General features: G+C 46.6%; 116 protein-coding genes and 2 pseudogenes (2 of these 118 only partly in view). 6 read left to right on the forward strand and 112 right to left on the reverse strand.

Going from position 1 to position 115,343, the window contains the following annotated elements:
• The 18 genes and pseudogenes from BUA14_RS15250 to BUA14_RS15335 form a co-directional block, all read right to left on the reverse strand.
• Nucleotides 1-177 carry the 5' portion of a helix-turn-helix domain-containing protein gene (locus tag BUA14_RS15250; protein ID WP_072773395.1) on the reverse strand. It extends 168 nt beyond the left edge of the window, so 177 of the gene's 345 nt are visible here — the first part of the coding sequence; its start codon is at nucleotides 175-177; the stop codon falls past the left edge of the window.
• A gap of 137 nt (nucleotides 178-314) precedes the next feature.
• Nucleotides 315-1,133: a sporulation transcription factor Spo0A gene (spo0A, locus tag BUA14_RS15255; protein ID WP_072773396.1), complete on the reverse strand. Its 819-nt coding sequence runs from the start codon at nucleotides 1,131-1,133 to the stop codon at nucleotides 315-317.
• Nucleotides 1,134-1,428: 295 nt separating this feature from the next.
• Nucleotides 1,429-2,688, reverse strand: a complete 1,260-nt coding sequence (gene spoIVB, locus BUA14_RS15260; protein ID WP_072773397.1) for a SpoIVB peptidase — start codon at nucleotides 2,686-2,688, stop codon at nucleotides 1,429-1,431.
• A gap of 206 nt (nucleotides 2,689-2,894) precedes the next feature.
• The gene (recN, locus tag BUA14_RS15265; RefSeq protein ID WP_072773398.1) at nucleotides 2,895-4,562 is read right to left on the reverse strand and encodes a DNA repair protein RecN; all 1,668 of its coding nucleotides are present in this window, start codon (nucleotides 4,560-4,562) and stop codon (nucleotides 2,895-2,897) included.
• Nucleotides 4,563-4,592: 30 nt separating this feature from the next.
• On the reverse strand, nucleotides 4,593-5,045 hold the full coding sequence (gene argR / locus BUA14_RS15270) for an arginine repressor (RefSeq protein ID WP_072773399.1): 453 nt from the start codon (nucleotides 5,043-5,045) through the stop codon (nucleotides 4,593-4,595).
• Nucleotides 5,042-5,623 (reverse strand): tRNA 5-(aminomethyl)-2-thiouridylate-methyltransferase MnmM, encoded by a 582-nt coding sequence (mnmM, locus tag BUA14_RS15275; protein WP_072773400.1) that lies wholly within the window; start codon nucleotides 5,621-5,623, stop codon nucleotides 5,042-5,044. The genes argR and mnmM overlap by 4 nt, the downstream gene beginning before the upstream one ends.
• On the reverse strand, nucleotides 5,616-6,422 hold the full coding sequence (locus tag BUA14_RS15280; RefSeq protein ID WP_072773401.1) for an NAD(+)/NADH kinase: 807 nt from the start codon (nucleotides 6,420-6,422) through the stop codon (nucleotides 5,616-5,618). Before BUA14_RS15280 ends, mnmM begins: the two co-directional genes overlap by 8 nt.
• Nucleotides 6,423-6,428: 6 nt before the next feature.
• The gene (locus tag BUA14_RS15285; protein ID WP_072773402.1) at nucleotides 6,429-7,235 is read right to left on the reverse strand and encodes a TlyA family RNA methyltransferase; all 807 of its coding nucleotides are present in this window, start codon (nucleotides 7,233-7,235) and stop codon (nucleotides 6,429-6,431) included.
• Nucleotides 7,228-9,123: a 1-deoxy-D-xylulose-5-phosphate synthase gene (gene dxs, locus BUA14_RS15290; protein ID WP_072773403.1), complete on the reverse strand. Its 1,896-nt coding sequence runs from the start codon at nucleotides 9,121-9,123 to the stop codon at nucleotides 7,228-7,230. Before dxs ends, BUA14_RS15285 begins: the two co-directional genes overlap by 8 nt.
• Entirely contained in the window at nucleotides 9,101-9,706 is a 606-nt protein-coding gene (locus tag BUA14_RS15295; protein WP_072773404.1) for a hypothetical protein, read from the reverse strand. The genes dxs and BUA14_RS15295 overlap by 23 nt, the downstream gene beginning before the upstream one ends.
• A gap of 23 nt (nucleotides 9,707-9,729) precedes the next feature.
• On the reverse strand, nucleotides 9,730-10,173 hold the full coding sequence (locus BUA14_RS15300) for a divergent PAP2 family protein (protein WP_072773405.1): 444 nt from the start codon (nucleotides 10,171-10,173) through the stop codon (nucleotides 9,730-9,732).
• 8 nt (nucleotides 10,174-10,181) lie between these two features.
• Nucleotides 10,182-11,051: a polyprenyl synthetase family protein gene (locus BUA14_RS15305; RefSeq protein WP_072773406.1), complete on the reverse strand. Its 870-nt coding sequence runs from the start codon at nucleotides 11,049-11,051 to the stop codon at nucleotides 10,182-10,184.
• Nucleotides 11,052-11,055: 4 nt separating this feature from the next.
• Nucleotides 11,056-11,301 carry an exodeoxyribonuclease VII small subunit gene (gene xseB, locus BUA14_RS15310; RefSeq protein WP_018211232.1) on the reverse strand — a complete coding sequence of 82 codons (246 nt, stop codon included), beginning with the start codon at nucleotides 11,299-11,301 and terminating at the stop codon, nucleotides 11,056-11,058.
• A 40-nt stretch (nucleotides 11,302-11,341) separates the two neighbouring features.
• A complete protein-coding gene (xseA, locus tag BUA14_RS15315) occupies nucleotides 11,342-12,553 on the reverse strand; it encodes an exodeoxyribonuclease VII large subunit (RefSeq protein ID WP_072773407.1) in 1,212 nt (403 codons plus the stop codon).
• Between the two features lie 84 nt (nucleotides 12,554-12,637).
• A complete protein-coding gene (locus tag BUA14_RS15320; RefSeq protein ID WP_072773408.1) occupies nucleotides 12,638-13,588 on the reverse strand; it encodes a magnesium transporter CorA family protein in 951 nt (316 codons plus the stop codon).
• A 389-nt stretch (nucleotides 13,589-13,977) separates the two neighbouring features.
• Nucleotides 13,978-14,613, reverse strand: a complete 636-nt coding sequence (locus BUA14_RS15325; protein WP_072773409.1) for a cyclodeaminase/cyclohydrolase family protein — start codon at nucleotides 14,611-14,613, stop codon at nucleotides 13,978-13,980.
• Nucleotides 14,613-15,467 carry a bifunctional 5,10-methylenetetrahydrofolate dehydrogenase/5,10-methenyltetrahydrofolate cyclohydrolase gene (locus tag BUA14_RS15330; RefSeq protein ID WP_072773410.1) on the reverse strand — a complete coding sequence of 285 codons (855 nt, stop codon included), beginning with the start codon at nucleotides 15,465-15,467 and terminating at the stop codon, nucleotides 14,613-14,615. The genes BUA14_RS15325 and BUA14_RS15330 overlap by 1 nt, the downstream gene beginning before the upstream one ends.
• 196 nt (nucleotides 15,468-15,663) lie before the next feature.
• Nucleotides 15,664-15,963: pseudogene (locus tag BUA14_RS15335) on the reverse strand (DUF4367 domain-containing protein); the annotation flags it as partial.
• A 256-nt stretch (nucleotides 15,964-16,219) separates the two neighbouring features.
• Here BUA14_RS15335 and BUA14_RS15340 point away from each other — a divergent pair.
• The 3 genes from BUA14_RS15340 to BUA14_RS15355 all read left to right on the forward strand — a co-directional run bounded on the left by BUA14_RS15340 (nucleotide 16,220) and on the right by BUA14_RS15355 (nucleotide 18,566).
• Complete coding sequence (locus BUA14_RS15340) at nucleotides 16,220-16,441, forward strand: response regulator transcription factor (RefSeq protein WP_005810932.1); 222 nt, start codon at nucleotides 16,220-16,222, stop codon at nucleotides 16,439-16,441.
• 558 nt (nucleotides 16,442-16,999) lie between these two features.
• Nucleotides 17,000-18,082, forward strand: coding sequence for a hypothetical protein (locus tag BUA14_RS15350; protein WP_072773412.1), 1,083 nt, complete (start codon nucleotides 17,000-17,002; stop codon nucleotides 18,080-18,082).
• A gap of 7 nt (nucleotides 18,083-18,089) precedes the next feature.
• Nucleotides 18,090-18,566 carry a hypothetical protein gene (locus BUA14_RS15355; RefSeq protein ID WP_072773413.1) on the forward strand — a complete coding sequence of 159 codons (477 nt, stop codon included), beginning with the start codon at nucleotides 18,090-18,092 and terminating at the stop codon, nucleotides 18,564-18,566.
• A gap of 296 nt (nucleotides 18,567-18,862) precedes the next feature.
• Here the strand turns inward: BUA14_RS15355 and gltA are convergent, their stop codons facing one another.
• From gltA to BUA14_RS15535, 36 genes are all read right to left on the reverse strand, one after another.
• Entirely contained in the window at nucleotides 18,863-20,254 is a 1,392-nt protein-coding gene (gene gltA, locus BUA14_RS15360) for an NADPH-dependent glutamate synthase (RefSeq protein WP_072773414.1), read from the reverse strand.
• 2 nt (nucleotides 20,255-20,256) lie between these two features.
• On the reverse strand, nucleotides 20,257-21,105 hold the full coding sequence (locus tag BUA14_RS15365; RefSeq protein ID WP_072773415.1) for a sulfide/dihydroorotate dehydrogenase-like FAD/NAD-binding protein: 849 nt from the start codon (nucleotides 21,103-21,105) through the stop codon (nucleotides 20,257-20,259).
• 75 nt (nucleotides 21,106-21,180) lie between these two features.
• The gene (locus BUA14_RS15370) at nucleotides 21,181-22,134 is read right to left on the reverse strand and encodes a tRNA (adenosine(37)-N6)-threonylcarbamoyltransferase complex transferase subunit TsaD (protein WP_072773416.1); all 954 of its coding nucleotides are present in this window, start codon (nucleotides 22,132-22,134) and stop codon (nucleotides 21,181-21,183) included.
• Complete coding sequence (gene nusB, locus BUA14_RS15375; protein WP_011460271.1) at nucleotides 22,112-22,558, reverse strand: transcription antitermination factor NusB; 447 nt, start codon at nucleotides 22,556-22,558, stop codon at nucleotides 22,112-22,114. Before nusB ends, BUA14_RS15370 begins: the two co-directional genes overlap by 23 nt.
• 114 nt (nucleotides 22,559-22,672) lie before the next feature.
• Nucleotides 22,673-23,197, reverse strand: a complete 525-nt coding sequence (gene amaP, locus BUA14_RS15380; RefSeq protein ID WP_072773417.1) for an alkaline shock response membrane anchor protein AmaP — start codon at nucleotides 23,195-23,197, stop codon at nucleotides 22,673-22,675.
• A gap of 63 nt (nucleotides 23,198-23,260) precedes the next feature.
• Complete coding sequence (locus BUA14_RS15385) at nucleotides 23,261-23,659, reverse strand: Asp23/Gls24 family envelope stress response protein (protein WP_005810919.1); 399 nt, start codon at nucleotides 23,657-23,659, stop codon at nucleotides 23,261-23,263.
• Between the two features lie 90 nt (nucleotides 23,660-23,749).
• On the reverse strand, nucleotides 23,750-25,096 hold the full coding sequence (gene accC, locus BUA14_RS15390; RefSeq protein WP_072773418.1) for an acetyl-CoA carboxylase biotin carboxylase subunit: 1,347 nt from the start codon (nucleotides 25,094-25,096) through the stop codon (nucleotides 23,750-23,752).
• 16 nt (nucleotides 25,097-25,112) lie between these two features.
• Complete coding sequence (gene accB, locus BUA14_RS15395) at nucleotides 25,113-26,978, reverse strand: acetyl-CoA carboxylase biotin carboxyl carrier protein (RefSeq protein ID WP_072773419.1); 1,866 nt, start codon at nucleotides 26,976-26,978, stop codon at nucleotides 25,113-25,115.
• A gap of 232 nt (nucleotides 26,979-27,210) precedes the next feature.
• Nucleotides 27,211-27,780: a SpoIIIAH-like family protein gene (locus BUA14_RS15400; protein WP_072773420.1), complete on the reverse strand. Its 570-nt coding sequence runs from the start codon at nucleotides 27,778-27,780 to the stop codon at nucleotides 27,211-27,213.
• Entirely contained in the window at nucleotides 27,777-28,337 is a 561-nt protein-coding gene (locus BUA14_RS15405; protein ID WP_072773421.1) for a stage III sporulation protein AH, read from the reverse strand. Before BUA14_RS15405 ends, BUA14_RS15400 begins: the two co-directional genes overlap by 4 nt.
• Before the next feature lie 17 nt (nucleotides 28,338-28,354).
• Entirely contained in the window at nucleotides 28,355-28,945 is a 591-nt protein-coding gene (spoIIIAF, locus tag BUA14_RS15410) for a stage III sporulation protein AF (RefSeq protein ID WP_072773422.1), read from the reverse strand.
• 13 nt (nucleotides 28,946-28,958) lie between these two features.
• Nucleotides 28,959-30,128 carry a stage III sporulation protein AE gene (spoIIIAE, locus tag BUA14_RS15415; protein ID WP_072773423.1) on the reverse strand — a complete coding sequence of 390 codons (1,170 nt, stop codon included), beginning with the start codon at nucleotides 30,126-30,128 and terminating at the stop codon, nucleotides 28,959-28,961.
• Between the two features lie 9 nt (nucleotides 30,129-30,137).
• Complete coding sequence (gene spoIIIAD / locus BUA14_RS15420) at nucleotides 30,138-30,524, reverse strand: stage III sporulation protein AD (RefSeq protein WP_005810912.1); 387 nt, start codon at nucleotides 30,522-30,524, stop codon at nucleotides 30,138-30,140.
• 12 nt (nucleotides 30,525-30,536) lie between these two features.
• Nucleotides 30,537-30,734, reverse strand: coding sequence for a stage III sporulation protein AC (gene spoIIIAC, locus BUA14_RS15425; protein ID WP_005810911.1), 198 nt, complete (start codon nucleotides 30,732-30,734; stop codon nucleotides 30,537-30,539).
• A gap of 18 nt (nucleotides 30,735-30,752) precedes the next feature.
• Entirely contained in the window at nucleotides 30,753-31,262 is a 510-nt protein-coding gene (locus BUA14_RS15430; protein WP_072773424.1) for a stage III sporulation protein AB, read from the reverse strand.
• Nucleotides 31,259-32,344: a stage III sporulation protein AA gene (gene spoIIIAA / locus BUA14_RS15435; protein WP_072773425.1), complete on the reverse strand. Its 1,086-nt coding sequence runs from the start codon at nucleotides 32,342-32,344 to the stop codon at nucleotides 31,259-31,261. The genes BUA14_RS15430 and spoIIIAA overlap by 4 nt, the downstream gene beginning before the upstream one ends.
• Nucleotides 32,345-32,634: 290 nt before the next feature.
• Nucleotides 32,635-34,293, reverse strand: a complete 1,659-nt coding sequence (locus tag BUA14_RS15440) for a ribonuclease J (protein ID WP_072773426.1) — start codon at nucleotides 34,291-34,293, stop codon at nucleotides 32,635-32,637.
• A 92-nt stretch (nucleotides 34,294-34,385) separates the two neighbouring features.
• On the reverse strand, nucleotides 34,386-34,943 hold the full coding sequence (gene efp, locus BUA14_RS15445; protein WP_005810907.1) for an elongation factor P: 558 nt from the start codon (nucleotides 34,941-34,943) through the stop codon (nucleotides 34,386-34,388).
• A gap of 149 nt (nucleotides 34,944-35,092) precedes the next feature.
• Nucleotides 35,093-35,530 carry a type II 3-dehydroquinate dehydratase gene (gene aroQ, locus BUA14_RS15450; RefSeq protein WP_072773427.1) on the reverse strand — a complete coding sequence of 146 codons (438 nt, stop codon included), beginning with the start codon at nucleotides 35,528-35,530 and terminating at the stop codon, nucleotides 35,093-35,095.
• Between the two features lie 190 nt (nucleotides 35,531-35,720).
• Complete coding sequence (locus BUA14_RS15455) at nucleotides 35,721-36,287, reverse strand: LysM peptidoglycan-binding domain-containing protein (protein ID WP_178371706.1); 567 nt, start codon at nucleotides 36,285-36,287, stop codon at nucleotides 35,721-35,723.
• 21 nt (nucleotides 36,288-36,308) lie between these two features.
• Nucleotides 36,309-36,812 carry a hypothetical protein gene (locus tag BUA14_RS15460; RefSeq protein WP_072773429.1) on the reverse strand — a complete coding sequence of 168 codons (504 nt, stop codon included), beginning with the start codon at nucleotides 36,810-36,812 and terminating at the stop codon, nucleotides 36,309-36,311.
• Nucleotides 36,805-38,277 carry a PilN domain-containing protein gene (locus BUA14_RS15465; RefSeq protein ID WP_072773430.1) on the reverse strand — a complete coding sequence of 491 codons (1,473 nt, stop codon included), beginning with the start codon at nucleotides 38,275-38,277 and terminating at the stop codon, nucleotides 36,805-36,807. The genes BUA14_RS15460 and BUA14_RS15465 overlap by 8 nt, the downstream gene beginning before the upstream one ends.
• 26 nt (nucleotides 38,278-38,303) lie before the next feature.
• Nucleotides 38,304-39,065 carry a prepilin peptidase gene (locus tag BUA14_RS15470; protein WP_072773431.1) on the reverse strand — a complete coding sequence of 254 codons (762 nt, stop codon included), beginning with the start codon at nucleotides 39,063-39,065 and terminating at the stop codon, nucleotides 38,304-38,306.
• Between the two features lie 47 nt (nucleotides 39,066-39,112).
• On the reverse strand, nucleotides 39,113-39,601 hold the full coding sequence (locus BUA14_RS15475; RefSeq protein ID WP_072773432.1) for a type II secretion system protein: 489 nt from the start codon (nucleotides 39,599-39,601) through the stop codon (nucleotides 39,113-39,115).
• A gap of 33 nt (nucleotides 39,602-39,634) precedes the next feature.
• Nucleotides 39,635-40,858, reverse strand: coding sequence for a type II secretion system F family protein (locus BUA14_RS15480; RefSeq protein WP_072773433.1), 1,224 nt, complete (start codon nucleotides 40,856-40,858; stop codon nucleotides 39,635-39,637).
• Nucleotides 40,859-40,871: 13 nt separating this feature from the next.
• Complete coding sequence (locus tag BUA14_RS15485; protein WP_072773434.1) at nucleotides 40,872-42,632, reverse strand: GspE/PulE family protein; 1,761 nt, start codon at nucleotides 42,630-42,632, stop codon at nucleotides 40,872-40,874.
• The gene (locus BUA14_RS15490; RefSeq protein WP_242954664.1) at nucleotides 42,625-43,086 is read right to left on the reverse strand and encodes a hypothetical protein; all 462 of its coding nucleotides are present in this window, start codon (nucleotides 43,084-43,086) and stop codon (nucleotides 42,625-42,627) included. The genes BUA14_RS15485 and BUA14_RS15490 overlap by 8 nt, the downstream gene beginning before the upstream one ends.
• Entirely contained in the window at nucleotides 42,978-43,517 is a 540-nt protein-coding gene (locus tag BUA14_RS15495) for a prepilin-type N-terminal cleavage/methylation domain-containing protein (RefSeq protein WP_072773435.1), read from the reverse strand. Before BUA14_RS15495 ends, BUA14_RS15490 begins: the two co-directional genes overlap by 109 nt.
• A 39-nt stretch (nucleotides 43,518-43,556) precedes the next feature.
• Nucleotides 43,557-43,937, reverse strand: a complete 381-nt coding sequence (locus BUA14_RS15500; protein WP_072773436.1) for a type IV pilus modification PilV family protein — start codon at nucleotides 43,935-43,937, stop codon at nucleotides 43,557-43,559.
• Nucleotides 43,934-44,272 (reverse strand): type IV pilin cleavage/methylation domain-containing protein, encoded by a 339-nt coding sequence (locus BUA14_RS15505; RefSeq protein WP_072773437.1) that lies wholly within the window; start codon nucleotides 44,270-44,272, stop codon nucleotides 43,934-43,936. The genes BUA14_RS15500 and BUA14_RS15505 overlap by 4 nt, the downstream gene beginning before the upstream one ends.
• A gap of 269 nt (nucleotides 44,273-44,541) precedes the next feature.
• Complete coding sequence (gene aroB / locus BUA14_RS15510) at nucleotides 44,542-45,624, reverse strand: 3-dehydroquinate synthase (RefSeq protein ID WP_072773438.1); 1,083 nt, start codon at nucleotides 45,622-45,624, stop codon at nucleotides 44,542-44,544.
• Entirely contained in the window at nucleotides 45,605-46,228 is a 624-nt protein-coding gene (locus BUA14_RS15515; RefSeq protein WP_072773439.1) for a shikimate kinase, read from the reverse strand. The genes aroB and BUA14_RS15515 overlap by 20 nt, the downstream gene beginning before the upstream one ends.
• Before the next feature lies 1 nt (nucleotide 46,229).
• Entirely contained in the window at nucleotides 46,230-47,378 is a 1,149-nt protein-coding gene (gene aroC, locus BUA14_RS15520; RefSeq protein ID WP_072773440.1) for a chorismate synthase, read from the reverse strand.
• Between the two features lie 11 nt (nucleotides 47,379-47,389).
• The gene (locus BUA14_RS15525) at nucleotides 47,390-47,863 is read right to left on the reverse strand and encodes a prepilin-type N-terminal cleavage/methylation domain-containing protein (protein ID WP_072773441.1); all 474 of its coding nucleotides are present in this window, start codon (nucleotides 47,861-47,863) and stop codon (nucleotides 47,390-47,392) included.
• 268 nt (nucleotides 47,864-48,131) lie between these two features.
• Nucleotides 48,132-49,019 carry a shikimate dehydrogenase gene (gene aroE, locus BUA14_RS15530; protein WP_178371707.1) on the reverse strand — a complete coding sequence of 296 codons (888 nt, stop codon included), beginning with the start codon at nucleotides 49,017-49,019 and terminating at the stop codon, nucleotides 48,132-48,134.
• A gap of 12 nt (nucleotides 49,020-49,031) precedes the next feature.
• Nucleotides 49,032-49,562 carry a YqeG family HAD IIIA-type phosphatase gene (locus BUA14_RS15535; protein WP_011460298.1) on the reverse strand — a complete coding sequence of 177 codons (531 nt, stop codon included), beginning with the start codon at nucleotides 49,560-49,562 and terminating at the stop codon, nucleotides 49,032-49,034.
• A gap of 144 nt (nucleotides 49,563-49,706) precedes the next feature.
• Here BUA14_RS15535 and BUA14_RS15540 point away from each other — a divergent pair, with 144 nt between their 5' ends.
• The gene (locus BUA14_RS15540; RefSeq protein ID WP_005810883.1) at nucleotides 49,707-50,603 is read left to right on the forward strand and encodes a phosphatidylserine decarboxylase; all 897 of its coding nucleotides are present in this window, start codon (nucleotides 49,707-49,709) and stop codon (nucleotides 50,601-50,603) included.
• 37 nt (nucleotides 50,604-50,640) lie between these two features.
• Here BUA14_RS15540 and BUA14_RS15545 read toward each other — a convergent pair whose 3' ends face one another.
• The 33 genes and pseudogenes from BUA14_RS15545 to BUA14_RS15710 all read right to left on the reverse strand — a co-directional run bounded on the left by BUA14_RS15545 (nucleotide 50,641) and on the right by BUA14_RS15710 (nucleotide 85,218).
• A complete protein-coding gene (locus tag BUA14_RS15545; RefSeq protein ID WP_072773442.1) occupies nucleotides 50,641-50,976 on the reverse strand; it encodes a branched-chain amino acid transporter permease in 336 nt (111 codons plus the stop codon).
• Nucleotides 50,973-51,734 (reverse strand): AzlC family ABC transporter permease, encoded by a 762-nt coding sequence (locus BUA14_RS15550; protein WP_018306746.1) that lies wholly within the window; start codon nucleotides 51,732-51,734, stop codon nucleotides 50,973-50,975. Before BUA14_RS15550 ends, BUA14_RS15545 begins: the two co-directional genes overlap by 4 nt.
• 74 nt (nucleotides 51,735-51,808) lie before the next feature.
• The gene (locus BUA14_RS15555) at nucleotides 51,809-52,282 is read right to left on the reverse strand and encodes an Lrp/AsnC family transcriptional regulator (RefSeq protein WP_072773443.1); all 474 of its coding nucleotides are present in this window, start codon (nucleotides 52,280-52,282) and stop codon (nucleotides 51,809-51,811) included.
• Between the two features lie 239 nt (nucleotides 52,283-52,521).
• Entirely contained in the window at nucleotides 52,522-53,433 is a 912-nt protein-coding gene (locus tag BUA14_RS15560) for a phosphate butyryltransferase (protein WP_072773444.1), read from the reverse strand.
• 3 nt (nucleotides 53,434-53,436) lie between these two features.
• Complete coding sequence (gene buk, locus BUA14_RS15565) at nucleotides 53,437-54,525, reverse strand: butyrate kinase (RefSeq protein WP_072773445.1); 1,089 nt, start codon at nucleotides 54,523-54,525, stop codon at nucleotides 53,437-53,439.
• 41 nt (nucleotides 54,526-54,566) lie between these two features.
• Nucleotides 54,567-55,745: a thiolase family protein gene (locus tag BUA14_RS15570; protein WP_072773446.1), complete on the reverse strand. Its 1,179-nt coding sequence runs from the start codon at nucleotides 55,743-55,745 to the stop codon at nucleotides 54,567-54,569.
• 223 nt (nucleotides 55,746-55,968) lie between these two features.
• Nucleotides 55,969-56,718 carry an RNA polymerase sporulation sigma factor SigK gene (sigK, locus tag BUA14_RS15575; protein ID WP_072773447.1) on the reverse strand — a complete coding sequence of 250 codons (750 nt, stop codon included), beginning with the start codon at nucleotides 56,716-56,718 and terminating at the stop codon, nucleotides 55,969-55,971.
• 269 nt (nucleotides 56,719-56,987) lie between these two features.
• On the reverse strand, nucleotides 56,988-58,358 hold the full coding sequence (locus BUA14_RS15580) for a sugar phosphate nucleotidyltransferase (protein ID WP_018306744.1): 1,371 nt from the start codon (nucleotides 58,356-58,358) through the stop codon (nucleotides 56,988-56,990).
• A 7-nt stretch (nucleotides 58,359-58,365) separates the two neighbouring features.
• Complete coding sequence (locus BUA14_RS15585) at nucleotides 58,366-59,523, reverse strand: glycosyltransferase (protein ID WP_072773448.1); 1,158 nt, start codon at nucleotides 59,521-59,523, stop codon at nucleotides 58,366-58,368.
• 27 nt (nucleotides 59,524-59,550) lie between these two features.
• Nucleotides 59,551-61,812 carry a cellulose biosynthesis cyclic di-GMP-binding regulatory protein BcsB gene (locus BUA14_RS15590; protein WP_072773449.1) on the reverse strand — a complete coding sequence of 754 codons (2,262 nt, stop codon included), beginning with the start codon at nucleotides 61,810-61,812 and terminating at the stop codon, nucleotides 59,551-59,553.
• 37 nt (nucleotides 61,813-61,849) lie between these two features.
• Nucleotides 61,850-64,084, reverse strand: a complete 2,235-nt coding sequence (locus BUA14_RS15595) for a cyclic di-GMP-binding domain-containing protein, MshE-related (RefSeq protein ID WP_072773450.1) — start codon at nucleotides 64,082-64,084, stop codon at nucleotides 61,850-61,852.
• Nucleotides 64,085-64,108: 24 nt separating this feature from the next.
• Nucleotides 64,109-65,230 carry a hypothetical protein gene (locus BUA14_RS15600; RefSeq protein WP_242954665.1) on the reverse strand — a complete coding sequence of 374 codons (1,122 nt, stop codon included), beginning with the start codon at nucleotides 65,228-65,230 and terminating at the stop codon, nucleotides 64,109-64,111.
• 785 nt (nucleotides 65,231-66,015) lie between these two features.
• On the reverse strand, nucleotides 66,016-66,246 hold the full coding sequence (locus BUA14_RS15605; protein ID WP_018306740.1) for a DUF4911 domain-containing protein: 231 nt from the start codon (nucleotides 66,244-66,246) through the stop codon (nucleotides 66,016-66,018).
• Between the two features lie 63 nt (nucleotides 66,247-66,309).
• Nucleotides 66,310-67,602, reverse strand: coding sequence for a peptidase U32 family protein (locus BUA14_RS15610; protein ID WP_072773452.1), 1,293 nt, complete (start codon nucleotides 67,600-67,602; stop codon nucleotides 66,310-66,312).
• Between the two features lie 153 nt (nucleotides 67,603-67,755).
• Nucleotides 67,756-68,781, reverse strand: coding sequence for an endolytic transglycosylase MltG (gene mltG / locus BUA14_RS15615; RefSeq protein ID WP_072773453.1), 1,026 nt, complete (start codon nucleotides 68,779-68,781; stop codon nucleotides 67,756-67,758).
• Nucleotides 68,782-68,923: 142 nt separating this feature from the next.
• Nucleotides 68,924-70,231: a VanW family protein gene (locus BUA14_RS15620; protein ID WP_072773454.1), complete on the reverse strand. Its 1,308-nt coding sequence runs from the start codon at nucleotides 70,229-70,231 to the stop codon at nucleotides 68,924-68,926.
• A gap of 140 nt (nucleotides 70,232-70,371) precedes the next feature.
• Nucleotides 70,372-70,677: a DUF1292 domain-containing protein gene (locus BUA14_RS15625; RefSeq protein WP_072773455.1), complete on the reverse strand. Its 306-nt coding sequence runs from the start codon at nucleotides 70,675-70,677 to the stop codon at nucleotides 70,372-70,374.
• Between the two features lie 86 nt (nucleotides 70,678-70,763).
• Nucleotides 70,764-71,192 carry a Holliday junction resolvase RuvX gene (ruvX, locus tag BUA14_RS15630; RefSeq protein ID WP_072773456.1) on the reverse strand — a complete coding sequence of 143 codons (429 nt, stop codon included), beginning with the start codon at nucleotides 71,190-71,192 and terminating at the stop codon, nucleotides 70,764-70,766.
• Nucleotides 71,193-71,223: 31 nt separating this feature from the next.
• Nucleotides 71,224-72,189 carry an aldo/keto reductase gene (locus BUA14_RS15635; RefSeq protein ID WP_072773457.1) on the reverse strand — a complete coding sequence of 322 codons (966 nt, stop codon included), beginning with the start codon at nucleotides 72,187-72,189 and terminating at the stop codon, nucleotides 71,224-71,226.
• A 54-nt stretch (nucleotides 72,190-72,243) separates the two neighbouring features.
• On the reverse strand, nucleotides 72,244-72,495 hold the full coding sequence (locus tag BUA14_RS15640) for an IreB family regulatory phosphoprotein (protein ID WP_072773458.1): 252 nt from the start codon (nucleotides 72,493-72,495) through the stop codon (nucleotides 72,244-72,246).
• A 234-nt stretch (nucleotides 72,496-72,729) separates the two neighbouring features.
• On the reverse strand, nucleotides 72,730-75,357 hold the full coding sequence (gene alaS, locus BUA14_RS15645; protein ID WP_072773459.1) for an alanine--tRNA ligase: 2,628 nt from the start codon (nucleotides 75,355-75,357) through the stop codon (nucleotides 72,730-72,732).
• 530 nt (nucleotides 75,358-75,887) lie between these two features.
• A pseudogene (locus tag BUA14_RS15650) lies at nucleotides 75,888-76,075 on the reverse strand (helix-turn-helix transcriptional regulator).
• Between the two features lie 394 nt (nucleotides 76,076-76,469).
• Nucleotides 76,470-76,856: a hypothetical protein gene (locus BUA14_RS15660; RefSeq protein WP_072773460.1), complete on the reverse strand. Its 387-nt coding sequence runs from the start codon at nucleotides 76,854-76,856 to the stop codon at nucleotides 76,470-76,472.
• 582 nt (nucleotides 76,857-77,438) lie between these two features.
• Nucleotides 77,439-78,125, reverse strand: coding sequence for a hypothetical protein (locus BUA14_RS15665; protein WP_072773461.1), 687 nt, complete (start codon nucleotides 78,123-78,125; stop codon nucleotides 77,439-77,441).
• Between the two features lie 436 nt (nucleotides 78,126-78,561).
• Nucleotides 78,562-78,873: a hypothetical protein gene (locus tag BUA14_RS28545; protein ID WP_072773462.1), complete on the reverse strand. Its 312-nt coding sequence runs from the start codon at nucleotides 78,871-78,873 to the stop codon at nucleotides 78,562-78,564.
• Nucleotides 78,874-79,033: 160 nt separating this feature from the next.
• Entirely contained in the window at nucleotides 79,034-79,603 is a 570-nt protein-coding gene (locus BUA14_RS15675) for an RNA polymerase sigma factor (protein WP_242954667.1), read from the reverse strand.
• Between the two features lie 109 nt (nucleotides 79,604-79,712).
• Nucleotides 79,713-80,747, reverse strand: a complete 1,035-nt coding sequence (locus BUA14_RS15680) for an AI-2E family transporter (protein ID WP_072773463.1) — start codon at nucleotides 80,745-80,747, stop codon at nucleotides 79,713-79,715.
• A gap of 418 nt (nucleotides 80,748-81,165) precedes the next feature.
• Entirely contained in the window at nucleotides 81,166-81,360 is a 195-nt protein-coding gene (locus BUA14_RS15685; RefSeq protein ID WP_072773464.1) for a hypothetical protein, read from the reverse strand.
• Nucleotides 81,357-81,851, reverse strand: a complete 495-nt coding sequence (locus tag BUA14_RS15690; protein ID WP_072773465.1) for a PRC-barrel domain-containing protein — start codon at nucleotides 81,849-81,851, stop codon at nucleotides 81,357-81,359. The genes BUA14_RS15685 and BUA14_RS15690 overlap by 4 nt, the downstream gene beginning before the upstream one ends.
• A 150-nt stretch (nucleotides 81,852-82,001) precedes the next feature.
• A complete protein-coding gene (gene mnmA / locus BUA14_RS15695) occupies nucleotides 82,002-83,114 on the reverse strand; it encodes a tRNA 2-thiouridine(34) synthase MnmA (RefSeq protein ID WP_072773466.1) in 1,113 nt (370 codons plus the stop codon).
• Nucleotides 83,115-83,125: 11 nt separating this feature from the next.
• Nucleotides 83,126-83,500, reverse strand: coding sequence for a Fe-S cluster assembly scaffold protein NifU (gene nifU / locus BUA14_RS15700; RefSeq protein ID WP_015944678.1), 375 nt, complete (start codon nucleotides 83,498-83,500; stop codon nucleotides 83,126-83,128).
• Nucleotides 83,501-83,515: 15 nt separating this feature from the next.
• The gene (nifS, locus tag BUA14_RS15705; RefSeq protein WP_072773467.1) at nucleotides 83,516-84,718 is read right to left on the reverse strand and encodes a cysteine desulfurase NifS; all 1,203 of its coding nucleotides are present in this window, start codon (nucleotides 84,716-84,718) and stop codon (nucleotides 83,516-83,518) included.
• A gap of 59 nt (nucleotides 84,719-84,777) precedes the next feature.
• Nucleotides 84,778-85,218: an RrF2 family transcriptional regulator gene (locus tag BUA14_RS15710; protein ID WP_011460328.1), complete on the reverse strand. Its 441-nt coding sequence runs from the start codon at nucleotides 85,216-85,218 to the stop codon at nucleotides 84,778-84,780.
• Nucleotides 85,219-85,612: 394 nt separating this feature from the next.
• Between BUA14_RS15710 and BUA14_RS15715 the strand changes: the two genes are divergently transcribed.
• A complete protein-coding gene (locus BUA14_RS15715) occupies nucleotides 85,613-86,926 on the forward strand; it encodes a replication-associated recombination protein A (protein ID WP_072773468.1) in 1,314 nt (437 codons plus the stop codon).
• A gap of 122 nt (nucleotides 86,927-87,048) precedes the next feature.
• On the opposite strand, the gene trxA is transcribed toward BUA14_RS15715, so the two are convergent.
• From trxA to BUA14_RS15805, 18 genes are all read right to left on the reverse strand, one after another.
• A complete protein-coding gene (gene trxA / locus BUA14_RS15720; RefSeq protein ID WP_011460330.1) occupies nucleotides 87,049-87,378 on the reverse strand; it encodes a thioredoxin in 330 nt (109 codons plus the stop codon).
• A gap of 69 nt (nucleotides 87,379-87,447) precedes the next feature.
• Nucleotides 87,448-87,726 (reverse strand): metal-sensitive transcriptional regulator, encoded by a 279-nt coding sequence (locus BUA14_RS15725; RefSeq protein ID WP_011460331.1) that lies wholly within the window; start codon nucleotides 87,724-87,726, stop codon nucleotides 87,448-87,450.
• 128 nt (nucleotides 87,727-87,854) lie between these two features.
• Nucleotides 87,855-89,633: an aspartate--tRNA ligase gene (gene aspS / locus BUA14_RS15730; protein WP_072773469.1), complete on the reverse strand. Its 1,779-nt coding sequence runs from the start codon at nucleotides 89,631-89,633 to the stop codon at nucleotides 87,855-87,857.
• Nucleotides 89,633-90,907 carry a histidine--tRNA ligase gene (gene hisS, locus BUA14_RS15735; protein WP_072773470.1) on the reverse strand — a complete coding sequence of 425 codons (1,275 nt, stop codon included), beginning with the start codon at nucleotides 90,905-90,907 and terminating at the stop codon, nucleotides 89,633-89,635. Before hisS ends, aspS begins: the two co-directional genes overlap by 1 nt.
• A 990-nt stretch (nucleotides 90,908-91,897) precedes the next feature.
• Complete coding sequence (locus BUA14_RS15740; RefSeq protein WP_072773471.1) at nucleotides 91,898-92,356, reverse strand: DIP1984 family protein; 459 nt, start codon at nucleotides 92,354-92,356, stop codon at nucleotides 91,898-91,900.
• A gap of 24 nt (nucleotides 92,357-92,380) precedes the next feature.
• Complete coding sequence (locus BUA14_RS15745; RefSeq protein ID WP_072773530.1) at nucleotides 92,381-93,505, reverse strand: hypothetical protein; 1,125 nt, start codon at nucleotides 93,503-93,505, stop codon at nucleotides 92,381-92,383.
• A gap of 83 nt (nucleotides 93,506-93,588) precedes the next feature.
• Entirely contained in the window at nucleotides 93,589-95,319 is a 1,731-nt protein-coding gene (locus BUA14_RS15750; protein ID WP_072773472.1) for a sensor histidine kinase, read from the reverse strand.
• On the reverse strand, nucleotides 95,316-95,996 hold the full coding sequence (locus tag BUA14_RS15755) for a response regulator transcription factor (protein WP_072773473.1): 681 nt from the start codon (nucleotides 95,994-95,996) through the stop codon (nucleotides 95,316-95,318). Before BUA14_RS15755 ends, BUA14_RS15750 begins: the two co-directional genes overlap by 4 nt.
• Before the next feature lie 178 nt (nucleotides 95,997-96,174).
• A complete protein-coding gene (locus tag BUA14_RS15760) occupies nucleotides 96,175-97,383 on the reverse strand; it encodes an EAL and HDOD domain-containing protein (RefSeq protein ID WP_072773474.1) in 1,209 nt (402 codons plus the stop codon).
• A 134-nt stretch (nucleotides 97,384-97,517) separates the two neighbouring features.
• A complete protein-coding gene (locus BUA14_RS15765) occupies nucleotides 97,518-99,344 on the reverse strand; it encodes a MutS family DNA mismatch repair protein (RefSeq protein ID WP_072773475.1) in 1,827 nt (608 codons plus the stop codon).
• 119 nt (nucleotides 99,345-99,463) lie between these two features.
• Nucleotides 99,464-99,880, reverse strand: a complete 417-nt coding sequence (locus BUA14_RS15770) for a VOC family protein (protein ID WP_072773476.1) — start codon at nucleotides 99,878-99,880, stop codon at nucleotides 99,464-99,466.
• Between the two features lie 168 nt (nucleotides 99,881-100,048).
• Nucleotides 100,049-101,368 carry a DUF4179 domain-containing protein gene (locus tag BUA14_RS15775; RefSeq protein ID WP_072773477.1) on the reverse strand — a complete coding sequence of 440 codons (1,320 nt, stop codon included), beginning with the start codon at nucleotides 101,366-101,368 and terminating at the stop codon, nucleotides 100,049-100,051.
• Nucleotides 101,365-101,889 carry an RNA polymerase sigma factor gene (locus BUA14_RS15780; RefSeq protein ID WP_072773478.1) on the reverse strand — a complete coding sequence of 175 codons (525 nt, stop codon included), beginning with the start codon at nucleotides 101,887-101,889 and terminating at the stop codon, nucleotides 101,365-101,367. Before BUA14_RS15780 ends, BUA14_RS15775 begins: the two co-directional genes overlap by 4 nt.
• A 431-nt stretch (nucleotides 101,890-102,320) precedes the next feature.
• Nucleotides 102,321-102,629, reverse strand: coding sequence for a nucleotidyltransferase family protein (locus BUA14_RS15785; protein WP_072773479.1), 309 nt, complete (start codon nucleotides 102,627-102,629; stop codon nucleotides 102,321-102,323).
• A 186-nt stretch (nucleotides 102,630-102,815) separates the two neighbouring features.
• On the reverse strand, nucleotides 102,816-103,331 hold the full coding sequence (locus BUA14_RS15790; RefSeq protein ID WP_072773480.1) for a phosphatase PAP2 family protein: 516 nt from the start codon (nucleotides 103,329-103,331) through the stop codon (nucleotides 102,816-102,818).
• 309 nt (nucleotides 103,332-103,640) lie between these two features.
• Complete coding sequence (locus BUA14_RS15795; protein WP_072773481.1) at nucleotides 103,641-104,222, reverse strand: zinc dependent phospholipase C family protein; 582 nt, start codon at nucleotides 104,220-104,222, stop codon at nucleotides 103,641-103,643.
• Between the two features lie 110 nt (nucleotides 104,223-104,332).
• Nucleotides 104,333-105,658 (reverse strand): PhoH family protein, encoded by a 1,326-nt coding sequence (locus tag BUA14_RS15800; RefSeq protein ID WP_072773482.1) that lies wholly within the window; start codon nucleotides 105,656-105,658, stop codon nucleotides 104,333-104,335.
• Nucleotides 105,659-105,722: 64 nt separating this feature from the next.
• Nucleotides 105,723-106,196, reverse strand: coding sequence for a ribonuclease H-like YkuK family protein (locus tag BUA14_RS15805; RefSeq protein ID WP_072773483.1), 474 nt, complete (start codon nucleotides 106,194-106,196; stop codon nucleotides 105,723-105,725).
• 621 nt (nucleotides 106,197-106,817) lie between these two features.
• Here BUA14_RS15805 and BUA14_RS15810 point away from each other — a divergent pair.
• Entirely contained in the window at nucleotides 106,818-107,981 is a 1,164-nt protein-coding gene (locus tag BUA14_RS15810; protein WP_072773484.1) for a glycosyltransferase family 4 protein, read from the forward strand.
• A 126-nt stretch (nucleotides 107,982-108,107) separates the two neighbouring features.
• Here the strand turns inward: BUA14_RS15810 and BUA14_RS15815 are convergent, their stop codons facing one another.
• From BUA14_RS15815 to recJ, 7 genes are all read right to left on the reverse strand, one after another.
• On the reverse strand, nucleotides 108,108-109,433 hold the full coding sequence (locus BUA14_RS15815) for a UDP-glucose dehydrogenase family protein (RefSeq protein ID WP_072773485.1): 1,326 nt from the start codon (nucleotides 109,431-109,433) through the stop codon (nucleotides 108,108-108,110).
• Between the two features lie 104 nt (nucleotides 109,434-109,537).
• Entirely contained in the window at nucleotides 109,538-111,079 is a 1,542-nt protein-coding gene (gene hemZ, locus BUA14_RS15820; RefSeq protein WP_072773486.1) for a coproporphyrinogen dehydrogenase HemZ, read from the reverse strand.
• Entirely contained in the window at nucleotides 111,076-111,693 is a 618-nt protein-coding gene (locus BUA14_RS15825) for an MBL fold metallo-hydrolase (protein WP_072773487.1), read from the reverse strand. Before BUA14_RS15825 ends, hemZ begins: the two co-directional genes overlap by 4 nt.
• Before the next feature lie 82 nt (nucleotides 111,694-111,775).
• Nucleotides 111,776-112,225 (reverse strand): D-aminoacyl-tRNA deacylase, encoded by a 450-nt coding sequence (gene dtd / locus BUA14_RS15830; protein ID WP_072773488.1) that lies wholly within the window; start codon nucleotides 112,223-112,225, stop codon nucleotides 111,776-111,778.
• Nucleotides 112,226-112,227: 2 nt separating this feature from the next.
• Entirely contained in the window at nucleotides 112,228-114,408 is a 2,181-nt protein-coding gene (locus BUA14_RS15835; RefSeq protein ID WP_072773489.1) for a RelA/SpoT family protein, read from the reverse strand.
• Nucleotides 114,409-114,437: 29 nt separating this feature from the next.
• On the reverse strand, nucleotides 114,438-114,959 hold the full coding sequence (locus BUA14_RS15840; RefSeq protein WP_178371709.1) for an adenine phosphoribosyltransferase: 522 nt from the start codon (nucleotides 114,957-114,959) through the stop codon (nucleotides 114,438-114,440).
• A 26-nt stretch (nucleotides 114,960-114,985) separates the two neighbouring features.
• Nucleotides 114,986-115,343, reverse strand: the end of a protein-coding gene (gene recJ, locus BUA14_RS15845; protein WP_072773490.1) for a single-stranded-DNA-specific exonuclease RecJ. The gene runs 2,048 nt beyond the window's last position; only the last 358 of its 2,406 coding nucleotides appear in the window; the start codon falls outside the window, past its right edge — the gene reads right to left on this strand; the stop codon is at nucleotides 114,986-114,988.

Below are 115,343 nucleotides of genomic sequence, written 5' to 3' on the forward strand. Positions count from 1 at the left end.
CTTAAGCCTGCACCGGGCCAGAAATTGTTTATAGGTCACGCCGATATGTTCGCGAAACTTTGCCGAACAATAATAGGGGGAATAGCCCACATATGCCGACATTTCTGTCAAGGTTGGATTCTTGGCGATATTATCCTCCACCCATTTGGCCATTGCTTCGATTGTCTGCACAGACATTGCCCTCACTCCCACCCTATTTTACTAAAACTATCCGTGAGATACCTGATATGAGTTGCAAACTTTTACTCTTATTTTTAACCATAAAAAACACCCTCCCAATCAATATGTCCTATTGATATAAAAGGGTGATTTTTTTACAGCATTTTCGCCATTCTTAATTTATCCGCCACCATGGCGATGAATTCAGAATTGGTGGGTTTACCCCTGTCCACATTGATGGTATAGCCGAAAAAGCGATTCATAAATTCAATATTGCCACGGTCCCAAGCCAGCTCAATAGCATGGCGGATAGCTCGCTCCACCCGGCTGGGAGTAGTATTGTACTTTTCCGCAATCATTGGATACAGTTCTTTCGTCACAGCTCCCAGGAGTGATACCTCCTGAACCACACAGACGATAGCATCTCTTAAATACTGGTATCCTTTAACATGAGCGGGAACACCCATCTGATGGATCATGCGGGTCACTTCAACTTCGAGATTACGTGTATTCGCACCAACGGCCGAAGAAGAAGAGGTCGCTGCAATAGAGGAGGCGGTCGCTGCACCATTTCCCGGACTCTCATATTTTACTAAAGGAATAAGTCCCTGCAGTTGGCGGATTCTTTTGCCCAGTGTTTCCAGGTCAAAGGGTTTGAGAATAAAATAATCCGCTCCCAGTTGAACAGCTCTTTGCGTCATATTTTCTTGCCCAAAAGCAGTAAGTATAATCACGCGAGGTTTCTTAATATCATCCTGAAGTTTTTCCAAAACTCCCAGACCATCCAAATGAGGCATGATTATATCCAGGACCACCAAGTCAGGCTGCTCACGGTAGATCAGGTCTAAGGCTTCGTTACCATGGTAAGCAATTCCCACCAGTTGCATATCCGCCTGGCGTACAATATACTCCTTTAAAACCTCAACAAACTCCCGATTATCATCGGCTAATAAAACTCTGATGGGTTTTTGCATAAAAAATGGCTCCCCCTTGCACGAACATGGTTAATCTTTCGACAATTGTATATTTATTTCCTGCTATAGGCAGATAAAATTACAATTGCAGCACGATTCCTCTTAATTCTCTCTTTTGTGAAAAAATTAAGCAACTTATTACAGTATACCACTTGAAATCAACTATTCAATAGCACTTACCTGATTTTGCCAAAATTCAGTCAAATATTCTATTATTCGACACAAATTCTTTAAAGAAAGACTTCCATTGAGACCGCCGTCTCAATGGAAGTGCTAAAGCTCATTGCCAATTTAGTTATGCTACTTCTTTTTTATCGATTATTTCAGCGTCCTTAAGCATATTCTGAATGAATACACCATAGCCACGGGAAGCATCATTAACAAAAACATGAGTAACCGCTCCAATAATTTTGCCGTCTTGGACGATAGGGCTCCCTGACATGCCCTGAATAATCCCGCCCGTCTTCTCGATAAGCTCCGGATCGGTTACTTTAATGACCATATTCTTGCTGTCCGTACGATTGTGCATAATCCGTTCTATCTGTACATCGTACTCTTCAATTCGTTCTCCCTCTAATACAGTATAGATTTTGGCAGGCCCTTCTTTAATTTCCGATTCCCAGCCTACGGTAATCGGTTCCTGGAAGTAAGGATTCTTGATTTCCCCCTCTAAAGAACCAAAAATACCGGACACGGTATTCTTCTCGATATTACCTGAGAATCTCGACTGGTTAACGAATGAGCCAATCTTTTCTCCGGGATGTCCCCGTTTTCCTTTCTCAATAGCATAGATTGTCGAAGCTACCACATTGCCGTTAAGAATCTCAATCTTTTGGTTGGTATCCACATCATTGATAACATGACCTAATGCTCCATATTTGTGATTTGTGGGGTCGTAGAAGGTTAGGGTACCGACACCCGCTGCTTCATTTCTTACATAGAGACCCACACGATGGCGGTTGGTTTCCGGGCAATAGACTGTTGACACCCTCTTTTGCATAGTCTGACCATTGTGATTTAAAAGAATTTCTGAGAACCCCTGCTTTTCGCCGGCACGATGAATGGCATTGGCTACATCCTGATCACTGTTCATTTCGCGACCGTCAATTTTCAGGATGATATCCCCTACTTCGATTCCCGCCTCTTTAGCCGGGTACACTAATTTCCCCTCCTGGTTCTGCACTGCAGCTTGACCGACCACCATGACACCTTTAGCCTGCAGGCTCACTCCAATCGATTGTCCACCCGGTAAAAGCTTCAGCTGCGGCATGACTTGGATCGCACTGGATTTAAAGGGAATCAGTCCGAACAGTTTGTAAGTGACCTGAACAATTTCAGACTTTCCCGTGTTGGCAGCCATGATCGCGTCCGTTTCGGCAGCTTTTACTTCTTCTGTAACTATCAGGCTGGACAAGATTCCTGTCAGCTGGGGAAAATCGCTCTGACTGGATTCTTGGAGTACCGGAAACTGAGCTACCTGATGGAGTGTTGGATTAAGACTGAGAAAGGTACAGAGAAGAACACTGGCGAAGACCATGGCTCTCTTCGTTTTCACTCTCTTATCACCCTCCGTCTTTTTGTCTCCCCATGTTCTTCCTTTCTCCCTATGCTATTATTTTTTTCGGATTCTAATAATAAATTAACCATTGCGATTTCTTTTCATCCTGTCAATTCCGTTCTGAATTACCAAATAAAAAAATAGAAGGCCAAATTCACCTTCTATTCTATAAAATCTCCATTATAATTCATTTCTATAAGAGATTATTGAATTTTTTTCCTAAGTTTGCGTGCATGCTCCAAGGCGATCGCTTCTTCATCGCCGCCCAGCATGCGGGCTAATTCATGGATCCTCTCATCTTCTGTCAAATATTGAATGCGGGTTCGTGTTCTTTCATTAATAATTTCTTTTTGGATACCAAAATGATGATCCCCAAAAGCGGCCACTTGAGGAGCATGGGTTATACAAAAAACCTGCTTGCCTTCAGCTATCCTGGCTAATTTTTCTCCCACCTTTTGAATAGTGCGTCCACCGACACCGCTGTCCACTTCATCAAAGACAAAAGTACCCACACTTTCAAGTTTGGAGAGCAAGCTTTTCATGGCCAGCATTAAGCGGGACATTTCCCCACCGGATGCTACCTTGGCCAAGGGCTTAAGGGGTTCACCCACATTGGCGGTGAAATAGAATTCAGCCTGTTCGGCTCCACCTGCCTGGGGTTCACTCAGGGCAGTGAAGTGAACTTGAAAACTGCTTTTCTCCAGCCCCAAATCAGCACATTCTTTTTTCAAACCCTCCGCCAGCCGCTGGGCCTGAACTTCCCGGACCCGGGATAGTTCCTTAGCTTTTTCCGCATAACCCCGGAGGGCTGCTTCCTTATCCCGGCGCAAAGATGCCAACTCGCCCTGAAGATGGGTTATGGTATGAAGTTCTTTCAACATCTCTTCTTTGGTTTGGAGAACCTCCTGGACCGTGTGCCCGTATTTTCGCAAGCGCTGCAATTGGATTAAACGCTCCTCGATTTGGTCTAAGCGGCCAGGGTCAAAGTCAAATCCTTCCCGGTAAGACATGACTTGAGAGGCTAAATCTTCAATCATGTAATAAATGGACTCGATGGGCTCAAGCATAGTGCTGCAATCCTCATCATAGCGGAGGATTTCCTGCAAGGCTTTCCTGCTCCGTCCGATTTGATCAAATGCAGAGGATTGCCCATTGCCCTCATATAAAAGGGAATATACTTCGGTGATATTTCCCATAATCTTTTCCGAATTGACCAAACGCTTCTTTTCCTGCAATAAGGAGTCCTCTTCATCCGGTTGGGGATCAACCGCGGTGATCTCATCGATTTGATAGCGCAAAATATCTTCACGCCGCTCTCTATCCGCTTCACTGCGCAGAAGCTGCTGTTCCCGCTGGAGAAGACCGCGATAATTTTTGGCTGATTGATTCACCCGCTTAAGAAGCTCCAGTTGCTGCTCTCCCCCAAAGGCATCCAGCAAGCGGCGATGGCTGTCCGGGTTAAACAGGGATTGATGTTCCATTTGACCGTGGATATCCACTAAACCTTGAACTAAGGTTCGATAGAGAGTTAAGGGAACAGTTCTTCCTTGAACACGGCAGATATTTCTGCCGCTGCGATTGATTTCACGGGAAAGAATCAGCTGACCGTCCTCAATGGGATAACCGGCTTCTGCCAGACCTTCGAGAACCTCCGGGGGACATTCTTCAAAAATTCCCTCCACCAAAGCTTTTTCCAGGCCATGACGAATAAAGTCCGTGCTGGCTCTGCCTCCGAGCAATACGCCAAGAGCATCGATAAGCATGGATTTACCTGTACCCGTTTCTCCGGAAAAAATAGTTAATCCCCGGGAAAAGGATAATTGCACGGCTTCCATCAAGGCGAAATTCTCTACATGGATTTCTGTTAACATATCAATCCATCTCCCCTTTGACCAATGACCCTATTCCATAAGCTTAGCGATGCGTTCCCGGACGATGGGTACGGCACCGGCCGGCTTAACCACTAAGAGAATGGTATCATCACCTGCCACTGTTCCAATCACTTCTTCCCAATTGCTGTGATCGATTAAACTGGCCAGAGCTTGGGCATTCCCCGGAATAGTCCGCAGAACCACTAAATTCTCGCTGTCATTCACTGTAACCACAGTTTCTCTCAGTCGCCTTTTCAGTCGATCCGGTGTGCTGAGAGGCTGAGCCGTCCCCGGAACAGCATACCGGTAATCATCTCCTGAAGTGGGAACTTTGATTAATCCCATTTCTTTGATGTCACGGGATACAGTGGCCTGGGTTACATCAAAGCCTGCCTTCCTTAATAGCTCAGCCAGCTCTTCCTGAGTATGAATCACTTGATTATTAATAATTTCTTGGATTTTCATCTGGCGACGGGTCTTCATTCGGTATCCCCCTTATTCTTCTGAACCAAAATCCAGTACGGTGCATTGGGGAGTTGATTGATATACTCTCCCCGCAAGACACTATACTTTCGGCGCGGCAAACAGCTTAAGAATTCCTCCACTGCAGCAGCTTCCTCCAACCCGCCGGGATGACCGCGATACACCGTAAGAGCGATGACACCGCCTTGGCGGAGCAATTGGAGTACGGCTTCCAGGGCCGCAAGGGTTGAGGCGGCTTGGGTGGTAATCTTCTGACTATGTCCCGGCAAATATCCTAAATTAAACATAGCTGCCTGGACAGGGTCTTGAACTTTTTCCAGCAACCGCCCATGATCCCAATGATACAGACAGACACGCTCTGCCATTTGCTGTTCCTTGAGCAGCCGTTGGGTTTCCTGAAGGGCAACCTCCTGAACATCAAAGGCATGAACCCTTCCTTCTGCTCCCACCAACTGGGCAAGAAACAAAGTATCCCGTCCCCGGCCGGCTGTGAGATCCAAAGCAATATCTCCCGCCTGGATGCTTGCCCTAAGCATAGTCCTCAGAAACCCTTGTATATCTTGAAGTCGATTATTCATGCCAACGATCCTTTAATTTCTCCCGCACCACATGAGGAAAACTTCTTTTCCCCAGGCGGATTAATAAGGCATTAATAGAAGCCCGTTTGATAACAACCTTTTCCCCATATTTAATAGCCGTCCGATGATAACCGTCAAAACTGACGATACACTCTTCGCCGCGGACTAAGCTGATTTCAATATTCTCTTGATCAGAAATGACCATCGGACGAGCCGATAAGGAATGAGCCGCCAGAGGAGTCAGCAAGATGGCCTCTACATTAGGGCTCATAATCGGTCCCCCTGCGGATAAAGCATAGGCAGTAGAGCCTGTAGGCGTGGATACAATCAAACCGTCGGCCGGGTAGCTTACAGAAGTCTCTCCCGTCAGATTAGCCTGCAAGGTAACCATAGCCGAAGAAGGCTCTCTCAAAAAGACCACATCGTTTAATACGTCGAAAGTCTGGTCTGCATCATTCACAGTCGCAGTGAGCATAAGCCGTTCCTGAATACTATAGTCATGATTCGTGATCTTGTCTAAAGCATCAAAGATCTCGTTTCGTTCAATTTCACAAAGAAATCCCAGGCGGCCAAGATTGACACCCAGAACGGGAATAGCATAAGGAGCCGCCTCCCGGGAGGCCTCCAGCAACGTCCCGTCCCCCCCTAAAGAGATGAGAAAGCGCACACCTTGAGCAGTGATCTTTTCCCAATCAGTATAAACATTCCACCCACGCTCTGCAAACCAGTGGGTGATCTGCCCGGCTAAGGTTATAGCTTCAGGTTTACTGTGATTAATCCACAAGCCGACTCGATCCACAGCTTCTCACGACCTTCCTCGTTGAGCATCTTGTACAATCTCAGGAATCCATTCCCGCCAAGGTAAGTTGCCCTGTTCACGGTTTAACCAGGCCAGATATTCAATATTTCCCTCCGGACCGCGGATCGGTGAAAAGTCCAAGCCTTTAACCTTAAGCCCATTTTTCTCCGCCTCTTCCAGGACATGAACCAGGACCTCCTGATGAACCTGCGGGTCCTTGACAACTCCCTTTTTTCCGATATGCTCCCGCCCCGCCTCAAACTGAGGTTTGATTAAGGTTATAATTTGGCCATCCTCTTTGAGTATCTTCAGCATGGCCGGAAAAATCTTTGTGACGGAGATAAAAGCCACATCAGATACCACAAAATCCACCTGTTCCGGCAAGGAATCCCCCTCAAGGTAGCGGGCATTGACACGTTCCATGCAGACAACCCGGGAATCCGTACGCAGTTTCCAATCCAACTGTCCATAGCCTACGTCAATGGCATAGACCCGCTGGGCACCGTTTTGCAAAGCACAATCCGTAAACCCTCCCGTAGAGGCGCCAATATCGGCGACAACGGCTCCCGCAAAGGATACGGGAAAAACCTTGAGGGCCTTCTCCAGTTTGAGACCGCCCCGGGAAACATAGGGTATAAGATCTCCCTTGACTTCCAGAAGGGTATCCTCAGCCAGTTCCAGGCCCGGCTTATCCAGCCGCCGCCCCTGGCTGTAGACCAGCCCGGCCATGATGGTGGCTTTGGCTTTTTCCCGGCTGGAGGATAATCCTCTTTTTACCAGCAAACTATCCAGTCGTTCTTTCCCTTTAGACACTGCTTCTACCCTCAATCCGCTGTAAAACCTTTAAACGCTCCGCTGCCTTTAGTATGCCAACAACAGACAAACCATACCCTTGATGCAGCAAAGAGATGGCTCCCTGATCCACATACCCGTCATAGCCTAAACGCTCGACGACCACATCAGCCAGTCCCTCATCCGCCAGAACTTCCACGACGGCACTTCCCATACCGCCGGCCAGCATATGGTCCTCCACAGTGATGATACGCTTGGTCATCCGGGCATAGCGAAGAATCGACTCCTTATCCAAAGGACTAATATAACGCAAATTAATGACGGTCGCTTCCACTCCCCGGTGGCGAAGCTCAACCGCCGCAGCCAGGCAGGTATACACCATCGGGCCAACCCCGATCAGAGTAATATCCTTACCCTCTTGAAGGATCTCGGCTTTACCCACGGGAAGCTCCCTCAGTTCCTCAGTCAGCTCCACCCCTTGGCCCACAGAACGGGGATAGCGCAGGGCCACCGGTCCGTCCAGCTGCAAAGAAGTATACAGCATATGGCGCAGCTCATTCTCATCCTTCGGCGCCATAAACACCAAATTCGGTATCACTCTTAAAAAAGAAATGTCAAAAACTCCATGGTGGGTTGGTCCGTCATCTCCAACCACTCCGGCCCGATCAATGGCCATGACCACATTGGCATGGGGCAGACAGACATCATGGAGAACCTGGTCGTAAGCCCGTTGATAAAAGGTAGAATAAATCGACACCACAGGCTTCATTCCCCCAAAAGCCAGGGCTGCTGAAAAGGTCACCGCATGCTGCTCCGCAATTCCTACATCAAAGAAACGATCAGGAAATTGCTGAGCGAAGAGATTAAGACCGGTACCGCTGGGCATGGCCGCTGTAATCGCTGCAATCCGCGGATCCTTTTCCGCAAGTTCGCACAGAGTCTCGCCAAAGACTTGGGTATAGGTGGGGGGAGCCGGTTTTTTAATCACTTCCCCGGTCACCTTATTGAAAGGTCCCACTCCATGAAAGAGAGCGGGATTTTTTTCTGAAGGCTCATAGCCTCTTCCTTTTTGAGTCAAAACATGAACAAGTACAGGTTCCTTCACCATCTTGGCTTGCTCAAAAACCTGTTCCAAAGCGATTTGATCATGACCGTTGATGGGGCCAAGATAGGTAAAGCCCATCTCTTCAAACAAGAGCCCCGGCACCAGCAGATATTTCAGGCTGTCTTTGGCTTTCTCCGCTGCTTTGGCCATCTTGGAACCGATTCCTGGAATCCTCTTGAGCAGATTCTCAATCTCATCTTTGCTACGATCATAACGGGGGTCCGTACGCAGCCGGTTAAGGTAAGAAGACATGGCCCCCACATTCTGGGCGATGGCCATCTCATTATCATTAAGGACCACAATCATATTGGTTTTGGTATGACCGGCGTGGTTCAACGCTTCAAAAGCCATTCCTCCGGTCATAGCTCCATCACCGATGACGGCAACCACTTGATTCTTCTCTTTACGAAGATCTCTTGCTTTGGCAAAGCCCACCGCCGCGGAAATAGAGGTGCTGGAGTGACCTGTTTCAAAGCAATCATGAGGGCTTTCACAGCGTTTCGGGAAACCGGACAGACCTTTATAAAGCCTTAAGCTTTTAAATTCCTTTTGCCGGCCTGTGACCAGTTTATGCACATAGCTTTGATGACCTACATCCCAGATGATTTTATCTTTCGGGCTGTCAAATACCCGATGCAAGGCAAGTGTTAATTCTACAACGCCAAGATTAGGAGCCAAATGCCCTCCATTGGCAGAGACCACATCGATCATTTCGGCGCGGATTTCTTGAGCAAGCTGTTCCAGCTCAGGATAAGTCAGTCCTTTTAAATCCCGCGGCTGCTCAATTTTTGCGAGAATTCCCATGTCGCTTTCCCCCCTTCCGTTTCTTATCTGTCATTGTCCAACCTGTTAAATCTTCAACTCGGGCCGTGAGGCTCCCCACCTGCCCAATAATCTCATCAGCTTTTTGAATAGCAAAGGTCTTGCCCGCAGCCTTTCCCGTTACGGTAACGGAGGCCACCAGGGCAATCAGCAGGGTATCAATCCAAATCTCATGAGCCTCTAAGGCCGGATAGGTCCTGATGATTTCCAGGACGATGGAAGCGGACATCCCGCCGCTGATGGCGCCTGTCACATCGCCAACTATATCATTGGTAAAATTCGCCACTGTATCCGCATGGCGGACCAAAAAGACGGTTTGCCGGGCACCGGGCACCTTGTTGGCCGCTTTGGCGTGATGAGGTTGCTCGGTAGCAGCGGTAGCAGCAGTTCCAATCACATCGAAACCAATATTAATAATAACAATGACCAGCAAAAGAATGAGGGCTAACACAATATTGGTTTTCCTCATTAAAATTGTCGTTCCCAGGCTGGTAATGACCGCCAATGTAAAACTGAGCAGGAAGACAAAGGCAATATGCTTCCAGCTCTTGCGCTTATATCCCAACAGTGACCCTCCACATCATGACCTTACATCAGCACCCCAACAATAATACCGACAATCGCCCCGGCAAAGACTTCAAAGGGTGTATGGCCGATTAACTCCTTAAGGCGTTCCTGGGACAGATGGGTCATTTGCTGATAAAGTCCCTCTACCAATTGATTGATCACTTCCGCTTGCTTGCCGGCTGCCCGTCGCACTCCGGCCGCATCGTACATGACAATCATGCCGAAAATCGCAGCAATGGCGAAAATCGGCGAACTCCATCCATAGTATTTCCCAACGCCAATGGCCAGAGCACTCACGGTGGCGGAATGGGAACTGGGAAACCCTCCTGAGCTAAAAAGGAAAGCCACATCAAAGGTTCTATGGATGGAAAAATTGATGATCAGTTTCAATGTCTGAGCAATAAGCCAGGCTATCATAGCAGAGATCAGTATGTAGTTATCCAGAATTCCTGATAGTACGCTCATGCTTCACCTCAATACTTTCGCTGAGCAATATAATCAGCTAATTCGTGCAGAAAGACGGCCCGCTCTCCTAAAACCGTCAAGGCGGCGTGAGCCTCATCGGTCTTTATCTTCAATTCCAGCTTAGCGCCTGCCAAACCCATTAAAGAGGGATAAGTGGATTTATGCTGGCGGAGATCGCTATGGGCAGGCTTACCTAAGGTCTCGCTATCACTTTCCAGATCGAGGATATCATCCTTAATCTGGAAAGCAAGGCCGATGGCTTGAGCATAACGGGTCAACGCTTCAATCTTCTCTTCCGTTCCTCCGGCGAGAATTGCCCCTAAACGGGCGGCAACCACCAATATCGCTCCGGTTTTCAGGCGATGGACCCGCTCCAGCTCAGCAAGATTCAACTGCTTTTCTTCAGCTTCCAAATCCAGCATCTGACCGCCGACCATTCCCTCCGGTCCCGCTGCTTGGGCAACTTCCCTGACAGCCCGCAACTGACGTTGAGAATCTACCCCACTCATGGGCTGAGCAAGCAGTTCAAAAGCATAGGTTAAAAGGGCATCACCGGCAAGAATGGCCTGCCCTTCGCCAAAAACTTTATGATTGGCCAAACGTCCCCGCCGATAATCATCATTGTCCATGGCGGGAAGATCATCATGGATCAAAGAATAGGTATGTATAAGCTCTAAAGCACAGACCGCCGGAAGGATATCTTCACCTTCCCCTCCCACAGCATGTGCCGCCGCCAGAGCCAGTACAGGACGAATGCGTTTGCCCCCTGCAGAAAGGGAATAGTTCATGCTTTCAGTTAAAGTGCCGGTTGGCCAAGGAAATTGTGCCAAATACGAATCCACTAATCGAGCATAATCTTCTAATTCCTTTTGAAACATCAAATCATCCTTCCACAGGAAAATCGGCCGGGCGTACTTCCAACTCCCCATTGGGATTCTCCAGGAGAATCTGCATTTGCTTTTCAGCATAATCAAGCTGGTTATTGCATTTCTGAACAAGCTCAATTCCCTGGCGAAAGAGATTCAGTGCCTGCTCAAGAGGGACCTCTTTTTGCTCAAGCTCACGGACAATACGCTCTAAATGCTCGATCCCTTCTTCGAAGGATAACTCTTTATTCACTGCTTCCATCATATTTCCCCTTTAAGAATTTGCTGTATTAATCTGAATATTAATCTGCGTCAACACTCTTGGCTAATACGGCACAGGTCAGTATCCCCTGCTGCAGCCGCACTTGCACCTGCTGACCGACATTGATATCTTCGCTTTTGCGCAGAACATTCCCTTTGGGACCATAGGTGAGGGAGTAGCCCCTCCCCAAAATTGCTAAGGGACTTAATAAATCCAGCTTCGCAGTCAATAGCTTTAGTATACCATTTTTATCAGAAACAAATCTAGTCATGCCCTGCTCCACACGTTCACTGAGGGAATCCAGGCGTTGGCGGTTTTGATCGATACGCCAAAAGGGATTGGAAAGAGGTCCTATAGTTTTTAGGCTGTCCAACCGCTGCCTTTTCCGCTGCAGCTGTGAGCTCATGGTGCTGTGCAGCCGGGCCTCCAGCTGCTCAAGGTCGGATTTCAGTTCCCGCCAGACAGGGACAGCCAGTTCAGCCGCAGCAGAAGGTGTGGGGGCCCGCAGATCCGCTACCATATCCGCAATGGTCACATCAGTCTCATGGCCTACCGCAGAAATCACCGGAATTCCGGAGGCGGCAATGGCCCGGGCCACTTCCTCGGTATTGAAGGCCCAGAGCTCCTCCAGGGAGCCGCCGCCGCGGCCGACAATGATCACATCCACTTGGGAGTGCCGGTTCAACCGGGCAATGGCCTGAGCCACCTCCTTGGGAGCAAGTTCTCCTTGAACGGCGGCCGGTGCCAGAATCCAGGAAATTTGCGGATTACGACGAAACATGACCTTCAGGATATCTTTAATGGCAGCCCCTGTGGGACTGGTAACAATACCGATGCGACGGGGGTAACGGGGGATGGTTTTTTTGCGCTCCGGTGCAAATAAACCTTCCTGGCCTAAGCGTTCCTTAAGTTGTTCGAAGGCCAAATAAAGTGCACCTACTCCGCTGGGCTGCATCTCCTCAGCATAAAGCTGAATCGTGCCATCCCGCTCATAGATGCGGATACTTCCCCGCACCAGCACTTTCATCCCATCCTGAGGGGTGAAGCGAACCCGTTCCGCACGGCTGCGGAACATAACCCCCTTCATGCTGGACTGCTCATCCTTTAAAGTAAAATACCAATGTCCCGAGGGACGGTGGTTTTTGTAATTGGAAATCTCCCCGCTGACCCAGCAATTTACAAAATCCGGGTTGTCATTGAGGGTCTGACCGATTTCTCGTGTTAATTCGGCAACTGTCCAAATCTTAGGCACATTTTTCACCTCTTACTCATAATACAAAGATGCCTGCGACTTTTCAAGATAGAGGAAAAACAAAAAGGGAGGTCTCCCCCCCTATCAGAACATTTTCTTTTTCCACAAGGTCAAGGCACTGATGCCGGCAATACTAAAGGCAATCACGGTAACCAAGCCAAACCCGTAAGGGTTATTGCCAAAAGGAACGGGAACATTCATTCCCCAAAAGCTGGCCAACATGGTCGGTACCGCCATCGTAATGGTTATAGAAGTCAAAAGCTTGATGACCATATTTTGATTGTTGGAGATGATCGACGCAAAAGCATCGGAGAAACCAACAATAATATGACTGTACATCTCAACCATTTGGATCGCCTGATTGTTTTCAATGATGACATCTTCCAGCAAATCCTCGTCTTCTTCATACATCTTAATCAAGTGCTGGCTTTGACTATTGGACCGTAAACGCATCAAACGGTCCATGACCACTCCATTGGAGCGCAGAGAGACCGTGAAATAAGTCAAACCTTTTTGCAGATCCATCAATTGAAAAATTTCCTGGTTTTTCATGGAGGTGCGCAGGTCCATCTCGATTCGATCCGTGTACTTGTTAATCTGGCGCAGATACTTAAGATAATAAGAAGCCGATTTATAAAGAATCTGGAATAAAAAGCGGGTCCGCTTTGCCGTGTTGAAATTCCGGTAGGTACCGGCATTAAACTCCGAAAATACCGGATTATCTTCCAGGCAGACCGTAATAATGTGGCCTTCTGAGATAATCATTCCCAAAGGCAGAGTATCGTAATTCGTCTCATCAATCATCAAAGGAATATTGGTAATCACCAGCATACAATGGTCTTCCAGCTCAATACGTGAGCGTTCTTCTTCGTCCAAGGCAGCTTTAAGAAAATCCATAGGCACTTCCGTAGCCTCCGCTATGGCATTGAGTTCCCATGAGGTGGGATTCACAAGTTGAATCCAAGATCCTTTAACTAGATTGTCCAAGGATAGTTCTTGATAATTGCCTGCATCATTTTTACAAATTTTGATCATCCGGTCTCCCCCTTTAGGTGGCCGGCTGAATCACAAATTCTGCTTTAAAACCGGACACACCCCTATTTTTGGATAAAATATTCAATTTCCTTCGACTAGGGCCTCCAGCGTCCAGTTTAATCACCATCCCGTCATTTTAAGCTCCATTAGAACTATACTCCTTGAGTTAATATGTGTCAATAAGCTGTGCTCTTATAAAAATGCATCATGTTACATATTTTTTTATTTCCTAAAGGCCAAAGACTATTACTATTATGGCCCAAAGGAAAACTCAGCCATACTTAAAATGGGAGCATCACCGGCTGCTTTAAATAAAGCAGTTTTGTGACACTCCCCTTCTTAAGCAAACACCTATACTCTCTCTGAGCCTCGTTGATAAATCTTGATTCTTAAAGTCTGCTTTGCACCACGGCTACGGTCTCATTCTTAAGCTTTTCGGCTTGAGCAAAGAGGCGTTCCCGTTCCGCTTTAACCTTCTCCTGATAATCACTGTCTTTGACCTGGGGCAGATTGATGTCCACACTGAACATAGCTGCCTTGAGGGCGCTTTCAGCCAGATAGGCGGCTACACCCACATCACTGATGGCTCCTTTATTGCCGATGGGGGCCAGTTCCTGGGCCAGCTCCAGAACCGCATAGCAGTTTTGCGCAATGGCCAAAGGAGTGTCCGTAGCTGAAACCAGGACTTCCTGCATTTTGACCGAGCGCGCTTGTTTTTGCTCCTCTGTATCCTTAGGAAGCTTCAAGACAGCCATGAAATTGGAGAATTCTTCAATATCCTGGGTCAAACCATTTTTCAGATCATGGAGGAGCTTCTCACCTTTGGCCAGGATGACTTGGACTTGAGGCTCTACATCCTTATACTTTTCCTTACCCACAGTCAAATTTGCAACCATGCATACCATGGAAGCTCCTAAAGCACCCACATAAGCGGACACGCTTCCACCACCGGGGGTGGGGGCGGCACTGGCGGACTGGGCCAGGAATTCCGCGCTTGTCCATTGCCAGATTGTGTTCTCAGCCATTATTGACCCTCCTTGTGCTGCAGAGTAATCCCCTTCAGAACATTTTTCATGATCAAGGCGGTGGTTAATGAGCCTACGCCCCCCGGTACCGGTGAAATGAGGGAAGCGACTTCTTTAACTTCCTCAAAATCAACGTCCCCGCAAATTCCGCCCGGGATCTCATTGATACCGGCATCGACGACGATGGCACCTGGTTTCACCATATCTTTCTTAACAAGTTTTGCTTTACCTACAGCGGCCACGATGATATCCGCCTGACGGGTAAACGCTCCCAGATCCGGAGTACGGGAATGGCAGATGGTCACGGTGGCATTATGTTTAAGAATCAGGAAAACCAAGGGCTTGCCAACTGTCTCTCCCCGCCCTACGATCACCACATGCTTGCCGGCGATTTCAACTCCCGAGCGGAGCATGATTTCGATACAGCTTTCAGGAGTTGCCGGAAACAGACCTTCTTCCCCACTGAGAATATAGCCACGGTTAATGGGATGAACTCCGTCTACATCCTTATCAGGACGCACGGCTGCCATGACACGCTCTTTGGAAATATGTTTCGGTAAGGGCAGCTCGATCATAATACCATGAACATCGGGATTAGCGTTAAGGGAAGCAATCAGGGCCAGGATGGACTCTTCCGAACTTTCGGCAGGCAATAGGTCAAGTTCAAAGTCAATGCCTAAGCTGTCACTTACTTTTTGCTTGGATTTCGCATAGACCACAGAAGCCGGGTCGTCTCCAACGAGAACCACCGCCAGCTTAGGATTAACCCCTTGTTCCTTCCACCTCTTTACTTCTTCCTTGATCTCTTCTTTTAAAACTTTGGAAATTTCTTTTCCGTCCAGCAATTGAGCCAATGAAATCCCACTCCTCTCTTTCTTATCCATAAACTATACCAGTTCGTCCTTTACTATTCTCCATTCCGGCTGGAATTCCCTTTCCTTGGGAGCAATTTATGTGGTATTTTTGTAAACTTTTCGATTATTCCGTCATTAATCGCCAAGTTATGGTCAACTCGTTTATTATTGATTCCGTGGAGGATCTTTTATTATTTTACTTGATACTCTCGGCCATCTTGATCAACTCCGCCCGTTCTATTTCTCTGATCAGGGAAAACAGAGTATCATCTTCCCAGACAATGCTGGCCAGCCCCTGCTTTTCAGCTAAAATTGCCTCCTTGTCGTGAATCATAATATTCCGCACCGCAGCACCTTCAGTATCTATTCTCACATCAGTATTGCTGTTCAAGTACCGGGTGAAGCGGATAGTTTGCCCCTGATCGTTGGCATAATGAATGGCTTCCAGATGGTCCCGTTTTTCTATTTTGTCCACTTTAAATCCTTGGGGAACATAGCTTGGGGCATACCCCTAATCTGTGCTACCAAAACATATTAATAGTTAGCTTTTAAATTTCAATGTGGTATAGAAAAAAGTAAGCTACGCAGGCAAGCTCACTTCGGTATCCCAATGTAAGAAATTCATTGGTCTATATCAAGTATTTGTTGCAAAAAGCGTTCTTGGTTGTCTTTATTTGCAAAGAAAGATCGATGGAGGGATAGGTATTTTATAAAGCAGCGCTGCTTTAATTTAAGTCAGGAGGGAGGAGGACATGAATTTTCCAGCTGATCAGAACCGGGATATCCAAAGCTTAACCTATAGAGAAAAGGATGTATTACGATTAAGGGTAAAAGGGTATAGCAGTAAAAAGATCGCGGATTCTTTAACTATTGAAATAACTACAGTAAGGACTCATCTCAAGCATATTCACCGCAAGCTGGGAGTTTCAAGCCAAGTTGAGTTGATTCAATTCGTGCATAAAATGTATATTTAAATAGAAAACACTCGAAAATATCCTCCATGCGGGGGATAGACCCGTATTATAAAACGGTGCAAAATATACATAAGGAAAGCATAAGTATGTGGCTTAAAGTCAAAGAAGGGCAAAGAAAAGGAGGTGAATGTCATAAGAAAGAAAACCGTAGCGCTTACTCTGTCTCTTTTTCATTCTTTGTCTGACCCCTATGCAGATGTTTGCTCAGGGCACAAATCAGGCAACTGAATCGGACGTAAGGCCCAATGTGAGTTAACATCACCGAATTCACCAATTCTTTTGACATTTCCGGTAGTGGCTTAGCTCAATTTAATGCCAGTCTTTATGCCCGCAGCAACATCGATAAAGTCGCATTGATGCCAGCACCCAACAGCACAATAATGAAAGTTGGCAAACGATCAAAAGCTGGACGAGTACTTCCAACCGCAATAGCGGTTATCTGACTCAAAAAAGATATGTCGTGAGCGGGTATTATTATCGGCTGGTTTCGACAGGAACAGTCTATCAGAATGATGCCTTGTAGAACAACTCTATTTTAGGTTTTAGGAGGTAAAAAGTATGAAAAAAAATATAGTGGCATGTATTCTTGTTATTGCGATGTTATTAAGTGTCGGAACTACCGCAGTATTTGCAGAAAACACTGCTCAAAGTTTAGTCGAAGATATAAATATTGATAGAAAAGACATCTCTTCTTCGCAAGATCCTTTTGAATTTCCGATTACGCCGAATTCAAAAGAATGGGGAAATTACTCATCTGTACAATTGAAAGAAATGCTTAATATCCCATTAAGCACTGCAGAAAAAATGGATACAGCCGCATTGCTGAAAATGGTACTTGAGTACCCCTTTATGATTGACATTTATGCCTATGACACTATAGAACAAGGTTTTAAAGGGCTTTCCTTGGAGTTTAATGGCGCAGCCGTTCTTTTGCAAAGACCGGACTTAGCAAAAAATCTTTTGACTCATTACAAGACTTCTACAGAAAAAATGCTGGCCGTTGAAACAAAAAGCCATATTAGTGATAAAGAAATTATACAAAAAATGTTTATGGAGTCTCTGTTGCTCTATCCGAAAGTATCGGATAAGCTAAGTGAGGATGAAAAACATATCATAGTGACACTTTCACAACAAGTAGCTGATAAATTTCAGATATCTCCCCTTGTAGTGGGAGAAACATCGGTGACAGCGGCAGCACCAGGGGATGTCTTAGGTTACGGCTATGTTTACACTCCAGCGCCTCCTGTTACAGTTCTAGTCTTAAAACTACAAGATTTTGACGCAGAGCAAAAAAAAGTGATAAATAACGACTATGATACAAGATATCCTGCAGCTACAAGATTGTCTTCCGCTACTTATAACTACAACTGCCATTCATATGCATGGTATTTAGCTTCGAGCTCCAACCCGTGGTGGATGAATGATCCATCTGCATATATGTCTGAATCTCGTTATACACAAGTTACAAACCCCATAGCCGGCGACAAAGTATACTGGATTGGGACTCATTCTGGACTTGTAACATCTGTAAGCGGTTCCAATATAACAGTTACCTCCAAATGGGGGGCTGCCGGCTTATATCGTCACCCCATTAATGATTGCCCATACCCCATTGTAATTCAAAAAACCTTTTGGAGATAAGTGAGCAGTGGCTAAAATAATAGTGCACAGGGTTTTACGTGGCATTCTTTTCGCTTTTGTGTTTATATCCATCATGACGGCAATATTAGCATGTGGTAATCCCGATTCATTGAATGTGATTCAAAAAAAGAAAGATGAGATTTCCTTGGAAATTAGTAATACAAAAAGGATCAGCATCTATGATATAGTCAGCAGTGATAGCAATAATAATACCCATTTTACGGATCCGGCAATCATAAAGCAGATTGAGGATTTATTTAACAAAACGTCTTTTCTAAAATGCGAAGATAATAGCATACAAGGCTACTCCCTTTTTATTACCTTTTCCAACGACACGTTTTCCAGTGACAGTAATTCACTTCACTTTTTTGTTTACGCAAATGACATTGTCGATATTGATGGGATAAAATACAAATCGAGGGATAGTATTTTTGATGCAATCAATGATTTCTATCTTCAAAAAAAAATCTCTCCTCCAAGATAATTATGGACCTCAAAACCGTACCACCCACATTCCCCGGAGCTATCGTTCCAATTACGGTCAGGACCGCTATAAATCTATGTGTCCTTTATGTAACTCTTTCCGAAATTAAACCTAGGATGCAAGCATAAGCGCAGATAACTGGGATTATATTCTCATTAAAGAAAGCGAAGAATCTCCCTGGGTTATCCATAATTGGTGAGTTTGAAACAAAGCAAGCCTCCGGAGAGCTTCTCCAACAGGCTTGCTTTATTTCTGGCCTATATATTATCCGAATTACCTGAACCTTACCGCAGTAATTAACCCTTATTCTTAAGATAGGCGTTAATTCCCGCGGCCGCTTTCTTGCCGGCTCCCATAGCCAGAATAACCGTAGCGGCACCGGTCACAATATCGCCCCCGGCGAACACTCCGGGAATGGAGGTCTCCAGGGTTTCTTCATTGACGACGATATTGCCCCATTTGTTCAGTTCCAAGCCTTCCGTGGATTGGGTGACCAAAGGATTAGGACCTTGCCCAATGGCGACAACCACCGTATCCACTTCGATCTCAAACTCCGAGCCAGGAATAGCCACAGGTTTACGGCGTCCAGATGCATCCGGTTCTCCCAGCTCATAGCGGAGACAGGTCAAGGATTTGACCGCACCCTTTTCATCCCCTTGGATGGCTACCGGGTTGGTGAGAAGCTGAAAGTTAACCCCTTCCTCCTCGGCGTGCTCAAGCTCTTCATGACGAGCCGGCATTTCCGCCCGGGAACGACGATAGACAATGCTGACCTCTTCCGCACCCAGGCGCAGCGCCGTACGGGCGGCATCCATAGCCACGTTGCCGGCCCCAAAAACAGCAACCTTCTTGCCTATTTTAACCGGGGTCTTATACTCAGGGAAGCGATATCCCTTCATAAGGTTGGTACGGGTTAAGAACTCATTGGCGGAATAGACACCATTTAAGTTTTCACCGGGAATTCCCAGGAAATTAGGCAGTCCGGCCCCTGTGCCGATGAACACCGCATCATAGCCGTTTTGCATAAGCTCATGGACGGAGGTCACTTTACCCACCACTTGATTAACCAGAATCTCCACACCCATGGGCTCCAAATTGCAAATCTCATTTTGAACAATATCTTTGGGCAGACGGAACTCAGGAATACCATACATCAACACGCCGCCGGCCACATGGAGGGCTTCGAAGATCGTCACCTTGTGCCCGGCCTTAGCCAAATCGCCCGCACAGGCTAATCCTGCCGGACCGGCACCGATGATCGCAACCTTCTTGCCGCTGGGCTGAGCCACTTCGGGAATCTTACATCCTTTGCTGATTTCATAATCAGCCACAAAGCGCTCCAAACGGCCAATGGCCACCGATTCACCTTTGATGCCTAAGATACATTTAGCCTCACATTGGGACTCCTGGGGGCAAACCCGGCCGCACACCGCGGGCAGAGAACTGCTCTGCTTGATAATCCCTGCGGCTTCCTCAAACTTCTCTTCCGTGATTTTTTGAATGAATTCAGGAATGGCAATATTCACAGGGCAGCCTTCAACACATTTCGGTTTCTTGCATTGGAGACAACGCTGAGCTTCTTCGATAGCCGTTTCCGATGCATATCCCAAAGCAACTTCATTGAAATTGTGAGCACGCTCTTTAGGATCCTGGCAGGGCATTTCATGACGGGGTACTTTTAAAGCCATGATTATTGCGCCCCCTTTCCACAATCACAGTCTTTGGAGATTTTGGCACGTTCTTCTTCATCTTTATAAAAACTGAGCCGTTTCATTGCCAGATCGAAATCCACCAGATGACCGTCAAACTCGGGGCCATCCACACAGGCAAATTTGGTTTCATCCCCTACACTGAGACGGCAGGCGCCACACATCCCTGTTCCATCCACCATGATGGGATTCATGCTGACGATGGTCTTGATCCCTAAGGGACGGGTAAAATTGGCTACAGAACGCATCATAACCACCGGTCCGATAGCCCAAATGGCATCAATCTTAGTGCCTTGAGCGATAATCTGCTCCAGGCCATTGGTGACGAAGCCTTTGACCCCTTTGCTGCCATCATCAGTGGCAATCACCAGCTCATCACTAATAGCAGCCATCTCTTCTTCAAGAATAAGGATATCGGCGCTGCGGGCGCCAATTACAGATATGAGCTTGTTGCCGGCTTCTTTTAAAGCCCGGGCAATGGGGTATACCGGTGCCACGCCAAGCCCGCCGCCGATACAAACCACCGTACCAAGATTTTCGATTTCAGAAGGGACTCCCAAGGGACCTACAAAATCAAGGAAATAGCTTCCTTCCTCCATGGAGTTAATCATCGCTGAGGAATAGCCTACATCCTGAATAACAATAGTGATGGTGCCCTTTTCCCGATCAAAGTCCATGACTGTAAGCGGGATACGTTCAGATTGTTCATCCATACGCACAATGACAAATTGGCCTGGTTCAACTTTTGCTGCGACGGCCGGAGCTTCAACTTCCAGCAAAACAATGCAAGGAGCTGAAGCAAGCTGCCTTCTTTTCACTACCCGATACACGTACACTCCTCCTTAATTTCATGCAAAAAAATAATAACTTTCTAACTATTCGATATGGTCTGTCATATCTCCTGCCTAAATTATACATCCCCTGACTTTTTCAAGGGCAAGCAGGGCTACACCAATCGCGTTATCCCGGCTCCAATCAGGCTCCGCCCAGTGGAGATTGGCATGTCGAGCCAGTCTCTTTTTCAGCTCTTTGCGGATAAATTGATTGGAAGCTACACCACCTACAATGAGAATCTCTGACAATGCGGTTTTTTCCATTCCCGACTGCAGTAATTTCCCTAAAGTCCGCACAATACACCCTTCCACGGCACGAGCTACGTCGGCAGGATTCTTCCCCTGATCAATTAACCTTTGGGCAGCGGTCTCCACTCCGGAAAAGCTCACTTCAAAGCCCCTGACAGCGGAAGGAAGCCAGGCCGCTGCCCCGGGATCAGCCTGACGGGCCAACTCCTCCAAGCTTTTGCCCGCGGGGAAGGGCAGTCCTAAACGGACTCCTACCCGATCCACGAATTGACCGGCATGAAGATCCGTTGTCCCTCCCAAAAGCCGTATCGCAAGTTTCCCGGGCTGAGCATGGTGGACTTCCAACAACTCAGTGGTTCCGCCTGAAACATGAATGGCCAGGAAATGGGATTCTTTAAGCTTGCTGGAAGCAACTCCTGCCGCTAAATGTCCTTCCTGGTGACTGGTTTCAACCAAAGGGATGCACCGGGCAGAGGCCATCGCCGCTGCCACACCATATCCGGGCAGAAAAACCGGCATATAAGACTCTTTGAGAGGACGGGGTGCAGTGCTTACTCCCAGAGCGCTGACTTTCTCCCAATATTCGGGAGGCACCGCGGTCACCAGCTGGGGCAAATTCTGAACATGCTGAAAAAGGGCTGCCGATTGAGCAAGCCCTCTTTCACCTTCTGGAACAGTCAAGATCTTCCTGTTTTCATAGACCAGTCCAGCCTGCTCATCCACAATCGCCAATGAAGTGGTATATGCACTTGTATCAATCCCGAGATAGAGTGTCATTCCCTTTTTCATCCTTTTTGTTGACGCTTTCCACGACTTTATCCAAGATGCCATTGATAAATTTGCCGGATTCTTCACTGCCATAGCGTTTGGCAATCTCTATCGCTTCATTAATGGTCACCCGGCCGGGAATATCTTTCCGAAAGAGGATTTCATAACTGGCAAGGCGTAAAAGATTCCGATCCACATTAGCCATGCGGGCTAATGACCAGCCTTCGGATAATTTCTCCAGATTCTCATCGATCACTTCTTTATGAGTCAGTGTTCCTTCCGCCAGTTCCTCTGCAAAAGGAATACTTCCTTCCGGAACAGCAAATTCATCCGCCCATTTGTGAATTGCGGACTTCAGGTCCTGGCTTTCCCCAGTCATCTCCAGCTGGAATAAAACTTGCAATGCGGTTTCCCGAGCTAATCTGCGGCTCATAGGTTCCTCCTAGAATTATTTGTTATGATCATGTCGCCAAGAACTCTGATTCTATGTATTATTTTCTGCTTTCCCAGTATGTATTGGGGTACAGTTCCTGTCCCTCGGTTCCACTTACCTGACTCGCGGCGGACGATTGGATTGAACGGGATCCAGCCGGCGTGCCAATACTTTCACCTCGGCAACTTTGATGCCTGTAAAGCGTTCTACATCCTCTTTAATTTGAGTTTGCAGCTGCTCCGACACCTCCGGAATCACCGTTTCAAAATTAAACTGACAATCCAGCAAAATCTCCAAGCCATCCTCCCTTTGCTTAATCAAGGGTTTAACCAGTCGCACTTCGTTTTTACTCTGAGCACTGCGTACAATAAGATCTCCAATAGCATCCACGGTAACCCGCACTTCACCTAACTGGGAAACTGTCCGAAAGGTGTTGTCTATGCTTTTTCGCGGCTTTAAAAAGGGTAATATCCCCAGGATCATGATCAAGATGGCTATGACTAGGCTTTCCCAAGTATTCGTCCTTAACCAATCCAATCCGGACAATAAAAGTTCATAAGGGAGTTCCCACCCCGTACTTATGGCTAGAATACATCCCCCTATAACCACCAATAAGGCACCAACACTATACCCTAACAAACCGGTCACCACCTTATATTTGTTTACCCCCCCTGGTCCACCAGGGGGGGTAAATCCGTTTGCTTATTTTAACCGAGCAAGCTCTTCATCCTTAATCTCAGGAACTGGACGAAAATTAACTCCCTGGACATGAACATTGGTTTCGACGACCAGAAGGCCCGTCATGCTTTCAATAGCCTCTTTCACGGCTTCTTGAACCTTTAAAGACACTTCAGGTATTGACACACCGTATTCCACAACGAGATAAAGATTCACAGCAGCTTCCTGTTCCCCAACTTCAACCTTAACACCCTTGGAGAGGTTCTTGCCACGACCAAGCATCTGGGCAATATCTCCCACCAGGCCGCCGCTCATACCGGCTACACCTTCCACTTGGGAAGCGGCCAGGCCGGCAATAATTTCCACGACTTCATCCGCGATCTTGATCGTTCCCAGTGCATTTTCTATATCTGGTTTTTCCATAGTTTCACCTCATCATCCACATATTAATCCATAAGTATCTTTTGTCATTATAACAAAAGAAGACCATGCTGGCAAAGGTGAATGTACTATCTATTCTCCTAAAATCCGCCTTTGGATAAAGTTAGTATAGACTTCTCCCCGACGGAAAAAGGCATTGTCCAGTACCTTGAGATGGAAGGGAATGGTGGTATGTACTCCTTCAATATAAAACTCTTCCAAAGCACGTTTCATTCTTTGGATCGCTTCTTCCCGATCAGCACCCCAGACGATCAATTTTCCGATCATGGAGTCATAATAGGGGGGGATGGTGTAGCCCTGATAAGCGGCACTATCCACCCGAACTCCGGGACCGCCGGGCGGGTGATAGAACTCAATGGTTCCTGGGGAGGGCATAAAGTTCTTCTCTGAGTTTTCAGCATTAATCCGGCATTCCATAGCCCAGCCACGAATTTGCACATCTTCCTGGGCAATTCCCAAAGGCTCTCCCGCCGCAACGCGAATCTGAGCCTTCAACAGATCAATTCCTGTTACAAATTCAGTCACCGGATGCTCCACCTGAATTCGCGTATTCATCTCAATGAAATAGTAATCTCCATGCTTATCCAAGAGAAACTCGATGGTTCCGGCACTGGAATAATCAGCAGCCTTGGCAGCCTTTATCGCTGCTTCTCCCATGGCCTTACGCAGTTCAGGGGTAAGGGCGCTGGAAGGAGCCTCCTCCAGCAGTTTCTGATTTCTTCTTTGCAGGGAGCAATCCCTTTCTCCGAGATGAATCACATTGCCGTGTTTATCCGCTAAAATCTGAAACTCAATATGACGAGGTTCCTCCACGTACTTCTCCAGATAAATCTCCGAATTGCCAAAAGCAGCTTGTGCTTCGCTTTGGGCAGCTTGAATAGATTTGGCCAGCTCCTTGGGGTTTTGGGCAATGCGCATCCCTTTACCCCCGCCTCCTGCTGAGGCTTTGATCATGACGGGGTAGCCAATCTCCTTAGCCAGAACTGAGGCGGATTCCACATCGGTGAGCACCTCTTTGGAGCCGGGAACCACCGGAACTCCCGCCTCGATCATAGTCTTGCGCGCCGTAGCCTTATCCCCCATGGTTTCAATGGCTCGCGGCGAGGGACCGATAAAGGTGATGCCGCAGGACTCACAAATCTCGGCGAACCGTGCATTCTCCGATAAAAAGCCATAACCGGGATGAATGGCATCCACACCGGTTAACTCAGCAGCGCTGATGATATTGGGGATATTTAAATAACTCTTAGTCGAAGGATGGGGACCGATGCAGACGGCCTGGTCCGCTTCCCGGACATGCAGGGCATCCCGATCCGCCTCGGAAAAGACGGCCACGGTCTCAATGTCCATCTCCCGGCAGGCCCTGATAATCCGTAAGGCAATTTCTCCCCGATTGGCTATTAATACCTTTTTAAACATGCTGCCTATCTCCTCATTATTCAACTGCAAACAAAGGTTGACCGAACTCCACCGGCTGGCCGTTTTCAACCAAAATTTCCACGATGCGTCCACTGATTTCCGCTTCTATCTCATTCATGAGCTTCATCGCTTCAATGATGCATACCGTTTGGGATTCTTTCACCATCTGTCCCCGCTCCACAAAAGATGGAGCATCCGGTGCCGGTGAACGGTAGAAAGTTCCCACCATAGGCGCCTTGATGTATTGCAGATTTTTCTTAGGAGCCTCGGCAGGGCTTTGCAGTTCCTGGGCAGCTTTAACCGGTGCACTGACCGCCGCCGGTGCAGGCTGGACAGCGGCTTCAGCAGTTCCGCCCATGACAGGCAGCGCCATGGCTGGTGCGGGCGTACTGCCCTTTTTAATGGAGACCTTTACTCCTTCACTTTCAAGGTTCAATTCGGTAATATCTGTGTCACCAATGAGTTTAATGAGCTCTTTAATTTCTTTTAAATCCATTTTGGAATCCTCCTTCGAAACTGGAACGGACGGGCTTTTAGCAGCGACCGTGATCCCCTTCTCTCTTTCAATAAAGAACTTTTTAGCCACTTGTGGAAACAGGGCATAACTCAAGACATCCTCACGGGATAAGGCAAACTCTTTGCTTTCCTGTTCCGCTTTTTTAAGAGCAGGTTCTAATTTATCCGCAGGACGAATAGTAAGGACTTCTTCATCGCCGATGATCAGCTTCTGAATCTCGGGATCGACAGGTGCGGGAGGCTTGCCGTAAAGCCCACGGACATAGGCTTTCACCTCAGCAGGCACTAATTTATATCTTGCCCCGCTCAACACATTCAATACAGCTTGAGTCCCCACGATTTGGCTGGTTGGCGTTACCAAAGGTGGATAACCCAATTCTGCCCTAACACTGGGTATCTCGTCAAGCACTTCATTGATCCGATTCAGGGCTTTTTGTTCTTCCAGTTGGGATACGAGATTGGAGATCATTCCCCCAGGTACTTGATGTTCAAAAACACGCATGTCGGAAATACGAGTGATTCCCCGTTCAAAACCTCTGCTCTTGCGGAGCTCTTCAAAATAATTAGCAATGGTAAAGAGCTGGGGAATATCCATCTCCGGCGCGAATTCAAATTCCTGAAGTGCCCGTACCACAAGCTCTACCGGTGGCTGACTGGCACCGAAAGCCAAGGGAACACTGGCTGTGTCGATCACATCCACACGGGCTTCAGCAGCTTTAACATAGGCAATGGTCCCCATACCACCGATATAATGGGTATGCAGCTGGATCATGACCCCTAGTTCTTCTTTAAGCATTCTTACCAATTTATACCCACGCTGTGGGGTTAAGAGACCCGCCATATCCTTAATGCAAATAGAGTCAGCGCCTAAAGCCACAAGTTCTTTAGCCGTTTCCATATAATGCTCCAAAGTATGCACAGGACTTACGGTATAGACCACGGAAGCCTGAACATGGGCTCCGGCCGCTTTAGCCGCTTCCATGGGAACGATCATATTGCGAACATCATTTAAAGCATCAAAAATGCGGATAATATCAATTCCATTTTTTACACTGAGCTGGACAAATTCACGAACCACATCATCAGGATAATGCTGATAGCCCACTAAGGATTGACCTCTCAACAACATCTGCAATGGGGTTTTCTTGACATGCTGTTTTATGGTTCTTAATCTTTCCCAGGGATCTTCCCCAAGAAAACGCAGGCACACATCAAAGGTCGCTCCGCCCCAGACCTCAAGGGAATGGTATCCCACTTGATCCAATTCGGTCAGGATAGGGAGCATATCTTCTGTTCTCATCCGCGTAGCCCAAAGGCTTTGATGAGCATCACGCAGTGTCGTATCCGTAATTTTCACCGGTTTCATCCAGCACAACCCCTCTCTCATACCCTATCACGCTCTCTGTCTAAATTCCGTTTATGTTTTATTATATGAAACTGGTAAAATTTTTTCAACGAAACAGCGCCAAGTATACAATATCACGCCAAAGTATACAGTATAACCTTCGAAATCGAATTAATGGTTAAATCAAAAAAGATTCTGCACACCTTACTTCAGAAAAAACTCATTTTTGCCATGCACAGAATCTTTTTAAATTTTAATAACGATAGGCTATGCGGACTTGTTCTTTGGCGGTATTGGTAACACGAAACACAATATCTTGAATCACCTTGATCTCTGCCCCTTCCAGATTGGGGGCATAGACGATGACTGCAACTTCATTATTCCCAAAATCAGCTATGGCATCCTTAATTCCACTGATTTTAAGGAGATTCTCTATTTCTTCTTCCTTTTGAATCTTATGACTCAACTGCAACCATTTTTCCTGGGCTTCTTCCCTTGTCTTTACCACATTGGAATCTAAAAGGGGAGCCAGCATAGTTTTGGCCTCTTGCCGGGAGGCTTCCCGCTGCAGCCGGTAATTGACAAAATAATCTCCTCCGTGTGGTAAGGGCTTGACCACCTCTGCAGAAAAATAAATGCTCTGGCTTTCCGGTTGTACTTGGACCGGCACACTTTCATGAGTAGGCTGGCTAAGGGGCTCATCGCCAAAAACCAGATGCCAAAAGGCGTACAGCAGCAGCAACACGACAATAACAGAGCCCACCAGCACCCATCTATGTCCCTTCTTCAAATCGCCCCACCGCTTCAAAGTCACCACTTTCATAGTACTCCTCCCATGGGCTGAACATTTATTTTATCGGAAGGAATATCCAATAAGGTTCGTACTGCGTTATGAATATTTTCCCGGACATTGGGATCACTGGCCCCTTCAGCGATGATCAGAACTCCTGCCACATTAGGGCGTTCTTCCATGACAATGACCGGTTGACTGGCGCCGTTGGGCATCACCAGCTGATTGTTTTCGGTGACTTCTGTGGACTCCCGTGTGCCGCCACCTTTATCAGATTCTTTGGTTGTTTTCTTGGTCACACTGCCGTTGGTGGCATAATCAGAACGAAGGCTGGAAGATAAAGTTACGGATACCTGAACACTGCCAACTCCTGACATCTGCTGAAGATTCTGCACCAACTTCTTTTCCATTTCTTTTTCCAGAGTGCCGATTCGGGTGACCTCAACGGTATCCCGGTTCTCCACTGCCTGATTCATAGGCACCACAGGCTCACCTCCTCCGCCCTTGCCATAGAGCAGCATGCATACTGCAGCCACTACAAGCACTGCAGGAATTAAAATTTTAGGCTGGATATCTTTAAAAAGATTCATGAGTTGTTCCTCCCTTTCTACCCTTCCGTTATAATAATCTGCTCCCTGGGCATCTGCATAAAAACTGCTACTTTATCCCGGATTTCCAGAGCTGCTGCCGACAATACCTGCTCCTGATCCGGCTTGGGCTCATCCAGGTTAATCACGATGTCTTCAATAGGTTGAATTCCCTGTTCCTCGGCATCCAAATGAATCATAATTCGCTCGATTCGAGGTATATTCGTCAATCCGCCTGAGCCTTCCGCCAAGTCTACATTCACCTGAAGCTCTTTAATTCCTTCCATGCCAACCGTTAAGGCTTTAATCTGGCTGACAACGATTGCTTTATACTGTTCCTGAACTGCATTGGTGCCGATGGCCTCTCCCACTTCCCCTGGGGCAAGAACCGCCAACTCTTGGGCAGAGCTTTCCGTCCAAGCCGGGATGGCGCTCTCCACGGTCATTCCCAATAAGGCCGTCAGGGGCGTAAGGATGGCCGAGATGACGAACAACCCCATCACCAGTTTGACAAAGCCCTTCATAGACTTATTAGGAAGCAGCATCTCCAGAAAACTGGCCAGAAGCAAAATAATGGCTAAATTGCGCACAAGGGTTTGCAAACTCTCCAAAAACTTCACCTCCCTATCGCAGCATGACAGTTAAATTACCGGACCCCACCACCACGGCAATAGCCATAAAGAACATGATGGCTACAGAGGCTACAGAGGCAAAGATAAAAATCAAACTCTTGGACATTTCCTGAAGAGTATCCGCTAACTCCTTTTGTCCCAGCGGCTCAATCAAAGCTGAAGAGATTTTGAAAACCAGAATCATGGCGACCAGCTTGACCACCGGACCTAAACAAATTAAGGCTAAAGCGATAATAGCCACGATCCCTAAAGCATTTTTTAATAAGAGCCCTGAAGTGACCACCAATTCCACTGCATCTTTAAAGAATTTACCCACCACAGGAATCAGGTCTGCGGAGTATTTTGCTGTACGCAGAACGACCCCATCAGCCACACCTCCAGTGACCCCTTGCACGGCCATGACCCCAATGAAAACGGTTAAGATGATTCCCAAACTCAATTTTCCGGTAAACTCCAGGAGTCCCGCCAGTCTGCTGAGCTTGAATTCACTGGAAATGTGGTTAAATAGTTTGAGAACTGCTGCCAAAAAGAATAAAGGTAAGGCTACAGTTTTGATTAAGGTCGCCAAAAAGGTCAAACTGCCTAATACCATGGGCTTAAACAAAGCCGCAGTGGTCAAATTCCCCATAGCAACCAGCATAGTCATCATGACCGGAAGCAAGGTCTGCATGAATCCCGTCATAGTTTGAATGGAATCGGAGGCCAGGTTCATAGCTATTTGGAAGGTAGCCAGGGCAATCCCCATCAGCACCAAATAGGCAAGGATCTGGGCCATTTTCCCTACCTCACCGCTGAATGCCGACTGGAGTTGCTGGAGAACGGCAGTCAATACGGCTAAAATTAAGAGCTTTCCGATTAAAGGAGCACTCTCGAGAACTTCTTTTCCCAATAAGGCGAGGAGTGTTTTGCCGAGCTCCACAGGGTGAAGATTGATATCGCCCTGACGAAGGTCATCAAAGAATTTCGCCAGGGAAAAATTAGGCAAAGACTCCTGAACATCCCGATCAATTTGCTCCAGGAACCCGCGGACTTCTGTCAGATCCACTTGAGCAGCAAGATCTGCGGTCGGCTCTGACATTTCCTCCGCTCCATAAACCAAGGAGGGAGTTGTCCCATTTCCTATGAAAAAAAAGAAAAGAAAGATAATTATCACTCGCTGCATTGTTTCACCTCACGGCACAAGTCGCATAACGGACTCCAGTATCGCTACGATAATAGGAATCGCCAGAACTAAGACCCCTACCTTAGCGGCGATCTCAATTTTAGTCGCGAGAGCTTTTTCTCCCGCATCCCTGCAGATATCAGCACCAAATTCAGCCAGGTATGCGACTCCCACTATTTTCAAGACTATAATTAAATAGTAAGAGCTAATATTCGCCTGATCCGCAAGATTCTGCAGTAAATCAATGATGATTTTGATTTTGTCCAGAATCAGGGTAAAGATAATAACTCCGGTCAGTATGGTCAGTTGAAGGGCAATTTCTTTGCGCACTTCTTTTAGAACCACCCCGATAATGGCAACCACTAAAGCAATTCCTACAATCTGCCATATTTCCACATTCAGACCTCCCTAATAGATCTGAAATACACTGCGTACAAGGCTGAATAGGTCAGCCACAGCCTGAACGACAATATAAAGAACGACCACAACCCCTGCCAACACGGTAAGCTGAGCAATATCCTTGCGATTGGCCTGTTCCAGAACCATGACGAGAACTCCCACAAGGAGCCCGATTCCCGCTATTTTCATCACCATATAAAAATCCATAATCTCCACCTCATCTGCCTAAATTAAGAAGAGTACTCCAGCGGCTCCCCCCAAAAATCCGAGATAGGACCACATCTTGGCTTGTTTCTCCGACCATTGGGCTGCATGTTCTTTAACAAGGGAAACTTGTTGTTTGACCAGCTCGATTTGCTTATGCTGTTCCTGACGATCAGAGCGTCCCAGGCCTTTGCCTGCGTCTTTGATCACCTGCCAATCCTCATTTTCTAAACAAAAATTCTTCTTTTGCTGTTCAATCGTCTCATTCCAAGCACTATAGGCCCCTTCCCCCTTATCCAGCCGTCCTGATAATTCCGCAAAAAACCCGGACCATGCTCCATCGGTTCTATCCTTTAGAATGGCAAAGGCTTCCGGCAAGGGGGTATTTCCCCAAAAAATCTCCGTATCAAGAAGGGTCAGAGCCATCAGGCACTCCCGCAACTCCACCGGTCTTCTGCGGATGCGCGCGGCACTATAGAGTCCCAGACTTCCGCATCCCATAATCATCAAAAAAGCTCCCACCCAGATCAAAGAGCATCTCCCCCTAACCTTCCTTGGTGATCTCTATCTATTGGCTCTAAAACAATAATTTCTTCAACGGTTCCGGGTCCTTGGCGGCGACTGAGCACAACCACCCGTTCAAAAACCCCGAATTCGAACAAAGCCCTCAGGGTGGGACGTTTCAATGCTTCCTTCATAGTGGATGCGTGGGCGGTACTGAGAATTTTTACCCCCGTCCTCAAGGCATCCAAGACGGCTTCCACATCTTCGGGATGTCCCAGCTCATCCACCGCCACCACCTGAGGAGCCATAGAGCGAATGAGCATATTGATACCCATCCGTTTCGGACAACCATCCAGAATATCGGTACGGCACCCTAAGTTATAAGCAGGGATACCCTGCCACATACCGGCCAATTCCCTTCGTTCATCCACCACCCCTACGGTCTGACCCGGCAGGTTAAGTGCGGGGCTGCCGTCGCTGAGCCTGCGGATTAGATCCCTCAGCAAGGTGGTCTTTCCTGCCCGTGGAGGTGAAAGGATCAAAGTATGGTGCAAAGCTCCTTCTTTGGTTAAGAGCCTGGGTAAAATAAGCTCTGCCTTGCCCTCAACAGCTTTGGCCAGGCGGATATTTAAAGCTGAAATATGCTTCAGAGTCTGTACTTCCCCATGTTTCATGATGGCTTCACCTGTAATCCCAACCCGATGCCCTCCAGGCAAAGTGATAAATCCCTGTTTCATCTCTTCTTCGGCAGCATAGAGAGAGCTTTGAGTCATCCGTTCCAAGGCCTGTAAAACATCTTCACGCTGAACCCGATACCCTTTTTCCGCCGTAACAGCTCTGCCCTGTTCATCAATAAACAACTCTCTATGATGCCCCAGGATCAAAAGAGGCCGATCAATGCGCAAGCGAATCTCTTCCATATCTTTGAATGCTATATCATGAACCTGCAGGAAAATGCGAGCCAGATTGCTGCCAAACCAACGTTCAAAATCCTCCAAGGGCTTCTTCTCTGCCACTTTTCCCTGATTTATAGAAACAGCCAGGGATCTAGATTTGGGTTTGAGTTCAGGATTGGGGCTTATCGGATGTAAAGTATAGCGCAGCGACACGGCATTGTCCCCCTTTGTTAAAAAGGTATGTCTGTGCCTATAGTTTTAGACATGCTTTTCTTGCTTCCCGCCAAAAAACTTGTCCATGTGAATCAAAGAGGATAGGCCCCCTGATTCAACGCCATCCAAAATGCCCCATAGAAGCGTTTTTAAATTTTAGCCTGTATTAATCAAAAGAAGAGACCCGACTGCCTATCCAGGCTTATCGAGTCTCTTCGCTATTACAACAACTATCTTGATCTAATGGATAACTGTATCTATTCTCTTTATTTGATTCCCTTGATTCACCCTCAGAACTGCAACAACACCGGCAAAATCATAGGTCTTCTCCGAGTTCTATCCCAAAGGTACTGACTTAGAGATTCATGGATGGACCCGCGGAGAACCCCCCATTCCCAGCGTTCTTTGTTGATCTGAGTTTCGATACTGGCTGCGACGACCTTCTTCGCCCCTTCCACCAGCTCCTCAGCTTCTTTCATAAAGGTAAAGCCCCGGGAGATAATATCCGGCCCCGACACTAAAGTGGGGGGAGATCCTTTGCTAAGTGCCGCTACCACCACCACTACCCCATCCTGGGATAGCTGCTGGCGATCTCTTAGAACGATTTGCCCCACATCACCAATTCCCAATCCGTCCACAAAGACGCTGCCGGATTCTACCCGTTCAGCGCATTCCATCTTATCCGTATCGAGAAGAACACGGGTGCCAATCTGAGTGATGGCAATTTTTTTATCATCATACCCCATAAGATTGCCGATCTTGCGGAAAGCCGCTTGATGTCTTACTTCACCATGGTGAGGGATTAAGAATTTCGGCCGGGTTAAACGAATGATGAGTTTAATCTCTTCTTGATTGGCATGGCCGGAAACATGAACCAGTCCCATATCCTTGGTAATGACATCAGCGCCGATCTGGAACAGATGGTTAATTGTTCTGCCAATCAGTTTTTCATTGCCTGGAACGGGTGTGGCTGAGATAACGACAGTATCCCCTGCCGAAACATTCACTTGACGGTGACTTCCGGTCGCCATCCGTGTCAAAGCAGCCAAAGGCTCTCCCTGGCTGCCCGTAGTAAGGATAAGTAAACGGGATGGAGATATATCATTTACCGAACTGGTCTCAATCAGCATATCCGGATCAGGAAGGTGCAGATAGCCTAATTCTCTGGCAGTAGCCACAACCGCTTCCATACTGCGGCCGACCACACATACCTTCCGTTTAAGAAGAGCCGCTGCCTCAAGTGCTTGTTGAATGCGGTGGACATTGGAAGCAAAGGTAGCCATGATTATTTTTCCCTCGGCCCTGGAGAAAGCATCCATCAGAGTTTTCCCCACCACCTTTTCCGATATGGTAGAACCGCTGCGCTCGGCATTGGTCGAATCACAGAGCAGAGCCAACACTCCCTCCTGACCCCAGGCTGCCAATCTTCCCAGATCCATCTCCTGACCATCAATGGGGGTATAATCCACCTTAAAATCTCCGGTATATATCACCCGCCCCAGGGGAGTCAGAATACCATAACCTACAGCATCCGGTATGCTGTGGGTCACCCTGAATGCTTCAACCTGAAAGTCCTTTGCTTCGACAGGCTCTCCCGGTTCAATGACTCTCAACAAATTTTCCGGATAACCGCCCCGTTCTCTCAGCTTAGCCCTTACTAAACCCATGGTCAGCTTTGTACCGTAAACAGGAGCTTCTAGTTTAGGCAGAATGAAGGGCAGACCGCCAATATGGTCTTCGTGGCCATGGGTAATGAAGATACCCTGGATTTTCTTCTTGCGTTTCTCCAGATAAGTAATATCCGGTATGACAAGATCAATCCCTAACAGCTCATCATCAGGAAACTTGACCCCGCCGTCAATGACAATAATGGAGTCTCCATATTCAAAAACCAAGAGATTTTTGCCGATTTCACCGGTTCCCCCTAAAGGAATAATGCTCAATTTCATACAATAAAGAACCCCCTCTGGTACACCTTTCTAACAAAAGGTTTCCCTAAAGGAGGCATTATGATTCGGGAATCTATGCGGATGTGCTATCTTTAAGCCCTTTGGACATAGTTTCCTGTACGGGTATCGATGATTAATTTTTCCCCTTCGTTGACAAAGAAAGGAACTTGTACCACTGCACCGGTCTCTAATGTTGCCGGCTTGGAACCGCCCGTAGCTGTATCGCCGCGAACACCGGGTTCAGTATGGGCAACCTCAAGAATGACGGTATTAGGAAGATCGACGCCAATGACGGTGCCGTTGAAGAAGAGAATACCTAGGTTCATATTCTCTTTCAGATATTTAACCCCATCCCCGATTTGAGCCTCAGTTAAAGATGTCTGCTCATAGGTCTCATTGTCCATAGCCACAAAATGATCGCCGTCTTTATAAAGATATTGCATTTCACGACGCTCCACATGAGCCTTGGGCACCTTTTCACCTGCATTGAACTTCCGCTCAGTGATGCCGCCGGTTTTGACATTCTTTAATTTCGTTCTCACGAAAGCCGCACCTTTACCGGGCTTGACGTGCTGAAACTCAATAATTGTATACACATCGTTGTCCACTTCAATTGTTAAACCTGTCTTAAATTCATTGGATGAAATCATAATTATCCTCCTAAAATATTGATTTTTATACTGTTTAGCTTATCCCAATTGAATCAAATTTACCACTGAGGCAAAGCTTCCTATATCCACACAGAGGATAAGTCAGCTAAGCTTGTGAACAAGCAAGCTTCCTATATAATGAGCTTTCTCTACTTCTGTGTCAAGGCCTCCAGGGCATAATCCATAGCTAAGCTATAGCTTTTGCCACCCAAGCCGGAAATCTGCCCACGGCAGACAGGAGCAATGACAGAGGTCTTCCGGAATTCTTCCCGGGCATGGATATTGGATAAATGAACCTCAATAGCCGGCACCTGAACACCGATTATGGCATCCCGAACCGCATAGCTGTAATGAGTCCATGCCCCAGGATTAATAATCAAAAAATCATCCGGCCCCATGCTGTGAATCCACTGAATCAATTCCCCTTCGAAGTTGGTCTGCTCCACCTGTATAGGAATTCCTGCCGTATGAGCCTTATGTAGAAGTTCCTTGTTGATATCGTCCAGAGTCTGAGTCCCATACTTATCCGGTTCACGCCGTCCCAGTAAATTTAAATTAGGGCCATGAAGCACCCAAATCTTTCCCATCCTATTCACTTCCTTAACAGCACGTCATGCACCCCAAAATTTTATCATAATTTCGTTTTTTCTACCAGAGGCCACGACAAAAAAAACGTAGAGATCAGCCCTCTGCAGTGCTCTTTCCCTACGATCGGTATGAGCTTCTATTCTTAGAGAAAAGAATATATTTGGCGAACTAAGTTAGTAGTCTGAACAGCTAAAAGACAGGCCGATCCTGGCGCACATCGGAGTACAGCTCCCTGACTTGAGAAAGCTCCGGTGCATTATTTTGCTGAGCATTCTCTTGATTGCCCTGGATTGTGCCACCATTCTGGGCTTCAACACGGGGCCGATCGCTCATCAAGCGGGGAGAATGAATGAGATTAACATTGCTTAACATAATCTGTACTTCGCAGGGACCATAAATACCGCAAGGCTGAATCTTTCGTATTTCGGTTCTCGGTACTGTGAGATGAACTTCATGAGGAATTCTGCTTTCTCCTATCCGTTTGATTCTGAACTTTACTCCTTCGACTTCCATCTCTACCTCGTCAAGATGATCCCCCGAATACTCTACCCCCTGATGTGGTGTAATGACGGCATAATGCTCATTTCCCCCGGGATTCACCGTTCTGGGAAGGTAAACCTTTTGACCGATTTGCAGATAATCCGGGTTCAAGCCCGGATTCGCCAAGCTCCACTCCTCACAGGTTCCCCCCCATCTTTGGGCAAGCTGGTAAAAGGTATCTCCCGGTTGAATCACATAATCTTCCACAGGGTCCACCCCCTCTTACCCATCTTATGGTCAGGAGAGATTGTCAGGTTCAAAGAAAAATATCTTCAGCAGAATTTCTCCCTCATTCTCTTTTAAAACTGCTTCTTCCACATAAATACCACCTTCAGATATGCCTTCAATACGGGTTAATCCCCTCTCTATCCCTGACCACGCTCCTTGTACTTTTAAGCGAATTAATGCGAAATGGAGAAAAGAAGGATTAGCCTCCCCCTCAAAAACCCCTTCAAGATGATACGAACGTACAGCTAAATTTTCTTCCCTAAGCATCCTAACACATTCATCCATGACCAGAAGCAAATCATCCATCTGCCAGGGGTCTGAAGCCGTCTCCTTTACCGGGTTCTGCAGGATGAGCCCTTCCATATATTTTATCTCTTGGCGAAGGTCCCCAACCTCTTGTCGGCGAAGAACCAATGTCCCCCCGATTAAGCAGAGCAAAATCACCAGAATTATCAGGGCACTATGGCCGAGCTTGGGAAATTGTCTTCTCATGCTTTCTTTCGCTTTAATCATCTTCTTCAGCCTTCAAAACGAATTGAATCGGCATTCCCTCCCTAAATGAATCCTCTAATGAATCCCCCGCTGTTTGATATTTGGCCAGTTGAACCTTCCCCCATCCTTGGGCTTTAAGTTGCTGAAACATTCTTTGAACCTCCAGTGATTCCGTAGCAAGGCCTTGGATTAACAAAGTCCGGCCTTTAATCTCAATCCGTTCGAGGTAAATCCCCTCAGGTGCATAGGCTGTTAATTCCCTTATCTCCTGCCCAACCGCAGTAGGGTTCCCGATAATCCCCTCCCATGTTTGCTTTAGGGCTGTTTCCTTCTCCCTCTCCCAAGTTTGGTTGGCGGTTATTTCACTTAGTCGTTGAGCCTCAACCCGCAAGGTATCAAGGGTCTGTTGGGTGGATACAAGCATCCTCAAACCGCCTATGCTCACGAGCAATAGCACTCCTGCAACACCCCGCTTAATACGCTGTCTCTTCTTCTTTAGATTCTCTGTTCTCCAAAAATTATTCTGCCCTAATTTCTCGTCTTCAAGGGCCAACCCCAATACAGCAAGGTATTTTTCCGGGGCATAGGCTGCCAAGGCATTTAAAGTCTGCGAACCCCAAAAGGCATAAAATGCCTCATCCACTCCCTGCAAGACCGGAACCTTTCCGCGAACACCCTTAATGTATTCCCCTATTCTTTTCCCTATTTTTTCAGCCTCCCTGTCCTGACTCCATAAGATTCTCGTAAGCTCCATTTGGTCATGGGGTGAAGAAAGATAGAGCAGCATCCGATGAATCTCATGCTTCCATTCCCCCTCATCGAAATATTGAAGGGTGGGAGGAAAACTGCGAATTATCTCAGGTATCCCTCCTTTATAGAAGACATATTGAATCTGCCCTTCATCTTCCCGAAGAAACAGAGTATTTTCCTCGTGACCAAATCCCATTACCTTCCCCCAAGCCAGTTGGGAAAAGCATACCTTGTTAATCTCAAAGCCTGCTTTCCGGAAACAAAAAATGACTGGAGATAAAACTGAATTCCTTATTCCGGATAAAATCACCCTCAATCGCCGCAACGGCCCCTTTTCCTCGTCAAGAAAGTAATCATAAACCAATTCTTCTTCAGGAATAGGAATCTCTTCTTCCGCCAAATAGCGAAGGAGCCCGGTACGGTGCCCTTTTTTTACCCAAGGCAAATGATACTCACGGATGAACTGGTTCTGGAGAGGTAATCCGATGCCAACCTTTGGATTACGCGGCAATTGGAAATCTACCCTGCGTTGTTCCAGGTGACCTCTTAAAATCGACAGGAGAGTCTCCGGATAAAGCACTTTACCCTGCTTGATCAGCCCTTTAGGAAGAGGAGTAATTTCAAACTGAGCCGGTACCAAAGCCCTCTTATCCTTCCCTTTTTGGGTATACCAAAGCCAACGCAGTTCGTGATCGGTTAGCTCAACACAGACTCGACCTTGTCCGGCAAGCATCATACATCACCCCTTCCCAATAATCCATTTCAAAACAAAGAGTCATAAAAAGAAAGGATAATTTGTCCCCAAAAAAATACAGCCCAACCTCCCAGGACCAGATAGGGCCCAAAGGGAATCTGTTCCCTGAAACTTCTTTTTTTAAAGGAGAGCATGATAAGTCCGCCTATGGATCCTGTGAAGCTGGCAATGAAAATAGCTATCAAAACTTCCGGAAACCCTAAAAATGCACTCAGGCCGGCAATAAGCTTTATATCCCCTAAGCCCATCCCTTCAGGATAGAGCCGAGTAATCAGCCAAAATACTCCACCCACCCCCAGTGCCGTAGCAAGGCTTTCCCAACCCGATGGACCCTGGGGCAGCAAAAAGCCTGCCCCAATACCGACACCCAGTAAGGGGAGTGTGAAAACATCCGGCAGACGGCAGGTATCCCAATCAATAGCAGCAAGAGCTAAAAGCGTGGATAGAAAATAAAAGTTTACCCCCAACTGAAGAAATGAGCCGTTATGATTCATCCAGGCAGCATAAAAATACAGAACTCCATTAAGGACCTCAATTAAGGGGTAACGCCAGGAAATCTTCTCCTGACATTGAACACATCGTCCTCTCAGGATAAGAAAACTTAGGACCGGAACCAGTTCCCAAGGGCGAAGATTATGACCACAGGCAGTGCAGTGAGAACCTGGGCGAATTATAGACTTTTCCTGGGGAACACGATAAATCACCACATTTAAAAAACTACCGATGATCACCCCCCATATTCCGGATAATATACTGAGTTCAATTCCCACTCTTTTCGTCCTTTCTCATGGTAATGCTGATTTTTTAGCCATCCGGCTTAATTAGCGGAGCTCCAAAGCGTGTTGATTAAGTTTGCATCATAGACCCGTACCTCTGCGGCCGAGCCATCGGCAGTGAGGTAGAGCATAATGAGATGGGTCTGAACACCCTCCGGTATCGACCCATTGGCAGCCAATGTTCCTATACCAAAACCCTTTTTACCTTCAGCTGCTTCCTGTTGTGTGGTATCCACATTCAATTTAGCGATATAGTTAGGGATAAGTACAGGCGCAGAAATATTCCCATCTTTTCCTGTTACCTCAGTGGATTTGGGATACCTTCCGTTCTCCACCTGATAACGATCTAAAGCGGATTTCACTTGATGACCTGTAGCAATATCCGAGTTTCGCCGTGCCGCTTCCGAACTTGCATTTACCTTAGGAATGATGATTGCTGACAGCATAGCTATGATAAAGACCACCATTAGAACTTCGACTAGGGTAAAACCCCTCTGCGCGTTATCGCTGTTTCCCTGTCCAAAGTGCATTATATCCTACTCTCCTTTTATCAAAACTCTTTCTTATTGAAGGTGTGTCCCTATATCAAAGATGGGCAGCAGGACACCGATTGCCACCAGACCGATGATGCCTGCTAAAACCATGACGAGCAGCGGACCTACCAGGTGAGGCACTTGAGCCATCTGTTCCTCAAGCTCCATCTGAAACAGGCGGCTCAAGTGATACAGCATGGTGCTCAGCTGTCCCGATTCCTCTCCTACTTCAAGCATCCGTGCTGCATCCCCCGGAAAGTCGGATCTATCAGCTAGAACAGCTGTCAGCCTCTTCCCCGCCCGGGCCGCTTCCTCAAGATCCGCAACCACCCTTTTCATGGAGAAGGTCAGCACCGATCCGTGGGTCAACCTCAAGGCTTCCAGAAGAGGAATTCCTGCTTCCAGCAATGTCCCCAATACCTGTGAAAACTGCAGATAATCATAAAGCTGATAGACCCTGCCCAAAAAAGGCACCTTACTCAGCCCACCCCGCAGCCTTTCTCTCCAATCATGCGGGTGGCGAAGGCGGAGAAGGAGAACAGAACTCATTCCCACACTAAATACCCCTAGGACCAGAAAAGGTAATCCATGAGAAACCCGGAATATGACTTGGGTCAGAACCGGAAGCTCAGCATCCATGCTGAGAAAAATCTGTTCATATACAGGTAAAACAAGAAAGCTTAAAGCATAAATCAGCCCTATGGTCAGTACAAGCAAGAATACCGGATAAGTTAAGGCACCCTTGAGTTTGCGGCGATAAGTATGCTCCTCAAAAAGATCTCGGGAAAGATGAGCGAGAACTTCCGGCAATCTACCCGCACGTTCCCCGGCTTGGGTCATCGCCCGGATATAGGTGGTCGGGGGAGGCACCACAGAATCAAGTGCTTCCGATAATTCTGCTCCCGCTTCCAGTTGTTCCTTCACCTGTCCCCAGGCTAAGCGTGTTACTCGCCCCTTACTCTGCTTTTCCAAAATATCGATGGCTGGGAGCAATGGCAGACCAGCCTCTAAAAGAAGGGATAAGCGCTGTGTAATGCCGGCCCAAATCCTCAGCCGATCGCTTTTCTTACTCAAAAGTTCAAAATAGGAGAACAGAGCGAAAAGTCTGCTGTGGCGGAGACTAATTGACAGCGGATAATATCCTTTGCGAAATAAGCGGCTTCTGACCTCTCTCTCCTGCCGAACTTCCCAAATCCCTTCGAGGCGATTTCCCTCCTGATCCAAAGCCCTCCACGCAAAGCTGCGGTTTCTCATCGATCATGCCTCCCTATCTCACGATGCCGCTGGTTGAAGACCAGACTTCCTCCAGACTTGTTAAACCTTGGTGCACTTTGCTATAGCCATCTCTGCGCAGAGGGATCATTCCTTTGACTATAGCCTTGTCTTCAATCACCCTCGAGCTTTGGCCTTCTAACACTAAATCCCTGATCTCCTGATGGTAAAGCAGTAATTCGTGGATACCGATACGTCCGGAATAGCCGGTCCCCCGGCATTGTGGGCAGCCTTTTGCCCTAAAAGCCTGCCGGATGCTCTCCGGCAAATCCATGGCATCCCTTTCCCGGGGATCCAGATGCCAAGGCTCTTTACACTGTTCACAAAGGCGGCGGACCAAGCGTTGGGATAGAACACCTCTTAAAACGGCCGCCACCAAATAGGGTTCTATCCCCATATCCAAAAGGCGGGGAAAAGCTTCCGCAGCTGTGTTGGTATGCAAGGTGGATAAGACCAAATGGCCCGTCAAGGCCGCAGTAATAGCAATACGGGCCGTCTCCTCGTCCCGAATCTCCCCAATCATAATCACATCGGGATCCTGACGCAATATGGAGCGCAATCCTTGAGCAAAGGTCAGGCCGATCTTGGGCTGGACCTGAACGGATACGACACCAGGCACCTGATATTCCACCGGATCTTCGATGGAGACCAGATTAAGCTGCTCAGAAACGAGTTCTCTCAGTAAAGCATAGAGGGTAGTTGTTTTGCCGCTGCCGGTGGGCCCTACGACGAGAATAATCCCATGAGGCTCCTTGATTAAGCGTTGCATACTCTGTTCAATCACTCTGCTCATGCCCAAAGATGGCAAGGAGCGTTGGGCTGTATCCTGATCCAGAATACGTATCACGATTTTTTCCCCATGGATCGTGGGGAGACTGGATATTCGCAGGTCAATGGTCTTTCCGACGACAAAAAAACTGCTCCTGCCGTCTTGGGGCAGCCTTCGTTCCGCCACATCCATACCCGACATAATTTTAATTCTGGCCAGCACATTGCGGGCAACCCCCAAAGGAAAAGAGCGCTTAGTCTCCAGCTTCCCATCTACCCGGTAGCGCACCCGCATTACCGTCTCACCCGGCTCCCAGTGAATATCACTAGCGCCTAGTACAATGGCATCCCGAATCAGAAAATCCACCAACTGAATCGTTGGGGCATCCTTCCCTTCCTCAGAATCAAGGGTATTGATCCGCCCCATCCCTTTATCCTCTTGTGTATCCTGCCCACTGAGTTCAGCAATGCTCTTTTCCACAGTAAGATATTTCTTGATGGCCGTCACCACCTGAGCTTGATCAGCCAGCAGCGGCTCGACCTCAAAACCTGTTAATATTCGAATATTCTCCACACAACGATGGTTTCCCGGGTCAAACATGGCGACCTGTAGCATTCTATCTTTAAGCCCCACGGGAAGTGCACCATAACGCAAAGCAGCCTGTTCACTCAGCAGGGAAGCCGCCTTAGGGTCAATATCGACCTGGGTCAAATCCACTTTAGCCACACCCAAATATCCACCCAGTTCAGTAAGCAGTTGCTCCAAAGTAAGCGCTTTATGCCGGACAAGAATTTCTCCCAAACGGGCACCTGTTTCCTCTTGCTCATCTAAAGCCTTGGACAATTGACCCAAGTCAATTTTTTGTCGGTTGAGCAAATATTGACCAAATTCTACCTCAGGGGAGGTTTGTTGTTTCAGCTCTTCCCGAAAGCCCTCGTGTTCTCCAGCCTTCTTGCGGCAGTTCGTCCAAAAAGGTATCTTATTCATGCTCATGAATCTCCTGATACTTCATAATCAGCCACTCCTCATCAAGCTTTGCCAGTTCCGCCTTAAGTATCCGTTGAGCACGGCCATATTGAGCCAAAGAAGTTACAGTATAGTTTCTTTCCACGGCCAGGACATTGACCTTTACTGTACCCTCCCCGATGCTAATGGTTCCTCCCATAAAGGCCGGCTCTTTTTCCAGCATCACCTTAGCCCACTCAATACCGCCTTCAGCCCCGTAGATTGCTTGGCGTGAGTTTACTTCCCGCCGGACAATTTTATTTTCCGAATGGGCTTTCACATACATTTCCAGGCCATACGCCGAAAATGTGGCAAGGAGAATAAGGATTAAGAGGGTAATATACCCTGATTCACCCCGTCCCTTGCCCTTACCCTGATCCTGCCTTGCCAGTAAACTCTTTGCTTCCCTATCTGTCCTTGAAAGGTTATCGTCCACAGCCCTGACACCCCTTGAGTGCAACTCCAGTCCACAATCCCGCTGACTATCGGATTATGGGCACCTTTATGATAGCGATACAAATCTTTAACCCCGTCGTAATCTTTATCATCCAGATAATATTGGTCACTATAGGTCTCTCCGCTGGGGGTTACTGTCAATACCCATTTTCCCCGGTTGGTCCACTGAACCGACTCAGCTTCACGGATAGCATCACTCACCCATCTCCCGGCAGTAACCACCGCATAATGAGCTTCCATTTTATCTTTAAGGGTTTGGCTGATATTCCACTCTGCATAAAAGAATCGCAAGGCAACACCTAAGAGCATGCCGGTTATTAAAAGGGCAAATAAAACTTCTATCAAGGTAAAGCCTCTATCCTGGTCTACCCTGCCTGAACGCTCTTTTTGATTCCGCCGAATAGTTTGCATACCGATGTCCTCTCCCGCTAATTGGAGCTATTGGATTTACTACAAGGCATAAAGGCTTTCCAAGGTATAGCTCTGAACGCTCCCTTGTTCCAGCCAGGAAATCTCCACCTTAACTCTTAATAATTCATCGGGGATATCCCAATCAGAATAAACTCTCCAACGGAAAAATCCTTCTGACCCTTCCACTTCTCCGCCGGGGATACAGCTGCCTCTCTGGATGTTATCCCGCCAGGACTCCGCTCCTAAGGTTTCCATGATATTTTGGGCATGATTGGCCGCCTCGGTGAGACGAAGCGCCTGGTCAGCTTCACTTAAAGCCTTCTCGCTTAAACCATACAAAGCAGCAAAACCTACCGTAAAAAGAAAGAGGGCCAGCATCACATCCAAAAGAACAAAACCCTTTTCATTATAGTCATTCATGGGACGACTTTGCCTCGTTCATCCAGTTTATAACCTTCTTCATTATCAGTAGGTTTGATAAAATTTTGTCTGAGATAAGGTCCCCGCCAACCTTCTATTCCCGGAGGTGGTGAATATAAATCTGCCATTCCTTCAGGTAACCTTCCAGTATCCAGTCTGTATAGTTCCACTGCCCCCTCGATCAGCACTCGATTAGCTAAATCCGCTTGAGTAGAAGTGTGATTCTTAGCAGTGCCCCATCGAGGTGCTGCAATGCTGATGATTGCCATCATCAAACAAAGAATTAAAAGAACTTCCAGCAGTGTAAAACCTTTCTCTTTACATTGATTCTCCATAAAATTATCTCGTTCTCCTCAACTCAATGGTAAAATACGCCTATTCTGGATGCATCTATAATATTCTATCAATTCCATGAAAAATTCCTTCTTTAGAATTGTCTTTAGACAATCTTTATTTGATTTGGAGAAAATTTGTCTCATTTAAAGCTTTTTTTACTTATTTTAGGATCATTCGACTTTTAGCCTCGCCAAAGCCCTTAAGTCGAAGAGGCATTAAAAAACCACGACTCATTGCCGTGGTTTTTCCTTAGTTTGAAGTTAATTTCTCACTCAATAACCTTATCCCAAGCTCTTAGAATTTCCTCATCGTTGGCGTCACGAATCACGATCCCCTGCCCTATCCCTTTAGGTAAGACCAAAACTTTTTGCCCTTTGTAATTCTTTTTATCTGCTCCCATAAGATCGGTTAACACTCGGGGATTCTTACCTCTGCCAGTTACCGGCAAACCGAACCCTTTGAGAAGCTTAATCAAGCGTTCCACTTCTCCACTGCTCATCAGTCCCCGTTCTTGGGCCAGATGGGCAGCTGCTACCATGCCGATGCTGACACCCTGTCCATGGGTAATCCCTTGGTAGGCCACCTCAGCCTCAAGAGCATGACCAAAGCTATGCCCATAATTAAGAAACATCCTCTTGCTCTGTTCCGTCTCGTCCTCAGAGACCAGCCTGACTTTAACCGCCGAGGAGCGGGAAGTCAGTTCCTTGTATAACTCAGGCTTCCGCGCCATGATTTCTTCCCGGTGTTTTTCGATAAAGGAGAGAAGCCCTTCATCGGCAATGACAGCATGCTTGATAGTCTCTGCCAGACCATTAAGCATTTCTTCCCAGGGCAGGGTCTCTAATGTACTAAAATCTGTCCATACAGCCAGAGGCGGGTAAAAATCTCCCAGCAGGTTCTTGCCTGCAGCATGGTTTACCGCAACTTTACCGCCGATGCTGCTATCCACCATTGCCAGAAGGGTGGTGGGAATTTGGACATAACGCATTCCCCGCATAAAGACACTGGCGAAGAAGCCGGCCAAATCTCCGATAACCCCTCCCCCCAAAGCCAAGACCACGGTTTTGCGATCCGCACCGCAGGCAATAGCTTCACTGGTTAAAGCGCTGAGGCGGTCCAGGGATTTCTCATCCTCACCCTGAGGTACAATCAGGGTATTGACTATAAAGGAGCCTAGCCCTTTTTGCAAAGTATCCAGATAGTAATCGCCAACATTAGGGTGAGTAATCACCAGAAGATGTTCCCCAGCTCCTATGCGGGTGGTCAGATAGTCACCCAGCTCCTCCAGCCTGGCCCCCAGGAAAACAGGGTAGGGCTTCACGGAGACAACATCAATCCTCTGTCCTTGCATCCATAGAACCTCCTTCATATAGGCTGAATATCTCTTCAACCACTTGTTCAATTCCCTTATGAGTCGTATCGATAGTCCAATTCGCCTGGTTATAGATAGGTTGTCTCTTGGCCCACAGCTCTTCAACCACTTGGCGATCTCCTCTTAAAAGAGGGCGGTCGTTGCGATAGCCAATCCGTTTGTAGATCTCATCAAGGGGCGCATATAAGCCGATAATAATACCGCTTTGTGCCAAATCCCGCCAATTCTCAGCATTCAGCACAGTCCCTCCTCCTGTAGCAATAACATACCCTTTTTGTTCAGCCAGACGTTTCACCAACAGCCGCTCCTCCGAACGAAAACGGGTCTCGCCATGGCGACGAAAAATTTCCGATACAGTCATTTCCGTTAGTCTTTCGATCTCCAGATCCGTATCAATAAACTCCCGTCCCAGGAGCTTAGCCAAGCGCCTGCCCACAGTGCTTTTGCCGGTACCCATAAAGCCTACAAGCACAATATTATCATTATGAGCAGCGCCAGAGAATCCCTCCCCCTCCTCCAAAGCATCATTTTTAGAGGGATCTCCTTTAAAAGATGTGATTTCATAATCAAAAAAATTATTCATACTATTGCTCACTCACAAATCGTTTATAATCCTGCCAGGCTTTATTCAGCTCATCCCATGTGTCGGCAGGGAACTTTTCCAGAATGGCCTGAAGGATTTCCCAAGCCGCCACATGCTTAAGGACCACCAGAGCGGCGGGAACCGCACACACATCGCTGCGCTCTACACTGGCCTCCATAACTTCTTTCGTTTCCAGATTAACCGTTGACAAAGGACTGTATAAGGTAGGGATGGGCTTCATGACCGCTTCGATTATCACCGGTTCTCCATTGGTCATTCCGCCTTCAATTCCGCCGGCATTATTGCTATAACGATAATAACCCCGCCCTCTGTCATAACCGATGGGATCATGGACTTTGGACCCAAAGTGCTGGCCTGCCGTAAAACCCATGCCAAAGGCTACTCCCTTGATGGCCTGGACAGATAAAACGGCCTGAGCCAACCGGCCATCCAATTTTCTATCCCACTGGACATAGGAACCCAGACCCGGCAGCAGGTTCCGCACTTGGATCTGCAGCACTCCCCCTAAGGACTCCCCTTGGCTCCGAGCCTCTTGCAGCTGAGCATCTAACGCTTCTTCACCCTTGGGGTCTCCTACCTTCCACTCAGAGGCCTGGACCCGTTGCCAATACTCAGGGGTATCCTCGCTATCCATGTGGACTTTTCCTACGGATAGGACCTGTCCTCTTATCTCCACTCCTAAAGCTTCCAGAATCTGTACGGCAATATTCCCGATAGCCACCCGCATAGCTGTCTCCCGGGCACTGGCTCGCTCCAGAACATTGCGCACTTCGGTCCGATATTTCAAATATCCCGTCAAATCCGCATGGCCTGGTCGCGGTGTCATAACTTTGCGGCTTTCCAAATCCGCTTCATCACCCCAGGCCATAATTTTCTCCCAATTGGCCCAGTCCCGGTTGATAATCTCTAAGGCTATAGGAGCCCCTGTGGTTAATCCCCCCCGGACTCCGGAAAGAATCGTGATCTGATCCTTTTCAATTTTCATTCGTCCCCCGCGGCCAGGACCCTTTTGCCGCTCTTGCAGTGCTTGATCGATGGTCGCTTTATCTATCTTAGCCCCTGAAGGAACCCCTTCAAGGATGCCGACAAGCTTTGGTCCGTGAGATTCACCTGCTGTCAAATAACGCATACCTTGCCTCCTTACTTAATTTCTTCCCGAACCCTACCTGTAATCAAGGCAGTAATGACATTTCTGGTATGTTTTCCATTGGTTAAGGAAATACTGCCGGTCCTGCTCGGTCCCCCCAGAAAGACGGGGGAACCTTCCGCAGAAAAGCGTATATTGCTCGGTTGATTGGCGAAGCTTATTTTTTCCGGAAGGGTGATGGTTTTCTCCAACGTTCCTTCTCTGAAAATACGATAAGTATTATTGCTTGGGTAAAGGCGGATTTCATACCAGGTATTTTCAGCCATCGCCTTGGCCCTGGCATCCCGTAGTTCCTGAATGAGCTGGGTGCTGGCTAAAGACAAATTGCGGTTGTCCATCTGCAGCGGAAGCTTCACTAAAAGCACAAAGCCTACCCCTGCCAGAAGGGTCAGGACCAGAAGCACCTCAAGGAGGGTGAAGCCTTTTGTCTTATCCGGTTGGCCAGCTTCATCAAGCAGCCTTTTCATTTATGCTCACTCCCTCATCCCATCCGGGTCGCGTAGCTTCACGCACAACGGTCTCTCCATAGCTCCAGGGCTGGTTCACTCGCTTTCTTAATAGCTCCGCCAAACCTCCGGGTAATACCTGATGTGAACCGTGGCTCCGCTATGTTAAGAAAGCTTCGCTCACCCGACCGCCCCTCCGCTAAATCCGTCCTCTTTTGTGCGCAAAGCTACTGCTTACGGGTCTTTTATGTGTGAAACTTACTGCTTGCGGTTCTAATCAAAGTAGACGTCAACCGGTCAAAGCCTGATACAAAGCCTTCCTCATAGATTCTACAGGCGCCTTATCCTCCAGCCAGAATTCCCAGGCATTAACTCCTTGATAAAGAAGCATATCGATTCCATTGACAATTTTGCAGCCCAAGGCTTTCGCCTCCTGTAGAAAAGGAGTCTCCCAGGGATTAAAAATGATGTCCACTACCAAAGCACCCGGCCGTATTCCTTCAAGGGAAAAAGGATATTCTTCCTTTTTTAGCCCTATGCTGGTGGTTTGGATCACGCAATCCGCCTGAGCCAGCCAGGCTCCCCTTCCCCATTCCTCCTGGTGCGCTTGTCCGCCCCACTCCAGTACTTTTCCCACCAACTCCGCCCCCCGCTCAGGAGTGCGGTTCATGATGCAAAGCTGGGCTTGAAAAGGCGCCAGGGCCATAGCAATCCCCTTGGCGGCACCTCCGGCTCCTAAGATAACGATTTGTTGTCGCTCATCTAACTCCATATGTTCCTGCAGGGAACGAACGAAGCCGGAACCGTCGGTGTTATGGCCGATCAGCCGACCCTTGTCCACTTTTACGGTGTTCACAGCGCCTGCTCTGACCGCCTCTTCTGTCAGTTCATCCAGAAAAGGAAGAATGGTTTCCTTATGGGGAACGGTTACATTCCAGCCGCTGAAGCCCAGAGCCTTAAGACCCAATACGGCCTCTCCCAAATCCTCAGGGCTCACCTGGAATTTTTGATAATCTGCAGCTAAGTTTAAAGCCTTATATCCGGCATTATGCATCACCGGAGATAAGGAATGAGCAATCGGATCGCCAATCACTGCAAAATGCTTTACCAAGCCTACACCCCCAAAGCTTTTGGATAGCACAACGGAATGGTTTTCCCATTCCGTTATCGTCATCATACAGTTCCTCGTTTAGCGTACCTTTGTACCATGGGGCTCCGACGTTTCATAACGCTTCATCAACCAGACCAATACTCGCTCCATTCTACGCAGGAGCCGTGTACCGATAAATTCCCGATCATTGATGGGGAGAACTAAAATCGTATACATTTCCATACGATTCCCGCCAAGGATATCCGTAAACAGTTGATCCCCAATGACAGCGGTATCCGAAATCCCGGTACCCAAAACATTCATTCCTGCCTGAAAAGCCCTACGACGTGGTTTCGTTGCCCGAAAAACAAAAGGTATTCCTAAACGCTCTGCTACAACGGCCACCCGTTGCTTGCGCTTATTATTGGATACGACACATGCCTGAATCCCTGCCACTTTAAGTTTCTCAAACCATTCCACAACCTTCGGTCCAACTTCCAAGTCATTCCAGGGCGTCATCGTGTTGTCAAGATCTATAATAAGCCCGCGAATACCATTCCTTTTCAAAACATCCATGGGTATACTATCCAATGAATCTGCCTGAAAAGTCGGCTTGAAGAGATCAAACATAGTGTCCTCCCCACATGGCATTTTTTACTTATTATATCCCAGAGTTCTACTCTGGGCAAGTTAAATGGAAGAGGGCTTTAGAAATAACCTCTGGTGAAATGTGAAAAAATATCATAAAATGTCCTGTATAGGAGTTGAACACATTTGATTAAATATTATGATCGCAAAACCCAAACTTATCAGATCGAAAAAGTGGCTGGGGAGAAAATGATTCGCTGGACTTATTCTTCTCCTGTGGGGATGAGACTATTGGAAACGGTGGTCAAAAAAAGGATGTGCTCCAGCTTTTACGGCTGGTATCTTGATCGGCGCATCAGCCGGCGCAAGATCCACCCTTTTGTTTGCAAATTTGATTTGGACTTATCCATTGCCGAGAAAAACCTCAAAGATTTTTCTTCATTTAATGATTTCTTTTACCGTAAGCTAAAACCATCAGCCCGTTCTATCGACCCCTGTCAAGACTCCCTCATCTCTTTGGGGGATGGTAAGTTGCTGGCCTACGAAGACATTAACTTGGACTGCTTGGTCCAGGTTAAAGGCCTTACTTACAGTCTTAAAGAACTGATTAAAGACCCGGAGACGGCTTCAAAATACAAGAGAGGCACCTGCTTGATTCTACGGCTATGCCCCACGGATTATCACCGTTTTCATTTTATCGACAGCGGTATCTGTGAACCCTCTCACCGTATTAAAGGCTCTTACTACTCCGTTAATCCGGTGGCTCTGCAGAAGGTAGCCAAGCTTTTCTGCGAGAACAAAAGGGAATGGAGCATTTTCCATTCAGACCATTTTGGAGATATTCTCACCATCGAAGTAGGCGCTACTTTTGTGGGCTCCATCATTCAGAGCTACACTCCCCACCAACCGGTGGCCCGGGGAGATGAAAAAGGTTATTTCAAATTCGGCGGTTCCACGGTTCTGCTCTTTTTCGAAGAAAATAAGATTAAGATCGATCCCGATATTGTTGAACAGACAAAATTAGGCTATGAGACTTATATTCTTTTCGGAGAAAAAATCGGTGTCCGCCATAAGGGCCGATAATTTACTCATACCGTGGCGTTATCAGCAGCGGATGGCCTCAGGTAAATACGAATTGCACCAGGGCCATATAGAGCACCGTTCCTCCGCCGATGCTGAGCAGCACATTGTTTTTCCACAGATGAATAAAGATGATAAACCCGATGGCAATCCCTTCCGGCAGCCCATAAGGAGCAGCCAGGAGGGATACATTTTTTAGACAATAGATAATCAACATAGCAATAGCAGCGAAGGGAATCACCTGACCAAGGTAAAGGATAAAAGCCGGCGTCTCCTTATGTGAAGGGAATAAAAGAAAGGGCAGCCCTCTGGTGAGAATTGTTCCCAGAGCGATCACTGCGATGATAACAAGGGACTGTTGGCTGGTAAGTATCATACTTGCTCCTCCTTGATAGCCATGGGAGTCGTTTCTGCCCCATCAAGTATGGACACCCGAGCCGACTTATAGAGGTTCTCCAGCGGCTTTCTGAACAGGAAAAGGATCCCAATGATGGCAACCATGGCGGGAATAATAAAATGTTCCGGTCCAAAGACCCATAAACAAAGCACTGAAGCGCCGAGGCCGATTAGAGCCGGAGCATGCTGCTTCTGGGACTTCCATTGTTCCAGAAAGATCACCACAAACAGAGCTGTCATCACAAAGTCTATCCCTTTCGTATTAAAAGACACCATGGACCCTAATATGCCGCCCAGGGCACAAGCAGCAATCCAGTAACTATGATTGAGGATCGTCACAAAAAACATGAACCAGCCACGATTTACTCCCTGGGGAGGATTCGTGGCACAAAGAATGGAGAAGGTCTCATCCGTAAGCCCAAAGACTAAATAAGGCTTTTTCCTTCCCGCTTCGCTGTACTTGCCTAAAAGAGAGAGACCGTAAAACAAATGCCTGGCATTCACCATCAAGGTCATAATAAAAGCATTTAAGGGATTAAAAGCCATGGTCAGCAGATTAATCGCCACATATTGCATAGAGCCGGCATAAATAAAAACACTCATCAGGATGGCCCAGCCAAAATGATAGCCCTTACTGTTCAAAAGAATCCCAAAGGCCATACCAAGAAATAAGTAGCCGGTCATTACCGGCAATGTATAGGGAAACGCCGCTTTCAAGGCTTTGATCTTATCCTGCATACTGGGTTGCTCTCCTCCTCTGCTCTTTCCATTCAACTCCATAGGCAACTCATACCTACTTAAAAAAATCGCCCCTAATCTTGATCTATAGGTATGGTTAACGTGCATTTATCTCTGTTCATGACAATACTGGTTTCTACTTTATCCACCCCCGGAATAGCCATAATGGTGTCGATGATAAAATCCCGAAAAGTAGCAATGTCCTTCGCCACCACTTTTAAAAGAAAATCCCGGCTGCCCGTCACTGTATAGCATTCGAGAACATTAGGGATTTCATTAATCGTCGCCAAAAAATGGTTGGCAACCTCTCTATTGAGAGGAGAAAGATTCACCATCGTGAAGGCAATTAACTCAACGCCAAGCTTTTTCTCATCGACAAAGGCAGTATATTGCTTAATGACCCCTTGTTCTTTTAAGTTTTTTGTCCGTGTTAAACAGGCCGAGGGTGATAAGCCAATCTTCTTCGATAGTTCCAAATTTGAGATAGAGGAATCTTCCTGCAAAGCATGGATAATGGCTTTATCCTGAGTGTCAAGATTAACTTCCAATTTAATTCTCCTTTTATAAAAATAACAAAATAAAATTCTAAATTACTATTTATATACTATATATTATTCTTTTCATTCTGACAAGCATTATCTGACAGCAGCGCTATAAATTGTGACAATAATACTATAAATCATGACAGCTGCCATTAAAGAAAGCTGCCCTAAATCATCGGGCAGCTTTATGCTTTACAAGCTATATACTGATCATCCAGCCTCTTTGCGTCAAAGCCTTTTCTGAATTATTCATTGCTTCCCGCCTTAAAAGCGGCAACACGAGAAGCGCACAAGATGGAAAGGAATTTAGATTCCGGAGTATCCGCACGACTGGGCAGAATGATCGGTGCTTTTGCTCCAAAGACTAATCCGGCTGAACGAAAAGAAGCTAAACAGGTGGCTGCTTTATAGATGGCATTTCCCGTCTCAATATTTGGCACCAAAAGGATATCCGCCTGCCCGGCTACCTCACTTCCCCGGATGCCTTTATGCTCGGCCCTTTCCACATTGACGGCGTTATCAAGGGCAAAAGGCCCATCCACCAGGCAATCTTTAATCTGGCCCCGGCGATTCATCTGAGTGAGTATAGCAGCATCTAAGGTTGAAGGTATATCGGGATTAACCACCTCAAGAGCAGAGAGGGCCGCAACTTTGGGCTGCTCTACACCTAAGGCCCGGGCCACTGTCACTGCATTTCTGATGATATCCGCTTTTTGCTTGATATCCGGGGCGATGTTCATTCCTGCATCGGTAATCAACAGCAGCCGATTTAAACTCGGAACTTCAATAATGGCAATATGACTAAGGGTTGAGCCCGCCCTTAAGCCCTTCTCTTTATCCAGCACAGCTTTGAGGATCTCCGCCGTTTGCAGCATGCCCTTCATGAGCAGATCGGCTTGACCTTCACGAACCAGATTGCTGGCATATAGGGCAGCTTTCCTGAGATTGGGTTCATGAACAAGGGGGCTGTCTGCAAGATCGATGCCCATTTCCTCAGCATAGCGGCGTATTTTTCCTTCATCTCCTACCAATATAGGCAAGGCCGCTCCCAGCTCCTTAGCCTTAAAAACTGCTTCTAAAACAGGTTTATCGTGGGCCGCGGCTACGGCAATCCTTTGGGGTGGCTTCAATACTTCAGATAAAATTCTAGCGAACATTCTCTATCTCCTTACTCCATAATGCTTAACCTTTTCCCGCCCGGTCAGTACAGCAAAAGCTCCCTCAGCCATAGCCTGCAATTCATCCTCACCCGGGTATACCGTAACCGGAGCCATTTTCCTTACCCGCTGGTCAATCAATTGGACAAACCGCCGGCTATAAGCCAATCCTCCCGTTAGTATGATTCCCTCCACTTCTCCCTCGAGAGCGGCAGCCATAGCCCCAATTTGCTTGGAAACTTGATAGGCCATGGCCTCCACTACCAATCGGGCATAGTCATCCCCTTGGTCGATTCTTTTCTCTGCTTCCCGCAAATCATTGGTTCCCAGAAGCATTTGCATCCCGCTCTTGGACATGACCTGGGTAAAAATAGTTTCCTTGGTGTAGAGTCCGGAAAAGCACAGCTCGATAACAGCCGATACGGGTAATCCACCTGCCCGTTCCGGCCCAAAAGGACCATCCCCGGCCGAAGCGTCATTGACATCGATGGTTCGTCCATTCTGGTGGGCACTGACTGAAATGCCCCCGCCCAGGTGAGCCACAATCAGGCGGCTCTCTTCATATCTCTTTTGGTTCTCTCTGCAAAACCGCTTTGCTATATATTTGGAATTAAGGGCATGAAAAATGCTGCGCCGCGCAATAGCTTTGATTCCCGTAAGCCTGGCCTGAGGAATCATTTCATCGATGGTCACCGGGTCCACCACATAAGCGGGAATGGATAGTTGCCGGCCTATTTCATAAGCAATGACTCCACCTAAAGAAGAAGCATGACGCATAGACTCCTCACTTGTTAAATCATGAACCAGATGTTCATCAAGCAAATACGTTCCGGATTCTAAAGATTTGACCATACCACAACGGCCGACCACAGCCTGCAGGGAAGTCATGGGAATGCCGGATTCCTGCACAGAGTTCAGGACAAATGCCCTGCGCAACTCCTTCTGCTCCATAATACTGGCATAGCCCTCCAATTCAGCACGGTGATAGCGAACGGTTTTATCAAATACACAGGTTAAATTCTCATAAATCCCGATCTTTGTAGAAGTAGAGCCTGGATTGATGACTAAAATCCGAACTGCAGGTTCCGCCAATCCTATTCCTCCTCAATTTTGCCGATACAGAGATGATTGAACTAAATTGCCTCCACTACGACTGCCATAGCCGGTCCTCCTCCGGCGCAAAGAGATGCACAGCCATACTGATTGCGGCGGCGCTTCATTTCCTGGACCAAGGTCAAAATAAGACGGGCACCGGTCATCCCTACAGGATGGCCCAGGGAAATTCCTGAGCCATTGACATTGACCTTATTCAAATCCAGCTTCAGTTCCCGGTTACAGGCCAGGAATTGAGCAGCAAAGGCTTCATTGATTTCCCAGAGGTCAATATCTTTGGTATCCATCCGGGCAAAGTTCAGAGCACGCTTAACAGCCGGTACCACACCAAACCCCATGATTTTAGGATCCACGGAAGCAGAAGCCGTGGCCACAATCCGGGCCAAGGGCTTAAACCCCAGCTCCTGGGCCTTTTCCCCGGACATCAGCAGCAAAGCCACCGCCCCATCATTGAGACTAGAGGCATTCCCCGCCGTCACCGTCCCCTCTTTTTGGAAAGCCGGCCTCAGCTTGGCAAAGCTCTCCAGCGTGACATCTTCACGAGGGTGCTCATCCTCAGCAATAAGGCGGGTTTCTTTCTTGGTTACGATCTCCACCGGGACAATCTCTTCTTTAAATTTTCCCTCTTTCAGAGCCCGACAGGCCCGCCGATGGCTTTCCAAAGCGTGCTCATCCTGCTCTTCCCGGGAAATGCCGTACATCTCCGCCAGATTCTCGGCTGTAATCCCCATATGATAGTTATAGAAAGCGTCAATCAGAGCATCATACAGCAAACCATCGTGAAGGGTATCGGACCCCATCCGATAGCCTTCGCGAGCCTTGAGCAGGAGATAGGGCACATTGGTCATGCTTTCTATTCCCACAGCAGCTCCAATCTGGATCTTCCCCAGCATAATTTCTTGGCTTACCATCTCTGTAGCCCGCATGGATGAAGGACATTGCTGATTGATAGTGGCCGCCACTGTTTCTACAGGACAACCGACTCCCATAGCCACTTGACGAGCGGGGTTCCCTTTACATCCCGCCTGATAGACATGGCCGGCTATCACCTCTTCTATCTGAGCCGGCTCAAGGTTGGATTTCTGAAGCGCCCCCTTCAGAGCAATCATTCCCAAATCCACGGCCTTAAAATCTTTAAGTGCTCCATTGAAATCCCCAATAGGTGTTCTGGCACCGCTCACGATAACTACATCTTGCATCAATAGACCCCTCCCTTTTTCATCCTCGGTACTGTTATGGCTATCCTCAGTTGAATAGATATTAATTTCGAGGAATATTCTTAATATTCTACTTTTTATATATTTCTCCTCTAAGCATCCAATTCTTTATATAAAAAAGCCCTCAGAAAATTCTTTGGGCTTATTTGTCTTTATATTAAATTCTTAAATTTTGTTCAGGCTCTACTTATAGGCATTACATTATTCACTTCTTCGGATCATGGTCTTCCATCTCTTCCATCAACTTCTGAATGGCTTTCTTCTCAATGCGGGAGACATAGGATCTGGAGATGCCCAAAGCCTTAGCTATTTCGCGCTGAGTTCTTCTGGGGCTGTTCATCAAACCATAACGAAGCTGCAGAACAAGCCGCTCCCGGCGAGTTAGATTTTTGACTTTATCCAGAAGGACCCGCTGTTCGAATTCATTTTCTATCCGGTCCGATATAGCCTCACCTTCTGAAGCCAGAACATCCATCAGGGATATTTCATTACCCTCTTTATCCACACCGATAGGGTCATAGATGGAGACTTCACCTCGGGATTTTTTGAGGGATCTGAGGTGCATGAGAATCTCATTTTCAATACAGCGGGCCGCATAAGTCGCCAGCTTCGTCCCTTTTCCAGGATCAAAGGTATCAATTCCTTTAATCAGGCCAATCGTACCAATGGAAATCAGGTCGTCACTGTCTTCTCCCGTACCGTCAAACTTTTTGACCAAATGGGCCACCAACCGCAGGTTATGCTCCACCAGCTTATTGCGGGCATATTCCGCTTTGGTAAGATCCTTGGGAGTGGCTTCCGGGCTTTTGCTGGCTCTAAGAACTTTAAGATAGTGAGCTTCATCCTGTTCGTTAAGAGGGTGTGGGAAAGCATTATTATTGATATAGGAGACAAGAAGGGTTACTCCCTTCAAGACCGTTAAGGCAATACTGGCCACAAGGATTTCGGTCAACATGGTTTAAGCCACTCCTTTCACGCTTACGTTTTAATACCTATGCGAAAGGAGGGCAATTTCTGCTTGGCCCTCTTACCTTTTTAGTTGAAACCTATTTTTGTCATAGAGTAGGGAAACTACTCGTTATGGCTTCCTCCTTAAGATCATTCCTAACTCATAGCCCATAAAAGTTTGATTTAATCCTTAAAACACAGAAAGAGAATATCTAAGTTTGCATTGTATACCCAAAACACCATGTTGCACCAAACAGGAATTGCTTTTTATTACGTTCACCTTTTATGACAACATTCTCTTTCTATTTCACTCCAACTAAATAAAATACGTTCAATATCCTGTTCAACCAGATGGCTGCCTTTCTGAATTTCAATGACCTCTAAATCAGTAATTGCGTGAAGGGAATGAGCATCTCCCTGAGAAATTTCCAATACCGAACCGGCTTTAACAGATAATATCACCCCATTCAAAGCCACTTCTCCTCTTCCTTGAACGATTGTCCAGGTCTCACTGCGCTGAAAGTGTCTTTGATAGCTAAGGTTTTTTCCGGCACTGATGCCCAACCTTTTGACCAGGATTTCATATCCATCATCGTAGTTCACATGTTCCAAAACCTTATACCACCCCCAGCCTCGTTCTTCATACATCGGCCTTTGCTCAATCTTACCGACAAATTGCTTTATTTGGGGGCTCATTTGTTTGTCTGACACCAGAATCCCATCCGGAGTTGCGACAACTACACTATTGCTTAATCCTACTGCAAGGACAGGAATACTTAGTTCATTAATAAGATGAACATTGTCAGACCCTGAGATGATTCCCTTTCCCAGTACCTTTTGAGGCATTTCCTCCGTTAAAGCATTCCATGTTCCCAAGTCTTTCCATCTTCCCGTATAAGGCAATACGACTATGTTTCTGCTTCTCTCCACGACCTGGTAATCAAAACTGATTTTAGGCAGCAGGTCATAGTGAGCCAGCAGCTTATCATAGTCAGTGGGCAGATTCTGTTCCTCAAGAATTTTTAACAAGAAGTTAAGTCTGAAAGCAAAGACCCCGCAATTCCAGAGAGCTTTTTGCTCCATTAGTTTTTGGGCCTCCACCGGTTGAGGTTTTTCCTTGAACTCTTTGACAACCCAATAGTTTTCCTGACTACCTCTTGCCTCCGGGATTATATAGCCGTATTTTTCCGTGGGAAATGTAGGCAGTGCACCTATTAAAGCCAAATCAGCCCCTGACCTTGTCAATATCTCTTCTGTTTCATTTACTCGCTCAAAAAAACTGTCGTCTACCATCGGATCGACAGGAATGACTCCGATCACTTCCTGGAGAGATATTCTTTCCACAGAATTAAAATAAGCGGCAACCAAAGCAATCGCCGGAAAAGTATCACGACGTTCCGGCTCAATGACCATTCTTATCTCCTTGCCCAGTTGTTTATGTAGCATCACCTGCTGATCTTTGCCGATGGCAAAAACAGCTTTGTCGGCCAATCCGCTTCCTACCAACTGCCGCCAAACCCTCTGGATCATCGACTCAGGATGTCCTTGTTCGTTCATTAATACTTTTATAAACTGTTTAGCCCGTGCTCCATTGGTCAACGGCCAAAGTCTTTGTCCCGATCCCCCGGATAATAAGATGACTTTCATAAACTCCTCATTTCTTTGCACTAACACCAGATGAATTTTTTTCACCGACTCGTTTGTAAATCGGGAAAGAAGCCTTTTCTTCCCTCCAGACCCAAAGCTTACTTAAAAAATAGTTACTAAAACTGGCACAAACGATACCAGCAAAATTCCCCCAATATTTGTTGATGTGTAAAAAATAATAAAGTAAAAATAAAATAATACTTTTAATCAAAATACCAAATGATGAAACCATTAAGTATTTGCTGAAACGTCTTAAATTGACCAAAAAAGCTTTATAATTAAATTTTATTCCCCTAATCTCCTTCCACGTAAATAAGTTATTTAGGGTATAGTTGGAGACCATGGCAATAAAGGCAGAAACAACAGCTTTTGCATTCACACTCATTCCAGGAAATCTGTAACCTAGTATGGCAAAAATCAGCATATCAATAAGAACCCCGGAACCTCCCACCAGACAGAAAACATAAAAACGCCGGTCACTCTCACTGCGTTTGAGCAAACCAATGATATGCCAAACATATTGAAGCTGAACCTTCAGATTTAATTTAGATTGCCCTAAATTGCGAGTACTAAAGACATAAGGAATTTCCACCAAATTTTGATAACTTCCCATCACCATTATTTCCATGAGTATTTTCCAGCCCACAGGATTCAGTTGTTTTCCTTGGATCACTTCTTTTCTCAGCATAAACATCCCGCCGGTATGATCTGAAGCTCGTCTCAGGCTTTTGATCAGGATTTTACCGATATATCGTGCTGTTGCCGATACGAGCTTTCTGAAATGGTTCAGCCCTCCATCACTGCCACCAGGAATAAAGCGGCTGGGAACTACAAGATCGGCTCCTTGCTCAATTTCTTTCATCATCTTAGGCAGTATTTCTGGAGGATGCTGCAGATCTCCGTCCATTACGGCTAGGATATCGCCCTGAGCATTTTCAAACCCACATATCACTGCCGAAGCCAATCCAGTCTTGTTTTTCCGGTGAATCAGCTTAATTCGCTGATCCCCGCAGGCAAACTGAGAAATTATCGCTGTGGTCTCGTCATTACTATCATCCACAAAGATAATTTCATAACTGTAATCTTTTAGGCTTTTTTCGACACGCTGAATCAGCTCATCAATATTATCCTTCTCATTAAATACGGGAATGACCAGAGACAGCATACTTACTCCTCCAACCGCTTGTATAATCTAGTTTTTGGACTGCTTTTCGGTGTTGTCTTTCTCAGCTTTTTGCCCTTCCGCACTCCCGTTCTCAGCTTCTTTAAACCCTTGTTCGGCTTTCATTTTCTCTCCTGCCTTAATAAATTCATTTTTAACCCGTCTCAGGCGTAGTAAAGCGATCAGAGCGGCAATAATTAAAACAATCAGAACGGCCACTAACCACCAAGGCATACGAGTGATTCGTTCTAAATCTTTTACCCGGTCTTCCGTTGTTTTGGGCACACTGACTGCTGCTTTTTCGCCAGCGTTTAAGTTGCTCACATCCAGAGAACTATTGACCAAGGAAAGCTGCTGTTCCATTTTTTGCAGAATTTCCTTATTGCTTAAAGCCTGTTTCAATACAGTCAGATCCTCTTGATTATTATACATAATCACATAAACTCTTCTTGTCGGATCCCAGGGTGAACGAATTACCTGAATCAAAACCTTGTTCTGCAAGGTCTCTGTAATGACATTGACATCGTCTTGTATTCTCAGTTGATTATTTTCAGTCGGGGCAACAGCCAAAGTTGTTTTTATCTCTTCCGGTAGATCAATCTCCTGATATGAGCAGAAAAAAATCAGATCCATTTTTTTCTGCTCTGAGGTTGGGGCATACTGCTCTAAGAGGTTCCAATCATAAACCCGGCCTGTATTCTGACCGAGGCGAGCCGCTAAAAGAGCTGCTGCTTCTAAAGAATCCGCGTCAAATTGTTCCGGCATTCCTAAGGCAACCTTTGCCGGCTCTCCATTCTGGCCGGAATATAAGTAAGGAAACATTTTTAAGGTTGGCTGGAGCATTACATCTCCTGGAAAAAACACAATTTGCGAATCCGCATCAATGACGGTCCAGGCGCTGTCTGAATAATCCTTGGAACAATCTACAGCTCCCAAATAGTTGTAGCATTCGATTCCTACCTCAAGAAGCGGGGATTTTAAGTACTTTTCCGGTATATTGATCTTTAGTGTTCCCTCTTCTGTATTAGCCGCCGTCAGCTTGGTACTGGCCACCGGGGTTCCGTTGAGCGTTACCGTAATCACCGAGCGGTCAGAAACAAGAGCCTGAGAATGGCTGAACTTCAAATTGATATAAGACCCTTTGCTGCTTCGAATTTCCTGAGGCTGTATAAAACTCAAATAAGCTCGCTGATGAAAAGCTCCTGCCAGATTGATCGTCGGATAGCCGAAATCAGAAAAAGAATAAACTCCTTCTTGGTTTGCAGTAAAGGCACTCTTAAATGACTGAATCTGAGATTTTAAGATAAGAGAGGATTGATTGGCTTGTTCCAGCAGAGTACGGTTAGTTATAAAGTTTACGGCCTTCTCGAATCCGGTTGCGTCTTTTCCCCCGATAATCGTCGTATAATAAGGCGTACTCTCCGTCGGTCCTGTAATGGCCAAATATCCTTCATCCTTGTCCAGGTTTTGAGACAGCGCCTGCAGCGGTTGATTATCACGCCAAGCCGAAAAAGGGCCCAAATATATCTTATTTCTCACCGAGGTCTCGTTTACCTGACCGGACTCATGGGCCATTTCTTCATATACTTGAAAATCCAACATCTGCCGGCCTGCATAGGCCGCACCTATGGAAGAACTGAGCTTAAGCAGAGCAGGCAGGGACTCTTCCCTATCTTCTTTAGGAAGTATAAAATCCGTTGCCAATAGATTTTGATTGGATAGGCCTTCATAATATACCGGATAAAACCCTGATAGCTCGGCGGTATAATCATCCTTCAATGTTATATTTAAATACGAATCACTATGCAAGATTACCCAGTTGTCTGGGTTATCAATATCGGCACAATCTCCTTCAAAAGAGCGTTGATTGCTGGTAAATTTGATTTCATTGGTATCATTCTGCCTAATTTTATCTATCGGAAGCTTAATGCTCCACCAGCCTTGCCCTTCTTTTTGCAGCGTATAAATGCCTTTGGTTTCTAAAGCTGTTCCATTGACATAGATTGTCAAGTTAGATCGGGTATCAAGCAAAGTGCTGGAAAAGGTAAAATGGATATTCAGGCTGCTCTGCTCAGTGATAGTTCCCCCTTTGGGCATAAAGAACCAGTAGGATACAGCATTTTTCGGCATATTAAGGGTTTGATCCGTACTGATAAAAGGAAGTCTATAGTTTTTTTCCGGCTGAAGCTGTTCCGTGGAGGGCTGGGCAAAAGCGCCCCACGGGATTAGCAATAAAACAATCATATTCCAAACGAATAATTGAGCTATCCCTAATTTGATAGTTCCCTTCATTGAGCCTCCTCCAATCTTTTATGTCTGAACTTTGATATTAAGTCGGTAGTTTGCTTCTGTTAACCGTATCGTATTTAACCGTAGTTAAACCATGAGTGGTTTTCTCCCAATAAAAAGGTTTGATGACCAATTGTATCAAAGCTTTATAAGCAGCAACACTCATCAATATCCAATAAAGGGGAGTAAGCAAGGCATACTTTACCAAGCCGTAAGAAAAAGGCTGTTCATTTTTTAGCGAACAATCACGAATCACATGATACATTCCAACTGCATTGGTATACATAAACATAAAATTACCGAAAATCAGCTGAAAGCAAGCTATATAATATAGAATTCCAGGAAACAGATCGCTGATCCAGCCTGCTTCAGTCAAATACCATAAGACCAGCAAGGACCAAAAAATCGGATTCAATAAGGGAAGAAGGGGCGTTCCCAATACCATAGCCTGATAGCCGATGAATCCTTTCAGACCACAAATCCTGAATAATTCAACGGGATGACGCATATGCACAAGCCAAGTCTGCATATATCCTTTGATCCAACGGGATCTCTGTCTCAGCCAATTTGATACTTTTGAGTTGGCTTCCTCCCAGGTCCGGGAATCTACAATCGCCGTATGGTATCCCTTTTTGAAAAGCCTGATCCCCAGATCCGCATCTTCGGTAACATTGAAGGGGTCCCATGCTCCTACTTCCCGCAGAAAGTCGATTTTAAAATGGTTGGATGTTCCGCCTAGGGGAATCGGCGTTTTTGTCTTCATTATGCCCACCAGCAACAATTCAAACCACATACTGTATTCCTGAGTAAAAAAACGGGTCAGCAGGTTTTGATTACTATTAAAATAATTCAGTTTACTTTGAATGCAAACATAGCTGTCTGGTAACCTTTTAAAAGCAAGGTATACTTTTTTCAGCTGATCCGGTTCGGGACGGTCTTCGGCATCATAGATAACCACATACCTGCCCTTAGCCCGGAGCAATCCGTAATTGCAGGCTTTCGGCTTTGTTTTAGGCTGAGAAGGAGGCACAATGACCGGTGTAAAATAGTGAGGCAAATTCATGTTCATAACTGTCTCTATGGTCTCCTTATCATCTTCTTCAAGCAGTATACATACGTCCAGCTTGTATTGGGGATAATCCAAGACCTGGATGTTGTGAATGAGCTGCCTAATCACTTCCTTTTCCTTATAAACCGGGACCAGAATCGTGTAAACAGGCAGTTGGCTTTCATCAATTGCTGCAACCTCTTCCACCGAAAAATGAAGTTGAGCATCTTTATAAGAACCTTTGTAGACAATATAGAGCTTTAAAATAGTCATCATGGCATACAGCCCCTGAATCAGGATATTGCCAATAAACAATGCAACTTGATAATTGGCGATAAGAACAATTAAAAATGCTATACTGGCTACAATCAAACCTATGCGCTGGCTTTTGGAAAACGTAACGATCGCGGAGTTCTCTGGCTGCTCCTCATACAGTTTGAACACACTGTCCTCCGACAATCTATTGCCATACACCGTCTCCCACAGGTTTTCAATCTCAACCATGGTAGCCAATACCTGCTCGACCGGCTTATCAAGATAGCTTTCGATTGTTTGAACACTCTCTTCAGGCAAAATGTCTCCTACTGCAACTATATAAGAGTCAGGACGGTTATTGATCAGGATCGCGTTAAATTGAAGCGCGATCTCATAAGGGATTTTTTTCGCCATTTGTTTATTGTATTGATTGCCAACCCGTCCCAAATTATTCTGAGTAGCTAAATAGCGATAAAGCGTCTCAGGGGTGACATATCTAAGGAACAATAAAATATCACCGATTTTTCCTCCGCTCTTATTCTGCATGGATATAGCTTCCTTGAGCTGCTCTTCAGTAATTTCTCCGTTTTGAACCAACATTTGCCCCAGAGGAAGCTTCTGTTTGGCATTGGAGTGCAAAAAGTCATCCAATTGTTCCGAATCGAGATATCCTAAAAGGACCAGTATATTTCCCAAACGGCCGCCATTTTGTTCCTGATAGGCTATGGCGTTTTTCAATTGAGCCGGGGTAATTATTTTAGCTTGGATTAACCGTTCCCCTAATCTGGAAAATTGGCTGGCTGTAATATATTCAGTCAATTCCTGGGGGGATAGAAAGCCGCTTTCAACCAGAATATTTCCTAACATACCTCCCTTTTCCTGTTGGATCTTTAAAACCGCATTAAGCTGTTCTTCAGTAATATAGCCCTGTTTCAGCAAGTTTTCGCCTATTCTGTTGCCGGCCTTCATCATCTTCCCTCCCCTGTCTTAATTTCTTTAATAGATTACTTTAAACAACTTAAATCCTGTAAAAATCATTTCTTCCGTACACCATTCCTCTTTTCCGGCATATAAGCCGGGATACCGTGAGTTAAGTGCATCCAGACTTCCGGTCCCTTCCTCCGGATCTGGAACTAGCAAATAAGTGATGCCATACTTGTGAGGGTTTTCCAAACAGTCATAGAAGTCAAGGCTGGCAGTGACTACCATATTGGACATCTGCTTAAGGTTCACCAGGATCTCTCCTGTGACAAAGGAATCAGTCAATATTCTTTCTTCAGGAAGATTTTCATCAATGTATTCCGCAATGCGCCGGCTTTCAGTGGTATCCATCGAGCTATGCTCTTCAGGTGATTTTTGAGGGTTTTCCAGGACACTCAGGGTTAGTCCCCACGACACAAGCAAAGACAATATTATAACGCTGCTCATTGTGAATTTTAGCACCTTATCAGCCTTGGCTATTTCCGCTAATTCATGAGGCAGCCAGGCAAAAGTAATAGGCAATACATAGGCGAAAAAGCGTAGCCAGCCGTAGGAGGAGCCGCTAAGAAGCATTATGTAGTGAAAGACAATTAATGCTGCCGACAGGATCAACAAAACGAAAAAATCATATTTCAATAATCTTCCGTTGAGAATCCGCACTACCACAATGCCTACAAACAATGGAATAAAAGGAAGGCTTTTTTCGACCACATAGAAAAGGATTCCCCAAGGGGTATCGCTGACTCCACTGCTAAGGCTTAAATATGCCGAATTTGAATAAGCCGAGTTAAGAAAATAGAGAGGATTGCCGGAAATAACCCAGTTAAAGGAAATCCACAAAATAACGGCAACCAATAAAGGAGTGTACAGAACAATCGCCGTTCCTTCCGCGTAATAATAGCTTTCCTTGATGGACCCGGCAGGAACACCGCTCTTCACAGACGGGCCAAAGAAAAGAAGGATAAGTACGCCGATTCCCATAGCAGCGGCAAAAGGGATGGCTTCGTACCGGCAAAAAAAAGCCAGAGCCAAAGCAAAGGCTATCCGCATAATATAATGAGCTTCTCCTTCTTTCATCCACAGTATCAGACAGGACTCCGCATAAATCATAAAAAAGAAGGTTATTCCTTCACTCATGCCGTTAAATCCATAAAAATAAATAAAAGGATTAAAGGCATATAAAAAAAGACAAAGGAATGTATACTTTACAGAAATATTTAATTTTATGAAGGTCCTAAATAGCACCACTACGCTGCCTGCGGCAAATAACGAGCTTATTATTGATGCAGCTATCCCATGAGTAACCAATGGTTTCCATATCTGACTTAAAAACACTAAAGGAAGCTGTAATACACTAGGCAATGGATTCCAAACCAATCCAATTGAAGCAAAGCGAGGAGGGGCTACAAAGAATACATAAAATGCGTTAGCCGTTCTGGCAAACGCATCCTGCATTTTAAAATCCTGAAAATAGCCATAATAGATTCCCAAAGCAATTTCCATGATAAAAATACCAATAAAGAGCCCAGATAATATTCTCCTGTTATGAGCGATATTATTCGTTTTCAATGAACTACCTTCCAACCCAATCTGTATTAATATTGCCTCATAGCTACTGCATATAATCACTTCTTCAGACTAGCTATATATAGCTTATAGGCCTTAGGGCCTATATGTCAATAGGGACCTAAGACCTATAATCATTAACGAAGTTTAGCATCAATTAGAGACTCAAACCTCAATCTAAAAAATAAAATCCGCATAAATACTGGCGTTTAGTATAATCAGGTTTTGGCTTAATTAACTAAAAACGAGGTATAATCATGCGGATTCTATCAAAGAAATTTCAGAATTAGATATTCTTACCTTTTTAAGGGTTTATTTCAAGTCAATAAGCCAAAATAGGCTTAAGTTAGGAACATTTAGTTTCTGAAAACAACCTCAAAGGGCATTCCTTCCAGAGCCTTTTTCAAGTCCGGCCAGGTGTACTTCGTCGTCTGAATCAGAACCTCCCCGGCATGACGGTCCGTAGTGGTAACGACACCCAGATGCCCAAGGCCTTCCACATATTTCACCAGCATCTGTATCTCTGATCGGGGCACCTGGGCCTTGATCAGCACATCGGAATCAGCATAAGGTATTTCTCTATTCATCTTTAGTTTTCCTTTCCCAAACATATTACCAATTTGTTAATCTTGCCTAGTTTGTGAGGTCAATCATTTCTTATCCTTCTTTGCCCTTCTCAAAATAGCGAAAGGAAGCAAAGGCCTGGGGAGCTCCAGCTTAAGAATCTCTTTGGCATGACGGGCAACGTCCACTTCTTCCCCTTCTACCGTATGAATGCCTTTAACTTCAAAGGTCCAAGGTTCTTCATGAGGTGAGAAAACTTCAATAAGCTCCCCTTTTTTGAAATGATAGCGTTGTTCCACCCAATATCCTTGACCGAATTCATTTTTGACTGAAGTCGGAATTTGGGGATGTTCCCGATTATCTGAAGCTAAGCCAAAGGCGACAAACTCATAATCACGGATGTAGTTGGAACTCTCAATATTATGGGATTCTGCTCCGGGTTTGCCAAAGAGGAATCCCGGTGAATAATCCCGGTGACTGACTTTGTCCATCTCTTCCAGCCAGCCGGGGAGTTTGGCTTTAAAGTCCTCTTCCCCTTGTTCCCAAAGGGTATCGATAGCTTCCCGATAAACCTTCACGGTGCTGGAGACATAATGGATGCTCTTCATGCGTCCTTCAATCTTATAGCTGTCAATACCCAGAGGCTTCAGCATAGGTAGATAAGGAAGCAAACAGAGATCATGGGAATTAAAGATATAAGTGCCCCGCTCATCTTCCTCTACGGGAAATACCTGACCGGGGCGTTTCTCTTCTACAAGACCGTATCCCCACCGGCAGGGCTGGGTGCATTCCCCCCGGTTGGCATCTCTTCCGGTGAGATAATTGGAGAGCAGACATCTTCCGGAATAGGACATGCACATTGCTCCATGAATGAACATTTCCAGCTCCCCGGGTACCTTCTCCCGTACTGCTTGGATCTCTGCCAAGGTCAGCTCCCGGGCCAGAACAATCCGCTCCAGTCCCTGTTTCAACCAAAAGTTTATACTGTAGGAATTGGTGCTGTTCATCTGGGTGCTGAGATGCAGAGGAAGCTTAGGGGCCGCTTCTTGAGCCAAGGCGATAATGCCGGGGTCTGAGACAATAGCTGCGTCGACACCCAAGGACTCCAATTGCTTTAAATACGCAGCCATTGCTTCAAAATCCTGTTCGTGGGCAAAGATGTTTACCGCCACATAGAGCTTGCGCCCGGCATGGTGAGTATACTGAATAGCTTCAGCCATCTGCTCCATGGTAAAATTCCCTGCATAAGCTCGGAGCCCGAAGGCGGGACCTCCCATATAGACCGCATCTGCCCCATAGGCGATGGCGAATTTCAACTTTTCATAATCTCCTGCCGGAGCAAGAAGTTCAGGTTTCCGGGATTGGTTTTGCTCTAACATAACGGTTCTTTCAACCTCTCTGTAATCAATTATAGCTTAGCCGTGTAAAAAAATGATGTGGTAAAAATCATCGTTTTATCAACTTCCCTTTTCATTGCCTTTACTTGGTGTTGCTACACTCATTTTTCTAATTCATTTATTTAATTCATATACTTAATTCATATACTTGGCCTGATTCTGCAAATGCTCCTGATGAGTTTTCGCATAAATCGTCTCGCCACTTGGAGTAGCTAAGAAGTAAAGGTAGTCGGAATCCGTGCTGTTGAGCACCGCATTCAGAGAGGCATGCCCCGGGCTGGCGATGGGGCTGGGAGGCAATCCCGGATATTTATAGGTGTTATAGGGAGACTCCACCTGGATATCTTCTAAAGAGAGGATATATTTCTGAGTTCCTAATACATATTGAATGGTGGCACAGGACTGGAGAGCCATGTCGATCTTGAGGCGATTAAGGAAAATTCCGGCGATAATCGGACGGTCCGCATCCTTGCCCGCTTCCTTTTCTACGATGGAAGCGAGATTCACCCATTCCCGCAGCGTAAGATTCATTTCTGCCAATTTAGTCATCACTTCCGGGGTTATTTCCTGTTCGAAGCGTTTAAGCATTCGATTGATGTTTTCCTTAGGATTAGCCTCCGGATCAAAGAAGTAGGTATCAGGAAACAGAAAGCCATCCAGTCGGTTCGATCCTGAAGGGATGTCGGCAAGGAAAGAATAACTGAAGGGCTCGCCTGCAATGACCTTCTGATAATCCTCTTTGGTTCCCAGGTCATTCTTTACAAAAAGCTCAATAATCTGAGCTGTTGTATATCCCTCGGGGATGGTGACCTTTACAGTATGCACGTCAGGTCCCTCAAGAATCTTATTAATCATTTCCTGGGGGGGCATTTGGGCGGAAAGCTGGTATTCTCCCGCCAGCAGCTTGGAATCCACATTTTGCTGACTGGCCAAAAAGCGAAAGGCCAGGGCATTGCGGATAAGCCCCTGATGCTCCAGTTCCTGAGCTACTTGGGAGGCATTCATTCCCGGAGTTATCATAAACTGCACTTCTGCAGCATTGCTTCCTTCCTCAGCGTAGGGTTGAATCGCCCAGTTCCACCAAGCTGCAATTCCTGCTCCCGCAAGAACTGCCATAATAAATAAAGTACTGAGCAGGCTTTTTAACCAGCGTCTTCCCATTCTCTCACTCTCTCTTTCTCTATCCTGTATTTATCACTCGACTAACCTTCAATGGGGGGCGAATCTCCCACTGAAGGACGTTCCGTTCAATGAACCCTTAAAGACTACACCGCTGCCGGCAACCCCCTACCAATCTGTCGCCTTAATCAGCACCTATTTTAAGAATTCTATTGGTGGGGGCATAGCTATCACGGCTCAAAAGCTGTTTTGTCTCTTTGCCTTGGGCATCGGTGACAATCTTCCAGGTTTTCACGATATATCCCTTACTCCCGCTTTGTTGTTGAATCACCGCACCGGGAAGCAAGTCTGGATCCATCTTGCGCACGGTATGATAATTCAGTTCTTTCTCGATTTCCTTCTCAAAGCGAACCTTCACCCCTGTTTTTTTACCATAAATCTTAATCGTAAGATTTCCTGCTTCTACTTTGGTACGGAAATAAAGATAGGATGAACTATCATTGCGCAATTTCAAATCAAGATTGGGATAGTTGATCGTAGCATCCTGACCCAATGGAATATAGGCCACCACCACCGCATGAGGGTGCCGTTCCACTATGGACAGATTTGCCAGCAACGCAGCATTATATAAGGTAGAGGATACCTGGCAGATTCCTCCCCCGATTCCCTTGACATACTCATTGTTGATGACGATATAGGCATCTTTAAAACCCGTCTCCGCTGTCCGCGGTCCAATAGTTCCATTAAAAGAAAACGTTTCCCCAGGTTTTAAAACGGCTTTATCCATTTTCTTCGCCGCCGTTATAAGATTAGCGGTACGGTTTTTATCACCGGCATTGTATTTGGTGGTGTATTCACCGATGACGCCGTCAAAAGCTAACGCTTCCAAGGACTCTGTAGTGACAGCAGCCGGAATCTCTACCCCTGTCAGGGAAATTCTCTTAGGCAAATCACCCAAAGACACTTCCTTAATCTCATCAAAAAAAGCATCCACATTGACGGCTTCCCCGGAAATGGCCGGGGTAATCTTAAATTGATCATTCTCAATCTTAAAAGAGGCATCCACCGCGGAACGATTAAACTCTGCCAGCTTCTCGTGAAGAACCTGATTGGCCATGACATAATCGATAGCTAAAACGCTTGGGCTTTCTTGACCGGTGTTCTCTAAGACATTCTGCCAAGTTCTTTCAAAATCGAGAGTAATACCAAGCTCTTCCGGTGTCAACTGAATCTCTGTCTCATTGTACACTAAGAAGAGGTTTTCTTCCAGTTTGTCCTTTGACCAACTCCTAATCTTCTCCTTGGCTTCTTCCTGCATCATCCCCCCTAATGCCAAGTCATCTAAAACTATGCCTGGAGGAAGCTGGTTTGGGTCTCTGGAAACGGCTTCTGGGGTAAGATTCAATAGGCGAGCTTCATTCATAGTACAGCCTGAAAAAGCCAACAACGCCAGTATTAAAAAATAGGAGTAGTACTTCCATCTTAGGCTCATCATCTTTCCCCCTTAGCACTGAACATTTATTTTTTGCTTTTCTATAGGGTCTGCAATTTGCTTAAAAAATATTGAGCAAAAATAAAAAAGCAGCCGATTCGATATTCATCGAACCCGACTGCTTTAAACAGCTGGTTTTTTTATTCTTCTTCCATGCTTTCCCAAGCATCTGCGACTTTTTCCCACTCTTCATCATCTTCGATATCCAGGAGCATTTCATTGCCTTCAGCATCTTTGCCAAGTTTGAGGATGATCGCTTCATCAGCTTCTTCATCTTCTTCAGCACCGATGGGCATTAAAACAAAATATGTAGACCCTTCAACTTCCAACGTATCAAGATGGAGAAATTCATGATCGTTTCCTTCATCATCAGTCAGAATAATTGTGTCAAATTCTTCAACGTCATGCTCGTGGTCGCAGTTCGGACCATGTGTATGTTCAGTCATTTGATTCACCTCTTATTAAAGATATAGTCATTGTACTCCCCGGGGGGAGGAATGTCAAATACATCTGAGCATTTCTAATGTTTCACTTATTCCTTATTCTGCCCATTTTTCAGCCTTATATAATCCAGGTACCCCTGTAAAATAAAGACGGCTGCCATCTTATCGATCACCTGCTTGCGTTTTGCCCGTGATACATCTGCTTCCAGCAAAGATCGCTGGGCCCCCATGGTGCTTAAACGCTCATCCCATAGGGTAACCGGCAACCCAAATTCCTCTTTAAGAATCTGGGCAAATTCCTCGGTGGCCTGGGCACGAGGCCCCAGCGTACCATTCATATTTTTCGGATAACCCAAGACAATGTGATCTACCTCATACTCCTGAAGCATAGTCCTTAGCTCCTCAAGCTCTTTTTTGGAGCGGCGGATGGTCTTTATCCCTTGGGCGGTAAGGAGCATAGCATCGCTCACTGCCACCCCGATGGTCCGTTCGCCAAAGTCCAGACCCATAATTCTCATTTAATCACCCCCGCTTCAGACAATTTTCTACTCAGACGATTTTCAGGCAAAAATGCGGGCATACTCTTCCGCAATACCCACAAAGGACACACTGCTCGGCTTCCACTACGGCCTGCACCATCCCGCCACCGGCCACTTCTTCCAAAGATAAGGCGCTTTGAGGGCAGGCTTCACAACAGCGGCCACAGCCTTGACACCAATCCGCTATATAGAGCTTCCGTTCCCTATAGGTAACGGATTGTCTTAATTCTTCGGGTATCTCCTGACCGGCGAGATATTTCAGATTAAAATCCACTTCCTCGACACTGGACATGCCTAAGGCCATGGCCTGAATCCAAGGAATGCTGCGGATAAAATCCAGGGCTTCCTGGGGATGAGCCGCCAAATGCCCTCCGCCGAAAATTTTCATGGCATAAATTCCGATCCCCAGCTCAGAAGCAAACCGAATGGCCGCCAGCATTTCCGCTAAAGTACCGTCGATGATGCCTAAGCCTTGATGGTTGATGATAGGATGGATCACATCAATGTCCGGGAGGAGGGCACCGGCCTTCACCGCATCCACGGCATGAGTGGAAATACCAATATATTTCACTCTTCCATCCTCTTTGGCTTTCCGCAACTCTTCCCATGCCCCCTGATGCCCTTTGAGGGTTAAAGCGCTCTCTTGTTCATGAAGAAGAAAGAAATCGATGACATCCCGATTGAGTTCTCTTCTTGCTCTTTCAATGCTTGTGGACATCTCTTGTGCTGTGACCGAGTAGGATTTGCTTACCAGCTTAACTTCCGGGTAATGCTGAAGGGCCTGGGCAATCTGGGGATAATTATCATATATTTCAGCGGTATCGATCCAATCAATTCCCTGCTCCAAGGCATAGCGGAGAACGTTCACTCCCTCCGCCAGGGATACACGCCCTTGCAGAGGAGAAATAGCTAAGCTGCCAAAACATACTTCAGATACCAAGGGACCATGCCAGCCCAACGAGACTTGCCTCATCATCGCTTCCCTTTCTCGCACAGAAACCCTCACCTTGAAGTGAGGGTTTCCTAAGCATTACTTCTTTTCCAAATACGAACGAACAAGCTCTTCCAGAAGCTCATACCGCTCCAGCTTCCGTATAAGGGATCGCGCTTGATTGTGGCTGGTGATATAAACCGGATCGCCCGACATTAAATATCCTACCAACTGATTGATCGGGTCGTATCCTTTCTCTTCCAGAGCCACATACACTTGCTGCAAAATCTCCTGGGGTGAAACATCTCCCCCCTGGGATTTAAACATCATAGTGTGTTCTAAACGGTCCATTAGCGTTCCCCCTTTGCTTCACTTTCAGAAAGTATAACTTCGTTGCATACTTTCCTCCAGCATAAGTGCAACCAACGACTTCGCCTTTCTGGATGCGTGATTAAAAGGCAAACAAGTGCGAAGACAGTGTCTTCGGGCGAAATCGGGTTTTCTTTACCACGTATCAGAAACCATAGTTTTTATTTCTCTTTGGAGAAGTGATTTTCCTTTATTTCAGGGTCAAAAACTTACATTTTATTTTATATAGCTTTTTATAATCCCAGGGACCTGATCGAGTGCTTCCCCTAATTTAGCCGCATCTTTTCCTCCGGCTTGGGCCATGTCGGGACGGCCGCCACCGCCACCGCCGGTGATTTTGGCCACTTCCTTAATAATCTGCCCCGCATGAAGCCCCCTTAAACCTACCGGTGTGACAACAGTTACCCAGTTGACCTTTCCTTCCACAGCGGCCCCCAGAACAAGGACACCGTCCTTCATTTTATCCTTTAAAAGGTCCGCTGTATTGCGGAGTGTATCCATATCCTGAGCGGAGACTTTAGCCGCCAGAACAGGTACCCCTTCGACATCCTTGACCTGTTGCAGGAGAGATTCCACTTCGGATTTGGCCACTTTGGCATTAAGCTGCTGAACTTCCTTCTCCAGATCCTTGACCTGGATTAAGAGTCCTTGGATGCGCTTGAGCAGATCCGAGGGCTGGGCTTTGAGAAGTTGAGCCGCGTCGAGAATCTGGTCATTGAGGGAGCGCATATATTTAAGAGCCTCTGCTCCCGCCACAGCCTCGATCCGTCTTAAACCTGCTCCGATTCCCCCCTCAGAGATGATCTTGACCAAACCGATATCTCCGGTAGCATGAATATGGGTCCCACCGCAAAGTTCCAGGGAATAATCCCCCATGGAGACGACGCGAACAGTGTCCCCGTATTTTTCTCCGAAAAGGGCAGTGGCTCCGCTGGCCTTCGCCGCATCCAGGCTCATTTCTTCCGCCGCAACGGGCATATTGGCCAGTACCGCCTCGTTCAAAAGATCCTCTACCCGCTGTAACTCAGCGGAGGTCAAGGCGGAGAAATGGGTAAAGTCAAAGCGGAGACGATCCGGTGTGACTAAGGAACCTGCCTGTTGAACATGCTCTCCCAATACGGTGCGGAGAGCAGCTTGGAGAAGGTGAGTGGCACTGTGGTGACGGGCTGTAGCCAGCCGCAGGTGTTCATCCACCAAAGCCTCCACTTCGTCCCCGGTATGCAAAACCCCCTGGGTGAGCAGAAAGCGATGATAGACGGTTCCTGTAACACCCTTCTTCACTTCGATAAGCTTTGCCTCAGCCCTTAGGCTGCGAATCACGCCACTGTCGGAGATTTGTCCTCCGCTTTCCGCATAGAAAGGAGATTCCCTCAGGAAGATCAGGACTTCGTCTCCTTCGGCAGCATCCTTAACCTCTTCTCCATCCCGGAATAGTGCTTCCACCTTAGTGTGAGCAGCCAGTTCATGATAACCCAGGAAGGGCGTCACGCCCAAAGCCTTGGCTTTTTCCGAAATGGCGGCACTTTCCTGAACTGCTTTCATCTGCTGGGACTGCTCTTTAGCCAGGCGGCGATGCTCTTCAGCCGCAGCATTAAAGGCTTCCATATCCACGCTCATCCCTTGTTCGATGAGCATCTCTTCTGTCAATTCCACCGGGAAACCATAGGTTTCATAGAGATAAAAGGCATCCGCGCCACTGAGCATTGTTTCTCCGGCTTCCTGAAGGGCTTTGACTTTTTCCTGGAGAATTTGCGTCCCTTGCTCTAAAGTGGCTTGGAAGTTCTTTTCCTCTAAGCGCAGATGATTGAGGATGAAGTTTTCATTTTCCTTAAGCTCAGGATAATGATGACTGTAGTCTCTCTGGATGATCAAAAAGATCTGCTCCAGGAAGGGCTTGTCGATACCCAGGAGGCGGGCGTAACGAATAGCCCGGCGCAGAATCCGGCGCAATACATACCCGCGGCCTTCACTGCCCGGACGAATGCCATCGGAGAGCATGAAAGATACAGCCCGGGTATGGTCGGCAACCACCTTCATGGCAACATCGTTTTTCGGATTATCGTGGTAAGGGATTCCGGAAAGTTCGGATACTTTATTGATGATCGGCAGGAATAAATCCGTATCAAAATTAGAAGCCGCGCCTTGCATAACAGAAGCGATCCGCTCCAGACCCATCCCTGTATCAATATTTTGCTTGGGCAACGGAGTAAGCACGCCGGCCTCATCCCGATTATACTGCATAAAGACGAGATTCCAGATCTCCAGGAAACGATCGCAATCGCAGCCTAAAGCACAGTCTGGTTTACCGCAGCCCCGGCTTTCGCCTAAATCCACATAGATTTCCGAGCAATAGCCGCATGGTCCCACTGGACCGGCTGCCCATAAATTTTCCGGGTCGTATTTAATACGCTCCGGAGATACGCCCGTCTTTTCGATCCAGAGGTTCTTGGCTTCTTCGTCTTCCGGATGAACCGTAATCCACAGCTGATCAATGGGCAGCTTCAAGACCTCGGTCACAAACTCCCAAGCCCAGGGAATAGCCTCGCCCTTGAAATAGTCACCGAAGGAGAAGTTTCCCAGCATTTCGAAAAAAGTATGATGGCGGGCTGTTTTACCCACTACCTCTAAGTCCGGTGTACGGACGCACTTCTGAGAAGTGGTAGCCCGGGGAAACGGTGGTTCCACTTTGCGCATAAAATAGGGTTTAAAAGGAACCATCCCGGCTACGGTAAGAAGCAAGGTAGGGTCATCCTTAGGGATCAGAGACGCACTGGGTAAGATTCTATGTCCTTTGGATGCAAAGAAATTTAAAAACATGTCTCTGAGCTGGTTACCTGTATACATTATATTTCCTCCCTTAATAATGAATTAAAATCTAAACCTCCAGTTTGAACAAAATCATAGAAAATCAGTGTAAAAAAAGATAAACCCGCCCCCTGAATCAGGGACGGGTTATATTACCGTGGTACCACCCTGCTTACTCACCCGAAGGTTCCTCAGAATGAGTCGCTTAGCGACAGTTTACTGTCATCGCATTTAACGCATGCCTCGTCAAGGTTTTTCCTCGCCCTCGGGAATAGCCTTCATACAAAATCCCTTGGCCTCCTTTCACCTCCGAAAGCCTCTCTGCAAAGGAATTAGGTATTACTCGTTCCGTCATCAGTTTAGCAGTTTAAATCTTACAAATTAATCTAAAGTATAGCGGAGGACCTGGGTTCTTGTCAACTTTCTGCTCATCTCAATCATAAAATAGTCATCACCATCATCCACTCTAAAACCGGTCCCTCAACGCGACAACGTTGCCGCGTTGAGGCATTCTCTCTATCTTTTACATAGTTGCCAAGATTCGTACCATAGGGTACTGCCAATTTCTTTTAAATGGGTTTAAAAAGTTCATCAACTGTTGTATTTAATTCTTTGGCAAGATTAAATGCTAACATCAATGTCGGGTCATATTTATTGTTTTCTATCGCATTTACTGTCTGGAAACTCCACATTTTTTGGCTAATTCCTCTTGTGACAATCCTAGTTCTTTTCGTCTATCCCTAATGATGTTTTCCATATCAGCCACTATGCCTTTTCTTAAAAAACAGAAGTGCAATAAAGTAAATTATGGCTGTAATTGTCAACTGGATGAACAGGTTTATCGTCACTGGCCGTGCCGTCACAAGGCTTTCAATGACGTTAAGAATCATTGTTCCCACTACTACAAGTAAGGTATATGCGCTGGCTTTCCATACGATTATCTGATTGCGTTAATCACCCGTTTTGACCAATGATACTACCATACCAATATCCAAAACAATAAATACCAGCAAGGCAACGCCGCCAAGGTACTCTTCCGGGGTAAATTTGACATAGGGCCCACATAGGATGCTTTTATGGTGCAAATTATGTCTTGATAACGTAGCGCGGTTGCCTACTCCATAAAGCCGGATCATTCTACGGACAGTGTATCACTGAATTGCATTATACAGTTTCCTATTATATTCATTTTGCTTCATAAGGAGACGACCTATTACTCCATTTTCTATTTTTGTACTTTCGATTTCCCCAAATCTTTTAAATCTTTCAAGAGTTTTTACCGTAATAAATTGCGTTCCTCTAATCACAAAAGTTCCTTCTTCACTGATTGACACAAATGAATGTAAACCATTTTCATCAAAAACAGATTCAAGATACTCAACTTTTCCTGTTTCAGTATTAGTTATTTTTACTTTTTTATAATCTGCACTTTTTGTGATTATTTCTACCTTGTAAACTTCCTTAAAATTAACAAAGATAGATGAAGTACAAGTTAACAATATAACGACAGCCAAAATAAATGAAATAGATCTTACCATAATAAACTCCATTCCGCCGTTGTCGCTTGCGGCACAATATTGTAATGAATTGAATTGTCAAATCTCGTTGAGTCCAGAAGCTCGTATTTTGGATTGTAATATAACTAGCTCTTTTTAGTGGCCGGATAGAGGAATACTGGAGAGCAATCCAAGCGACCGTTAGAGTTCTGTTAAGGATAGCCAGTGGAATTGTTATTCTTTTTAAGCTATTTTCTTATTACCCTTTGTAGAACTAAAAGCAAAACTTCGGGGTTCAGTATATTCTGTCAGGTCCTCTAACCACTTTTGATTAGGTAAGGACGTGCCAAAACTCCGTTGGATGAGGTTTTCACCGGATTGTTCCGCAATTATTTACAAGTCTTTTGACTAAAAAAATGATACTACTTACTTCGCTACTTTCTATATGAGTATACTAGGTTTTCATTCCAAACACATGCTACATTGGCCTAGAGGATCGTGCAAAAGCTAATAATTGGTCACTACATACCCCACAGTATACTTTGACCGTCTAAATAAGGGGAGCACAACGAAAGTGGGCAGCGCACCTTGCCCTGCCCTTATAAATACCCAGACACGAAGATTTTAGACGTGAGCAGTAAATTCTACTATTTCATTTACTGTTCCAATCTTATCCCAGTTATTATAGTAAACATCGAAGGTGGCGCGTACATACAAAGTCCTCCCAGCATCAATTCCATAGCTCACTTTAATGCCGTCAACAATCGGTATAACAAATATATAATAGGGCTGTGGTTCAAGTTCAACGTTAACTGGTACTACAAACCTCCAAAATCCAAGTGAGTTTTCAATCGCCCCCCACACAGTCATATAACCATGGGTAATTGTTTTAGTGTCTTTATAAAATACCGTTGCCATAATTTGATTCTCGACTAAGGGGTAACTTTGAAAAACTGTAGTTCCATCCTCTTGAGTAACCGCTCTTGTAGGAACGTCAACCCATTCCACATCTCCCAAAGACTTAATCTTCTCATCGGTTTCTTTGTTCACTTTAATAATCTTCTCAATTTCTTGTCTCATTATTTTTTCGAACTTATCTAACTCAACAGGATCTTGTTTTGCATAATAATCTTCAGATCCTAAGCTGGGTGGCGTTTCACTTGGGAGTATATTATATTCTTTGTGTAATTTTTGCATTACTTCATGTTTAGTTGTGGGGCTATTTGTGGCTTGGTTCTCCTCATTTGAAGCCATTACAAATGATGGCACAAGAAGCAAAAACGAAATTGCAAGAATAAGCACTTTTTTCATTATATGGGCCTCCCTTTTTAATTGATCTCTTTTACTAGAAACCGAAATACATAATACATGCTACTTTAAACAGTTGTTGAACTTGGAAACTATATTATGACTTTCATATTCATCACCTTCTTTAGTATTATATTTCCTCCCATACTTAATTAAAGAAGTCTTAAAGATTTCTCAAATAAAATAGACGTTCTAGGCGAATTCCAAATTTTGTGGAGTACTCCTTTTTCACCTCCCGGTGTTAGGTTTGAACATCTACAATGTCGGAAAAATCGAGGATTCTTTTTGTGCCAAAGACGATATAATACCAAGGGTTTTGAGTTATGCAACTAATTCGTTTTAGGTATCTATTTTATAACTAATTCCCCAACTAATGTAATTACTCCTGCACCCCGACAGTTTAAGTTGTTATACGACAATAATCAATGCAAACCAACATTTACAGTCTATGGGCAATTCTTTTATTTTCTTTTGGACTGTTTGCGCTAGCGCAAACAGCATAGGTTTCCGTGTTTACGATCTCAAACCCTTCCGGAACATATTCCGGGATATACACATTGCCCCAATGCTCAGGTATCCCTTCCCAATTAGACATCTTGTCGTTTTGTGCTTCCTTTTCCGGACCAGGCTGAAAACGGATCTTCATGAATTCGTCCTCGGCCTCAATCAGGAAATTCAGGATTTTAACACGGGCCGCTTCACTGGTGGCTGCTAACACGCCCAGACTTATGCACACTGCCAGGAAAACCATGGCAACCTTGGCAAAGATTTTAGAGCCACTCTTGCCTGCTTGGAAAAAATCCCCTTCAATTGCCTGCGCCTGAAAAATTTTTTCATACGAGCATCTAACTCAGGGGGAAAGGCGTTCTTCCATCATTTTTTCCTGGGCAGCTTCCTTAGGAGATAAGAGCTTATTCATGGTCCGATGCTTCCTTTCCTTCTGTCAGCATCTCTTTGAGCTTCTTCCGTGCCCTGCTGATTCTCATCCTCACATTCTCCGGGCTGATCCCCAGCATCTCAGCTAATTCCTGATCGGATAGGGCATAAATGTATTTTAAAAGGATGAGGTCCCCGTAAGCATTCGGCAATTCGTCGATCTTTTTCAGCAGGATATCAAACATTTCCCTATTAATGATGTCATCTTCAATTGAGACAGCCTCATCACCCACTAAATTCTCTATTTCATCTAAGGATGAATCCCGGCGGCTCCTTTTACGCCCGATATCAATAGCTGTATTTTTGGCGATAGAAAGGATGTAGGCTCTATCTTTTTCGTCTATGGTGTCCACTCTATCCGCTATTTTTATAAAAGATGTATGGACCGCATCCTGAGCCAGCTGATAGTCTTTTAATCTACTATAAGCGACATAAAACATATCCTTGTTATATAGGGAGTAGAGACGTTCAAGCTTATTTTGGCTCCGCCCTTTGCCAATCGTTTCCGCCTTAGCAAGCCTCTCTGCTTGAATTAACTTATTCAACCTCCATCAAGAGATTTCCTTCCACAAAATCCAAAATCTCCCTATACCTTCAATCTGATACAGGGAGGTTTTGATTTCAGTTCGTTAATTTTACCCTTGAGTAAGCCCCTCATTTCATCTCCGGCGATACCAGCCAGAAGTAGATATGCCGGATGATCACCCGCAGCACTGCGGCAAAAGGCACCGAAAACAGCATCCCCCAAAAGCCGGCGATTTCTCCACCTGCCAGGAGGGCAAAGATAATCCACAAAGGATGCAGTCCAACACTGTCTCCCATGAGCTTCGGTGAGATAATGCTGCTTTCAAGCTGCTGGACGATTAGGATGACTATGGCAACTTTTAAGGCCATCATGGGGGATTGAATCAGTCCCAGAAGCACCGAAGGAACAGCGCCGATCAAAGGGCCAAAATAAGGAATCAGATCAAAGACTCCGCAAATCACCCCGATCAGTAAGGCATAATCCATGCCTACCAGCTTTACTCCTACACCGGTGAGAATCCCAACGATCAAGGCCACGATAACATTGCCCCGGATAAAGCTACGGACAATATGGCTGATATCCTGAACCACTCTTTGCCAAGCTACCCGCTTGCGCTGAGGGACTAACCTTAAAAATCCTGCCTGGAGACGGTGCCAATCAGCCAATAAATAGATGGCAATGACCGGAGAGAGGATAAAAAGGCTCATGGAAGTCAAGGCTTTAGGCAAATTATCCAAAAATTCTTCCAACCAATGGAGCAGGAAGGACTCTCCTTCACCCAAATGTTCATCCAAGACATTGACCACCTGATGGGGAAGCCCGGTGGCTCTGAAGTTGGCTCGAAAATCCTGAATGGCCAGTTCCATGGTCCGGACGGTCTCCGGCAGCACCTGAGACAGTTTGGACAGTTCTATGTAAAGCTTAGGAATAACGATGAAGATGAGCAAAGCGAGGCTCAGAAGGATTCCGACAAACACAAAAGCAATGGATATTTTCCTCCCCACCCCCCGTCTCACTAAAGCTTCTACGACAGGAGCCAATAAATAGGCCAGGACAAAAGCCAGCATAAACGGGCTTAAGATAGGGCGCACCGAAAGAATCAGGAGCAAACCTAACAAAACAATAATGATGAGAAAAATCCAGCGCCATTTTTCTTTCTTCATAGTCTCCTCCAAGCCTCTTTTGAACTTGTCTTCCCCCATTCCAAGAGGTTTTATACCTACGCAAAGGCACTGCTATCCATTTCACATGCTTACATTGAGGGTCCATCTGGCAATTTACTCCCAAATTCGTAATCGATTCCGAATTTGGGGTGAGTCTGACAATGCAAGAAGAGCGTAAGCCGGCATGCCATCCGTTCTTACGCTCTTATCTTTCCCTGAAACATTTTACATGAATTTCTTGCATTTGACACTTTGGAGAGAGACTAGAATTTCATCATCTTCATACCCTTACGCATCATAGACGCAGCTTTATTCTTTGGACGCATCATATAACCAACGGTCATACCTAGGATACTGCCTGCTACGATTCCTCCAATAACTTGTCCTGACCTCAAGGTATATCCCTCCTTATTTTCTTTTACTCCAATGCAGCCTCACTGAGTTCTTCACCGATTGCCGGGTCATTCCACGCAACTAAGGAACCGTCTTCAGCCAAATCGTAGATGACGACTTTGTCCATAGCGCTGGTGAATTCCACGCAGCAATCCCAGCAATAAAACTGACCCACTCCGACTTTACCGATAGCACGACCACCACATACTGGACAATTCATGATAGTGAACCCCCTTCATTTCCCTGGTCCCAGGGGGATACCTGGTCTTCAACGATTAAGACATCTTTCCCATCTACCATTACGTCCGCTTGCAGAATCGCGCCGCGGCCATCTAAAAGATCGGAAAAAAGGCCGTCCGAAACCTCGAAACCCACAATGTTCTCTGCTGAATCATCAAGAAAGACATCCTCAATCGTGCCCTTTGCTTCCCCGCCTTGGGTAAAAACTTGATTGCCAACTTTTTGTGACCATTTAACCCCTTGAAGTCTTTGAACCACATGGTCTCTTACAGTTAAGGCGTCTTTACCAACAGCAGCTACAACTTCCCGCGGCAAGCCCTTTTCGGAGTGAAAAATGTGAGCGTTTTCCAAGAGAATACCGCTAATCTTCCTGCTGCTTTCATCGAAAACCACATCCTTTACCCAACCAATCTGGTTTCCATTTTTCAAACATAATACAGGTAAACCAACGATTTCCCGTGTTCGTCGCATTCTTCCCCTCCCTTTCAAAAAACTTTATGGTTCTATGCTACTTTGCCCATTTTTCATCCTATTCATTCACAAATTTTTGTGAACATGAATCGAGAGAATACGGCGTTCTTTATTAAAAATACCGTTGAATAACGGTACTGTCCCTGTTATTCACGTGATGATTTTGCCGCCGCCCACGACGAGCTCCCCTTGGTAGAAGACTACGGCTTGCCCTGGAGTAATAGCCCGTTGCGGAGTGGTGAATTCTACCCGCACTACAGGGCCGATGGCTCCGGGCAATGTTTCAGAATCCTTGAGGGGGATAATTTTCGCTTCAGCGAGAGGCGCCTTGTAACGAATTTTCGCTTGGACTGTCAAGGGCCCCTCCAGCCCGGTAATAGCTATCCAATTTAAATCTGTGGCCAACAGAGTATGTGCATATACTTCTTGATCCTCACCTAAGATCACTTCATTGCCTTCCACATTAAAGCCGAGGACAAACATGGGTTTACCGAAAGTTACCCCCAGACCTTTCCGTTGACCGACGGTATAGTTGATCAGGCCTTGGTGCCGCCCCAGAATATTCCCTTGCCGATCAACAAAATTCCCCGGCTTAATCTTCTCCGGAGACCGCTCACGAATGAAAGAGACATAATCATCATCGGGGATAAAGCATATTTCCTGACTATCAGGCTTCCGGGAGACCCGGAGCAACCCCCGCTCAGCGGCCATCTCGCGAATCTGTTCTTTCTTATAATCCGCCAGGGGAAACAAGGTGTGCTTGAGCTGATCCTGAGTCAGGTTGTAAAGCATATAGGTCTGGTCCTTCCATGTATCCACCGGCCGGCTCATCAAGTAACGCCCGCTCTCCGGGTCCTGAAGGATTTTAGCATAATGGCCTGTGGCCAGATAATCGGCCCCCAAAGCCCGGGCTTTCCACAGAAACTCTCCCCAGCGTACAACCCGGTTGCACATGGTACAAGGATTAGGCGTTTCACCGCTGAGGTAGGCGTTGGTAAAATAATCGATGACATTTTCCTCAAAAATAGTGCGAAAGTTCAGGACATAATGAGGTATGCCCAATTGATGAGCTACCCGCCGGGCATCATCGATGGCTGTAATGGAACAGCACCCTCCTACATCATCCGGTCCCCCGGAGGGCATGGTTTGGAGGGTTATGCCAATGACCTCATACCCTTCTTCTTTAAGCAAAGCGGCGGCCATGGAACTATCCACACCGCCGCTCATGCCGACCACTACCTTTTTCTTTTCGGTAAGCGTCATTTCTTCATCCCTTATACCTTTAGAGTTTTCTCATGATAATTTTTAATGGCCTCGTGCAAGGCATCAGCAGCCAGATTGGAACAGTGCATCTTAGCCGGCGGAAGTCCGTCCAGAGCTTCAGCTACAGCAGCATTGGTAATTTTCAGAGCTTCTTCTATAGTCTTGCCTTTAACCATTTCCGTAACCATGCTGCTGGTGGCTACCGCAGCTCCGCAGCCAAAAGTCTTAAACTTAACGTCTTTAATGATATCGCCTTCAACATCCAAATAGATACGCATAATATCGCCGCATTTAGCGTTGCCTACTTCGCCGACACCGTTAGCATCTTCAATCTCACCCACATTGCGGGGATTCATAAAATGATCCATTACTTTTTCCGTATACATATCTCTTCACTCCTTCTATTGCGCTTTGGCGCGACTGCATTGACTATGTTTGGCTTGGTCATAGAGAGGGGACATCATCCGCAGCCGTTCGACAATTTTGGGTAATTGCTCCAGGACATAATCCACATCTTCTTCCGTGTTCTGAGCTCCGAAAGAGAACCGTAAGGAACCATGAGCAATCTCGTGGGACAGCCCCATAGCCAGCAAGACATGGGAAGGATCCAAAGATCCGGATGTGCAGGCGGAACCGCTGGAAGCAGCAATTCCCATCATGTCAAGGCTTAAAAGCAATGCTTCACCTTCAATAAATTGAATACTGACATTTAAGTTGCCGGGGAGCCGTTTCTCCCCTCCTTGGGGGCCATTCAACTTGACATAATCTATCTTTTCCATAATGCCCTTGAGAAGCTTATCTCTCAGCTTGGCTTCCCGGACAGCCTCTTCTTCCATCCGCTGGGCAGCCAACTCACAGGCTTTGCCAAAACCGATGATGCCAGGAGTATTCTCTGTGCCGGAGCGGCGTTTCTTCTCTTGGCCGCCGCCATAGATGCGGGGAATAATCCTGATACCTTTGCGGATGTAAAGAGCTCCTACCCCTTTGGGTCCGTAAATCTTGTGGCTGGATACGGTCATAAGATCCACGTTCATAGCCACCACATCAATCGGAATCTTGCCGAAAGATTGTACTGCATCCACATGGAAGATAATGCCTTTATCCCGGGCTAATTTTCCTATCTCAGCAATGGGCTGGATCGTTCCCACTTCATTATTGGCATGCATGATGGTAATCAAGATGGTATCGGGCCGGATAGCTTTTGCTACATCTTCAACTGCCACAAGTCCTTCTTCATCTACCGGAACGATGGTGAGTTCATAGCCATTCTTCTCTAAGAATTCACAGGCTTCCAGAACTCCATGGTGCTCAACTGCTGAAGTGATGATATGTTTCCCTTTTTTACTCTGAGCTTCAGTCACGCCAAAGATGGCAAGGTTATCTGCTTCCGTGCCGCCGCTGGTAAAGGTGATTTCCGTAGGCTGAGCACCCAAAAGCTTGGCAACAGACTCTCTGGCGTTCTCCAAGGCTACTTTGGCGTCTCGTCCAAAGCTGTGAACACTGGAGGGATTTCCATATTTCTCTGTGTAATAGGTCATCATAAGCTTGGCAACTTCAGGATCGACTGGAGTTGTGGCGCTATGGTCAAGATATACTCTGCGCATTTTAGTTCCTCCTAGTAAACTTGATTAATAAGTAGTCACTGATTAAACTGCAAGCTTTATTATCCAGGGTCTGCAATAGTACACATAGTTTGAGGATCTCTGACCAGATCAGCCAAGCTGATGGAGTCCAAAACATCTTCAATGGGATCACGAACCTTCTCGCGAATACTCCGTGTCACACAATAATCCGACTTCTGACAGCATTCAGGATCGCCATTGGCCTCGCACTCCACCGGCGCTATCGGTCCCTCTAAAACCCTGATGATATCACCAATTCTAATTTTTTCTGCTTTCTTACCTAAGACATATCCACCTTGTGCCCCTCGAATGCTTTTCACCAGCCCGGCCTTGCGCAGCCCGGAAATCAGCTGTTCGAGATAGTGCTCAGACAATCCCTGTCGATCAGCTATACTTTTTAGGGAGATTGGCCCTTCGCCCGAATTTAAAGCTAGATCAACCATGGCCGTGAGACCATAGCGGCCTTTCGTAGAAAGCTTCAAACCTCCCACTCCTTTTCACCCATTCTATCGTCCATTAAGTAATATGGAATATCGCTTTTCAAGGATATCTTACAAAAACACTCGGGATTTGTCAAGTCAATCCCGAGCAATTTGCTCAGATTTTTTTATAAAATATTATCAGTTTCCATTGCTTTGCTCGATTTACCTATATATTTCCATTTAGTGATCAGCAGATCTTATGCTATACCTCTTTTTTGATTATAATCAGTTGTAGAGGTTTGGCTATGTGCTGCTCATTCATCTTTCTTTAATTAAACCAGGAAACAAAGTATACTAAGGTTAGGTCAATCTGCTCCCTTTATTTAGTACATACCCAGAGACACATTGTTTTCAATGTTAATATAGAGTTCAGTTTCAGAAAGGATTGTTACGCATGGACTTATTTTCAGCTTCTTTTAACCCTCATCAAGTCGCTCCACTGGCCGAGCGGATGCGCCCCCGAACTCTTGATGACTATATCGGGCAATCGGAAATCATCGGCAAGGGGAAGCTTCTCCGCCGGGCTATCGAAGCGGATCGGGTCACTTCTCTCATTCTTTACGGCCCCCCGGGAACAGGTAAAACTTCCCTGGCCCAAGTCATCGCCAATACAACCTCCTCCGGCTTTGTGCGCATTAATGCCGTGGCTGCCGGTGTCAAAGAACTCCGGGAGATCATTCAGACGGCTACGGAGCAGCTGCATCTCTATGGCAAGAAAACCCTTGTCTTCTGTGATGAAGTTCATCGTTTTAATAAAGGCCAACAAGATGCCTTGCTCCCCGCCGTAGAGAACGGGACTATTACTTTTATCGGGGCGACCACCGAAAATCCTTTTTTCGAGCTTAACTCCGCTCTGTTAAGCCGTTCCACTCTCTTTCGCCTCCAGCCTCTCACGGCAGAGGATATTCGCAGCGGCTTGACACAAGCACTGGCCGATAAGGAACGGGGACTGGGAAATTACTCGGTAAGCATCGATCCGGAGGCCTGGGAGCATTGGCTTAATTTCGCCAACGGGGATCTGCGGCGGGCCTTGAACGCTTTGGAATTGGCCGTACTTACCACCCCTCCTGAACAGGGCGTGCGCCACATCACTTTGTCCGTAGCCGAAGAATCCATACAACAAAGAGCGATGCGTTTTGATAAAAATGGGGATAATCACTACGATATTATCTCAGCCTTTATCAAAAGTATGCGCGGCTCCGACCCCGATGCGGCTCTTTATTGGCTGGCAGTCCTGCTGGAATCGGGTGAAGATCCCCGTTTTATCGTGCGCCGGATTATCGTCCATGCTTCCGAAGATGTGGGCCTGGCGGATCCTATGGTAATGCTCCAGGCTCATGCGGCAGCCAATGCCCTGGAATGGGTGGGTCTTCCTGAGGCCAGAATCCCAATCGCCCAAGCCGTCCTGGCCATCACCACAGCACCTAAGAGCAACAGCACTATTATGGCCATCGACAGGGCCATGAACTATGTCCGCTCCCATCCCACCGGTCAGGTTCCTGAGCATCTGCGGGATGCTCATTATCCGGGATCCCAAAAATTAGGCCATGGTAAGAACTACCTTTATCCTCATGACTATCCCAGCCATTGGGTAGAGCAAGGGTATTTACCTGATGAGGTCCAGGGAGAGAATTTCTTTACTCCTTCCGGAACGGGACAGGACCGCGATAACCGCGGCAAACCTCAGGTTATTCCGCCCTCGGAATGACATGGAACTAAGCCTGATGATAACAAAAGCACAGCAAAGGAGTCTGATTAATACAAAAACGGTGCCGAATGGCACCGTTTTGATCTTCCTTACCCCAGTTACCCAAGGCAAGAATCCACTTATTAGGCATGTTTTTCAATCATTTTGACGAGGTCAGCCTTACCGCGGAACCCTACACTCTTATCCACCACTTGTCCGTTTTTAAAAACAGCTAAGGTGGGAATGCTCATCACCTGGTATTGTCCGGCAATGGCCGGTTCCTCATCCACATTAAGCTTGCCGATGATGACTTTTCCCGCCATTTCATCTGCCAGTTCCTCAATGATGGGAGCAACCATACGGCAGGGTCCACACCAAGCCGCCCAGAAATCTACCAATACGGCTTTGTCGGAACCCAAAACTTCTTCATTCCAATTTGCTGTTGTAAAGGTCTTAACATTTTCGCCTGCCATGAATATACCCTCCTCAAATTAGTTTGAATTATTCAGCTGCTATGCATTACATAATGGATTAACTATGAGCTACTTAATGAATTTCGCTAAAACGGCAATTAATTCATCGATGGATTCATCCTGATGGTTTTCTACTACAGCTTTTTGCAAACACTCCCGCGAATGGTTTTCAAAGATTAAAACGCCAACTTTATTAATGGCTGCGCGTACAGCTGCAACTTGAATTAGAATATCCACACAATATTTTTCATTATCCACCATGCGCTGAAGACCTTTAACCTGGCCCTCAATTTTCTTCAAACGACGGATAATATCTTCCTTTTGTGCTAAATCAGAGTTTTCCTGCACTACACGTTCCCCTCTCTGATACCCATAGGGGGTACATCCTTTATTATAAAACAGAGTCCCTTCCTTTGTCAAAGGTTTTGCTATTTAAAATTCAGATGGAATGTATTGTTCCATTTGATATCATTATATTATTTTGTTTTACCCGGCAGAATATCCCTTTTGATGTGCAATTCTTTCAATTGCTTTTCGTCAACGGAAGATGGAGCTTGAATCATGAGATCCGATGCACTTTGGGTCTTGGGGAAGGCGATCACATCCCGGATATTATCCTTGCCCGTTAAGAGCATGGTCAAACGGTCTAAGCCAAAGGCAATCCCACCATGAGGGGGCGTACCAAATTCAAAGGCATCCAGCAAGTAACCAAATTTAGCCTTAGCCTCCTCAGGGGTAAGACCTAACAGGTCAAACATCTGCTCCTGAACTTCTCTTTGATGGATACGGATGCTTCCTCCGCCCAATTCTGTTCCGTTAAGAACCATGTCATAAGCTTTAGCTCTGACTTTACCGGGTTCAGTTGGCAAGAGGGGCAAATCCTCGGTCATAGGCGAGGTGAAAGGATGGTGAATCGCTACAAAACGCTTATCTTCTTCATCCCACTCGAGAAGGGGGAATTCCGTAACCCATAAGAAATTCAAGGCGTCTTCAGGTATGAGTCCCAGCCGTTTTCCTAATTCCAGTCTTAAGTGTCCCAGGGCATCGGCGACGACAGCTTCCTTATCTGCTACAAAGAAGAGGATATCCCCTGTTTCTCCTTTCAGTTTGGCAATTAAGCCGTTAAGCTGTTCTTCGCTAAAGAATTTAGCAATGGGGGATTTGATTCCCTCTTCTGCTAAAACGATATAGGCCAGACCTTTGGCCCCATAGATGCTGACAAATTGAATCAAGCCATCCAACTCACGGCGGGGCATTCCTGCACAGCCTTTGGCGCAAAGGGCTTTGACCCGTCCGCCTTTGGCTAAGGTATCTGTAAAGACCTTGAAATTGGAATCCTTGACGCATTCCGCCACATCCACCATTTCCATACCAAAACGGATATCCGGTTTATCTGAGCCATACAGCTCCATGGCTTCTTGGTAGGTCATCCGTGGGAAGGGACGGGGAATATCACGGCCGATGGTCTCTTTAAAAATACGAGCCATCAGCTCTTCCATCATGGGCAGAATGTCTTCTACTTCGGCAAAAGACATCTCCACATCCAATTGGGTAAATTCCGGTTGACGATCGGCCCGCAAGTCTTCGTCACGGAAGCAGCGCACAATTTGGAAATACTTCTCCATACCGGAAACCATCAGAAGCTGCTTAAAAATCTGGGGAGATTGGGGTAAAGCATAGAATTCTCCGGGATGAACACGGCTGGGAACGAGATAGTCTCTGGCCCCCTCCGGTGAAGATTTAATCAGCATCGGGGTCTCAATTTCATAGAACCCCTGGCTGTCGAAGAAATTCCGCATGACTTGGGTAACCTGATGACGAATCTTAAAGACCTGCTGCATTTCCGGACGGCGCAGATCAAGGTAGCGGTATTTAAGGCGAATCATCTCATCCACATCCACATCATCCTGGATATAGAACGGCGGCGTTTTGGCTCCATTTAAGATAGTCAACGATTCAGCCACCACTTCGATTTCCCCGGTCTCCAGATTGGGGTTGGTCGCTCCTTCAGGACGCGGGCGCACTTTTCCTTTAATGGCTACCACATATTCTGAGCGCAGGCGTTCCGCGGCAGCAAAATCAGGCATATCAGGATTAAATACAACCTGTACAAAGCCTGAGCGATCGCGGAGGTCTACGAAGATAACTCCCCCATGGTCCCGGCGGCGCTGTACCCAGCCCAAAAGATGAATCACTGCTCCGGCATGGCTTAATCTCAAACTTCCTGATTCTGTTCGTTCAGCTAATAAGGTCATTAATTTCCATCCTCCTTATATCTCTTCCACACAACCTCTTCAAAGTCCTGAAGCGGTAATTCAACCTGTTCTCCCAGTCTGAGATCCCGTAGAATAATGATTCCTTTATGGAGTTCCTCTTCCCCGAGAATGGCAGCATAGTGGGCCTGTACCCGATCAGCTGCCTTAAGCTGGGCTTTGAGACTCCGGCCCAATAAGTCAATACCGGCAGGTATTCCCTGCTTCCGCAGACGGCTGACGATGGCGAAACCTTCCCTTTGGGCTTGGTCCCCTAAGGCCACCAGCATCACATAGTCTTTTCCTTCCACTTCCTGCTCTGCCTGAGCAAGCTTCCGGGCTGCCAGAACCCGCTCCATTCCCATGGCAAAACCGATACCAGGGGTCGGAGGCCCGCCTACTTCCTGGACAAGGCCGTCATAGCGGCCCCCTCCGCAGATGGCGCTTTGAGCGCCAATGTCCTCTACCAGAACTTCAAAAGCGGTCTTACGATAATAATCCAGCCCCCTCACCAGACGTGGATCGACTTTATAGACGACTTCAGCAGCACTCAGTAAGCTCTGAAGTTCCTTAAAATGCTCTGCGCATTCCTCACATAGAGTATCCAAGGTCGTAGGTGCTCCCTGGGTGATCTCCTGACACGTTGGGTTCTTACAGTCCAGTATCCGCAAAGGATTCTTTTCAAAGCGCGACTGACAATCTTTACAGAGCTGCTCTTGACGGGGAGCCAGGAATTCCTGAAGTTGCTTCTTATGTTCCGGACGGCAACTCGGGCAGCCGACGGAATTCACATGAACTTCCAATCCCTTCAGCCCTAAGCGGCTGTACAAATCCCACACCAGGGTAATGACCTCCGCATCCACCATGGGTTTATCCACTCCCAGAACCTCTACCCCAAACTGATGGAATTGCCGAAACCTTCCCGATTGAGGACGCTCATAACGGAACATGGGGCCAATGTAGTAGAGCTTTACGGGTTGAGGTCCGCCATGGAGCTTGTTCTCTACATAGGCACGACATACGGAGGCTGTCCCTTCCGGGCGCAGGGTAATGGAACGATCTCCTTTATCAAGAAAGGTGTACATTTCCTTATTGACGATATCTGTGGTTTCACCCACCCCTCGTTGAAACAACTCGGTGGCTTCAAAGATAGGGGTACGGATCTCCTGATAGCCATATTCCCTACAGATCTTCCGGATCTGTTCTTCAAGGTCCTGCCATTGTTCCACCACTCCGGGCAGTAGATCTTGTGTTCCTTTCGGACGTTGAATAGCCATAATTTGAAACTCCTTCCTGGAATCTATTGCAACTTATCTGTACGCTAAAGAAAACCCCGCAAGCACTGCTTGCGCACTTGTTGCTTCTGAAAGTGCAACAATAAAAAGCCCCCTCCCTTGCTGTAAAGCAAGGGACGAGAGCTCCCGTGGTGCCACCCTTATTGGCGGATTCTTTCGAGTTTCAATCTCTACTCCACTCCGCCCACTTTTACAGTCCATAACGAGACCAAACGCTTTCCTTTCCGTACTTGGGGTGTCCTCCTAAGCGTCTCCCAGGCTGGTTTCAGTCCAGGCCAGCCTTCCCTGCTGAGAGATGATGCACAGTCTCTTCCCAAGAATTCCTCAGAAATTTAAGATTCTTATATTATAATGCTCTATTTTTGGCCATTTGTCGATGATGTAAACCTGTTATATTACAATATCTTAACGAGAGAAGGAACATTTGTCAATGTGTTAAAACGGTTTTCTTATTACAGTTTATCCAAAGAAAGACCACGGTAGTCAAAGTCCCTGCCAAAGCTTTCACTATGAGCATCATATAAAGTGAAAATCATCTAAACGTTTGCATGTCCAAAGCACTTCCGGGAAAACCTAAACAACAAAGATAGGAGGTCATTGATTATGTCTGACAAACAAACGGACAGAACCCGCACCCATGCCCCCAATGCTGATGATAATACTCCCAGCCCCAACAAATCGGATCGCTGCATTGATAAAGCAACAAAGCAGAAATAAGATCGGAGCACTCCGATCTTATTTTTATATGTCTTTATTCCCCATACCCGCCCTCACTGAATTAGCAAATTAGTACGCGGTGGTTACAATAACAATAAGTTGTACCGGTGTCACATTACTGGGCTTAACTTGTTAAGCGTGGAGTCGAACCACCAGTATTGCCCCAATACTACCATCAACCCAACTCACCCAGTTGGCGGGTTTATACTCACCTTTGCCAAATCAGCTACCACTGAGATTATTCATTATAAATAATCATTCTATGAGATCAATAGTCCAGTTCATGCCCTGGATCCGGGTATCCAGTTCTCTGAATTCCCTCGACAATTGGTCCGCCTGCTTTTGGATCTCTGCTACATCAATGGTGCTGATAAACTTCACTTCGGAGCGGCTGAACCGGTCATGTTTGATAGAGGCATTCTCGGCAATGTGAGCAAGAATCCCCCTCTTATTAAGCAATAGATCCCTTTCCACCAAAGTATCGGCCAGGGTCCGCTTCTCATCAAAGCTCACCTGGCAATTGGTTCTGTTAATCCTTTGAATAAGTCCCGTTAACTCCTTGAAGATGGCGTCAATCTCACTTAACAACACCTGAGGATTCTCCGCCGGCTCTTCTCCCTCCTGAACCTTAACACAATGCTCCAGCCGGTTTCTCAGCTGTTGAATTCTTTTTTGATAATCGGCTCGTAGAATCAGTGCTTCTGCCAGTTTCATAGCTTATGGCCCCTTTCTCTTAAGCTAATAATCTATTAAGGCAAAGTCGATAGGATCTTCCACCTCTTTGATGGCTTTAATACTGTAGTCATTACTATCGCTATTGCTCCTTTGGAGCTTGATAAGATATTGATAGTTGAGTTTTCTACCCTCTTCCGGATACTCAAACAGATAATCCACTATAGCGTAATAGATGTCCGGATTTTCTTTATCTCTCAGCAATCGCTGCAGTTGAGGGTATTCTATTACCCCACCCAAGACGGCCACACTGTATTTCCCATTCACATATGTACCGATTGCACTGGCCCTGTGCTCTTTTACCGCAGAGTTAAAATACATTTTGCTTATATCATTCAGCACCGATTCCTCAAGGACGATATCTGCTCCCTTAACCACTCTATCCCCAAATGCGCTGGAATCAATGATGCCTAAAGCGAGGCTCTTGCAGGCGAAATTGATCATAATCTCATCTGTCAAAGCATCTTCCTCAAAAGGCACCATAATAGTTTTTGCCGTGGGACGCAAAAAGGTTTCCAAGTCAGCTTTCTCTTGTTCAGTCACCTCTACCCTTTCAGTAGCCAATGCTCTGACAAAGACAAATTCTCCTTCCGGTATTCCCCACATAGAGGGTTCAGACTCATCTCTGGTAATCTTGGCCACTATCTGATCCTCTTCAAATTTCAGCTCCATAGTTCCGGTATATTCCCAGGCAATATCTTCGTAAGCGGTGCGCAATATCCCCTCTTCAATGACACCTGAAAAGGATACCTCAGCCTGTCGATAACTGGGAGCTCCCTTTACACAATGGATGCTTCCTTGAATTTCACTCTGATTTACTTCGGCAATATGGATCCCTGTTGAGCCATAATACTCTATCAACGTTGTCATGCGATAGAGCTCTTCATCCTGGTCCACCTTGATTTTCCAATCTCCTCGGTACTTGGAATAATCGTTTAAATCTTCCTCATTGAAATCGGCTTGAGTCGAGTTCTTGAAACTGGCTCCTTGACCGTTTTGATCTTCTTGGCCAGGGGTGGTGCTCGCGGGATTGGTTACTGTCGTAATTCCTATCATGTTTTCAGTGTCATTGCATCCAACGGCCAAAAGCGCAAAGGCTAAGAGCAAGAGTGCCCCAAACAATCTTTTCACTTTTCTACCACCAAACATCCCTCCTATATAGGGATAGTTTACCAAGGTTCTTCTGTTTGCTCAAGTTCCTTGTTTCGCTTTCTTTACCATTCAAACCAGAAACACACCCCTGCCTCCGTATTTTCCGCCCCATATTGGAAACCATGAAGCTCCATGATTGAACGAACGATGGAAAGCCCAAGACCGGAGCCGCTGCCCGTTCTCGACTGATCCAGCTTATAATAGGCCTGCCAGATAAGGTCCAGCTCTTCCGCCGGAATGGGGAAGCCGGTATTGGTAACACTCCACCGTTCTTCCGTTATGCTTACCTGCACAGTACCACCCACCACTGTATGGGCAGCGGCATTACTGATGAGATTATCCAGGACCCGCTCCATAAGCTGCCTGTCCACCCTTACTTCGGCTGTACCGTCTACCGTTAAGGTGATTGCCTTTGCAGTAAAAACATCCTCATACCTCGACAGCATCTCCTCGGTAATTTCCCGTAAAGAAACCTCTTCTAAAGCAAGAATAACCCCGCCGCTCTCCATACGGGAGAGTTCCAGCATGTCTTTGACCATACGATCGCAACGCCGGACATTCTCCTGAATCCCTGCAGCATAATGCTCCCGCTTTTCCGTGTGGACATTTTCGGCCAGGTTCTCAGCATAACCGGATATAACAGCCAGAGGAGTCTTTAAATCATGAGCGATGGCATTGGTCATATTCCGGCGCTGTTGCTCCATCTCCTCACGGCTCCGGAAAGTTTTCCAGGTCTGGGTCGAAAGGATTCCGGCGGTAAAGCTGAAGATTAGAAAACAGCTTACCCAGACCGGAATAAGAATGGGCAGAGCTCCGGTCAAAATGTTAAACTCATTGGCGGTCAGGACCCAATAGTCACCGGTAGTGATGCCATCTTCCCGGAGTTTAGCCGTGCCTTTGTAAAGATAAGGGGTGATAAAACGGTAAATGAAGCCCTCCCTGACCTCAAGGGCCGGTGGCTGCGAAAACCCGAGGTTAGCCGCATTTTCAGGCGCATAAAGAACATGAAATGCCTCAATGGCTTCTTCAAAGACATGTTTATCGAGTAAGGCCTCCCGCAAGGCGAGCTGCCGCTCGTCGCTGCGGAGTCTCACTTTTCCGTCGGGATAGAAGACACTATTCCCCTGTATGGCTCCCTGTTCATAGTAGGGCAACTCACCGGCATCCACATAATCGGAGTGGTAGATCGGTTCTTCTAACCTTTCCCCGCTACCGGAAATAGCCTCTTCTTGCTCATTGAAGTCGTTCGCCAAGACTTTCGACACTCTGATCATATTCGGAATGACCTCGGCCCCGTCAAGCCAAAATCCCTCGATATGCAGCCAATAATACCAGGGATCCCCGGCCTTTACCGGATATACGCTATATAAATATTCCTCCATTTCCCCAATCTCCTCAGCACTGAACCACTTCTTAGGATCAAGCACAGCATAGCCGATATAGTGGGTATTCCCTTCCCGGTGGGAAGTATATTGGCAGGTCCAATACTCATTGGTGCTGGAGATCAGCCCCCCTTCCTTAGTGTAAACAGCGGCCTCATACCCCTGATAGTCAGTATAGGAATTAAGCGTCCGGCTGAGTTCTTCTCGGATAGCAGTCTTTTTATCCTCACTGTCCTGGTAATCGTTAATCGTACGCTCCACACCCACACCGATGGTCCTGGAACGCGCCATAAACTCTTCCTCAATTTTGTTTTTCTCCACGGATAAAACATAAACTGAAAAACCAATCATAAAAACCAGCCAAATCCCCATTAGCCAGCCAAACGTACGTAAATAGATGTTCTTTTTCATTTCCTCTCCTCCAGACGGTAGCCGCTTTTCACCACGGTTTTAATCTGTTCCGCCCCTGCTCCCAGGGTCTGCCGGAGCTTTTTGATATGGTTATCCACCACCCGGTCGCTCCCGGAAAAATCATACCCCCAGATCCTCACCAGTAAGGTCTCCCGGGTAACGATCTTCCCGGCGTTTTCCATCAGCAATTTCAAGAGGGCATATTCCTTGGGGGCCGGCTCAACTTCCCTTCCCTCCACAGAGACCGTCCCCCGGTAGGGATCGAGGCTTATTCTCCCCACGCTCATAACATCATCCCGTATCATACCCTTGGCACGTCGGATCAAAGAGTTGGCTTTGGCATAGAGTTCCGCCAGAGAAAAGGGTTTTACCATGTAGTCGTCACACCCAAGACCGTAACCGTGAAGTCTGTCCGCTTCCGCCTGGCGGGCCGTCAGGAACATTATGGGGACATCGCTATGTCGCCTGAGTTCCCGGCAGATGGTGAAGCCATCCACTTCCGGCAGCATAACATCCAGCAGCACCAGATCATAGTTTTTTTCCTGAGCATGGTACAACCCATCGGCTCCGTTGGCCGCACAGACCATTTCGATTTCACCGGTGCTTTTGGCGGTGAAATAATCCCCGATGATCTCTTGTAATTGCAGGTCGTCCTCCACCAAAAGGATCTTGATCATCCATCTTCCCTCCTCAGGTATAAGTGTAGCAAACCTATCTATCTTTTCTGTGTCCTTACTCGATAACGGACCATTAATATTAAAAACCAAAGCGATCTGCAATCAAAAGAACCCCCGCCCTTGCCCTAAGGCAAAAGGCGAAGGTTCTCTCCCCTTGATTCATATTTTGATCTTATTCCTATTGGTTCAGTTCATGTGCTTCCGCCAAAGCTTGCAAATAATACTGAGGAACACATTCTTCCTTGATACTGAACTTATTGAGCAATCGGTTTACTATAGACCAATTCCCTTGTTCATAAGCAACGATCAGCTCCAGCAGATAACGATACCCATTGGGTTGCCCTAAAAGAGCATTTTTCACCGGCGCTTCGATGGGAAGCTCTTGAAGAATCTCGGCCAGGGGACGATCCAGGCAGGCATCGATCAAGGAGAAAAGCCCTAATAAGAAAGCATTGGAACCCATACCCCCTAAGCCAACTTTCGCGGATAGTTTTTCGGCAAAACTGGCTCTGACATAGGATTGAATGGCAAGGGCATCGGGTTTTCCATCGGTGATTTTACCCATCACGATGACAGATGCCCATTTTTTCACCTCTTTAGGTCCTAATAGGGTTAAGGCTTGCTTAATGGAGGAGATCTGAGAGTTCAGACCAAAGGCGGAGGAATTAATAAATTTCAATAATTTATAGGTAAGGGAGATATCCGCCCTTATGATTTTTTCCAGTTTGTCTATGTCTACATCCGGAGAATTGACCTGCTGCAACAATCTCAAGTAGTTCAATTTATTTGAGGAAATATCTTTACCTTGAACAATATTCGGCTTGCTGAAGAAATACCCCTGAAACAATCCATAACCAAAATCCTTGGCCTTCTCATATTCCTCCAGAGTCTCTACTTTTTCAGCTAAGAAACGTATATTGAGTTCATTCAATCGTTTAATCAAAGCTTGCAATTCATAGCTCTGAGTGGCTTGAAAATCCACCTTAATAATGTCGGCCAGTTCAATCAAAGAGCGATAATCCGGCCGGAACACAAAATCATCCAAAGCGATTTGATAGCCCTTTTCCTTAAGACTCTTACAGGCTGCTACAACTTCCGGATCGGGATCCACATCTTCGAGGATCTCGATGACCACTTGGTTCTTGGGAAGCAAAGTGGCCATCCCTTCCCTGAGCAAATTAGCTGTGAAGTTGATGAAGGCAGGTTTGCCCATGGTCAGCTTATTAAAATCCATGAGAAAAAAACTGCTGGAGATCAGGGAGCTGGTGGCTGAGTCCCCATCACCGCTCTTAAAATAATTGTCCATGCTTTCCCTGAAAAGAAGTTCATAAGCGTGAATATGACCCTGGGAATCCAGGATTGGCTGACGAGCTACAAAAACATCCATGAGCTCCTCCATTTTAGCAGTAATATTCCTGCAATTATACCAAATATTCACTTATTCTAACTCTAAATCCTTAAATCCTTTATTTTTAGACTAACATTATGAAATTAACTCATTTACTATCAAAGCCCAGATTTTTAGTCATCTTTAATCTCAATTCCTGCCAGACGTATCAAGTATAAAGCATTGCGTGTGGTGGATATTCCCTCTCTGAGGGTATAATCAAAGTGGATCTCCTTATTTTGGTAGTACTCCCTGAAGTGGTAGTTTTTGATCCTGCCCTTGCTTTCCTTCTCCAGCTCGCCCAGCTCCAGGTCATGGGTCGATACCAGTCCCAATGCCCCTTTCTTCTGCAATTGCTGAATTAATGCGATGGCTCCTTGGTGACGATCATGGGAGTTCGTTCCCTTGAAAATCTCATCCAATAAGAAGAACACCGGTTCATTCCCTTCCGCTGCTTCCACAATTTGCTTAATCCGCAATATCTCGGCATAGAAGGAGGAAATGCTTTGCTCAAGATTATCGCTGACACGCATACAGGTCCATATCTCCACTATAGAGCAGCGGAACTTTTGGGCACACACCGGAGCACCCGTATAAGCAAGCAGAAGATTCGTCCCCACAGTACGTAAAAAAGTACTCTTACCTGACATGTTGGATCCAGTAATAAGAGCGATTCCCGAGGGTTCCCTTAGGGTAAAATCATTGGTCACCCGTTTACGGGTAAGAAGAGGATGGCCCATTTGGCGGGCAGCTATTCCCCGTTGTTGTTCATTGTCTTTCTCTACGATCTCAGGGACTACCCAATCCGGATTCTCGAAAGGTATGGTAGCCAGGCTGGATAATTCCTCAAATTTCGCTATAACCTCCAGCCAGCTACGCAAAAGGCCTCCGGATTTGCTCTTCCATTCCTCAAGAGCAATCATGCAATGATAATCCCAAAGCAAAAGAATATTGATAAAGATAAACATCGCATTGTCACGATTAGAGATCCGCTCCACTATCTTGGAGAGCTTCTGAATCTGCTTATAAGCAGATTGCCCTGCTTGGTCACGCAAAATGTTCTGAAGCTTCTGAAGTTCCTCGGAGCGGAACTTCTTTTTCTCAAGCTGCTTCAGCATATCGGCATAGGTCTTTAAACTGGCCTCATGCTTATACACCATGGCTAGAACCTTGGAACGCTCTTTATTATATAACTGGAGCAGCAGGATTTGGACAGCAACCAATAGTCCGGGAACCTGCCAGGGAACGGCACTCCCAAACACATAAAGGGCTCCCATGATGCAGGTTATGGCGGGAAGAACCGTTACGGCCAGCTTGAGAACAGGCTTTAAATAAGCTTCTTCTCTTTCCTTTGCCCAATGGATAAAGGGCTCCACGGCCTGAAATTGCTGGGAGGCAACGATCCCTTCTGTCTCAAAACGCTGACGCCATCCTAAATTTTGGGCCAGCTCCGCGATGGCTTCTTGACGCTTTAGTATTTCCTCATGGTTCTTAGCTGGAGTTTTGAGGACTTCGCTTAAAGCAATTCTCCCCAAGGGAGTTTGGGCAGAATTAATCCATTGAAAAATTGAAGCCTGTCCAAAAAGATCCAAATCAATAGCATAGGGATGTTTTTCCTCAATAAATTCCACCCCCTGCTCCTTAAACTTTACCCATTCTCCTTGCAACCGCTGGATGCCTTTCTGATTAAGGCTGGTGAGAATCTCCGCATAGCGCAATTGGGTGCGGACAGAGCGATGACGTGAAGCTAAGTACAGGAAAACTCCCAGGGTGAGAATCCCCACCACGATTCCTAAAACGCCACTGACTTTTAGATATAGTAAAACAGCGACAGAAAAGCCCAATAAGAAAGAAAACAATCGATAATTGCTTAACTGATTCGCTGTTTGCTTCTGTTTTTTACTTAAGTCTTCGTAGGCCTGTTTTCTTTTTTCGTAAATGATTTGCGGCTCCTTCTTCACACTATGCCTCCCCGTCTTTTTCCAAAAGGAATTTTCATAGTCATTATATCATTATCAGGTGGAAAAAGGATCCTCCTTGACCTAAAGTCTCAGACGATCCTTGATCTTTGATCAGCAGACTACTTTTTACAATGAAGCTGCCAATGAACGCCGAACTTATCTGTAAATTTCGCATAGAGAGGGCTGAAGAAAGTTTCCTGGAGATCCATCTCGACTTCTCCTTCTTGGGATAGAGCGGTGAAGATCCTGCGAGTCTCTTCTGCAGTAGGCAATTCCAGGGCAAAGGAAATAGCATTCCCTTGGCTAAAGGGGGCGCCGGGAAAATTATCTGCGAACCGGATCACATGCCCTTCTTTTCTGAGTTCGGCATGCAGGACCAGGTTTTGGATATCCTCATTGATAGGGAAATCCGGATTAGCCGGGGCATCTTTATAGTGGAGAATTTGTGCTTCTCCACCTATTGCCGATTGATAGAACTTCACCGCTTCTTCGCAATTGCCGTTAAAGTTGATATAGGGAATTAACCAATCACTCATTGCCAAACCTTCTTCCATAAAGATTTTTTACTGAACAAAAAGAGACATCCATGAGGAGTTCCACCCATAGTATGCCTCTATAATTACCAATTTACAATAATCAATTAACCTGCCCAGTCATTGCTGGACAATCGACTCATACGTTTTTTATCCTGGCTGCGAATTCATTTAGTCTAAGGGAATATCGATCACTTTATTGTAGCTCTTGCTATAGGTCATCCGCCTGACATCCAGTTGGAGATCCTTCCCCGTTCCCAAAAAGCGCAGAGTTCTTTGATGCTTAATCGTACCGTCTAAGCTTTTTTGATAGTCATCATTGATGGTTTCTTCTAAAGCAATCTCCTGCCCATCGGCCAGGAGATAGACTTTAGTCAGAACCACACTCTCTTCACTGGTTAAGGTGAGCAAAGTCTCTCCATGGGTTTCCTCAAGCTTATTAATCTCTACCTGCTGTCCGAGCATATCCAGGACTTGAGGCTTCTCCTCCCTGTTTAAACTATACTGCTGATTCACATCTTGATCCGCACTAAAGCTCACCAATTCCAGCTTTAGCTCCTGCAAAGAGGCAGGCAGAGCATCAAAATTAGTATGGAAGGTGATGCCTTTCATATCTGTACTCAGCCCTCTCCCTTTGACTTCTATCGCTTCGCCATTGGCAATTAAGCGGAGATTGATATCCGTTGGCCTAAAGCGTTCACCACTAAGGGTATCCATGGCTAAACTCAAAATGTTCTGGGCGGATCCCTTAATCACCGTCCGGGTAGGGGAAGCCACAATGGACTGAAGTATTAGTTCCGTTTGATCCACAACAATGGTTTGATTAAGCTCTTTCTTTAAAGTGTGTCCCATAGCCGTATTGCGGTCCAAGGAAAAGGTGATTTCAGCAGGAGTACTTACTCCTTGTCCATTGAGAGCAAAATTAAGGGTAAGTTTTCTTGCCAATAGAGACGGCGGTTCAAAGCTGGCGATATAGTTTACCTCCGACTCCTCTTCGTTGATTCTCCCTTGGGAACTTATACACCGGCTCTCTCCGAATAAGTTCTGCAAAGACATAAAGGGAGATAAGGCATTGGTTACATCTCCTGCAGGAGCTTTTACCGTATAGAAAAGGAGAAGTTGGTTTTCGTCCAGCATCACATAATCCACCGTTAAGGACACCCCATTAGAAAAGGTATGGCTTTTACCGATCAGCTGTCCCTTGCCCAGCTCATTCAGTTCCCTTAGGGTTCCGTCCATGACCTGATCATAGCCGAAAAGCTGCTTGCCGTAGGAGGCTATGACATTATAATTAAAGCCGATGAGAAGAGCGAGAACGAGAACCAGCGCGATCTTGAACTGTCTGGCATGACGTTGATAAAAGGACAGAGGCTTTGGCTTTGGTTCCGCCTTTTCCAATGCATTGCGCAGTCTCATCTCCAGTTCATCGGGCACTTGGATACGGTCCATTTGAGCCTTGCCCTCCTCGAACAATTCTTCAACATTCTTCATACCTGCTCCACCTCCATCCTTTGTTTTAGCTTTTGCAATCCGGTGTGCATTCTTGATTTCACCGTACCCAGAGGGATTTTCAATAGATCGGCGATCGTTTGATAATCCATATCCAGTAAAAACCGCAGCCTTAGAACCTCCTGATAGTGTAAGTTCAATGAGGCCAAATGGGCTTCAAAGGCCATCCGCTCTTCGTATACACCAAAGGCTTCTTCATAGGTTTCTTCAGGCAGCTCCTGGAGCAGGATGACTTTGTTCTTCTTCCGCAAATTCTGCTTGCAGCAATTGACTAAAATCGTTTTGCTCCAGTTAAAAAAAGCTTCGGCATTTTTAAGCGTCCTGATATTTTCAAACACTTTCAGAATCATATCTTCCAGCGCATCCAAGGAATCTTCCTGATTCTTCATATAAACATAAGCCAGGCGATAATAGTCCTCCTTCTGACTCATGATCAATTGAATCAAGGCTTCTTTATCGCCGTTTTGGGCCTGTTTCACCCTGTTCATAACCTCTTGTTCCACTCTGCCACCTCTCTTTCTATAGATAAGAGTATTTACCCAGGCAAAAAGTTCGCATACGCTAAAGAAAACCCGGCTTCGCCGTGCCTTCTAATCACGCATCCAGAAAGGCGAAGTCGTTGGTTGCCCTTATACTGGAGGAAAGTATGCAACGAAGTTATACTTTCTGAAAGTGTAAAGAAAACCCGGCTTCGCCGAGCTTAATTTTCACACCCTACAAAAGGCGAAGTCGCTGGTTGCCCTTATGCTTAGAAAATATATAGCGCAAGCTTATACCTCCTGATAGTGCATATGAAAAACAACCCCTGCCCTGAATGATTCAGGGCAGGGTTGTCTGGCAGTTTATATAAGGCTGTTTATCTCTCCTCACTCATGTATTTGCCGTTCGTCTTTCCAATTCACTAAGCCACAAACGCATAAGTACAGCATGAGGTTTAATCGCTCCACACTATCCCCTCCTTATGGACTTTCTCAAGGAAAATCGGATCCGCATGAACCAGATTAATAATATCCACTCGGTAAGGAATCGTTGACTCCTCCACAAGATCGCGAAGTTGCGCAAAGAACTCCGGTCCGGGTGAAGCAGGATGAAAAATCCCGATATCTATATCTGAACTCCTTTTTTCAGTTCCTCGTGCCCAAGAACCCAATAGATAAACTTTGGCGCGCCGATCGCTAATAGCCGGGAGCAATAACTTCTTGAGATCTGTCAGCACTTCGCGGGTATTTGGATCAGCAGCCATCGGTTTCCACTCCTCATCATCAAACATTACATATAACAAGTTTATTATGCCATATATAACCAGATATGCAAAGTCTGCAGAGAAAACAGCTTAACTATCATTTTGTTGCTGCCTCCAAGAACAGGCAGCCCCAAGGCTGCCTGTCCAATCATAATTCTGATACATCCATCTGAAACCAAACAACTTCTATCCCATCAACAGCGCCGTTATCGTCCCCAAACCTGCACCGATCATAATGTCCGACGGATAATGCATGCCCAGATAAACTCTGGAGAAGGCAACAACTGAGGCAAAACCATAGAAAAAAATCAATAAGGATGGAACTGCCAAGGCCAGCACAGTGGCCATACAGAATATGGCGGTGGAATGTCCGGAGGGAAAGGAGGCATCTTTGAGAGGCTTGGTTCGAGTCAATACTCCGTCCAGGACCTGATAGGGACGGCGCCGGCGAACAAAGCGCTTGAGAATATTGGCAAGCAGATGACTTATAATCAGGCTGGACGCCAAATGAACACCGGTCTGATGCCAAAAGGGCGTTTTGCTCAAAAGCAGGAACAATGAACACAAAACACTGGCGGTGACTCCCCCCGCGTGGGTGATCTTAGGCATCAGCCAATCACAAAAAGAGGAACGCAGCACATGATTAATCCAATAGAAAGTGAAAAGCTCTCCCCCGCGCAATCGTTCAGTGACTCTATACACTATTATCCCTCCTATGCTCATCATTTATTTTATAGCTCTTTTGTAAATTGATCACGGACGCATTCTAAAGCTTCCGTAAATCTTTCTGAGCCCGCTGAACAAAACATAATTTAACCTTAATCTTACATAGCATTCATTAGAAGTTAATACTTCTATGTTAACCTTTTAATTGACAGCATTCTTCTACATTCTTCTTCCTACCTTTACTATAGATGGGAGCGAATCCGCTCTCGTCCTTGCAACCGCTTGCCTGAAGCGGTTATTTTTTTATGGTTGCCAATGAGTGGCTGCAAAAAAAGCTCCTGAAAATCAGGAGCTCTCCGGCAGGTTTTTGAGCATCATCAAGGGCTTGGCTACGGGAAGCAGTGCCTGAGTAACAAGCAGGTCGGTAATGCTCAGCGATGCGGCATAGATATAATGAATGTCTCTTTCCAGGCTCGGTTGACCGGAGAGATAATCTTGGCGGTAGCCGGTGAGCAGGTCATAGGGATCGTCATAATTTAAGCACTGAATTTCGCGGAACGATTCAAAGTGACGGAAGGCCAAGTCCAGCTTTAGCTCGTAGATCAGATGTTCCCACATATTTTCCCTCAGGTTGGGCAGGTTATGGGCGCTGCAGAAAAAATCGGCTGTGAAATGGAGGATTACCCCCAGCTTATCGCTGAAATTCCGGATGGAGCGTTTCTTTTGCTCCCCCAGCAGCTGAGCCACCTCCGCAAGCCAGGTGCTGGAACAGCTCTCATAATAATGAGATCCTTCCCAATATTTGGGCAGCAGGTCAGGTTTGATGCTGCCATACTGAAGCTGGTCAAGCTGCAAAGATACCTTATACTTTTCCTTGATATAACTATGAATTGACTTAGCCATGAAATAATGGGTTCGTATCCACATATTACCCCCAACACTATCTCTATTTTCTAATCATAGGTTACCTGAGGATTATTAAGATAAGGGGAGTACTTGGTAAAGTTCAGATAAAAGTTTTGTTAAAATTCAAGTCATTACAACAGTTCAGCCGTCCGGGTGGCCAGTTCACTGCGTTCCCCTTTAACTAAAACAACCTGACCATAGAAAGCCTGGCCTTTCAGACGGGAAGCCACATAAGCCAAACCATTGCTTTCCTTATCCAGATAGGGGTGATCGATTTGATCCGGATCACCGCAGAGTACGATTTTAGTTCCTTCTCCAGCCCGGGTAATGATGGTTTTGAGTTCATGAGCATTCAGATTCTGTGCCTCATCGATGATGATCAGCTGGTTGGCGATGCTGCGTCCCCGAATATAAGTGAGAACCTCGATCTCCAACTGGTCTTTTTTCCTGAGCATGTCAATGGCACTGTCTACTATAAAATCATCGTTCTTATCCCGCTGTTTGCTCATTTTGGGACGCAGTAAAAATTCAAGGTTGTCGTAGATTGGCTGCATATAGGGACGCACTTTATCTTCTTTCAGTCCGGGAAGATAGCCGATATCCTTACCCAAGGGAACAATGGGCCGGGCGCAGAGAATCCGTGTATAGAGTTCCTGATGAAGGGTCTGTTCCAGAGCGCTGGCTAAAGCAAGCAAGGTCTTGCCTGTACCGGCCGGTCCCATCAGATTGACCAGCTTAATTTCCGGATCGTTGAGCATATTCAGCGCCCAGATCTGCTCGATGTTTTTGGGAAAAATGCCCCAGGAACTACCGTTACGCTTATAGATATTGACCAGTTTGGTTCCGTCTTTGGCGACCAAGAGCGGAATCTCCATCTGATCGGTGAGAACTCCTTTAACGCAGCTATTGGGCACTTTCTTGTCCGCCAGGGGAAGCGAGCCTTTCTCATAAAGCTCGGCCGCTTCATCATCCTTAAGATTTATGACCATAACCTCTTCATCTAAAGGAGTAAGATTCTTTTTATCATTATAGAAATCCTCGGTCTGGATGGACAGGGCATCCGCCTTGACACGCATCGTGATGTCCTTCGTAACCAGGATAACCGGGCGTTCATCTTCATTGGCCAGATTAAGGGTCACGGCGAGAATCCGGTTATCTGGCAGGGAAAGATCGGAGAGGAGAGGCAGAATCGTTCCTGAAGAATGGTTCAGCTCAATTCTCAGTTTTCCTCTCCCTGGCAGAGCAACTCCCTGGGAAAGCTGTCCCCCTTCGCGCAATTGATCCAAATAACGGATGACCTGACGGGCCAGGCGCCCAACATCGTCCAGCAATCTTTTTTTATGCTCCAGTTCTTCCAGAACGGCATAGGGGATAACCACCTCGTTGTCTTCAAAGCAAAAAATCGCCTTGGGGTCATGGAGCAAAACGCTGGTATCCAATACAAATACTTTCTTCATATTATCCTTCCTCCCGCCTTACCGATTTTGATGTCAGGATTTATATGGAGTTGCTGGACTCTGTTTATTTGGAGAGCCTGTTGGCCACACTGGAAGCCATATACGAGTTGGGCTTAACCTCGCAGAGAAAGCCGCAGGACTTGACCCAGCCCACCACTTCATCCATAAACTGGGCGGTAGGGCCGTTGTAGCCTACATCCACATGGACGGCAATAGCGCAGAAGATGTTATCCTTCGCAAAGCGTTCCTGGAGCTTTTGAGCATACTCCAAACTCAGACCGGTCTCAAAGAGAATCTTCTGTTTGGTGTTGGTTATTTTCCTGACCTTTCTGATCTCTGAGAAGAAAATCCCGCCCCGGCCCACACCGTTGATGAACTTGTGCACCCCGATGGTGATCGGGACTTTCGTATAGGAGAAATTTTGACTGTCCGTCCCAACGGCAAGCTTGTATTGGATTTTGCTGCCGTGAGCCGTATAATTTCTGATCAGCTGATACATTTCCTCAAAGGTCACCTCTCCGTAAGTGATGCTGTACATAATCGCCCTCCTCACCGACTTGATCTGCGTGTTGCCCTATAAAAAATGAAAGCGAGTCCTAACTGCCGTCAGGAGACCCGCTTTCATTCTTTATAATAATGATACCGATACCAGGACATGGAGGCCCGGCCCTGTGAACATCTTTCTACAGACGCCCGCCTTAATTCTCTGTATCTGCTCTCTTGCCTGTCATGAAGCATAAATACCCCTCCCCTGCCAATTCACCGACTATGGCTGGTTTCTGTGATTTCCTTGGCGATAAAAGAATATTACACTATTAATGTTAATCCATTATTAAACTTAAGTAAATAAAAAGAAAAAATTTTTTACAGAATCCACTTTCCCAACAGGTGCTTTTTGCTTTCCTTAAATTAGGTTGAAGCCCATAAAAAAAACGGCCGGAGAGCCGGCCATCAAAGTCCGGTGCCACCCGGAGACTTAGTCAATCTTAAAATAGCACAATAATAATAAACTAAAAGTCCGATTAGATTAAGCCTAAGTAAAATCTGTTAAAAATCATATTCTTGCGGGCAAATTTCAACTCCAGTTTACAAATACATAAAACTCCTTTTGCACTTGCATTTTATACTTTTCATAAAAGGACTATAAGGAGGGAACGTTTTGCGAATCGCTTATTTTACAGATACCTACCTGCCGCAAATCAATGGTGTTACCAATACTCTGAGCAAGTTAGGGGATTATCTGCAAAACCGGCAAATAGAACACCTCTTTTTTGCTCCCCAATATGAAAGGGAGCCTTCCAGTCTCACCTATCTTTGCCCCTCCCCCGTGGCCCGTTTTAAAAGCGTGACCCTCCCTTTCTACCCGGAGTGCCGCCTTTCCTTGCCCAATTATACCAAGCTTGCAGAAATTGCCGACCGTTTTCGCCCTGACCTCATTCACCTGACCGACCCCTTGGGCATCGGGCTTGCCGGCCTGCGCTATGCTAAGGAGCGCCGGATTCCCGTGGTCTCATCTTTCCATACCAACTTCGATACCTATCTCAGATATTATAAAATGGAATACCTGGAGGGAATGGTCTGGGCTTTGTTCCAGTGGTTCCATAATTCCTGTGCGGTGAATTTCTGTCCTTCTCAAACAACCATGCAGGTTCTTGCTGCCAAAGGAATCGAAAATCTGGCCCTCTGGGCCAGAGGGGTGGACTCCGCCAAATTCAGCCCTCATCATCGCAGTGAAGAGATTCGCCGCCGCTTCATCAGCCGGCCCGAACAATTGCTCTTCCTCTACGTAGGCCGCCTTGCCCCGGAGAAAGACCTCGATATCCTGACCCAAAGCATTAAGCTGGTGAACCAAACCCACCGGGAGAAAATCCGCTTCATCATCGTCGGGGACGGCCCCTATGCCCAGGACATGCGTGAGCAGTCCGACGAGAATATCCTTTTTACCGGCTACCTTCAGGGATCGGAACTGTCCTCCCTTTATGCTTCCTGTGACGCTTTCGTTTTTCCTTCAAGTACGGAGACCTTCGGCAATGTGGTTCTGGAAGCCATGGCCTCCCGTCTGCCGGTGATTACGGTCAGAAGCGGCGGCGTTGCCGATAATGTTGTTGACAGGCAGAACGGCTTGCTGTGTGCCCCCCGGGATGAGGCAAGTCTGACTGAGGCGATAATCAGGCTGGCTGATCAGGACGAACTCAGAGCAACACTCGCCGCTAATGCTCTCGCCCATGCATCATCCCAGTCCTGGAACACTATTTTTGACCAACTGCTCAGGGATTATAAATTTGTGCTGGATAAACACATTGATACGGTTAAGACAGCCTAGGGAATTATTTTAGTGCGCATAAAAGCGTGTTGGGATTACATAGTGAGTATCCCCAACACGCTTTTACCATACAACAGATTAAATATATGAGCAGATCTCAGTTCCGAGCAGTCAGACTTTTCAAGTTCAACGGGCTGAAATCATACTTTGCACGACAGGCCACTCACTGGAAGAGGGCCGCTCGGGAAGGAAAAAGCCCGCCTCCAGCAATCTTTTCCGTTCAAAGAGATAACGCCCGTCAATAAATATAGGGGCATTCATGCTCCTTTGCAGACGCTTCAGATCAAGATCCAGGAATTCCTCCCATTCTGTCAGCACAATTACGGCGTCGGCGCCCTGGCATGCTGTATAAGGATTATCTACAGTATTTACAGAAATAGCATCAGGCAAGCTCGAACTATCCACAACGGGATCATAGACTTTCACCAGTCCCCCCAGTTTGGTAATCTGGGCAATAATCGTTACCGAAGGAGCATCCCTGAGATCATCTGTATTGGCTTTGAAGGCCAGACCCAGGATGGCGATTTTTCTGCTCTTAAGGTTGCCCAGCACCTCGGTCAGCCGCTGAACAACGTGTACCCGCTGCTCATAGTTGACCTCCAGCACATCCTTGAACATCCAGACATTGACACCATGAACCTCACCCTGAGCTATCAGCCCCTGGGTATCTTTAGCCAGACAGGAGCCCCCGAAGCCTACTCCCGGCTTCAGGTAAGCCTGACCAATGCGGTGGTCCAGACCGACCGCTGCGGCCACATCCTGAATATTGCCTCCCACAGCTTCACATAAATTAGCAATAGTGTTGATATAAGAAATTTTCAAGGCCAAAAAACTGTTGGAAGCATATTTAATCATCTCCGCACTATGCCAGTCGGTGAAAACTTTAGGACAGTTCAAGGGCTGAAACAGTTCCTTCATTTGTTCCCTGATTTCCGGTGACATACAGCCCACAACCAGACGGTCGGGATGAAGAAAGTCATGGACGGCTGTTCCCTGACGTAAGAATTCCGGTGCAGAGACTACGGAAAATTTATAACTGCCCTTTTCATTTAAATACAGGGAAACTTCTTCACCGGTTCCCACGGGTACAGTGCTTTTGATCATGACGATCACATCATTGCGCACATTCTCCCGGAAACTTTTGATTACAGCCCAAAAGTCTTCCAGATTGGGATGTCCGTTTTCGGCAGGCGGAGTTCCCACGGCGACGATGATCATCTCACATCCCCTCAGTGCCTCTGCCATTTCTGCAGTAAAGCGCAGATATTTCCCAAGCCTATTAAGTTCCACCAATTCCTGAAGCCCCGACTCAAAGATCGGCAGTTTACCAGCCAAAAGGTCCTCAATTTTTTGTTCATTGTGATCAACGCATACCACATTATGTTGCCAGTCTGCCAGAATCGCAGCTGAAACCAAGCCCACATATCCTGCGCCGACGACACAAATCTTCATAATCAAGCCCCCCTCACTTCTGACTCAGAACAAGCCATTAAGTCATAGTCTTGTTTTGATTATAGCGTCGGAATGTAAATGCTTGATTATAGCCCATTAATGACTTAGTAAAGCGGACGTAAATGTTTAGCCAAAAATTTTTCTGCTTCTTCTCTCTTCCTTTGGGTCTCCCGCCATCGGTTCAGGTAAACCTGCCAGTTAGCAGGATGATGAAAACTGACCAGGGAAAAATCCTTGGGATTAACGATTTTGCTGGAAGCCCCCGCTCCCAGGCCGATAACCGTTTGCTGCTCTTCCATGATCCCAATATTATAACGGCATTCCAAACCGGGCTTAGCGAAGCCAATGTTCTCCAGATTGCCGGCGATATGCTTTTGGCGGTAGAGATAATAGGGCTGCATTCCCATAGAGCGGGCAGCAGCCATGACGGCTTCCTGCATCCCCTCCAACTCCTTGCCCAGATTTTGTGTTGAACCTCGTTCATGCTCCTGGGAGCCCCGTTTAATGGCTAAGGCATGAACCGTAAGGTTATCCGGTTCCAGCACCTTGATCTTCGCCAAAGTCTCCCGGATATCCGTAATCCCTTCCCCAGGCAGCCCGATAATTAAGTCCATATTAATAATCCAGTCTGGAATCCCACGGGCAAGTTTATATACTTTAAGGATATCCTCCACAGTATGGGCACGACCAATCCGTTGTAGAGTTCGATTATGCATGGTTTGAGGATTGATACTCAACCGATCGACACCGCTGGCACGGAGAGCTGAAAGCTTTTCCTGCGACAAGGTATCGGGCCGCCCGGCTTCCACTGTGAATTCTCTGGCCTCTCTATGGGGAATATAGGTCATCATTAAGGCGATCAGGCCTTCCATCTCCGGAATCGTGAGTACAGTAGGAGTTCCTCCGCCCAGATAAAGGGAGTCGGCTGTAAGTCCTCTAGCCTTCATCCATGCTCCTGCCGCCCTGATTTCTTCACCTAACCCCTGCAGATAATGCTCCAGAGGCTCTCTGCTCTGCTGTAATGAATAGGCAGGGAAGGAGCAATAGGAGCAGCGGGTAGGGCAAAAGGGTATCCCTATATATACTGCTACATCCTGGGGATGGTTTTTCATAGCTTCCAGAAAGGGCTGCTGAATGTCCACCACTTCCTGAAGCAATTGTGACTTATTCTCACGAATGGCATACACTTCCCGCAGTGATGCCGCTCTCTCTTCGGAAGAGTATCCTGCCTTTTTTAAGCGATGAAGAATTTTACTGGGGCGAATTCCCGTTAAGATTCCCCAAGGGGGAGTGTGCCCTGTCACCTGGACAAGGAGAGAGAAAAGCCCCCTCTTTAGCAAAAACTTCCGCTTATCTTCTTTTCCTGCATAGGGATGAGACAAAATAAATTTTATTTGGTCCTCATTGAGAACAACCGAGCTTTGGGCAGACCTTAACTTGGTCTCGCAGCTAAAACCCTTAAAATTCCCTTCAATCTGCCAGGGAGTATCGGGATAATGAATATCAAGGTGAATAATCCCCATCTCGCAGTCGGCCCCCTCTACCTCAAGCCCGGTTTGAGCCTCAGAGAAAAAGGCCCGGCTTAAGGAAAGACCCGCTTCCAGTTCGGAGCGGGATAAAGTATGGCTTTGTAAACTAATTTTCATTGCAAAAACGGGTTTTCCCGCTTTTCCCTCCCGATCGTGGTCTCCGGTCCATGACCAGGGTACACCCTGGTGTCCTCCGGCAGCACAAGCAGTTTCTTCACCACGGATTTTATCAATTCTTCATAAGATCCGCCGGGAAAGTCCGTTCGTCCGATGGAGCCGTCGAACAGAGTATCGCCGCTGATCAGCCCTTCAGAAGTCAGGAAGCAGACCCCGCCCAGGGTATGTCCAGGTGTAGCGATCACGGTAAGATTCAGATTCCCCACCTGCAATATCTGACCATCTTCCAGCAGAAAATCCGCCGGCTCAAACTCATAGGATCTTCCCAGCATTCGGGAAAGATTATGGGCTCCGCTGGTCAGCATCACAGCATCTTCTTTATGAATCCCTACCTTGGCCTGATAAAGTTCACGCAATTTATCCACCGCACCAATATGATCAAAGTGTCCATGAGTAAGCAGAATATATTCCACCTGAACCCCTCTCTCAGCCACCCATTCCTGAATTCCGGACCCATTGGCTCCCGGATCGATAAGGGCTGCCTTCTTGGTCTCAGGGCAGCTCACCAGATAACAATTAGCCCCCATAGCTCCTACCGCGCGACACTCAATCATGTCCATCCCTCCATCCTAATCTGTGCTTTCTCATTAAATTTAAATTCAAACTCAAAACTTCCCTAAACTATCCTGAACCGAATCAGAAATTCTTCGCACTGTCGATCAGCAGGGTCACCGGTCCATCATTGACCAGGGCTACCTGCATCTCGGCTTGAAAAACCCCTGTTTCCACATGAAGCCCATAACTCCGCATTTTGGCCACGGCCTGCTGGAAAAGCTCTCTAGCCATCTCGGGAGGTGCTGCCGTGGAAAAGCTGGGACGTTTGCCTTTGCGGCAGTCTCCATAAAGAGTGAATTGAGAGACCATGAGAATTTCGCCCCCAACATCCTGAACCGAGCGATTCATCTTCCCTTCCTCATCTTCAAAAAGTCGAAGTCCGGCAATTTTATCCATCATCCAGCTCAGATCGGCTTCCGTATCCCCCTGACCCACTCCGAACAGCACCAGCAATCCGGCCCCAATCCGGCCAACGACCTCTCCCTCCACCGTAACGGAGGCCTGGGTCACTCTCTGAACAACACTGCGCAAACTTAACGCCCTCCTAAATGTACCCGTTCCACAGATGTGACATCTTTAACCCGCCGGATTTTCTGCATCACATTATACAAATGTCCCAGATTGCGAATCTCAATACTCAGTTGAATATGGGTATTCTTATCTTTGGCCACCCGGGCATTGATCCCTAAAATATTCGTGCGTGTCTCCATCACCACATTCATCACATCGGTAACCAACCGTGGGCGATCTAAAGCAAAAATCTCCAAATCCACTGGATAAATGGATTCTACTTCCGTATCCCAGATCACTTCAACCATCCGGGCTTGCTCCTCCTGGGAATGGGCTTTGACATTATCACACTCCCGGCGATGGATGGAGACCCCCCTGCCCCGGGTAATATAGCCAACGATATCATCTCCAGGCAATGGATTACAGCAACGGGAAAAGCGCACAAGAATGTTGTCCACACCCTTGACCCTTACCCCTTGGCTCGCCTTCCCATAGCCACTGGAAGGCTTGCCTTCGCCTTGCTGCAGGGCCTCCAGCTGAAGCCGTTCCCGTTCATCCTTGGTCAAATCTTCCTTTAGGCGCATCAGAACCTTATTCACGGTAACGGCGCCGTCTCCCATGGCAGCATAGAGATCTTCCACATTAGTTATATTGTAAGATTTACCAATCTTTAAGAGAAGATCGGATTTAAGCACTTGAGCCGGATCCAGGCCAAGCTTCCGTACTTCCCGCTCAATCCCCTCCCGGCCGCGGGCGACATTTTCTTCCCGCTTTTCCTTCTTAAACCACCCACGAATTCTGTTTTTCGCCTGAGATGTTTTTACGAAAGACAACCAATCCCGGCTGGGTCCATTGCTCTGCTTTGACGTCAGAATCTCCACAATATCCCCATTGGCCAATTTGGTTTCCAGCGGTACAATACGGCTGTTGATCTTAGCCCCTACACAGCGGTGCCCTACATCCGTATGAACCCGGTAGGCAAAGTCAACCGGGCAGGAACCAGCCGGCAGTTCCACCACATCTCCCTTGGGAGTAAACACAAAAACCGTATCGGCAAAAAGATCGATTTTGAGTGATTCCATGAATTCGCCTGCATCCCGGGAATCGTGCTGCCACTCCAACATCTGCCGCAGCCAGGACAGCTTCTGCTCAAAATTACCGCCGACGGGTTTGCCGGCACCTTCTTTATATTTCCAATGGGCGGCAATACCGTATTCCGCAGTGCGATGCATCTCCCAGGTGCGAATCTGGATCTCAAAGGGTTCTCCATGGGCTCCCACCAACGTGGTATGCAAAGATTGATACATATTGGGCTTGGGCATGGCAATATAGTCCTTAAACCGGCCGGGTAAGGGCTTCCACATGGTATGAATGATTCCCAGAGCACCATAACAATCATTCACAGAATCGACGATCACCCGAACCGCAGTTAAATCGTAGATTTCGCTGAGTTCTCTGTGCTGATTGATCATTTTTCGGTAGATGCTGTAAAAATGCTTAGGGCGGCCTGATATATCCGCTTTGATGCCTACTTCAGCCAGACGCTTGGATAACTGGCTGATGACTTCGTTAATCTGCACTTCCCGCTCTGCCCGTTTTAAAGCGATTCCTTCCGATAGGTCATAATATTCCTGGGGCTTTAAGTAGCGAAAAGATAAATCCTCCAGCTCCCATTTAATCCGGAAAATACCCAGCCGGTTGGCCAAAGGAGCAAAAATCTCCAAAGTTTCCAGAGCGATTTCCTTTTGCTTTTTTTCGGAATGAAATTTCAGCGTCCGCATATTGTGGAGACGATCCGCCAATTTGATCAAAATCACCCGAATATCCCTAGCCATAGCCAGGAACATCTTGCGCAGATTCTCAACCTGAAGCTCTTCCTTGCTTTTGTACTCGATCCGCCCCAGCTTCGTGACGCCATCGACCAGGATAGCTACTTGAGAGCCAAACTCTCTTTCTATATCTTCGTTGGTATAATGAGTATCTTCCACCACATCATGGAGGAACGCCGCCGCAATAGTGGCTTCATCCATTTCCAGTTCCAATAAGATCTTGGCCACTTCCAGAGGATGCTGAATATATTCTTCTCCTGAATTGCGAAGCTGCCCACGGTGAGCTTCTTCAGCAAAGGAATAAGCTTTCTCCACAAGCTTGATCCCTTCTGGAGACGCTTTATGCAATTTTTCCATGAGCTCGCTGATCGACATTACCCTGCTCCTCTCTAGTGACCTCTTTTTTAATACTTAATTAAAGAAAATACCTTATAGCCTTCCAGCTTCTTACGGCCTTCCAGAAAGCCTAATTCAATCAAAAAGCTCATTCCTGCCACCTGGGCACCGGTCTTTTCAATTAAGCGAGCCGTGGCGGAGATCGTGCCGCCGGTCGCCAGCAAATCATCGACAATCGCGATCCGCTGTCCCGGTTGAATGGCATCAGCGTGAACTTCTAACGTATCACTACCATATTCAAGTTCATAGGTTTCGCTCACTGTCTTACCAGGAAGTTTGCCCGGTTTGCGCACCGGGACAAAGCCAATGCCCAAGGCATAGGCTACCGGAGCCCCCAGCAAAAAGCCACGGGCTTCCGGTCCCACAATCAGGTCCGGTTGAGATTCCCTGACCTGCTCAACGATGGCATCAACCGCTGCCCGATAAGCTTCTCCATCCTTTAACAGGGTAGTAATATCCTTGAAAGAAATACCCGGTTTGGGGAAATCATCAATAACGCGTATGTACTTATCAAAATCCAATGCCTTCACACCTTTCACTGCTTAGTTCTCTACTATTAGTACCGGCCCAGCCTTTTCTTAAACTCCGGCCACGGCATCGTACAATATTCTTCTTTAAACGCCATGGCTTCCTCCCAGCGGCTTTTGGCCCCGCGAAAACGCAGCGCTCCTTCCAGGTCCAGCTTCTTTTGGGCCGGGATCCACTCGATATGGATGGTATCGGAGCTATAGCGCAGACAGCGGAACAAATTCAATTCTTCGAAGATCTTTAATCCAGCCTGTGCTTGCCATAGGGGAATTTCCTCTGCCACCCAGGTAAACGGATTATTCTTAATAGCCAAATCATATAATACTCTGTACATTTGGACAAGATCTTCCCGCGCTAAATAACCCGTTCGCTCCTTCAGAACCAGC

The sequence above is a fragment of the Desulfitobacterium chlororespirans DSM 11544 genome, from assembly GCF_900143285.1.
Taxonomy (GTDB): Bacteria; Bacillota; Desulfitobacteriia; order Desulfitobacteriales; family Desulfitobacteriaceae; genus Desulfitobacterium; species Desulfitobacterium chlororespirans.

Excerpts from the sequence above, each read along its gene's own strand:
- spo0A (WP_072773396.1), bottom strand. The coding sequence starts at position 1,133 with ATGCAAAAACCCATCAGAGTTTTATTAGCCGATGATAATCGGGAGTTT.
- recN (WP_072773398.1), bottom strand. The coding sequence starts at position 4,562 with ATGTTAACAGAAATCCATGTAGAGAATTTCGCCTTGATGGAAGCCGTG.
- argR (WP_072773399.1), bottom strand. The coding sequence starts at position 5,045 with ATGAAGACCCGTCGCCAGATGAAAATCCAAGAAATTATTAATAATCAA.
- mnmM (WP_072773400.1), bottom strand. The coding sequence starts at position 5,623 with ATGAATAATCGACTTCAAGATATACAAGGGTTTCTGAGGACTATGCTT.
- dxs (WP_072773403.1), bottom strand. The coding sequence starts at position 9,123 with ATGGGAATTCTCGCAAAAATTGAGCAGCCGCGGGATTTAAAAGGACTG.
- BUA14_RS15300 (WP_072773405.1), bottom strand. The coding sequence starts at position 10,173 with ATGAGCGTACTATCAGGAATTCTGGATAACTACATACTGATCTCTGCT.
- BUA14_RS15305 (WP_072773406.1), bottom strand. The coding sequence starts at position 11,051 with ATGTTTCAAAAGGAATTAGAAGATTATGCTCGATTAGTGGATTCGTAT.
- xseB (WP_018211232.1), bottom strand. The coding sequence starts at position 11,301 with ATGGAAGCAGTGAATAAAGAGTTATCCTTCGAAGAAGGGATCGAGCAT.
- BUA14_RS15320 (WP_072773408.1), bottom strand. The coding sequence starts at position 13,588 with ATGATCAAAATTTGTAAAAATGATGCAGGCAATTATCAAGAACTATCC.
- BUA14_RS15325 (WP_072773409.1), bottom strand. The coding sequence starts at position 14,613 with ATGGCTGAGAACACAATCTGGCAATGGACAAGCGCGGAATTCCTGGCC.
- BUA14_RS15340 (WP_005810932.1), top strand. The coding sequence starts at position 16,220 with ATGAATTTTCCAGCTGATCAGAACCGGGATATCCAAAGCTTAACCTAT.
- BUA14_RS15350 (WP_072773412.1), top strand. The coding sequence starts at position 17,000 with ATGAAAAAAAATATAGTGGCATGTATTCTTGTTATTGCGATGTTATTA.
- gltA (WP_072773414.1), bottom strand. The coding sequence starts at position 20,254 with ATGGCTTTAAAAGTACCCCGTCATGAAATGCCCTGCCAGGATCCTAAA.
- BUA14_RS15370 (WP_072773416.1), bottom strand. The coding sequence starts at position 22,134 with ATGACACTCTATCTCGGGATTGATACAAGTGCATATACCACTTCATTG.
- nusB (WP_011460271.1), bottom strand. The coding sequence starts at position 22,558 with ATGAGCCGCAGATTAGCTCGGGAAACCGCATTGCAAGTTTTATTCCAG.
- BUA14_RS15385 (WP_005810919.1), bottom strand. The coding sequence starts at position 23,659 with ATGGAAAAACCAGATATAGAAAATGCACTGGGAACGATCAAGATCGCG.
- accC (WP_072773418.1), bottom strand. The coding sequence starts at position 25,096 with ATGTTTAAAAAGGTATTAATAGCCAATCGGGGAGAAATTGCCTTACGG.
- accB (WP_072773419.1), bottom strand. The coding sequence starts at position 26,978 with ATGAAACCGGTGAAAATTACGGATACGACACTGCGTGATGCTCATCAA.
- BUA14_RS15400 (WP_072773420.1), bottom strand. The coding sequence starts at position 27,780 with ATGAAAGTGGTGACTTTGAAGCGGTGGGGCGATTTGAAGAAGGGACAT.
- BUA14_RS15405 (WP_072773421.1), bottom strand. The coding sequence starts at position 28,337 with ATGAATCTTTTTAAAGATATCCAGCCTAAAATTTTAATTCCTGCAGTG.
- spoIIIAE (WP_072773423.1), bottom strand. The coding sequence starts at position 30,128 with ATGCAGCGAGTGATAATTATCTTTCTTTTCTTTTTTTTCATAGGAAAT.
- spoIIIAC (WP_005810911.1), bottom strand. The coding sequence starts at position 30,734 with ATGGATTTTTATATGGTGATGAAAATAGCGGGAATCGGGCTCCTTGTG.
- BUA14_RS15440 (WP_072773426.1), bottom strand. The coding sequence starts at position 34,293 with ATGAAATTGAGCATTATTCCTTTAGGGGGAACCGGTGAAATCGGCAAA.
- efp (WP_005810907.1), bottom strand. The coding sequence starts at position 34,943 with ATGATTTCATCCAATGAATTTAAGACAGGTTTAACAATTGAAGTGGAC.
- aroQ (WP_072773427.1), bottom strand. The coding sequence starts at position 35,530 with ATGGGAAAGATTTGGGTGCTTCATGGCCCTAATTTAAATTTACTGGGA.
- BUA14_RS15460 (WP_072773429.1), bottom strand. The coding sequence starts at position 36,812 with ATGATTAAAGCGAAAGAAAGCATGAGAAGACAATTTCCCAAGCTCGGC.
- BUA14_RS15465 (WP_072773430.1), bottom strand. The coding sequence starts at position 38,277 with ATGATGCTTGCCGGACAAGGTCGAGTCTGTGTTGAGCTAACCGATCAC.
- BUA14_RS15475 (WP_072773432.1), bottom strand. The coding sequence starts at position 39,601 with ATGCACTTTGGACAGGGAAACAGCGATAACGCGCAGAGGGGTTTTACC.
- BUA14_RS15480 (WP_072773433.1), bottom strand. The coding sequence starts at position 40,858 with ATGAGAAACCGCAGCTTTGCGTGGAGGGCTTTGGATCAGGAGGGAAAT.
- BUA14_RS15485 (WP_072773434.1), bottom strand. The coding sequence starts at position 42,632 with ATGAATAAGATACCTTTTTGGACGAACTGCCGCAAGAAGGCTGGAGAA.
- BUA14_RS15495 (WP_072773435.1), bottom strand. The coding sequence starts at position 43,517 with ATGCAAACTATTCGGCGGAATCAAAAAGAGCGTTCAGGCAGGGTAGAC.
- BUA14_RS15500 (WP_072773436.1), bottom strand. The coding sequence starts at position 43,937 with ATGAATGACTATAATGAAAAGGGTTTTGTTCTTTTGGATGTGATGCTG.
- BUA14_RS15505 (WP_072773437.1), bottom strand. The coding sequence starts at position 44,272 with ATGGAGAATCAATGTAAAGAGAAAGGTTTTACACTGCTGGAAGTTCTT.
- aroB (WP_072773438.1), bottom strand. The coding sequence starts at position 45,624 with ATGCAAGGACAGAGGATTGATGTTGTCTCCGTGAAGCCCTACCCTGTT.
- BUA14_RS15515 (WP_072773439.1), bottom strand. The coding sequence starts at position 46,228 with ATGAATAATTTTTTTGATTATGAAATCACATCTTTTAAAGGAGATCCC.
- aroC (WP_072773440.1), bottom strand. The coding sequence starts at position 47,378 with ATGCGTTATTTGACAGCAGGTGAATCTCACGGACCAAAGCTTGTCGGC.
- BUA14_RS15525 (WP_072773441.1), bottom strand. The coding sequence starts at position 47,863 with ATGAAAAGGCTGCTTGATGAAGCTGGCCAACCGGATAAGACAAAAGGC.
- aroE (WP_178371707.1), bottom strand. The coding sequence starts at position 49,019 with ATGATGACGATAACGGAATGGGAAAACCATTCCGTTGTGCTATCCAAA.
- BUA14_RS15535 (WP_011460298.1), bottom strand. The coding sequence starts at position 49,562 with ATGTTTGATCTCTTCAAGCCGACTTTTCAGGCAGATTCATTGGATAGT.
- BUA14_RS15545 (WP_072773442.1), bottom strand. The coding sequence starts at position 50,976 with ATGATACTTACCAGCCAACAGTCCCTTGTTATCATCGCAGTGATCGCT.
- BUA14_RS15550 (WP_018306746.1), bottom strand. The coding sequence starts at position 51,734 with ATGCAGGATAAGATCAAAGCCTTGAAAGCGGCGTTTCCCTATACATTG.
- BUA14_RS15560 (WP_072773444.1), bottom strand. The coding sequence starts at position 53,433 with ATGTTCGCTAGAATTTTATCTGAAGTATTGAAGCCACCCCAAAGGATT.
- BUA14_RS15570 (WP_072773446.1), bottom strand. The coding sequence starts at position 55,745 with ATGCAAGATGTAGTTATCGTGAGCGGTGCCAGAACACCTATTGGGGAT.
- sigK (WP_072773447.1), bottom strand. The coding sequence starts at position 56,718 with ATGTTGACCGAAATCCTTGTGGCCAGTATTGCCTTAACGGTCTTGAAG.
- BUA14_RS15580 (WP_018306744.1), bottom strand. The coding sequence starts at position 58,358 with ATGAAAGTCATCTTATTATCCGGGGGATCGGGACAAAGACTTTGGCCG.
- BUA14_RS15585 (WP_072773448.1), bottom strand. The coding sequence starts at position 59,523 with ATGCTGTCTCTGGTCATTCCCGTATTTAATGAGAAGGATAATATTGAT.
- BUA14_RS15590 (WP_072773449.1), bottom strand. The coding sequence starts at position 61,812 with ATGAAGGGAACTATCAAATTAGGGATAGCTCAATTATTCGTTTGGAAT.
- BUA14_RS15595 (WP_072773450.1), bottom strand. The coding sequence starts at position 64,084 with ATGATGAAGGCCGGCAACAGAATAGGCGAAAACTTGCTGAAACAGGGC.
- BUA14_RS15600 (WP_242954665.1), bottom strand. The coding sequence starts at position 65,230 with ATGAGTGAAGGAATAACCTTCTTTTTTATGATTTATGCGGAGTCCTGT.
- BUA14_RS15605 (WP_018306740.1), bottom strand. The coding sequence starts at position 66,246 with ATGAATAGAGAAATACCTTATGCTGATTCCGATGTGCTGATCAAGGCC.
- BUA14_RS15610 (WP_072773452.1), bottom strand. The coding sequence starts at position 67,602 with ATGTTAGAGCAAAACCAATCCCGGAAACCTGAACTTCTTGCTCCGGCA.
- mltG (WP_072773453.1), bottom strand. The coding sequence starts at position 68,781 with ATGGGAAGACGCTGGTTAAAAAGCCTGCTCAGTACTTTATTTATTATG.
- BUA14_RS15620 (WP_072773454.1), bottom strand. The coding sequence starts at position 70,231 with ATGAGCCTAAGATGGAAGTACTACTCCTATTTTTTAATACTGGCGTTG.
- BUA14_RS15625 (WP_072773455.1), bottom strand. The coding sequence starts at position 70,677 with ATGACTGAACATACACATGGTCCGAACTGCGACCACGAGCATGACGTT.
- ruvX (WP_072773456.1), bottom strand. The coding sequence starts at position 71,192 with ATGAGAATTATGGGTCTGGACTTTGGCGAACGGACCATCGGGGTGGCA.
- BUA14_RS15635 (WP_072773457.1), bottom strand. The coding sequence starts at position 72,189 with ATGATGAGGCAAGTCTCGTTGGGCTGGCATGGTCCCTTGGTATCTGAA.
- BUA14_RS15640 (WP_072773458.1), bottom strand. The coding sequence starts at position 72,495 with ATGGACCGTTTAGAACACACTATGATGTTTAAATCCCAGGGGGGAGAT.
- alaS (WP_072773459.1), bottom strand. The coding sequence starts at position 75,357 with ATGTATACAGGTAACCAGCTCAGAGACATGTTTTTAAATTTCTTTGCA.
- BUA14_RS15660 (WP_072773460.1), bottom strand. The coding sequence starts at position 76,856 with ATGGTAAGATCTATTTCATTTATTTTGGCTGTCGTTATATTGTTAACT.
- BUA14_RS15665 (WP_072773461.1), bottom strand. The coding sequence starts at position 78,125 with ATGAAAAAAGTGCTTATTCTTGCAATTTCGTTTTTGCTTCTTGTGCCA.
- BUA14_RS28545 (WP_072773462.1), bottom strand. The coding sequence starts at position 78,873 with ATGGTTTTCCTGGCAGTGTGCATAAGTCTGGGCGTGTTAGCAGCCACC.
- BUA14_RS15680 (WP_072773463.1), bottom strand. The coding sequence starts at position 80,747 with ATGAAGAAAGAAAAATGGCGCTGGATTTTTCTCATCATTATTGTTTTG.
- BUA14_RS15685 (WP_072773464.1), bottom strand. The coding sequence starts at position 81,360 with ATGAATTGTCCAGTATGTGGTGGTCGTGCTATCGGTAAAGTCGGAGTG.
- BUA14_RS15690 (WP_072773465.1), bottom strand. The coding sequence starts at position 81,851 with ATGCGACGAACACGGGAAATCGTTGGTTTACCTGTATTATGTTTGAAA.
- mnmA (WP_072773466.1), bottom strand. The coding sequence starts at position 83,114 with ATGACGCTTACCGAAAAGAAAAAGGTAGTGGTCGGCATGAGCGGCGGT.
- nifU (WP_015944678.1), bottom strand. The coding sequence starts at position 83,500 with ATGTATACGGAAAAAGTAATGGATCATTTTATGAATCCCCGCAATGTG.
- nifS (WP_072773467.1), bottom strand. The coding sequence starts at position 84,718 with ATGCGCAGAGTATATCTTGACCATAGCGCCACAACTCCAGTCGATCCT.
- BUA14_RS15715 (WP_072773468.1), top strand. The coding sequence starts at position 85,613 with ATGGACTTATTTTCAGCTTCTTTTAACCCTCATCAAGTCGCTCCACTG.
- trxA (WP_011460330.1), bottom strand. The coding sequence starts at position 87,378 with ATGGCAGGCGAAAATGTTAAGACCTTTACAACAGCAAATTGGAATGAA.
- aspS (WP_072773469.1), bottom strand. The coding sequence starts at position 89,633 with ATGACCTTATTAGCTGAACGAACAGAATCAGGAAGTTTGAGATTAAGC.
- hisS (WP_072773470.1), bottom strand. The coding sequence starts at position 90,907 with ATGGCTATTCAACGTCCGAAAGGAACACAAGATCTACTGCCCGGAGTG.
- BUA14_RS15740 (WP_072773471.1), bottom strand. The coding sequence starts at position 92,356 with ATGAAACTGGCAGAAGCACTGATTCTACGAGCCGATTATCAAAAAAGA.
- BUA14_RS15750 (WP_072773472.1), bottom strand. The coding sequence starts at position 95,319 with ATGAAAAAGAACATCTATTTACGTACGTTTGGCTGGCTAATGGGGATT.
- BUA14_RS15755 (WP_072773473.1), bottom strand. The coding sequence starts at position 95,996 with ATGATCAAGATCCTTTTGGTGGAGGACGACCTGCAATTACAAGAGATC.
- BUA14_RS15760 (WP_072773474.1), bottom strand. The coding sequence starts at position 97,383 with ATGGATGTTTTTGTAGCTCGTCAGCCAATCCTGGATTCCCAGGGTCAT.
- BUA14_RS15770 (WP_072773476.1), bottom strand. The coding sequence starts at position 99,880 with ATGAGTGATTGGTTAATTCCCTATATCAACTTTAACGGCAATTGCGAA.
- BUA14_RS15775 (WP_072773477.1), bottom strand. The coding sequence starts at position 101,368 with ATGAAGAATGTTGAAGAATTGTTCGAGGAGGGCAAGGCTCAAATGGAC.
- BUA14_RS15785 (WP_072773479.1), bottom strand. The coding sequence starts at position 102,629 with ATGGCTGCTGATCCAAATACCCGCGAAGTGCTGACAGATCTCAAGAAG.
- BUA14_RS15795 (WP_072773481.1), bottom strand. The coding sequence starts at position 104,222 with ATGTGGATACGAACCCATTATTTCATGGCTAAGTCAATTCATAGTTAT.
- BUA14_RS15800 (WP_072773482.1), bottom strand. The coding sequence starts at position 105,658 with ATGAAGAAAGTATTTGTATTGGATACCAGCGTTTTGCTCCATGACCCC.
- BUA14_RS15805 (WP_072773483.1), bottom strand. The coding sequence starts at position 106,196 with ATGTACAGCATCACTTACGGAGAGGTGACCTTTGAGGAAATGTATCAG.
- BUA14_RS15815 (WP_072773485.1), bottom strand. The coding sequence starts at position 109,433 with ATGAAGATTTGTGTCGTCGGCGCAGGATATGTGGGCTTGGTTTCAGCT.
- hemZ (WP_072773486.1), bottom strand. The coding sequence starts at position 111,079 with ATGAAAATTAGTTTACAAAGCCATACTTTATCCCGCTCCGAACTGGAA.
- BUA14_RS15825 (WP_072773487.1), bottom strand. The coding sequence starts at position 111,693 with ATGATTGAGTGTCGCGCGGTAGGAGCTATGGGGGCTAATTGTTATCTG.
- BUA14_RS15835 (WP_072773489.1), bottom strand. The coding sequence starts at position 114,408 with ATGTCGATCAGCGAGCTCATGGAAAAATTGCATAAAGCGTCTCCAGAA.